Raw genomic sequence first — 91,014 nt, 5'->3', positions numbered from 1 at the left:
CACATCAGGTCAGGAAGCGACAAGTTGGCGGAGCACGTACTGCATGATGCCGCCGTTGCGGTAGTAGTCCGCCTCGCCGGGGGTGTCGATGCGGACGACCGCGTCGAACTCCACGCCGGTGTCGGTGGTGACCTTGACCGTGCGGGGGGTGGTGCCGTTGTTCAGCTCGGTGACGCCGGTGAAGGAGAAGGCCTCCTCGCCGGTGAGGCCGAGGGACTCGGCGGACGCGCCCTCGGGGAACTGGAGCGGCAGGACGCCCATGCCGATGAGGTTCGAGCGGTGGATGCGCTCGTAGGACTCGGCGATGACGGCCTTGACGCCGAGGAGCGCGGTGCCCTTGGCGGCCCAGTCGCGGGACGAGCCGGAGCCGTACTCCTTGCCCGCGAGGATCGCGAGCGGGGTGCCGGCCGCCTGGTAGTTCTGCGAGGCGTCGTAGATGAACGACACGGGGCCGTCCGCCTGCGTGAAGTCGCGGGTGAAGCCGCCCTCGGTGCCCGGCGCGATCTGGTTGCGCAGGCGGATGTTGGCGAACGTGCCGCGGATCATGACCTCGTGGTTGCCCCGGCGCGAGCCGTAGGAGTTGAAGTCGCGGCGCTCGACGCCGTGCTCCGTGAGGTACTTGCCGGCCGGGGTGTCGGCCTTGATGGCGCCGGCCGGGGAGATGTGGTCGGTGGTGACCGAGTCGCCGAGCTTGGCGAGCACCCGGGCTCCGGTGATGTCCGCGACCGGGGTCGTCTCCATCGTCATGCCCTCGAAGTACGGGGGCTTGCGCACGTAGGTGGACTCGGCGTCCCACTCGAAGGTGTTGCCGGTCGGGATCGACAGCGCCTGCCACTGGGCGTCGCCCGCGAAGACGTCCTGGTAGGACTTGTTGAACATGTCCTCGCCGATGGCGTTCGCCACGACGTCGTTGACCTCGGCCTCGGAGGGCCAGATGTCGTCGAGGTAGACCGGCTTGCCGTCCTGGTCGGTGCCGAGGGCGTCCTTGGTGATGTCGACCTTCATCGAACCGGCGATGGCGTACGCGACGACCAGCGGCGGCGAGGCCAGGTAGTTCATCTTGACGTCGGGGTTGATCCGGCCCTCGAAGTTGCGGTTGCCGGAGAGCACCGAGGTGACGGCGAGGTCGTTCTCGTTGACCGCCTTGGAGACCTCCTCCGGCAGCGGTCCGGAGTTGCCGATGCAGGTGGTGCAGCCGTAGCCGACGAGGTTGAAGCCGACCTTGTCGAGGTAGGGGGTCAGGCCCGCCTTGTCGAAGTAGTCGGTGACGACCTTGGAGCCCGGGGCGAGGGTGGTCTTGACCCACGGCTTGCGGGTCAGGCCCTTCTCGACGGCCTTCTTCGCCACGAGCGCGGCGGCGATCATGACGTACGGGTTCGAGGTGTTGGTGCACGAGGTGATCGCGGCGACGGTGACCGCGCCGTGGTCGATCTCGTACGTCGAGCCGTCGGGGGCCGTGACGGTGGTGGGCTTCGTGGGTACGCCGTTGGCGGCGGCCGGCGAGTCGGAGGCCGGGAAGGACTCCTTGCCCGCCTCCTCGTCGTCGGAGACGTAGTTGCGGACGTCCTGGGCGAACTGCGCCTTGGCGTTCGCGAGGACGATGCGGTCCTGGGGGCGCTTCGGGCCGGCGATGGAGGGGACGACCGTGGAGAGGTCGAGCTCCAGCTTCTCGGAGAAGTCGGGCTCGGCGGCCGGGTCGAGCCAGAGGCCCTGCTCCTTGGCGTACGCCTCTACGAGGGCGACCTGCTGCTCGTCGCGGCCGGTCAGGCGCAGGTACTTCAGCGTCTCGCCGTCGATCGGGAAGATGGCGGCGGTCGAGCCGAACTCCGGCGACATGTTGCCGATGGTGGCGCGGTTGGCGAGCGAGGTGGCGGCGACGCCCTCGCCGTAGAACTCGACGAACTTGCCGACGACGCCGTGCTTGCGCAGCATCTCGGTGATGGTCAGCACGAGGTCGGTGGCGGTGGTGCCGGGCTTCAGCTCACCGGTCAGCTTGAAGCCGACGACGCGCGGGATGAGCATGGAGACCGGCTGGCCGAGCATCGCCGCCTCGGCCTCGATACCGCCGACGCCCCAGCCGAGCACGCCGAGGCCGTTGACCATGGTGGTGTGCGAGTCGGTGCCGACGAGGGTGTCGGGGTACGCCTGGCCGCCCCGGACCATGACCGTACGGGCCAGGTGCTCGATGTTCACCTGGTGGACGATGCCGGTGCCCGGGGGGACGACCTTGAACTCGTCGAACGCGGTCTGGCCCCAGCGCAGGAACTGGTAGCGCTCCTTGTTGCGGCCGTACTCCAGCTCGACGTTCTGGGCGAACGCCTCGTTGGTGCCGAACTTGTCGGCGATGACGGAGTGGTCGATGACCAGCTCGGCCGGGGCGAGCGGGTTGATCTTCGCCGGGTCGCCGCCGAGCTCCTTCACCGCCTCACGCATGGTGGCGAGGTCCACGACACACGGCACGCCGGTGAAGTCCTGCATGATCACGCGGGCCGGCGTGAACTGGATCTCCTGGCTGGGCTGCGCCTGGGAGTCCCAGTTGCCGATGGACCGGATGTGGTCGGCGGTGATGTTCGCGCCGTCCTCGGTGCGGAGCAGGTTCTCCAGCAGGACCTTCAGGCTGTACGGGAGGCGCGCGGAGCCCTCTACCTTGTCCAGCTTGAAGATCTCGTACGACTCGTCGCCCACGCGCAGCGTGCTGCGGGCGTCGAAGCTGTTCGCCGACACGACAGTCTCCTTCTTCCATGTGCGCGTACTACCGCGCCGCGCCTCACCGGCGGCCGACGCCGCGTGGTGCCGCCCAGGGCCGCGACCATCCGCTAAGGTAAGGATTAGTTAGGTAACCCTTACCGGGCGGCGGCTGCGGTGCGCCTCGGCAGATATCTCGATGTCGAGATAACTCTAGTACATAGCCGCCGCCCGGTCATGCCCAGGTGCCCCCGTCCGGCGGCGTCACCGCGCGGATGCGCCGGATACCCCGCCCTCGGCCCTCCCCCGGTCCTTCGTTCCGTCTGCTACGGGGAGCACGTACTGGCCCGCGAGGCGCGCCAGGTGCAGGGGGAGCGGCCGGGCGAGCGGCGGGTAGTCGTCGTGGTAGCGCAGCTGGTGGGCCAGCGTCGCCCACTCCACCGGGTGGTCGGGGGCATCGCCCGCGCGGCCGGAGTCCGCCAGAGCCTTCTCCGACAGGCAGCCGAGCACGGTGATCTCCAGCTGCCCGGGGTTCCAGGCCGTCTTGCCGGGAGCCGTCCGGCCTTTCGCCGTGGGCACCAGTTTCATGAGGCCCTTGGGCATCGCCGCCGTATGCGGGGTGGCGGCCGTGCTGGCGAAGACCCGGTTGCCCTCCTCCGCCGTCCCCCACACTCCCTCGGCGAAGCCGACGTTGCCCCGAGGGTCGTGGGCGTACCATTCCGCGACTTCGTCACGCCCGTTGTCGTCCCGCACGAGCAGCATCCGCAGATCATTCCCGTAGGCGGCGAGCCGCTGGCCGGGTTCCGCCCCGAATCCGATGGTGTCGCGGGCCAACGAACCGTTGCACAGCCTCGGCCAGCACTGGCGGAGGTTGCCGGCGTCCGCCAGCAGGAGCGTCGGGCGGTCGCGGAGCTGGAAGAGCAGAGTCCGGATCTGCCGCTCGATCTCCACGGTCGGCCCGGCGGACCGGGAGAGCCGCAGCAACAGCTTCGGATAAGGCACCCATTCGCCGCGCTCGGCGTCCCACCCCTCGATGACGCCGGGGCCGTCGCCGGGGCGGACCCGCACCGCGACCAGCCGTCGCGCGGGCCGGCGCGTGGGGCCCTTCCTCGTATAGCGGACGAGCCAGAGCGCCGCGTACTGGAGGTCGCCGGGGATTCCCGCCCCCACCCGGTGCGCGGGCGGGCTGACCGCGCCGAGCTGGCGGAACGCGTCCAGCCAGATCCACCGGGCACGGTGCTCCAGAGTGCTGTCGGTGTCGTCGGCCACGTTGAGGAACTGGCTGAGCCACCCCTGCCTCGCCCAGGCGAGACGCAGCGCGTGTTTGGGGTCGGAGTCCGGATGGGCGGCGAAGCGGTCCTTGCCGGCGATCTCCGCGATCACCACACCGGCCTCCCCGCGCGGCGGGGCCATCCGCTCCGCCACCAGGGCGCAGCGCCCCTCGACGGCCTCGGCGAACCGGACCGCCTTCGGTCGCCCGCGGTCACGGGAGACGGGCAGGGCGTCGACCAGAGGGCCGGCGGGCCGGGCACGTACCCGGATCTCGATGCCGTCGCCCCGCACCTGCCAGGTGCCGTCGGCGTCCGGGCCCGACTTCTCCACGGGAGCGAGGCCGATCAGCTGGGCAAGTTCCGCGACGAGCGCGGTGCGGATCTCCGGGGACTGCCAGAGGATCTCGACCTCCAGAGTCCGGCCTTTCAAGGCGCGGGCCAGGGCCTCGCGACGCATCAGGGCGAGTCGCGCCTCCCGGGCGCCCGGTGCGGCTTTCGCACCCGAACGGGTCAGCAGGGAGGGCGTATTGCTCCGGGTGACCCGCGTGAGATCGGCGACGCGCCGCAGCACGGGGCTCAGTCCTTCCTCCACCCAGGTGTCCAGCTCCGCCCGCTCCCGGGGCATCAGCCCGCTCCCGACCTTGTGCGGACCGACGGCGGGGTGATGGACGATGCCCGCCGCCACGTCCCCGCTTCCGTTGATCCAGCGTTCCGGGTGGGCGAACAGCTCCGCGGGTTCCGGGTAGTGGCGCACGATGTCCAGGTCGGGCAGCAGCAGGGCGGGGCTGCGGCGACGCCAGACCAGTTCCTTCAGACGGCGGTCGTAGCCAAGGGTGTTCACCGCCAGCCGACGACCTCGGTCCGGTCCGTCCGGCCACGGCAGCGGAACGTCCAGCAGAACCGTCGCCCCGCCCAGCGCGTGGGGACGAACCTCCAGTTCCGTGGCCCACCGGCGCACCTGGGAGGAGACGTGGACACGGAAGCTGGAGGCGAACGGCACGGTGTGGACCGTGATGTTCAGACAGGCCGAGTAGAACCAGGTCCGCTTGCCGCGCTCGTACCGCTGAGGCGGCCAGGAGATGAGACGGGCTCCGCTCCCCGAGCTCTCGACACGGAAGTGGAGAGTGGCGCCACCTGTACGGAACGGCCGGGCCGCCAGCCGGAAGGCGATCCACTCCGGCAGCAGGCCGTAGAGCCGCTGAGCGGGTCCGGCGGTGCCGCCCGCCGATGCCACCGTCTCGGTGAGGTCGACCCGCTCGGTCTCCCATCGGGGCAGCCGCACCGGAACAGCCGGGTCTGCTTCTGCCGTCAGCAGCCGCTCCTCCAGATCGGGGCCGTCGTCGTCGCCGTCCTCCGGGGACAGGCGCGCCGCCCAGGTGCCGATCAGCGGGGCCAGCACGTCCGGGGGCACGGTCTCCCGCGCGTAGAGCCACGGAAGGCTGCCGTCCGTGCCCGCGTTGCGACCGGTGGCAATGACACCAGGGGCCAACGCCTGGAGAAGGAAATTGAGCTGTCGCACCGGAAGCCGGTCGGGGCGGCCCCCGCCTCCGCCGGCCTCGGAGTGCATACGGGAGAGCTCGGTGTGCAGGTCCTCGCCGAGCCGCAGGACGTGCGTCTCCTCCTGCCACGAGCCGTGCGTCGGATCGGGTTCATAGGCCGTGGAACGAATGGCGTGGTACACGGATGCCTCCTAGTGGGTGGTGGAATGCGGCGTCCGAGGGCCCGCGGGGCTGGGGACGTCGGTCAGCAGGCGGCCGAGCATGCGCCGCAGCGGCTCGTACAGCGCGCGAGCGATGAACCGCTCCTCGGCCGTCGCCGTGTCGCCTTCGAAGTACGCGTCCAGAACGTCGAGCATGCTGTGCAGGAGGCTGGATTCGGGAGTGTCGGGCCGCTCCGGCGTCGCCGCGCGGTTCGGAGCGAAGGCGGCGTCGACGAAGACGACCCGGGCGGGCACGCCACCGCGCACCAGCCGCCCGATGACCTGCCACATCAGGACCAGCATGTCCCAGGTGACCGGCACCCGTTCGTCGCCGAGGCGGCTCCAGGCCATCGACCGTGCCAGTACCTGGTACCAGCGCGAGCGGGCGAGTCGGCGGACCTCGTTCGCACCCTCTTCGACGGTGCCGGCCCCTCGCACCCAGGCGCCGAACGTACCGGTGGTGGTGGCCCTGACCATCCAGTCGTTGAGGGCGTGGACGGCCAGGGACAGGTCGTCGGGGTGCGGGTTGGGGCGGGCCAGGAAGTAGACGGTGCCGATGGCCGCCTCGGCGTCGTCGTTGAGGATGTTGTGGCCGCGCTCGACCGCCAGCAGCGGTGCCACAAGAATCTCCGCCTCGATCTCGTTCAGGTGCTCGACGTCGCCCCGGCGCAGCGAGCGGGCGCGGTTGACCGAGGACGCCTCGTCCTCGGGGGTGACCTCCTCGTCGTCCGACACCAGGCAGAAGACCTTGTCGTGCCAGCGCTGGTTGAGGTTGTGCAGCGTGTCCGCGACCAGACGCGCTTCGACATAGCTGCCGACCAGCAGCAGGATGCGGCCCCTCTTCGACGGCAGGGACAGCAACTCCCGCTCCAGCGGGCCGCCTTCGGGCAGGTCGTGCTCGCCCTCTCCCAAGTACCGGGCGATGCGGCGCAGTTTATCGGGACGATCCTCGGGGTCACTTCCGGACATACGCAGCTTCTCGTCACCGTCGTCGATGAACTCGAAGCGCATCCGGCTCTCGGTGGCGATGCGCTCGGTCACCTCCGACGGCGGCTCGATGATCACGCCGACCGGGACACGGATGTGGTAGCGGCTGGACTCGCCGGCCCAGCTGCTGCCGGACATGAGCAGCAGATGCGCGCCGGGGCGGCCGTCCACCGAGGCCAGGTCGGGCAGGGCTCGCAGCAGTTCCCGGCCCACCCCGCTGCACCGGAAGAACGTCAGTTCCCCGCTGCGGACCCCGCCCTGATCCTCGCCGGAGACCCTGAACTGGAACCCCAGCACATTGCCCATGGGCGCCTCGGGCACCATCGGCCCGTAGTCCAGCGGTCTGCGGTACATCTGGTTGTAGCCCAGGTCGAGAGCCGCCTCGACCCGCGGCCACATGGCGTTGATCATGGCCAGGCGGGGTTCGAGGGCACTCAGCAGCAGGGTGAACTCAAAACGGGTGGCGAGTTCCTCGCGCCAGTCGTCAGGGCTCTTGGGCGGCTTGGTCTTCCGGGGTTCGCGGCCTGTGCGCGGGGCTCTCTTCCGCAGCTCCTCCTGCCGCCGTTGCCACTCGGCGCGTGCCTCCTCGTACTCCTGCCGACGGGCGGACATGTACGCCGGGTGCAGCTGGAACACTTCGTCCATGACCTTGGCCAGACGGCGTCGGGTGTTCTCCGGATTGCCTGTGTGGAGAAGCTCGTTGAGCAGGACCGTCAGATCTCCGAACTCCTCGTCCGTCCGGCGGGCCCGATCGCCGAAGGGGTTGTCGCGGAACGCGTCGAGGCGCTTGCCCAGGGCCTCCCGGGGCGCGTGGTTGTCGTGCTCCGGGCCGCCGTCCTCCGGGAGCGGATAGCGTTCGTCGAGCAGACCGAGTTGCAGGGTCCAGGCGCTGAAGTACCCCGTCCGGACCCAGCAGCGCAGGTCGTAGTCGGTGACGAGCATCGCGTACAGCCGGTCCGTCGCGGCGGTGGCGGTGTTGAGCGCGGCGGAGAAGGTCTGCACTTCCCTCTCGGAGAGCTGGGTGCGCCCGCTCGCCGCGAGTTCCCGGATCTTGTGCCGGGTCAGCTCGTCGATGAGGCCCTTGTCCTCGTCGCTGGCGAGCACAGCAGCGGGTGCGAAGACCTGGTCGAGCTGCATCTGTACGCGGTCGGCCTCGTCCACGATCATCAGGTCGCTGCGGCGGCAGGCGAGTTCGAGGTAGCGGATGCGCTCGCCGTTCTGTGGGCGGGGCGGCGAGGCGTCGATCAGACCAGCCGGTGTGGCGACCCAGATGTGCGCGTCCACCAGAACGCGCGCGCCGTGGTGGCGGGGGCAGACGGACCAGTAAGGGCAGGTCGTCAGCCGTTTCTGCCAGGGGGACTTCCGCCCGCCGCCGTACGCTCCGCGCCTCGGGTCCGACGGTGGCCGCAGCCTGGAGCAGGGGGCTTCGCCGAAGGCCAGCGGTTCGACGGACGGGGTGGCCTCCCGTCTGCGGACGTTGAGGGCGCAGGAGGTCCCGAGGTAGGCGAAGGCGGGGTCGTCGTGGGCGAGCAGCCGGTGTTCGCCCCTTCCTGCCAGTCGGCGGTGCAAGCGCTGGGCGTGCCGCTCCCGGCCCGAGGATCCGAGCACGGGGGCCGCCGCGTCATCGGTGTAGAGGTTGTACGTCTCGACGAGCTTCAGCACCTCCGCGACGTCGGAGACCACGACGGTGGTGCGCTTGCCGAGCTTCGCCAGGTGGACGGCGATGATGTCGCGCAGCGTGCTCTTGCCCGCGCCCACGATGCCGAGCAGGTGCTGGATGCTGTCGACGGTGAAGGTGAAGTCACGGTCCTTGCGGAAGGGGCTCTTCCCCTTGCCGGAGGCTGCTCCCGGCTCGTCGACGGGCTCCTTGACGGACATCTCGAAGTCTCCGAGCCGTGCCAGCCACCGCGGCGATTTCTTCGACGTCCTGCCGGCGCGTAGGGCCCGGGCGTGCGCGGCGTCCATCTCGGCGGCGGTGCGCTCCAGGTCCTTCCTGGTGAAGACCAGCGGCTCACCGCCGCCGGCCGGGACCATGTCCAGGTCGTGGGCGACTACGGGGGTACTGGGCACGATGGGCAGGTCGACCTCCGCCAGGGTGCGGCTGACGGTGAAGGCGTGCGGCCCCGGGCCCGCGACCGGCGGTCGCTTGCCCGCCAGCGGCGGCGCCACCCGCAGCAGCCCGTCGTACACCTGGAAGCGGTCGCTCGCGACGGAGATCTCGCGGCGAGCGGCCGGAGCCTCGGTGTCCGGCACGTCGTAGCCCCGCGCCCGCGCGTCGAACCGCTGATAGCGATCGAGCGCCTCGCGCCACGTCCGGCCCCTGCGCAGGGTCCACAGCGAGTACCGGGCGACCCTGAGCGTTCGTTCCACGTCCGCCGGCAACGGCACTCCGTACGCCTGCGCGAACCCGTATCCGCTGAACAGCACCCAGGCGCTCCCCGCAGGGGCGTCCGGCATCAGCTCCTGCTGGAGGTACAGGCCGAGTTCCACCTGGCAGAACGCTTCCAGCGCGGGCTTGCGGAAGGACGGTCCCAGAAGTGTCTGGAGGCTGCTGAGCACGTCGTTCAAGGGCGGGGTGATGCTACGCATCGTGTTGGTCCTCTCCTCGGATACCCGGAACGAGGCCGGTGGGTGTGGTCAGCGCCAACCGCTCGCGCAGCGGGGCGGGCAGGGCGGCGGTGAAGCGGGCGCGGTAACCCGCGCGATCGGCGAGCCGCTGGGGCACTACGACGAACGTCCGGTCCGCCGACGGTGCGGGGTGGGCGAGGCCGGCGGCGAGCAGGCCGGGCTCCTGGCGATCGCGGATCCGTACGTCCACGGTCGCGCCGCCGGTCTCCCGCAGGCGGTAGGCGCTGAGGTCACCCGGCACGGGCTCCCAGCCGATCCCGGCCGCGTCGAGTCCGCTCAGGGCCGCCTCCTCGGCGGGGTGCGGCAGGGCCAGGAACACGCGCAGCGAACGAGGCTGTACGAGGGCGAGCTTCGGCTTCCTGATCAGTTCGAGGCCGTTGTCGCGCGCGCATTCCTCCGCCTCGCACCATGTCTGGCCGGCGGCCAGGGGACGGCCCGGGAGGGGGACGGTTCGATCGTGTGTGAGAGCGGGCAGCCCGCAGGTCGGACAGCGCAGGGCGACGCCGCCGGCGTACAAGGACTCGGGCACGGGCCGGTAGAGCTCCTTGACCCTGGTCCACGCTTCCTGGTTCCATCCCGCCTTCCTCCTCCTGGCCCCGAAACGGTCCTCCAGGTACACGACCGGGTTACGCGCCAGGAATTGGCGACACAGCCGGAAGCGCTCATCCGATCCGCACCGTGCCTCCAGCGCATCCAGGTGGGTGCGGGCCTCGGCGGCCACTCCACCGATGGGGCCGTGGGAGGCAACCTCGAGACAGATCCGGGTGGGCATCCGGCCGACGGGGTGCACCAGCGTCGCGTCCGGGGCGACGAACGAGGCCGGAACCCCGAAGAGCGGATCGGCCGCCGTTCTGCTGCGGCACCACTCCCACAGTTCGGGCAGGCTTCTCGGCGGGGTCTGCCCGATGTCGAGGCAGTGCGTCACCGTGCGGTCCAGTGCGCGCTGCGCGATGCCCGGATAGGGCAGGGTGAACGAGCGGAGGCCCTGAACCTCGGCCACCGCCACGACCGTACGCGCGAGTTCGCGGAAGAGCCCGGTCCCCGGGGTCTGGGGGCCGTCGGACGGTTCGCCGCCGTACGCGGCCGTCGGCGCGCTCACGCGACGGCCTCGACGGAGGAGGAAGCCGAGCACCAGCGGGCCACTTCACACCGGCCGCAAGGGCGTCCGGGGGCGGGTTCGTAGAGGTCGTCCCCATGCCATGCGGTCACCATCGTCCGCACCACCTGCTCCGCGGTGTCCCGGTGAGCGGGGGCGAAAGGATCGATGATCTCCAGGTCGGCCCCGCCGGGGCGCAGCATCTCCAGTTCGACCCGCGCGCGGCCGGGACTCCCGCCGAGATCGCCGCGCGCCACGAGCATGACCGCCAGAGCCAGTTGGGGGTAGACCTCCAGGAGCCGGCCATCCGGTCGGCGTTCGGTGGCCGAGGTCTTGGTCTCGCGCCACACCCATGAGTCCCTGTCCCGGTAGAGCAGATCGGGTTCCGCCAGCACCACGACGTCGGCGGCGGTGTCGTGACGGACGACACGGGGCTCGGTCCGCACGTCCGAGCCGTCCCTCACGCACCGGAGCGGACAGACTGCGGCATGCCTGCGCAACAGGATTGCGCCCAGGGCGCGTTCGTGGTCCGGCAGGTCGAACCCGTCCGGCACCCACTGCTCCGGTACCTCGGCCCTGCACGGCCTGGGGACACCGCGGCTGTGACGGTCGGCGAGATACGCGTGCACGGCCCGGCCCCGCTCGGCCGTCGCCTTCCGCTCGACTGCGTCCGCCGTGGGCAGACGCAGCCGGCGCATGTGGTCACGGGCCGGGCAGGCTCGATAGTTGCGCCCGTTGGTCACCGACCAGGTGCGGCGCGGCCGGCCCGCCGTCTCGATCCCCAGCAGTCCGGGAGCCGAGCGCAGGGCCGGGCAGACGCCCAGATAGGAGCAGTCGACACACGACGAACCAGGTCGGTACTCCTGGCCGTTGAGAATCTCGGCCAGAGCGCCCGGCCCGTGTGCGCGGTAGCGGGCGAGCGCCTGGGACCGGCTTCCGGAGAAGAGCTCACGCGTACCGCCGTCGAGAAGCGCGAACTCGACGACGCGCACGTGCTCCGGCAGCGGCCCGGGAGTGCCCTCGGCCAGCACCAGGGCCGTGGCGGCGACGAACCCCTCGGGCGGTGCGTCCCGGCCGATCCGGTGCACGGGGAGGCGGAGTTCGCGGTGCTTGCCGTCCGGGGAGGCCAGGCAGCGGCCCCAGACGGTGAAGCGGTACTCCTCCGCGCCGCCTGCCTCCGGCCCCGACGGCCGGTGACGGTAGGTCCACCGTTCGGGCGCCTCGCTCAGCGGCCGTAGCGGGTCGGCGGGGAAAGCGGCATCGTACTTCGCCAGGCCGTGGTCCGCCCAGGCCCGGAGCCCGTCGTGGAGCGGGACGGTGCGCGACCTGTTCGGGGCCGCCGCAGACGCGCTCGGCCGGTTGCGGGCGTCGCAGGCCGCCATGAAGGGGCCGAGGGTGAAGTGCTCCAGCCGCTCACGGCGGCGGGACTCCTCCGCCACGGGGCGGTAGCCGCGCGCCTTGAGGGCATCGGCGGCCGGACAGCGGAATCCGCTCTTCTTGAACATGCCTGCGGAGACCGTGATGCACTGGGAGTTTCGGCGCACGCCGTCGGGGGGAAGCCAGGGCTGGGACATTTCGTGATCCTTTTCTCTGGGCACGAGAATTCACCTTTCTGGACGGATCTTTCCGACCGGGAAGAACGGAGGCGGTCATGAGTGATCTCGAGGAAATCCGGGACGTCGGGAGCATCGAGGGGCGCTACGAGGTCCTGAGCTTGGTCGGCGAGGGAGGCCAGGGGGATCTCTACGTCGCGTACGACGAACGGACCGGAGAACGAGTGGCGGTGAAGACCCAGAAGGCCCGAACCGTGGAAACCAGCAGCGCCCACTGGAGCGCCGGCGAGCGCCTCGCTCAGGAGGGCGACCGCATGCTGAAACTGACCGGCATCGAAGAGATCCCGGAGATCATCGCGTCGGGGACGTATCGGAACCGCAGATGTCTGGTGATGGAATACATCGACGGCCGACAGCTCCGCGATGCCATGGCGGAGGCGAAGCCGGTCAGAGATGCGGAGACGGTGGCCTCGGTCATCGGCCAGCTCTGCGAAATCCTCCATAAGGTGCACGAAAAGGAGCTGGTGCACGGTGATCTCAAACCCGAGAACGTCATCGTGGAACCGGACGGACGACTTCGTCTCATCGACATGGGTCACGCGGTCAGGGAGAGTGTGCGGACAGAGTGGGCCAGCGGCACCTTCGGCTATTCCGCACCCGAGCAGTGGGTCGGCAACCAGAAGGGTCTGACCGGTCGGGCAGACATCTTCGCACTGGGCTGCGTTCTGCTGGAGATGACCGTGATGCGGCTCCCCTATGGCGGAATGGAGGAACGCGTCACCCGGCACCACCCCGTGCTTCCGCCAGACCGTTTGGAAGCGATTCCGCCAGAATTCCGCGACCTCGCGCTGCACATGGTCCGGTGGGATCCCGAGGACCGCCCGGCCGACGTGCGTGAAGTGTTCGAACACATCCGCGCCTACTTGCCCACGACGGGCTCACGTCGCCGGCCGTCGAAGCGCCTGGACCCCGACGCGACGGAGTACTACCGCACTCGCCCGCCCAGGCTGTGACCCTGCCCGTCGTGGCGACGGGCGTCATCTCAGCCTCTCCAGCAGCTCCCGAACCTCCCCGACGTCCGTGTCATCCATCAGCTCCCGCAGCACGAGAACGCGCTCCAACTGCTCGACCGCCTCCTCGGTGTCGCCGGCGGACACCAGGACGTCCGCGAAGAGCCGCCGAACTTTGGCCTCGTCGGGCCAGTACTCCTGCTCGCGGTAGATGTCGCACGCCTGGCGGTACAGCCGGACGGCCTCGTTCCGCTCGGATCGGGCCAGGTGGACCTTGGCCAGGGTGAACAGGACGTCGGCCCGGCCGCTGCGCTCCGGGGTCCGCTCGACCACGGCGAGGGCGTCCGCGCACCAGCGGAGCGCCTCGTCGTGCTCGCCCCGGTCGTAGTGGATCGCCCCGACGGCGTTCAGGGCCGCTGCCTCTCCCGCCGCGTAGGACACCTCCCGGTACAGTTCCAGGGCTCGGCCGAGGTACCCCTCCGCCTCCGTCTCCTCGCCCTGCTTGCGCAGAGTGACGCCGAGCGAGTAGCAGGAGCGGGCGAGGCTGAGGCGGCCCTCCGCGCTGTCGTCTCCCTCGCTGAGTGAGATGGCCCGGCGCAGATAGCCGACGGCCGAGGCGAACTCCGCCCGGCGCCACTGAGTTCCCGCCAGCAGTCGGTACACCCGGGCGCACTCGACCGGCGGCGCATGCGTCTCCGCCACCTCTGCGGCGGAACGGAGGTAATTCAGCGCGTCGGAGAGGTGGAAGCGACGCCACTGGTAAGGGACCAGGACTACCGGCAACAGCCACATGTACCGCTCGATCCGCAGGCTGAGGGCCAGTTCGACGCAGTTCCGGATAGTCTCGTACTCCTTGTCGAGCGCCTCCGCCGCCTTCTCGGGGTTCGCCGGCTCGGCCAACACCGTCACGCCGTCCGGCTCACCGGTGGGCAGCACCCGTCGGCGATCCAGCACTCGGTCGCAGACCCGGGCGTTCTGCAACTGGTGTTCCAACACCTGGCATACGGTGGCTCGTTCCAGGTCCTCCTTGTCCTCGGGAGGTACGGCGTCCATGTGGTGGCGGGCGAAGGCGCGCACCAGGTCATGGAGGCGGTAGCGGTCGGAGTGGAACTCCACCAGGTTCGCCGCCAGAAGTGCGCCCAGAGCGCGATCCGTCTCCATCGCCGGGCTCGCCCCACCGATGTCCATGACAGCGTCCCAGGAAATACTGGGACCTGGGTGGACAGCCAACTGCCACAACAGCAGCTTGGCTTCGGTGTCGAGCGCACGCACGGAGACGCCCAGCGCCACCCGAACCGACATCACGTGCTCCGGCAGGTGCAAAACGTCCAGCCTGGCCCGCTCCTCCTTCATCTGGGCCAGCAGATGCGGGAGAGCCTGCAGTGGGCGGTCCCTGAGCCGTCGCTGCACGACGGCGAGTGCCAACGGCAAGTTTCCGCAGTGACGGGCCACTTCGGTGAAGACGAAAGCGTACTTGGCCCGATCCTTCTCGGACACGTTCGTCCAGAGCACTTCCAGAGCTTCTTCGTCCGACAACAACCCCACCTTGTGTCGGTGTACCCCGTTCTCCGCCTGCAGCGCACCCAGATCGTCGCGGCTCGTGATGATCACGGCACTGGTGCCGGATCCCGGGAGCAGCGGCAGCACCTGCTGGAAGCCGGCCGCGTCGTCGAGGACCAGCAGCACCGAGCGACGGGCCAGGGCCGAACGCAGGGCCCTGCTCTTGTCCTCGAGCCCTGTCATCTCCGTGGAGTAGGGCGGCACAGCCGCCAGGAGGCCGTCCAGCACCTGCTCCGGTTCGGCGGGCGGCACCCCCGTATCACTGAACCCGGCCAACTCCTTGTAGAGAGTGCCGTCCGGGAACCGCTCCCGCAGCCGCCGCGCGAGAGAGCGGGCCAACAGGGACTTCCCCACGCCCGCCATGCCGGTGATCAGGATCAGTGCCGTCCTGCCCGCTTGCTGCTCCGCGCGGACGGCGTCATCAAGTGCGCGGAGCGCGGACTCCTGCCCGACGATCTCGCGGTCGCCTACGGGCAGTTCGTCGGGCAGCGGCGGTCGCAGCACCCCACCGTCCCAAGTCGCTCCCCTGCGCAATCTGTCGATGACACCCTGGAGTTCCGTGTCAGGCATGCCGTGGCGGCTCCTCCATTCCTCGATGAGACGATCGCACTCCTGGTCGGGCAGCTCCCGGCCGAAGGCAATCAGGTAGAACCCGAAGATCCTGGCGTTTCCCGGAAGACGCGCGTGCCACTTCTCCGCCTCCTCACGGAGCCACTTCTCCTCGCCGGTTCGCCACGCGGCGTCCAGTAAGTCGCATACGACGGAGACCCGTTCCTCGCGCATCCGCTGCCGGATCTTCTCGAAGCCGCTCTCGCACAGCCCTCGCAGGGGTTCGTCGTCCTTCCACTCCTCCAGGGCGCGACGGAGCTGTTCGTACTTCTCCAGGGGAGACCGCAGGGCGGCAGCCCGCTGCCGCCCTGCGAGGAAGCGGAGGTAGTCGACGCCCTCGACCGGTGCGAGGAGCGTGCAGAAGCCCGACTTGCCCGCATGGGGCAGGAATGCCTTCCCCAGTCGCTTCCGCAGCTCCTTGACCGCCCAGTTCAACTTGTCGCTGGCGCCATCGTCTCCCTCCCACAGAATTTCTGTGATCTCACTCCTGCTGCACCTGCATCCCGGAGACGTGACCAGCAGGGCGAACAGACCGGCCGCCTTCGACGTCCCGATGACCCCTTCCCCGTCCGGCACTTCGACGCCGATGGGGCCCAACACCTGCCCGTCCATCGCTCTTCCCTTCCCCGCGCGACCGCGAGGCCCCCAATGGCCTTGCGACACCTCTTGATCAGTGCGCAGCCGTAACGGGCTTCATACGCGTGCGCCCCTTCACGCCCCCGTGGACTCAGTTTCCGCTCAGTTTTCGCTCCGCGGCCCGCCTCGCCGGCCGGGCACGATGGCATCAGCCGCTCGCCGAAAGGAGCGAGATCGGCACAGTTCCCGATCAGGAAGGCTCTCCAGCATGAACAGCCGCCAGCGCACCCGCCGCCTGAGCCGCCTCAGGACGTCTCCCGGCTTCCCGCCGGACCGCCGCCGCCGGTCGGCCGTCCCGGCCGAGGGGACGACTCCCGCGACCCCGCGGACCGGGACCCCGGACTCCACGTCCTCCGACACGGCCTGACACTCGGGTCCCGATGGGCGCCCGTCCGTGGGCGGGCGCCCCTTATCCGCTCAGGACAGACAAGGCCGGTTTCCGAGCGGCGGATTCGAGACCGTCCGCGACCGTCCAAGGCTGCACACAGATGTAGAAATGTGGGGCGCCTGAGACTGCTTCCCGTTTTGTCCGGATCTCATGGGTCCCAGAAGCAGGGCGCCGACACCGCGCACGCAGCACCTCTCCATCCCCCGCCCGAGTCTCTCTTCGGGCCAAAGAAAGGGATATTCCATGATTTATGCCCCTTACACGAGTGCCTTCGCCTCGGTGAGGCAGCACTTCGACAACCCCCGGATCAAGGACGCGCCCGTGCTGGCCGTCACGGCGGACGCGGATGCGGCGGGGCCTGTCCAGCTGACCGCCACCGCGGCTCACACTGCCCTGTACGGGCCGGAGACCGACCCTCGGCTCTCCGCCGCGATCTGGGATGCGGCGCTCGCCGCCGCGCGGGCCGATGCCACCTCCGACGGAACCGCGAAGCTCCTGGTGATCCTGCTGGCGCTGCCGATGCTGAGCGGAACGGTTCATCGCATCTGCGGGCGTCTGCGCGCCGACCGCTCGGACGTGGAGGCCGAGATGATCCTGACCCTGCTCAGCGAGCTGGCGGCCTTGGACCCGGCGCCCCCTCTCAGCATCACACCGCTGGTCAAGGCCGCGCGCAACAGGGCGTGGAACTTCGCGCGTGAGGGCCTGCGGGAGATTCCCTCCACCCAGGTGGAGCGCATCTCCCAGGACCGGGCCCTCGTCCCGGCGGCCCGGACGACGGACGATGTCCCGCCGCAGCAGGCCCTGGACGTACAGGTCGACCGCCCCGACGGGCCGGAGGGCCTGCGCGCGCCCCTTCGCTTCCGCGTACGCCCGGAGCACGTACGAGAGGAGGCCCTCGTTCCGGCCGCGGGCGGAGCGACGGCCTGCTGCCCCAGGAGTCGGCGGCGGTCCAGGCGCCGCGTCGGAACCCTGCCGATCCGCCCCTTTGCGAGGCGGCCGTGACGCGCTCGCCCGGGAACCGGCTGGGCTTCACCGAGATGTTCGATCTGCCGGTCGCGATCGATCTGCGGACGGCGGCCCGTGCACTCGGAATCTGCACCGAGACCGCATACCGACTGAATCGAAGGGGCGCGTTCCCCTGCCCCGTACTCCGCGTCGGCGGCATGTACCGGGTGTCGACCAGCGAGCTGATGCGGGCTCTGGGAATCCACGAGCACCCCTTGTACGCCGTGGATCCGGAGCTGGAGGAAGAGGCAGACGAAGGGACTGCCGAGGAGCCGGACGAAGGAACGGACAAGAGCGGCGGGGGCAGCATGCCGTAAATCCGCCACCCGTCCGACGCGCGGCCCCGGGACTCTCGCCCCGGGGCCGCGCCCAGTCGGGATCCGAACGCCTCCTGCCCGTCGAGCGGACATGAACCGGCCGGGGGCGCGGTCCGCGGCGACGCGGGCCGGCGGTCACACCCCGACGTGACCGCCGGCCCGGCGGCGTGGGCCCCGAACCCGTACGGACGCGCACCCCGCGCCCTTCGCTCCCGCGCGAGGGACGATGGGAGAGGCCGGGCATCTGCCAAGCCCATGCACGCCCGTCACCCGAACGGCACACCCCCAGAGCATTCTCATCTCATATCTGAGATAGCCTGCCGACATGTCAGACGACTACCTCGTACGCATCGGCAAGCTCATCCGTGACGCCCGTCAGCACCGGGGCTGGACACAGGCGCAGTTGGCCGAGGCGCTCGCCACCAGCCAGAGCGCCGTCAACCGCATCGAGCGTGGCAATCAGAACATCAGCCTTGAGATGATCGCCCGTATCGGTGAAGCCCTCGACAGTGAGATCGTGTCGCTCGGATACTCCGGCCCCATGCATCTGCGGGTCGTCGGCGGACGCCGGCTCTCCGGTGCCATCGACGTCAAGACCAGCAAGAACGCCTGCGTCGCACTGCTATGCGCCTCGCTCCTCAACAAGGGCCGCACGGTGCTGCGCCGGGTCGCCAGGATCGAGGAGGTCTTCCGGCTGCTGGAGGTCCTCAACTCCATCGGGGTGCGCACCCGCTGGATCAACGAGGGCGTGGACCTGGAGATCGTGCCGCCCGCGCAGTTGGAGATGGAGGCGATCGACGCCGACGCCGCGCGCCGCACCCGCTCCATCATCATGTTCCTGGGCCCGCTGCTGCACCGGATGGAGCAGTTCACCCTGCCGTACGCGGGCGGCTGCGACCTCGGCACCCGCACGATCGAGCCGCACATGATCGCGCTGCGCCGCTTCGGCCTGGAGATCGCCGCCACCGAGGGGCTGTACCACGCGCAGGTCGACCACGCGGTCGCCCCCGACCGGCCCATCGTCCTGACCGAGCGCGGCGACACCGTGACGGAGAACGCCCTGCTGGCAGCCGCCCGCCACGACGGCACGACCGTCATCCGCAACGCCTCCTCCAACTACATGGTCCAGGACCTGTGCTTCTTCCTGGAGGCGCTGGGCGTTCGGGTGGACGGGGTCGGCACGACGACGCTCACCGTCCACGGAGTCCCGCAGATCGACGTGGACGTGGACTACTCGCCCTCCGAGGACCCGGTCGAGGCGATGAGCCTGCTGGCCGCCGCCGTGGTGACCGAATCCGAACTCACCATCCGCCGGGTGCCGATCGAGTTCCTGGAGATCGAGCTCGCGGTCCTGGAGGAGATGGGCGTCGACTGCGACCGCACCCCGGAGTACGCCGCCGACAACGCGCGCACCCGGCTCGTGGACCTGACGGTGCGGCCCTCCAAGCTGGAAGCGCCGATCGACAAGATCCACCCGATGCCGTTCCCCGGGCTCAACATCGACAACGTGCCGTTCTTCGCGGCCATCGCGGCGTCCGCGCACGGCCAGACCCTGATCCACGACTGGGTCTACGACAACCGCGCGATCTACCTCACCGACCTCAACCGCCTCGGCGGCCGTCTCCAACTCCTGGACCCGCACCGGGTCCTGGTCGAGGGCCCGACCCGCTGGCGCGCCGCCGAGATGATGTGCCCGCCCGCGCTGCGCCCGGCCGTGGTGGTGCTGCTGGCGATGATGGCGGCGGAAGGCACCTCCGTACTCCGCAACGTGTACGTGATCAACCGCGGCTACGAGGAACTGGCGGAACGCCTCAACTCGGTGGGCGCGCAGATCGAGATCTTCCGGGACATCTAGCCCACGACGCCGCCGCCCCCCCCCTCCCCGACCAGGTGAAGCGCTGGTTCGGAAGGGGGCGGCGGCCTCTGCGGGGCCTCTCCGCGAGGTTGCGTCCGCGCGGGGCTGTTGCGAGCCTCGCGTCCGGTCTCGGCAGCCCTGTCCGGCCGGGCTGCCCGAAGACCGTGTCGAGGGCGTCTCCGGGACCGGGTTGACCCTCGACCTTGTGCAGGGGCCAGAGTCCTGGGTGTGGAGAACGACATGCGCAGCATCGGCGAGACGGCCCGCGACAGCGGCTTGGGCGTGAGCGCCCTGCGGTTCTACGACCGTGCCGGGGTGCTGGTCCCGGCCTGGGTGGACCCGGTGAGCGGCTACCGCTGGTACGAACCCGAGCAGTTGCCGGAGGCCCGGCTACTGGCCCGCTTGCGCCGGGCCGGGATGCCGCTGGCGGACATCCGGCTGGTACTGGCCAGCTGGTCCGGCGCGGACACCGATCTGGTCCGGAAGCTGCTGAAGACGCACCTGTGCCGCCTCGAACAGGGACTGTCCGATGCCCGCGGAGAGTTCTCCGCACTGCGAGCACTACTCGATCAGAGGGAGAATGCCATGACCTCGCTCAGCATCGCCACCGCCCGGGTGTCCGTCGCCGCGCCCGAGCTGGCAGCGGCACTCGACGCGGTGCGTTTCGCGGCGAGCACCGACCCGGAGCTGCCGATGCTCGGTGGTGTCCTGCTCGACATCGAGGGCGAGAGCCTTCACGTCGTCGCCACCGACCGGTATCGGATGGCTGTCGCGCAGGCCGGCACCTCCGGGCACGACGGGGCCCGGGTGCAGGTCATCGTGCCCACCCCGCTCGCCGACGCGATGCGGGCGCTCCTGGGCGGCGAGGGGCCCGTGCGGCTCTCCGTCGACGGTGACCGCGTGGAACTGGAGACCGACGGCCGGCAGGCGGCCGGTCAGTGCCTCGACCACGACTTCCCCGACTACCGTCGCCTCCTCCCCCGGACCGCGGGGCGCCGCACCGTCGTCGAGGTGCCGGCCTTCCGGGAAGCCCTCAGGACCGGTCCGGTCCGGCCCGGAGAAGGCGGAGGGCACGACCTCAGCGTGCTCAGGGTGGCGGATGGCGGCACGGTGGCCCTCTGCGCCGAGGGTGCCGAAGATCCCGACCGCGTTGCCGTCAACCGTGAGTTCCTGCTGGACGCGCTGACCGCCGGGGCCCGGGACCGGCTGATTCTGGAGCTCGGCGCTCCCACAGCGCCGATCGCGATCCGCCGGCCCGACGACGAGGGCGCCTTCTCGGTCCTGATGCCGGTCCGCCTGGAGGACTGACGGTACGTGCCCCCTGATCCGGCCCGCCCGGACCCATCGGATGCAGCCGGATCAGGGGCTACTGGCCGGAGCCAGGCGGTGTTGGCGCACGACTACCCGCGCCGCTGACCGTCCAGAGCGTGTGTCCGTCTGCCGCTCCCGCTTCGTGTACGCCCCCGGCCGAGGTCCTGAGCGGGCGGCGGGGCGTTCCACGGGTGGCCGGCGGAGGTGCGGCCGTCGAGGCGCGGCGGCGGGCGGGTTGTCGTCGCCGGGCGTTTGCGCGCAGAGCCCGCCCTCGCGGGCAGCACCGCCCAATGGGCTACATCCCGTAGCACTGATGGGCGACCGCAGGCCCCCAGATACGTGAAAGACCGCCGTATCGGAGCGATGGTTCTTGCTCCAGACGGCGTGACAGCAACGACCGGAGAACTCTGTGGGCAACAGTCTGTTCAGGACGAAGAACGTAGAACAATCGGTCCGCGACACCGGGGAGCCGGAGCGCCAGCTCAAGAAGTCGCTCTCCGCCCTGGACCTGACCGTGTTCGGAGTCGGCGTCATCATCGGCACCGGGATCTTCGTACTGACCGGAACGGTCGCGAAGAACAACGCCGGACCCGCCACCGCGCTGTCCTTCGTCGTCGCCGGTATCGTCTGTGCGCTCGCCGGGCTCTGCTACGCCGAGTTCGCCTCCACCGTCCCGGTGGCCGGCAGCGCCTACACCTTCTCCTACGCCTCGCTCGGTGAACTGCCCGCCTGGCTCATCGGCTGGGACCTCATCCTGGAACTCGCCCTCGGCACAGCCGTGGTCGCCGTCGGCTGGTCTGGCTATATCCGCTCCCTCATGGACGACATCGGGTGGGTGCTGCCCGACGCGCTCAGCGGACGTGAAGGCGTCGGCGGGTTCGGCTTCGACATCCTGGCCGCGGCCCTGATCGTGGTGCTCACAGCCATCCTCGTGCTGGGCATGAAGCTGTCCGCCCGCATCACCACGGTCGTCGTCGCCATCAAGGTGACCGTGGTCCTCATCGTCATCATCGCGGGAGCCTTCCTCATCACCGGCAGCAACTACAGCCCGTTCATCCCGAAGCAGCAGGCGGTGGAGGCGGGGACCGGGCTGAACTCGCCGCTGATCCAGGTGCTGGCCGGCTGGGCGCCGTCCAATTTCGGTGTCCTGGGCATCTTCACCGGCGCTTCGGTCGTCTTCTTCGCGTTCATCGGCTTCGACGTCGTCGCCACCGCCGCGGAAGAGACCAAGAACCCGCAGCGCGACATGCCCCGCGGCATCCTCACCTCCCTGTTCATCTGCACCCTGCTGTACGTCGCGGTGTCCATCGTGGTCACCGGCATGCAGAACTACCGCGAGCTCTCCATCGACGCACCCCTCGCCGACGCCTTCAAGGCCACGGGACACCCCTTCTACGCCGGTGTCATCAGCTTCGGCGCCGCGATCGGCCTGACCACCGTCTGCATGATCCTTTTCCTGGGCCAGACCCGGGTGTTCTTCGCGATGAGCAGGGACGGCCTGCTGCCCCGGTTCTTCTCACACGTACACCCACGGTTCAAGACCCCCCACCGGCCCACCATCATGCTGGGCGCCATCATCGCGATCGTCGCGGGCTTCACCAGCCTCAGCGAGCTGGCTGAACTCGTGAACATCGGGACACTGTTCGCCTTCGTCGTCGTGTCCCTCAGCATCATCGTCCTGCGCCGCACCCGCCCCGACCTGCACCGGGCCTTCCGCACACCGTGGGTACCCGTCCTGCCCGTCGTCGCGGCACTCGCGTCCCTGTGGCTCATGCTCAACCTGCCGACGGAGACCTGGCTGCGCTTCTTCGGCTGGATGGTGATCGGAATCGCCGTCTACTTCTTCTACGGCCGCCGCCACAGCCGGATGAACCAGAACGAGGCACCCTCCTCCAGCCGCGCCTGAACACAGCCACCGGCCTGCGGCATCTCCGAAGCCGGGCAAGGACCACGCACACGGCCGGACGCGACGCCGCATCACCGGCCGGGCGTCCCACGCCGGCTCTCGGGAACGGCGGACCTCCGCCCGCCGCCCCGGAGACCGAGCCCGCCCGGCGACGGGCGCGACAGGCCGGGAAACGGGCCTGTTGCGCCCGTGTGGGCCCGGTCCTAAGAGAGCACCGCGGCCAGAAGTACAAGATCGGCGGGGCCTACGGATCTCGGCCGCAGGTGAGGTATCCATGAGAGGCAGCCCCGGTCCGGGGTTGCCTCTCATGGAAGGAGTCGTGCTGTGGACGGGTGGTACGTGGACGACCGCTGCACCAACTGCGATGTCGCTCGGCAGCTCGCGCCCGATCTGATCATCGAGGCCGAGGGGAAGTCCTGGATCCTGCGCCCGCCGCGCGGTGAGGCTGAGACACGACGCCTGCACGCGGCCGTCTTCGCCTGCCCCACCCGCTCGATCCGCTCTCCGTCCGGGCAGCCGGACCAGAACCTCGACCCCTTTCCCATGGCCCTGGACGGCGGCGTACTGATGTGCGGACACAACTCGCGGCACACCGCCGGGGCCAATTCCTATCTGCTTCTGCGGCCCTCCGGCACGGTCATGATGATCGACACCCCGCGCTGGAGTCCTCGACTCGCCGAGCGTTACGCGGCGTCGGGCCAGGTCACGGATGTGCTGCTCACCCATCGCGATCACGCTGCGCACGGCCGCCGCTACGCGGACCATTTCGGCGCCCGGCTGTGGATCCACGAGGGCGACCTGGACGCGGCGCCGGACGCGGACCGGGTGATCCGCGGTCTCGAACCTCGGGAGATCGGCCCGGGGGTCACGGTTCACCCTCTGCCCGGTCACACTCGGGGCAGTGTGCTCTACCTCGCCGACGACCGGTACTGCTTCAGCGGGGACAGCTTCTACTGGTCGCGCACCACCGGCGATCTGGAAGTCGCCGACAGCGTGACCTGGTACTCCATCGAGGAGTTGGCAACCTCACTGACCAGGGTGGCCGAACGGCTGCGGTTCGCATGGGTCCTACCGGGCCACGGAGATCGCCGCCGCCTCTCCGCAGACGACATGGCCCGGCGGCTGCGATCCCTGGCGGAGCGCTCCCGGCTGCTCCAGCCACGGCCGGTCGACCTCACCGCGGTCCGCTGGTGAACCGCCACGACTGACGCGCACGCAGACGGACCCGCCAGGCGGCGGGGATGAGCGGCGCGGCCGGAGCCGTGGGGCGCACGACCCATTCACAACCAGGCCATCCAGAAAGCTCAGAGGCCGACCGACCCACGGCGGTCGCCGCGCCTCGGGGGCGGCTGTCCCGAGGTACCGATCCCTCCCTGCTCCTGTCGCGCGCGCCCGCCCGGCTTGTGGAGTGTGTGGTCGCCTGGAACTGGGACCGGCGAATGACCCGGAGGGCGTTCACCACTCTGCTGCGCAACTTCGGGATCTGTCACGAGCGCAACAGCGCGGCCCGTACTCCGCAGGCGAACCTGTACGCGATCATGCAGGCCGCGCACCGCAGCGCGGGGACCGTCCGCATGATCGTCCAGATCGACGCGGACGTTGCGGACGCCGACCGGATGGTGACCGATTTCGTGTCCGCGGTGACCGCCGGCACCGGAGTCGAGCCGGCCGTGAACGCCCGTCGGACGATGCCGTGGCTGCATCCGATCACCTGGCCCGGCGCAGGTGAAGCCGGGGACCTGATCACTCGCCGTTACAAGATCAAGGACGCCTACCTGCGGCGTTCACTGTCCGACTCCCAGCTCGCGACCGTCCACCGTCACCTGACGAATCCCACCGGGCCCCCGGCCGGGGGCTTCCAACTCTTCGGGTGCGGAGGCCAGGTGAACACGGTGGGGCCGCCCTGACGGTCAGGGGAAGCGCCGCGCCGGCTGAGCGGCTTCCTCAGCCGGCGCCCTGAAGACCTCTCGCCGCAGGCTCGACGCCGTCGGTCCGAAGCCCACGGCGTCAGGGCGCGGGGTCAGTTCGGCGGGGCCGGCGCGGTGCCGCCGTCCGGTCCGTGGCTCGTGGTCAGGTCGGCGAGTCCGGAGATCGTCAGGACGGGGGTCAGCAGCGGGCCGGCGATGAGTTCGAGGCGGTCGGCGTGGGCGAACAGGACGCTCAGCCCGGCGCTGTCGAGGTATTCGACGTCGGTGAGGTCGATGACGAGCGGGCCTGTCGTGGCGTCGAGAGCGGAGGCCAGGGCGTCGGTGTTGCTCATGTCGATCTCGCCGACGGCCTTGAGCAGCGCTGTTCCGTCCGGCCGGTTGCGGGCGGTGAGGGTGAGCGGTGTGGTCATCAGGCGATCCTCATATGCATGCCGACGGTGGTACCGGTCGGGCTGGGGGTGATGGTGACCTGCTGCATCATCGCGCGCATCAAGCTGACGCCCCGGCCGCGGTGGGCGTTGAGCTCGGGCTGGGGCGGCTTCCAGTTGCCGCTGTCCACGACGGACAGGTGCAGGTCGTCCACGAGTGCTTCTGCCCGGAGGCGGATCGTCTCCCCGGGGCGGTGTCGGTGGCCGTGTTCGATGGCGTTGGCGCACGCTTCGCCGGCGGCGACCAGGACGTTCTGCACGGTCTGGGGCGGCAGGTCGCACTGGTCCAGCCAGCTGCGCAACGCCTTGCGGACGGGCGCCAGTTGCTCGGACTCGGCGGGGAAGGACATCTCCAGCGGAGCGGGGTGGCGGTACAGCAGCAGGGCGACGTCGTCGTCGTAGCCCCCGGCCGGGGCGAGGCGTTCCATGACCTGGGTGGCGAGGTCGTCGACGGCGCTCTCGCGGCCCTCCTGGACCGCTTCGCCCGCCTGGTCGATGCCGGTGGTAAGCGGACGCTTCCGGCGTTCCACGAGGCCGTCGGTGTACAGCAGCAGCGTGGCCCTGGCGGGCACGGCGCATTCGGCCTCCGGGCGCTCGGTCCCGGGCCGGACGGCGAGCGGTGCGAACCGGCCGCCGTCCAGCAGCGTGGTGGTGCCGTCGGGAAGCGCGAGGATGCCCGGCGGATGTCCGGCACTCGAATACGTCAGCCGGCCGGTCTCGGGGTTGAGGACACCGCAGAAGACGGTGGTGCACAGAGCGCCCGGGACGCTCGCGGCGAAGTGGTCCAGCGCCATCAGTGTCCGGGCGGGGCTCGCGTCCTGGAGCAGCAGGGCCCGGCAGGCGCTGCGCAGTTGGCCCATGACGGTGGCGGCTTCCAGCCCGCGGCCGACGCAGTCCCCGACCACGATGCCGATGCGCCCGTCGGGCAGCGACACGGTGTCGTACCAGTCGCCGCCGACCTCCAGGGGGCGGGTGGCCGGTTCGTAGCGGACGGCGAAGCCTTCGGGGAGCTGGGAGGGGCCGAGGATCGCGCGCTGGAGGACGAGGGCGGTCTCGCGCTGTTGGTCGATCTGGTGGGCGCGGGTCAGGCCCTGGGCGAGGTGTCCGGCCAGCAGCGACAGCAGCAGCTGGTCCTCGCTGGTGAAGGGCCGCTGGTCGCCGAGGTCGACCCACAGCGCCATTGGGCCGTCGGGGTGTTCCAGGATGATGCCGGCCCCGGTGCTGTCCACGGTCGGTGTGAGCAGGGGGCGCTCGCGCAGGTCGGTGAGGGCCTGACGGCGTTCGGCGGGTAGCTGCTGCCAGGTCAGAGCGGGTTCGGTGGTGGTCAGGGCGGGTTTGTCGGCGTGGTCGAAGACGGCGGCCAGTACGCGGTCGGCGCGCCACAGTTCCTTCAGCTCGGCCATGGCGTCGGCCAGTGCCTGGGGAAGGTCGCCGGCGCGGGTCAGGCAGGTGCTGAGGGAGGCGAGGGCGCTGTCGCGTTGGATGGCGTAGTGGTCCGCGGTGGCGTCGCGGAAGGTTCCGACGGTGACGGTGCGCCCGGTGTCGGGGTCCTGTGCCTGGTTGAAGGTGGCGCTGATCCACAGCCGGTGTCCGTCGCGGTGGGTGACGGGGATGGTGTGGCTGCCCTGGTTCTGGCCGAGGAGTCCGGCGAAGGCGTCGGCGACCTGCTGGTGGGCGTCGGGGTCGGTGTCGGCGTCGGGCCACCAGGGATGGATCGGAGTGTAGGGCAGGTTCTCGGGGCCGTAGCCGAGGATGTCGGTGAAGGCGGTGTTGATCTCGATGACGGCGCCCTCCTCGTCGCAGACGAAGAACGCTTCCTGGAGGGAGTCCACGAGTGCGGTGCGCCAGCGCGCGTGGTGGTTGCGCAGGCGTGCCAGTTCCACGTTCGCCCGGACCCGGGCGAGGAGTTCGGCAGCGGCGAACGGTTTGACGAGGTAGTCGTCGGCGCCGGCCTGGAGGCCCTCGATCGATGCCTCCTGGCCCGCCCGCGCGGACAGCAGCAGTACGGGCACGGCCGCGGTGCGCGGGTCGGTGCGCAGGGCGGCGACCAGCGACAGGCCGTCCAGGCGCGGCATCATCACATCGCTGACGACCAGGTCGGGGGCCTGGGCGCGGATGGCGTCCAGCGCCTCCACGCCGTCGGTGACGGCGTGGACCTCGTAGCCGGCGCCGGCCAGCAGCCGGGTGAGGTACTCCCGCATGTCGGCGTTGTCGTCGGCGACCACCACCCGGGCGTGGGCGGCGGTTTGGCCGGCGGGTTCCGGGGCGATGGCGGCGTCGTCGACGGTCGCCTCGCCGCTCTGTGCGCCGGGCAGCCAGCGCAGGGCTTCCTGTACGTAGGGGGCGGTGGCGGTGGGCGACGCGCTGGTGTCGGCCGGGGGCGTGAGGGCGTCGGCGGGTAGGTGCGCCGCGCCGAACGGAAGGCGGATGGTGAAGCGGGTGCCCTCGCCCTCGGTGCTGTCGGCGCTGATGTCGCCGCCGTGCAGGCCCACGAGCTCCTGGACGAGGGCCAGGCCGATGCCACTGCCCTCGTTGGAGCGGGAGCGGGCGTTCTCGATGCGGTGGAAGCGTTCGAAGAGCCGGGGCATCTCCTGCGCCGGGACGCCGATGCCGGTGTCCGCGACGGTCACCACGGCCGCGCCGTTCACGGCCCGCACCTTCACGGTGATCGAGCCGTCGAAGGTGAACTTCAGCGCGTTGCTGAGAAGGTTGAGCATCACCTTCTCCCACATGCCGCGGTCTATGTACACCGGCTCGTCGAGGGGCGGGCAGTCGACGGTGAAGTCGAGCCCGGCCTTGTCGACGGCTGAGCGGAAGACGCTGGCCAGTTCCGCGGTGACCGCGGCCAGGTCCGCGGACTCGTAGGTCGCCTGCATCCGGCCGGCCTCGATGCGGGAGAAGTCCAGGAGTGTGTTGACCAGCTTGCCCAGTCGCAGCCCGTTGCGGTGGACGACCTCCAGCTCCTGCCGCGCCTGCGGGTCCCCCGGCGCCAGTCGTCCGCGCAGCTCCTCGATCGGCCCCATGATCAGGGTGAGCGGCGTGCGGAACTCGTGGCTGATGTTGGAGAAGAAGGTGGTCTTCGCCCGGTCCAGCTCGGCGAGTTCCTCGGCCCGCCGCTGCTGCGCCCGGTAGCTGCGGGCGCTCGCGATCCCGGCGGCGATGTGCCCGGCGACCAGTTCGACGAAGCCCCGGTAGACGTCGTCGAGAGGTCGGTACTGGTTGAGCCCGGCGACCAGGAACCCGTACGGTGCGCCGCCCTGTCGCAGCAGCGGCACCACGAGCGCCCGGGTGGGCGGCTCGGGCCAGTCCCCGGTCGGCAGCGCGGCGAACGGCTCCGCGTCGAGCGTGACGAGCGCCGATTCCCCCTGGGCGGGCGCGGCCACGGGCCACACCCCGTCCGTCTCACCGGCGGGCAGGATCGCCGGGGCGGCCGGATGCCCGGCTTCGAGGCCGGCCGCGTTCGCCAGCCGCGCGCTTCCGTCGTCCTCGTACAGATAGGTCAGCGCGAAGGGCAGGTCCGCCAGGTTGCGGCCGAGCTGCCGTCCGGAGAAGGCCAGCATCTCCTCTTCGGTGCGCACCACGCTGGGGTCGGAGCCCAGATCGCGCAGCGTGGCCATCCGCCGCTCGCCTATGACCCGCTCGGTCTCCTCGCTGACCACGCACAGCATGCCGACCACCTGGCCGGCGTCATCGCGCAGCGGGCTGTAGGAGAACGTGTGGTAGGACTCCTCCGGATAGCCCGCCCGTTCCAGGAACAGCAGCAGGGCTTCGTCCCAGGTGGCCTCGCCCGTGTTGAGCACGGTGTCGATCCGGGGGCCGATGTCGTTCCAGATCTCCGCCCACACCTCGCTCGCCGGCCGGCCCAGCGCCCACGGGTACTTGCTGCCCAGCGTGTCCCGCCGGTAGGCGGCGTTGCAGAAGAACGTCAGCTCGGGGCCCCACGCCATCCACATGGAGAACCGCGACGACAGCAGAATGCTCACCGCCGTCCGCAGGCTCTGCGGCCAGCCGGCCGGCGGCCCGAGGGGGTGCGTCGCCCAGTCCACCATGGCGAGGTCTCCGCCGACCTCGGCGTCCGCGGCGAACACGTCGACCGCGGGCGCCGGTCCACGCCCGGCGTCTTCAGTACCCGCCACTCGACTTCCCTTCGTCCGCCTCGGCCGCTCTCCGAAAGCGACCGCTCACAGCCTTCCCCGTGGGGACGCCACCGCTATCGGATCCGGGTGGCGCGATCCGTAGGATAGGGCAGTCGCCCCGCCGGTGGGCACGCGGGACGGCAGCGAGGGAGACAGCGGTGACGGTGGCAGAAGGCGCCTTGCACCCGGGCTCGGCGCCCCCGCCCGCGGACGAGGAGCGGCGTCTGGCCGCGGTGCGCCGCTACCAGATCCTGGACACTCCTTGCGACGGGGCGTTCGACAAGGTGGCCTCCCTCGCCGCCCAGATCTTCCGCACCCCGTTCGCCACCGTCAGCATCGTCGACAGCGACCGCGTGTGGTTCATGGCCACCAGCGGACTGAGCGGCACCACCGAGATCGCCCGCGCCTCCGGGCTGTGCGCCTCCGCCATTCTCGACGGGGCCCCCTACATCGTCACGGACACGCTCACCGACCCCCGCACGGCCGCCGGCCCCCTCGTCCACGGAGGGATCGGAGTGCGGTTCTACGCCGCCGCGCCCATCACCACCGCCGACGGTTACCACCTGGGCACCGTCAACGTGCTCGACACCGAGCCCCGCCAGGTGACCGAAGAGCAGTTGGCCGCCCTCCAGAACCTGGCCGCCCTGGTGATGGACCAGCTGGAGCTGCGCCTGTCAGCCATCCGCACGGTCACCGCCGAGCGGCAGATGCGCACCGCCGCCGAAGGTCTCGCGCGCACCCTCCAGCGGACGCTCCTGCCGCCCGCCCTGCCGCGGGTCCCCGGTCTCGGAACGGCCGCCGCCTACCACACCGCTTCCGAGTACGAGGTCGGCGGCGACTTCTACGACCTGTTCCCCCTCGACGACGGACGCTGGGCGTTCTTCCTCGGCGACGTGTGCGGCAAAGGAGCCGACGCGGCGGCCCTCACCTCTCTCACCCGCTACACCCTGCGGGCCGCCGCCATCTACGACCCCGACCCGTGCGCGGTCCTGGCCAACCTCGACACCGTCCTCAAAGGCGAATACCAAGGAACCAACCCCCGCTACTGCACCGCGGTCTTCGGTGTCCTGCAGCCCGAGGACGACGGCTCCTTCGCCCTCACGCTCGCCGGCGGCGGCCACCCCCCGGCCCTGGCCGTACGCGCCGACGGCACCGTCGAACCCGTGCGCACCACCGGCGGACAGCTCATCGGCCTGCTGCCCGCCCCTCGCTTCACCCAGACCGCCACCCGTCTCCGTCCGGGCGACGCCCTGCTGCTGTACACGGACGGCCTGACCGAAGCGCGTACACCGGGCGGTTCCCTGCTCGAGGAACAGGGCCTGGCCGCACACCTGGCAGCCGGCGTCTGGCACGACGCGGACGGTCTCCTGGCAGGCGTCCACCAACTCCTCACCGGCCTGGGCGCGGGCGTCAACGACGACACCGCGCTCCTCGCTCTGTCCGTCCCGACCCGCCGCACCGAACCCGTACAGGAGACCCGGTGAGCCAGACCCTGACCGTGACCGCCCAGCCCCACCTCGCCGGCCCCCATGTGCTGACCCTGTCCGGTGAGCTCGACTACCACACCTCGGCCCGCCTCCGCGAGGCGCTGAACGAGATCCCCCTCGAAACCGGCACCGGGCTGGTGATCGACCTGTCCGGTCTGACGTACTGCGATTCCACGGGCATCACCCTGCTCGTGACCGCCTACCAACGAGCCCAGGCCACCGGGGCCCAGCTGTCCCTGGCAGGGTCGAGCCCCGATCTGCTCCGCGTCTTCCGCATCGTCGGGCTCGATCAGGTCTTCGTCCTGCAGCCGACCACTGAGGAAGCCATCAACGCCCTGCGCTCCTGAACCCGGCGGGCGGGTGTGGACCGGCGCAGGCGGCACCCCGATCGCGTACCGTCCTGCGGGATCGGCCGGTGACCTCGTGGCGCGGCGCGCTCGGGACGACATGCCGGTGGAGCGGTTGCTCGTACCCGCCGTGGTCGTGGAGCCGGGCCCGGAGTCCCGTGGTCGGCGAAACAACGCGCCAGAGGGCCGGCCGTGCCCACTCTGCCGGTGCGCGCCGGACAGGGCTGGTGTAGAGAGGAGTCATGTCGCAGCGCCTCGCAGGACTCCGCCGAAGGGTGCGAGCGGGTCACGCGTTCGTCGCTGTTCCGATCGCGTGGATCGTGGCGGTGGTCCTGATCGACGTCCTCGCGCCGCCCGACATCCACCTGGGTCCGCTGCTGGTCGCGGCCCCGGCGATCACGGCGTCGTTCGGCGGCCCCTGGATGGTGGGACTGGTCGCCGCACTGGCGGTCATCGCGCAGACGATCATCGGGGTGGTGCGCGAACCCGACGACCTGCTCTCGGCCAACCACGAGGCGCAGATCATCGCCCTGGTGCTGGTCGGAACGAGCCTCGTGATCTTCTGCGCGGTGCGGGAGCGGCGCGCCAAGGAGCTGACCCAGGTGCGGTACGTGTCGGACGCCGCCCAACGTGTCGTCCTGCCGCCCCTGCCGAGGCGGTCCGGACCGCTCCGCATCGCCTCCCTCTACCTCGCCTCCGAGGCCGAGGCCCAGATCGGCGGGGATCTCTACGCGGCGGCGCGCACCGCCTCCGGCACCCGGCTGATCGTCGGCGACGTACGGGGCAAGGGGATGACCGCCGTCAGCGACGCGGCCCTGCTGGTCGGGGCGTTCCGGGCGGCGGCTCATGGCAGGGCGAGCCTGGCCGAACTGGTGGGGCACCTCGACCGGAGCGTGGGCTGGGACCTGGAGGAGCCGGGCGAGACGGACCGCTTCGAGGAAACCTTCATCACCGCCGTCATCCTGGACATCCCCGACCGGGACAGCCGGGTCGAGATGATCTCCTGCGGGCACCCGCCGCCGGTCGTGCTGCGCGACGGCCGGCCCACCGTGGTGGACGTCCTCCAGCCCGCGCCTCCGCTGGGCCTGGGCGAACTCGTACGGCCGGGCTACCGCGTCGACAGCTTCCCGTTGGAGCCCGGAGACCTGCTGCTGCTGTACACGGACGGCGTCACCGAGGCCCGCGACGCCACGGGCGCGTTCTACCCGCTCACCGATCGCATCGCCGGCTGGACCGAGAACGGCCCCGACGACTTCCTCCGCCGCTTCCGGCTCGACCTGCTGAGCCACGTCGGCGGGCGCCTGGGCGACGACGCCGCCATGATCGCCGTCGAACGCCCCGCCACGGCCGTCCCGGCCTGAGAACCCAGGCGCGCGTGGCTGCGTTCAGGTGGTGGCGACGGTGAGCCCGAGGCCGATCAGCGCGATGCCGCCGGCACCGCCGATCATCGCGAGCCGCCGGTCGGAACCGGCGAGCCAGGTCCGGGCGGCCGACGCGCTCAGGCCCCAGGCGGTGTCGCAGATCAGGCCGATGCCCGCCGGGATCAGGCCGAGAACCATCATCTGCAGCGGCACGTGCCCGGCGTCCTGGTCGACGAACTGCGGGAGGACCGCGGCGAAGAAGACCAGCCCCTTGGGGTTGGTGGCGCCGACGAGCAGTCCGTCCAGGACGGTACGCAGATGGCTACGGCGTTCGCCTTCCTGAGCCGCCAGGTCGGTCCGCAGACGGTCGCGGTGGCGGAACGCCCGGACGCCGAGGTGGACGAGGTAGGCGGCGCCGGCCAGTTTCACCGCGGTGAACACGGTGCCGGAGCTCTGGACGAGGGTGCCGACGCCGAGGGCGACCGCGAGGACCAGGGCGTAGCAGCCGAGGACGTTGCCCAGGACGGTGGCGAGCGCGGCGCGGCGGCCGTGGGCGAGGGCGCGGCCGACGACGAACAGGACGCTCGGGCCGGGTATCGCGATCACGACGAGGGACGCGGCGGCGAACGCGAGGAGGCTTTCGGTGGTCACCATGGGCGGGAGCTTTCTGAATCTCTGCCGCGCGGCCTCGGGGAGCCGTCGAAGCAAGGTCGGCGTGGGTTACCGGGACACGGTCGCCACCCGGGCGCGCGGAAGGCGTGCGAGGACGGCGGAGTCGAGGTGAAGGGTGCGGCCGGCGGATCCGCCTCCGCAGTAGACGGGCCGAGCCGGTTCGACGACCGCGGTGTCGATCAGGCACGGCACTCCGGGCCGGTGGCTGACCGGCGGGATACCGCCCGGCACCAGGCCCTCCGCGGCGAGGAGTCCGCCGTCCGCCGGCCGCAGCCGGGAGCGGCTGGTGCCGGCGGCGGCCGCGACGCGGGCGAAGTCCACTCCGTCCGCCGCCCGGAGGGCCACGAGCAGGAGCGGAGTGTCGGGGGTGGTGAAGGCGAGCGTCTTGACGGCCCGCGTCCAGGGGAAGGGCAGTGCCTGACGTTCGGCGACGCTGTGCGCGGCGGCGTGCTCGTGGACGGTGTACGCGCAGCCGTCCGCGTCCAGCACGGCTCGCCAGGGTGCTTCGGGCGTACTCATCAAGGGCCGCGGCTTTCGGTTCGGAGGGGGGAAAGATCGGGAGCGAGGGAGGGGTGACCTGCGGGAATCCGGTGCGGTCTGCTCCTGAGCCTGATCGACGTGGCGAGATCCGATCAACTGATTGTGGAATCCTGCAATCGTGATCACCATGCGCTTCACCGAGACGGCCGAGGAGGACATCGCCTTCTCCGTCTCACCGCTGCTCGAAACCGTCCATTCCTGGCACGTGCTGACCGACCCCGGCCACCACTCCCTGCACGTGCCGTGGGTGCGGCGGTGCCGTCGGCTGCCCGCCGCGCTGCGCCGGCGGATGCGGGAAGAGCGCTTCGTCGTCTCCGACTACATCCCGGCGTTCTTCGAGAGCCGGGCGGGAGACCACGACGCCGGCTTCGCGGACCAGACCGCCGCCGTCCGGGCCCTGCCGCCCGCCCTGCTCGCCGCCGAACTCGCCGAGACCCTTGTCGACACCACCCGCCACTCCGGCCACGACCTCGTCCAGGACCCCGTCGCCCGCGACGCGGCCCTCGCGGAGCTCCAGCGGGCCGACGACGGCCGTGCGGCGCGACTGAGCCGCGTCCTCACCGATCCCTGCTCCGTCCTGGAGGACGCGCTGACGGCTCTGGAGGACTACTGGAGTGCCGCCTTCGCCGAGGAGTGGGAGCGCGTCGAGCCCTCCCTGTACGAGTCGATCGCACGGGCGGGGTCCCGGATCGCCCACCAGGGCCTGTTCGTGATGCTCCGCACCCTGGTCCCCCGGATCCGCATCGACCCCGCCGGGCGGACGCTCCGGCTCGACCGTCCGCACCACCACGACATCGCCGCCACCCACGACCGCCCGGTCACGTTCACCGCCAGTCACTACGTCTGGCCGCACGTCCGCGTCACCTGCGACGCCCCCTGGCCCCTGCGGATCACCTACCCCGCCCTGCCCCTGACCCCCGCCTCGGCCGCCCGGCCCACCAGCCAGGAGGACACCCTCACCGCTCTACGCGCCCTGGCCGCCGCGCCGCGCCTGCAGATCATGGCCCACCTCGCCGCCCGGAGCCGCAGCACCCAGGAACTCGCCACCCTCCTCGGCCTGTCCCCGTCCGTGACCTCCCGCCACCTCCACCAGCTCACCCGGGCGGGACTCACCACCACCCGCCGCGAGGGCTACTACGTCCTCTACTCGCTCGACCCCGCCCGCCTCGACCAGATCGCCACCGCCCTCACCACGCTCGACCCGGGCCCCGACGCCTGAGGGAAGACCACACGCGCTGCAACGTCCGGCGAGCGGCCGACGGACGACGGGCCGGCCCGTCGTCCGTCTTCGCCGCGACGCCGCCGACGGGCCGGGCCCTCTCAGGGCTCGACGACGATGGTGCCTATGGTCGATTCCGGGCCGGGCCCGTCCGGGCGGTCGACTTTCCACCAGCCCAGTGCGTCCTGGGATTCGGACTGGGGAACCTCGCGCCCTTCGGCGGTCATCACCCGCCCCTGGTAGGCCTGCGAATAACGCGCCCGAATCGAATAGGTGCCCGGCTCGTCGGGCACGACGATGTCGCACGACACGTTCACCCATTCGGCCGGCCCCGGATTGTCCTCCGCCGCCGCCGCGACACTCGTGCCCGGGTTGACCACCTTCAGTTCCCCGCCGCTGCGCTGCTTTCCATTCCACACCGATGCCTGGGCGCGGTCCTCGCCCGCCAGGCCGACGATCACCTGGTTGATGGCGTTGCCGCACTCCGAGCAGTCGTGCAGCAGATCGAACCGCACCTCGTGGGAACCGCCGCCGCGGACGAATGCCACGTCGTCATGGCCGTCGATCGTCACGTTGCGGATCTTGAAACGGAATCCCGTTCCACCTCCGTACGGCTCGACCATTTCGAGGCCGGCCGGCAGCAAGGGCTCGACGTCGGCGACGGGCGCGGGAGCGAACCACGGCGCCGACCCGGGCGAACCCGCTTCGGGGGACGCTGCCGTTTCCTCGGGCGACCGGTCGGTGTCGGACACCAGCTCTGCCATCCGTATGAAGTGCTCGGCCTGCGACTTGTGACCGGATATCCGTACGAGATAGGAGCGTTCCGTGAAGGCGAAGACCTCGCGCCGGGCAACCTCGGAAACGCCTCCCTCGTAGGTGTTGACCATGTCCAGGAGTTCCTCTGCGGCCTCCTTCTCATCGCATTCCAGATCGGCCAGGGTCCGAACTCCGGCCGACTCCGCATCCACGGCGGTCGCGACAATGATCCAACGCGACATGGAACATCCTCTCTGTCCGGTCCGCGCCACGACGGACTCCCGCCTCATCCTGCCCCAGCCGCCCCGGAGCCCCCGCGACCAGGGTGGACGGATGCGGGGGCCCGGGACGCCGTCGCGATACCGGGGGTCGGCGGTCGGCGGTGGCCGGGTCCGCCGCGAGACTTCTTGCACATAAGTTGCAGGGGCATCCTCTGCGCGATAGGACTCGGGGGCGAAGCGAGAGAGAAGAAGGCGCTCATGGCAGCCTCTCCGGCCCGACCAGCCCTTTCCCGTTCCCGTCGGCGGCGGCTCGCGGGGGCCATGACGCGTGCGGAATGGCGGCGGGTGGCGGGGATGGCGGCGTTCATCGCCGCGCTCCACGTGGTCGGGTGGTTCACGCTGGTCGCGATCGTCGCCCCCGCGCACTACAGCCTGGGCGAGAAGACCTTCGGCATCGGCATCGGCGTCACCGCCTACACCCTCGGCATGCGGCACGCGTTCGACGCCGACCACATCGCCGCCATCGACAACACCACCCGCAAGCTCATGCACGAAGGCCGGCGTCCGCTGTCGGTCGGCTTCTGGTTCTCCCTCGGCCACTCCAGCATCGTCTTCGCGCTGGCCGTGCTGCTCTCCCTCGGCGTCAGGGCGCTGGCGGGGCCCGTCGAGAACGACGACTCCCAGCTCCACAACGTGACGGGGTGGATCGGCACCACCGTCTCCGGCGTCTTCCTCTACGCCATCGCGATCATCAACCTGGTCATCCTGGCCGGGATCTGGAAGGCCTTCCGCGAGATGCGCTCCGGTCACTACGACGAAGCCGCGCTGGAGGAACGGCTCGACAACCGCGGCTTCATGAACCGGCTCCTCGGACGGCTGATGAAGTCCATCACCAAGCCGTGGCAGATGTACCCGCTCGGGCTGCTCTTCGGGCTCGGCTTCGACACCGCCACCGAGATCGCCCTGCTCGTCCTGGCCGGTACCGGAGCCGCCTCCGGGCTGCCCTGGTACGCGATCCTGTGTCTGCCGGTCCTCTTCGCCGCCGGTATGTCCCTGCTGGACACGGTCGACGGCACCTTCATGAACTTCGCCTACGGCTGGGCGTTCTCCAGACCGGTCCGGAAGGTCTACTACAACCTCACGATCACCGGCCTGTCCGTGGCCGTGGCACTCGTCGTCGGCACGGTCGAACTCCTCGGCCTGATCGGCGACAAGCTCGGCCTCCACGGCGCGTTCTGGGACTGGGTCGGCGGGCTCGATCTCAACGTCGTCGGCTATCTCGTCGTCGGCCTCTTCGTCGCCACCTGGATCGTGGCGTTCGCCGTGTGGAGACTCGGCCGTATCGAGGAGAGGTGGACCGCGGGCCTCCAGCCCGGCGACGACGGCGGCGACGCGGACGCGGGGCACTGACCAGCCAGAACGGGGCAGCAGAGGCAGGTGGCCGGCCAGGCCCGCGCGGGCGGCGGCCGGCTCCCCCTCCTCCCGTACGGCGCTGCTGAGCGAACAGCCCGACCGACCAGGCAGGCATGCCGGGTCGGTCGGACGCTCTCAGGGCCGGTCGGCCGTCAGGAAGGCAGGCGGTCCAGGATCCAGGTGGCCAGTTCCTCGCTCATGAACGTGTGCGGGGTGTTGCTGGACGAGAGCAGGAACTCGTCCAGCTCGCTCTGGTCCGGGTCCAGTTGGTCGACGTCCACGTACAGGTCGTCCTGCTCGTCGAGGTCGCGGACGGCGACCGCGCTGACCGACGGGACGAAGCAGATCGATTCGGTACCGGGCTCGATGTCGACCTTTCCGGTGAGCCGCAGCTTCTCGCCGGCGATGCCGAAGCTCGCCAGCGTGCCGCCGGGCGCGCCGTCCAGCTCGGGCATGCCGTGGGTGACGGCACGCTTCTCCGAGAGCAGGCCCTTGAGCCTGGCCACCTCCTGGTCGTCCCCCGCGGACTGGGTGCGCAGCGTGGTGCCGGTGAACCAGCCGGAGGTCACCCGGATCGCGTCGACACCGGCCTTGACGCCGTTGCCGCTCCCGTCGCCGGAGCCGTTGGCGACGCCGAGCAGCCGCGGGATCCGGGGCCAGGAGCCGACGTTTCCGAGCTCGCGCAGGAACTCGGTGCGCAGCGGGTCCTCGCGGGGCGTGTCCTCGGCGGTCTCGATGTGCCGCCACAGGAGCTGGCGGGCGGCAGGACTGTTGATCTGCTTCGACAGGGCGGGCGTGGCCTTGAGGAAGTGGGCCAGGGCCTGGAGCGCGACGGGGATCCAGGCGCCGCGGTGCGGGCTGTCGAACGAGACGTAGGTCGCGACCTGGTGGTCGACCTGCTGGTGCTCCATCCTGGCGAGCGCGTAGCGGGTGACCAGGCCGCCCATGCTGAACCCGCCGACCGTGAGGCGGGCGTCGCCGATCCGTTCGGCGATCGCGCGCTGGACGCAGGCCGTCGCGGTCCGGGCGTTGTCCAGGATCGAGGCGCTGCGTTCGTCGTAGCCGATCAGGACCAGGTCGTGGCCGCGCTCGCGGAGCCGCGTCGCGAAGGGGTAACCGCCGCGGTCCAGCCCGTTCCAGAGGGCGTTCAGGTCGCTCGGGCCGGTGTTGAACCCGTCGGAGAGGATCACCGGCTTCGTGAGCCCGTCGTGATCGGCCCCGTAGTACACCCAGGCCGTGCCGCCGGGCAGTGTCCACGTGGCGTCGGGTTCCGGGGCCTTGGGGGCCTCAGGCGGAGCGGGCGGGGCGAGGAAGCCGAACGGCTCGACTGCGGGCTCGGGCTGCTCAGTCAAGGACTGATCCCTTCCATGGTGCTGGAGACGTCTTCTCTGTCGGTGGTCCGGGCCGCCCGCCCGCGTCGCGGAGTGCGGGCGGGCGGGCGGCCGGACCACCGTGCGTACCGGCGCGATCTACCCCGCGGAAACCGGGAGCATCCGGGCAGTCACTCCATCGAGTGAAGCCGGGGCCTCGGACCCGTTGCGGTCCACCAGGACCTTCCGGCGTGCTGACGTGGTCCGGATGACCGGCCCGTGCGGGCGATCGGCCGGAGCCGGGCGCGGCCCGCCTTCCGGCGGACGGCGGCACCGCCCGCGGCGTCGGCGGCGGCTGCGATCGCCGACCGCCGCACGCACCTCGACACGAATTCCCCGGGCCTCTTACGCTGCGCGCTGCGCCCCCTGCGCTTACCTTCTGTAAGGGGATAGCCACAGAGGCAACTGGAGGAGCGCATGCCGGAGCTGTTCATCGGCGGCCAGTGGACCGCCGCGGCCGACGGCGGGACGCGTGAGATCCGCTGCCCCGCCGACGGCGCCCCGGTGGCGACCGTCGACGAAGGCGGGGCCGAGGACGCGCTGGCCGCGGTCGCCGCCGCCCGGCGGGCCTTCGACGAAGGGCCCTGGCCCGGTACGGCGGCCGCGGAGCGGGGGCGGCTGCTGCTGCGCGTGGCCGACCTGCTGGAGCGCGACAAGGCGGTGTTCGCCCGCGCCGAGTCCCTGGACACCGGCAAGCGGCTGGTCGAGAGCGCCTACGACATGGACGACATCGCGAACTGCTTCCGCTACTTCGGCAATCTGGCCGCCGCCGGGGGCACGGACCGGGTCGTCGACACCGGCAGCCCCGACACGGACAGCCGTATCGTCCACGAACCCGTCGGCGTCTGCGCGCTCATCACCCCGTGGAACTATCCGCTGCTCCAGACGGCCTGGAAGGTCGCTCCGGCGCTCGCGGCCGGCAACACCTTCGTCCTCAAGCCCAGCGAGCTGACCCCGCACACCGCCGTCCTGCTCATGCGGCTGCTGGCCGAGGCGGGGCTGCCCGACGGCGTCGCCAACCTGGTGCTCGGGGCGGGGGCCGTCGTCGGCGCGCCGCTCACCGAGGACGCCCGGGTGGACATGGTGTCGTTCACGGGCGGACTCGTCACCGGGCGGCGCATCATGGCCGCCGCCGCGCCCACGGTGAAGAAGATCGCCCTGGAGCTGGGCGGCAAGAACCCCAACATCGTCTTCGCCGACGCCGCGTTCGAGACCGCCGTCGACTACGCGCTGATGGCCGTGTTCCTCCACTCCGGCCAGGTGTGTTCCGCCGGGGCGCGGCTCCTGGTCCAGGACGAGCTGCACGACCGGTTCGTCGACGAGCTGGTCGCGCGGGCCCGCCGGATCAGGCTCGGCGGGCCCTTCGACGAGGACGCCCGCAGCGGTCCGCTGATCTCCGCCGCGCACCGGGACAAGGTGGAGGCGTACGTGGCCGAGGGCGTCGCCGAGGGCGCGGTGCTGCGCTGCGGCGGCGAGCGGCCGAGCGATCCCGCGCTGGCGGACGGCTTCTACTACCCGCCGACGGTGCTCGACGAGTGCACCTCCCGGATGTCCGTGGTGCGGGACGAGTCGTTCGGGCCGGTGCTCACCGTCGAGCGGTTCCGCGACGAGGACGACGCGGTCCGCATGGCGAACGACACCGTGTACGGCCTGGCGGGCGCGGTCTGGACGCAGGACGGCGGACGGGCCCACCGGGTCGCCTCCCGGCTGCGTGCGGGCACCGTCTGGATCAACGACTTCCACCCCTACGTACCGCAGGCGGAATGGGGCGGCATGAAGCAGTCCGGCTTCGGCCGCGAGCTGGGACCGGCCGGGCTGGCCGAGTACCAGGAGGCCAAGCACATCTGGCGCAACGTGGCCGCGGTCCCGCAGCGGTGGTTCGAGTGAGCACCGGCGCGGGAGGCGGGCAGGGCCCCGCGACGCCGCCGAGGACCCAGACCCAGGACGACGACGACGCGCTGGGCGAGCTGGGGTACCGGCCGGAGCTCAAGCGGACGCTGGGCAACTTCCACACCTTCGCCGCCGGGATCAGCTACATCTCGATCCTCACCGGCACCTTCCAGCTGTTCTACTTCGGCATCAGCTTCGGCGGCCCGGCCTACTGGTGGTCCTGGCCGATGGTCTTCGTCGGCCAGCTCATGGTGGCGCTGTGCTTCTGCGAGCTGGCCGCCCGGTACCCGGTGGCCGGTTCCATCTACAACTGGGCGAAGAACATGGGCGGTCCGCACGTGGGCTGGCTCGGCGGCTGGATGATGATGACGGCCACGATGGTGACGCTGTCCGCCGTGGCGTTGGCCTACCAGATCACGCTGCCGCAGATCGACAGCTGGTTCCAGTTCGTCGGGGACGGCAGCGGCCGGAACGACCAGGCGGCGAACGCGGTGCTGCTGGGCACCGTGCTCATCCTGTTCTCCACGGTGGTGAACGCGTTCGGGGTGAAGCTCATGGCCCGGATCAACTCCGCGGGCGTCTTCATCGAGCTCATCGCCGCCGTGGCGCTGATCATCTTCCTCGGGGCCCACATCACCCGCGGCCCCAGCAGCGCGCTGACCCAGACGGACGGTCTGGGGGCCGGTCAGTCGCTCGGTTACTTCGGCGCGTTCCTCACCGCCTCCCTGGCCTCGGCGTACGTCATGTACGGCTTCGACACCGCGTCCTCGCTCGGCGAGGAGTCGCACAACCCGGGCCGCAACGCGCCGAGGGCCATCCTGCGGGCGCTCATCGCGTCGTTCCTCATCGGCGCGTTCATCCTGCTGTTCGCGCTGCTGTCGGTGCCGGACCTGCACGCCGAGGAGCTGGCCACGGGCGGCTTGCAGTACGTGGTGCTGGAGACGCTGGGGCACACCGTCGGAGAGGTCTTCCTCTGGGCGGTCGTCATCGCGATCACGGTCTGCGTCCTGGCCGTGCAGGCGGCCGGCATCCGGCTGATGTTCGCCATGGCGCGGGACAACAACCTGCCCGCCGGCACGAAGCTCGCCCGGGTCAGCCCCCGCTTCCGGACGCCCGTGGTACCGGCCGTGGTGATCGGCGTGGTGGGCGTGGTGATCCTGGTGGTCAACATCAACCAGCCGCAGATCTTCTCGGTGATCACCAGCATCGCGATCATCATGATCTACCTGGCGTATCTGCTGGTCACCCTGCCCATGCTGGTCCAGCGGCTGCGCGGCCGGTGGGAACCGCGCGAGGGCAAGTTCTCGCTGGGCCGCTGGGGGCTGCCGATCAACGTCCTGGCGGTGCTCTGGGGAGCGGCGATGTCGCTCAACCTCGCCTGGCCCCGGGCCGAGGTGTACAACGCGACGGGCCCGCAGCACTGGTATCTGCGCTGGGGCGCGTTCCTCTTCATCGGCATCGTCGCCGTCGGCGGCTTCGCCTACTACTGGTTCGTCCAACGGCACAAGACCGGTGTGCTCGCCGAGCACCGCTTCCAGTCCGCCGACCCCACCGCTCCCCCGCCCCCGCCGAACGGCTGAGAATCCGCGCCCGGTGAGCACACGCGCGCGCGGGGCGCCCGCCGAGTCTGGAGTAGCGATGTCCGAAGAGAGCCCTGGTGCCGCGTTCGACTACGTCGTGGTGGGCGGCGGCACGGCGGGGTCCGTCGTCGCCGCACGGCTGACCGAGGACCCGTCCGTCACCGTCTGCGTCCTGGAGGCCGGCCCGTCGGACGTCGGCGACGACAGCGTCCTGCGCCTGGAGAGGTGGATGGAGCTGCTGGAGTCCGGTTACGACTGGGACTATCCCGTCGAGCCGCAGGAGAACGGCAACAGCTACCTGCGGCACGCCCGCGCCAAGGTGCTCGGCGGCTGCTCCTCGCACAACTCGTGCATCGCCTTCTGGGCCCCGGCCGAGGACCTCGACGAGTGGGGCGCCCTGGGCTGCACCGGGTGGAGCGCGGCGGACTGCTTCCCGCTCTACCGGCGGCTGGAGACGAACGACGCGCCCGGCGACCACCACGGCCGCTCCGGCCCCGTCACCATCCGCACGGTGCCGCCGAACGACCCGTGCGGTACGGCGCTGCTCTCGGCGTGCGCGGCCTCGGGCATCCCGACCACGCCGTTCAACACGGGCGCGACCGTGGTGCGGGGCGCGCACTGGTTCCAGATCAACGCCCGCGAGGACGGCACCCGGTCGTCGGCCTCGGTCTCCTACCTCCACCCGGTCCTCGGCTCGCGCCCGAACCTGGAGGTGCGTACGGGGCTCCAGGCGAAGCGGCTGCTGTTCGACGGCGGTCGGTGCTCCGGCGTCGAGTACCTGGAGCCGGACACCGTCCACAGCGGTGCGGTCCGCGCCCGGCGGGAGGTGATCGTGGCCTGCGGTGCGATCGACTCGCCGAAGCTGCTGATGCTCTCGGGCATCGGCCCGGCCGCGCATCTGCGGGAGTCCGGGGTGGACGTGCGGGTGGACTCGCCGGGCGTCGGCTCGCACCTCCAGGACCACCCCGAGGGCGTGATCATGTGGGAGGCGAAGCGGCCCATGGTCACCTCGTCGACCCAGTGGTGGGAGATCGGCGTCTTCGCCGACACCGAGCCGGGACTCGACCGGCCGGACCTGATGTTCCACTACGGGTCCGTGCCCTTCGACCTCAACACCTACCGGCGCGGCTACCCGACGTCGGAGAACGCGTTCTGCCTGACCCCGAACGTCACCCGGGCCCGGTCCAGGGGAACGGTCCGGCTGCGCACCCGCGACTTCCGGGACAAGCCCCGGGTGGACCCGCGCTACTTCACCGACGAGCACGACGTACGGGTGATGACGCACGGGCTGCGGCTGGCGCGGGAGATCGTCGCGCAGCCGCAGATGGCCGCGTGGGCGGGCGCGGAGCTCGCCCCCGGTCCGCACGCCCGGACGGACGGGGAGCTGCTGGAGTACATCCGTGAGACGCACAACACCGTCTACCACCCGGCGGGCACGGTGCGCATGGGCCCGGAGGGGGACCCGGACTCGCCGCTGGACCCGCGGTTGCGGGTCAAGGGGGTCGCCGGGCTGCGGGTCGCGGACGCCTCCGTCATGCCGTTCCTGCCGACGGTCAACCCGTGCATCACCACGATGATGATCGGCGAGAAGTGCGCCGACATGATCAAGGAGGCGTGAGACCGGGCTCCACGACTCCGTCGAACGCCATTCGCACACACGTGCGAATGGCGTTAGGCTCGGCGTATGGCCGCACACCTGCAACCCTCTCTTTTCGACCAGGAGACCGAGGTCCGCGTGGGCCCGCTCGACGGCCTGCGGCGCACGCACCTGGGCCACGGCGCCTGGATCGACGTACTCCCGCAGTGGCTCGGCGGGGCGGACGCGCTGTTCGAGACGCTGGCGCGCGACGTCCCGTGGCGGGCCGAGGAGCGGATGATGTACGAACGGGTGGTCCCGGTGCCGAGGCTGCTGGCCTTCTACGGCCGGGACGACGCCCTGCCGCATCCGGCCCTGGACGCCGCCCGCGCGGCGCTCAGCGCGCACTACGGGCCCGAGCTGGGCGGACCGTTCACCACGGCCGGGCTGTGCCACTACCGCGACGGGCGCGACGGGGTCGCCTGGCACGGCGACACGATCGGCCGCGGCAGCACGCACGACACCATGGTGGCGATCCTCTCGCTCGGAGCGCCGCGCCATCTGGCGCTGAGGCCGCGTATCGCCGGGCCCGCAGCCGTCCGCAGGCCGCTGGGGCACGGCGACCTGATCGTCATGGGCGGCAGCTGCCAGCGCACCTGGGAGCACGCGATCCTCAAGACCGCGCGCGCGGTGGGGCCCCGGATCAGCGTGCAGTTCCGCCCCGACGGCGTGCGCTGACCGCCCTCGGCCGACGGCGGTGGCGCCGCCGCCGGGCCCGGAGTGGACCACCGCGGTTGTGCCGCTCCCGGGCAGGGCGGATTCTGAGAGTAATGAACCAGGCCGGTGTGGCGCGGTGAGCGCAGCGAACACGGCGGAGAACGCCGACTTCCGCGGCCCCCTGGACATCACCAGGGCCGCCACGGTGGTGCTCGACGCCGCCGGCACCGTCATCGGGTGGAGCCCGGCCGCCGCGGAGCTGTTCGGCTGCGGTGCGCACGAGGCCGTCGGCCGGCCGGTGGGCGCGTTCCTGTCGGCAACGCCGGGCGGCGGGCCCCGCTCCCGGACGGAGACCGGCCCCTCCGCGGCCGGGCCCACCATCGCGGGTCACGACATCCGGCTGGCGCGCCGCCCGGACGGCAGCGAGCTGCTGGTCGGAACGGCGATGTGCACGCTGCCGGACGGGCCCGGCGGCACCCCGGCGGGCGCACCGGACCGGGTGCTGGTGGTGGCCGAACTGGACACGCTGCGTCAGTGGGAGTCGCGGCTCGCCCTGCTCCAGGGCCTGGCCACGCAGTCGCCGGTCGGGCTGGCCATCTACGACACCGACCTCCGTCTGACCTGGAGCAACACGGCCTACGAACGGGAGATCGGGCGGCCGTTCGAGGAGTACCGCGGCCGGCGGCCGGGGGAGCTGTATCCCCGGGGGCGCTTCGTCACCACCGGATACCCGCAGACGCTCGACAGCGTCATGCGCCACGTCCTCGCCACCGGCGAACCCATCCTCGACCTGCACTTCCTGGACCGTCCGCCCACCGATCCGGAGCAGGACCACCTGTGGTCCTGCTCCTACTACCGGCTCCAGGACGCCCACGGGCACGCGCTCGGAGTGTGCGAGGACTCCTTCGACATCTCCGACCGCCACCGCGCCCAGCAGCGGCTGGCCCTGCTGGTCGAGGCGGGCCGCAGCATCGGCACGGCGCTGGACGTGGTCACCACCGCGCAGGAGATCGCCGAGGTGACCGTGCCGGGGTTCGCCGCCGCCGTACGGGTCGACGTCACGCGGGCCACGGTGACGGGCGAGGCGCCGACCGCCGCCGACGCGGCGGGCACCGTTCTCCTGCGGGTCGCCGAGCGGCCCGCGCGGGCCGGGGCGCCCGATCCGGATCTCGCGCGGGCGGCCGGCGGGACGCAGGCGGGCGACCCGGAGGACCCCGACGATCCGCGGCACCGCTATCCGCCGGTCGCCTACCCGCCCGGTTCGCCGCAGAACCGCAGCCTGGCCTCCGGCGGGCTGGTGCTCGACGACAGCGCGCTGGTGGTCCCCCTGCGCGCCGGTGGCAGCGTCCTGGGGCTCGTCACCTTCGTGCGCGGCGACGGTTTCGGCCTCGCCACCACCTTCGACAACGGCGAGGTGGCGCTGGCCGACGAGCTGGCGGCCCGGGCCGCGGTGTCCATCGACAACGCCCGCCGGTTCACCCGCGAACGCACCGCCTCGCTCGTCCTCCAGCGCCAGTTGCTTCCGCACCACGTGCCGCCGCTGTCCGCCGTCGACATCGCCTACCGCTACCTGCCGACGGACGCCGCGACGGGGGTCGGCGGAGACTGGTTCGACGTGATCCCGCTGTCCGGGACGCGGGTCGGGCTGGTGGTCGGGGACGTCGTCGGACACGGGCTGCGGGCCGCCGCGACGATGGGCCGGCTGCGCGCGAGCGTACGCGCTTTCGCCCAGCTCGACATGGCTCCCGACGAGCTGCTGACCCGCCTCGACGACCTGGTGGGCCAGCCGGTGAGCCAGCAGTCGGACGTCCACGGCTCGTCCCAGGACACGTACGACGAGGTGACCACCGGGGCGACCTGCCTCTACGCGGTCTACGATCCGGTCTCGCGCCAGTGCGTGATGGCCCGCGCCGGGCACCTCCCGCCGGCGGTCGTCGACCCGGACGGCCGGGTGTCGTTCCCGGACCTGCCCGCGGGACCGCCGCTCGGCCTGGGCGGGCTCCCCTTCGAGTCGGCGGAGATCGAGCTGCCGGCGGGGAGCCTGCTGGCCCTGTTCACCGACGGCCTGGTCGAAGCCCGCGACCACGACATCGGCCTCGGCCTCGACACCCTGGGCCGCGTCCTCGGCGACCGCCAGGCCTCGCTGGAGGAGCTGTGCGACCGGGCGATCTCCGAGCTGGCGCCGGACGGGACGACCGCCGACGACACCGCGCTCCTGCTGGTGCGCACCCGCGAACTGAGCGACCGGCAGGTGGCCGACTGGGAGTTGACCGCCGAGCCGCTGGCCGTCGGCCGCGCCCGCGAGCTGGCCACCGGCCAACTGGAGGCGTGGGGACTGGAGGAGCTGTCGTTCTCGACCGAACTCGTCGTCAGCGAGCTGGTCACCAACGCGGTGCGGCACGCGGGCGGACCGCTGCGCCTGCGCCTCATCCGCGACCGGACGCTCCTGTGCGAACTCGCGGACGGCAGCCACACCTCGCCGCACCTGCGGCTCAGCAAGGACGACGACGAGGGCGGGCGCGGGCTGTTCATCGTGGCCCAGCTCGTCCAGCGGTGGGGCACGCGGTACACCCCGACCGGCAAGACCATCTGGACCGAACAGGCGTTCCCGCCGGCCGCGTTCGGCTGATCCAGCGGCGGGAGCGGTTGCGGGAGCGGCCCCGCGCGGGTCGTCGCCGCAAGCGCTTACCGAGCCGACGCACCGTCACTTTCCTTGAGTGACAGCCGAGTCGAAGGGATTCGGGGAATCGGGGAGGTCCGGAACGAGGCGTCTGAACTTCACGGGAACTCCAGCGAAATGGCACGTGTGTGGATATCGTGCACCGAGCGAGGGCGCATCCGTCAGTCCATGGGATCGACGGATGCGTCGCGTTTGTGGGGGTGCGACTGTGACTGGGGGGTTCATGGGGCATGTCGAAATACCGGAAACCGGCATATCCGGGCCGGTGGGGCTCCGGGGCGCGCCGCGCCCCCGCACCGCCGCGTCCCGGAACCGCGCGGCGGCGCTGGAGCAGCTGTGGCGGGCCCCGACCGCGCCGCGCGACCCGTCCGAGCGGGCGCCCGTCCGCGGCCGGCGGGGCCACCGCCCACCGTTGGCGGCCCTGACCGAGCTGCTGGGGCTCGCACTGCCGGCCTGGCTGCTGCTGCGGGCCGGCGACCAGCCGCGGCCGGAGACCGCCGCCGCCGTGGCCGGGCTGCTGTGGGCCGCCCTGCGCGCCGCTCGCGGGCGGTACGCCGCACGGCTGCCCGACGAGCCGGCGGAGCCGCTGGGCGGCGTCGGCGACTGGCTGGTGCTCGTCGGGGTGCTGGCCGTGCTGCACACCGCGACCGGGGCCCCGATCGATCCGGCGACCGCGGTCGTGGCGGTGGCGCCGGGGCTGCTCGTCGCCACGGCGGCGCAGGGGCTGCGGCGCCGGCCGCGCGGGACGCGTCGCGGCGGGGCGGTGCGCCGAGTGCTGCTGGTGGGCGAGGCCGGAGGCGTGGACCGGGCGGCGGAGCTGCTCAACTCCCGTACCGACCACGGCTATCAGCTGGTGGCGGCGATACCGGTGGGGTCTGCGGGGCGGGTGCGCGCGGACGTCCCCGTGCCGGGGCGCCTCGGCTCCTTCCCGGCCGACGACGACGTGACCACGGTGCTGGGCGGGGCCTACGCCCACGAGGCCGATCTCGTACTCGTGGCCCCGGGGCCCCGGTTGACCGGAGACCGGCTGCGGCGGCTCGGCTGGGGGCTGCACGACGGCGGGGTCGCCCTGTGCGTACTCTCCGAGCTGTCGGAGGTGGCAGCGGCCCGGGTCCGGCCGGTCGCCGCGGCCGGGCTGACCCTGCTGCACATCACGCCACCGCTGCGCGGGGGGCCTCAGGCCGCGGCGAAGGCGGTGCTGGACCGCACCTGCGCTCTGGTCGGACTCCTGCTGCTGGCACCGCTGCTACTGGCGGTGGCGCTCAGCGTGCGGATGTCGTCGCGCGGGCCGGTCTTCCACCGCCAGGTCCGGCACGGGCAGCACAACCGGCCCTTCACCATGTGGAAGTTCCGCACGATGGTGGCGGACGCCGAAGCGCGCAAGGCGCAGCTCGCCGCGGCCAACGAGGTCGACGGACCGCTGTTCAAGATGCGCCGCGATCCGCGTGTGACGCGGGTCGGCCGGACGCTGCGCCGCACGTCGATCGACGAGCTTCCCCAGCTGGTGAACGTACTGCTGGGGCACATGTCGCTGGTGGGGCCGCGCCCGCCGCTGCCGGAGGAGGCGTCCCGGTACGACGAGCGGGAGCACCGCAGGCTCGCGGTGAAGCCGGGGCTGACGGGGCTGTGGCAGGTCAGCGGGCGCTCCGAGCTGTCCTGGCAGGAGACCGTCTCGCTGGACCTCTGGTACGTCGACAACTGGTCGGTGGCCACGGACATGGGGCTCCTCGCCCGTACGGTGCGCGCCGTCACCGACGGTCGCGGGGCGTACTGAGGGCGGCGGGCGTGCGGATGCGAGGAGCCCCGGAACGCCGAACGGCGGCTGCCGAACGGTCAGACGGAAGGCGGCAGTTGGCCGAGCCACCAGGCGTAGGTACGGGCGATGCCCTCGCGCAGCGGGATCCGCGGCGCGAAGCCGAGGGAGGTCAGCCGGGTCACGTCGAGCAGCTTGCGGGGGGTGCCGTCGGGCTTCGAGGCGTCCCAGCCGACGCGGCCCCGGTAGCCGGTGACCTCGGCGACCGTCTCGGCGAGTTCGCGGATGGTCAGGTCCTCGCCGCAGCCGATGTTGATGGGTTCGTCGCCGTCGTAGACCTCCAGCAGGCGTACGCAGGCGGCGGCGAGGTCGTCCACGTGGAGGAACTCGCGGCGGGGGCTTCCGGAGCCCCAGAGGGTGACTTCGGGCACGGCGTCGCGCTGCGCCTCGTGGAAGCGGCGGATCAGCGCGGGCAGGACGTGCGAGGTCTCCAGGTCGAAGTTGTCGCCGGGCCCGTAGAGATTGGTGGGCATGGCGCTGATGTAGGAGCGGCCGTACTGCCGCCGGTAGGACTGGATCTGGACGATTCCGGCGATCTTGGCGAGGGCGTACGCCTCGTTGGTGGGCTCCAGCTCGCCGGTGAGCAGCGACTCCTCGCGGATCGGCTGCGCGGCGAGGCGGGGGTAGATGCACGACGAGCCGAGGAACAGCAGCCGGCGGGTCCCGGCAGCGTGCGCCGCCGCGATCACGCTCAGCTGGATGCGCAGGTTGTCCTCCAGGAACTGCACCGGGTACGTGCTGTTGGCCATGATCCCGCCGACCTTGGCGGCGGCCAGCACCACCGCGTCCGGGCGCGCCTCCCGCAGAAACGTCTCGGTCCGCGCGGCGTCGCGCAGGTCGAGCCGGTCGCGGCCCCGGGTCAGCACCTCGTGGCCGTCGTCGGCGAGGCGTCGGGCCACCGCCGAGCCGACGAGACCGCGGTGTCCCGCGACGAATATGCGAGAGCCGGGAGGGAGTAGGGAGCGGGCGGATTCCTCGGACGGGACGGGGAGTTCGGTCGTCATGGCACGGATTGTGCCAGCAGCGGGGGGCTGCGGAGACGTCTTGCCGCAGAACGCTTCAATTCCGATATGTCGGTGAACAGTTCGCCGCAGCGGCGAACGGCAAGGGGAGGGGGAATCGTGGCGAAGAGCGCGCTCATCACGGGAGTGACCGGCCAGGACGGCTCGTATCTGGCGGAGTTGCTGCTCGACAAGGGTTACACGGTGCACGGGCTGATCCGGCGGTCGTCGAGTTTCAACACCGAGCGGATCGACCACATCTACCAGGGCCCGGAGGAGCCGGAGCGCTCGTTCGTGCTGCACCACGCCGACCTCTCCGACGGGGTGGCGCTGGTGAACCTGCTGCGCGACATCCGGCCGGACGAGGTCTACAACCTGGGGGCCCAGTCGCATGTGCGGGTCTCCTTCGACGCCCCGCTGTACACCGGCGACGTGACCGGGCTCGGCACCATCCGGCTGCTGGAGGCGGTCCGGGCGAGCGGCATCCAGACCCGGATCTACCAGGCGTCGTCCTCCGAGATGTTCGGCGCGAGCCCGCCGCCGCAGAACGAGGCGACCCCGTTCCACCCGCGCAGCCCGTACAGCGTGGCCAAGGTGTACGCGTACTGGGCGACGGTCAACTACCGCGAGGCGTACGACATGTTCGCCGTGAACGGCATCCTGTTCAACCACGAGTCGCCCCGGCGCGGCGAGACCTTCGTGACCCGGAAGATCACCCGCGGGGTGGCACGGATCAAGGCCGGGCTCCAGGACCGGCTGCACCTGGGCAACCTGGACGCCGTGCGGGACTGGGGCTACGCGCCGGAGTACGTCGACGCCATGTGGCGGATGCTCCAGTGCGACACCCCGGACGACTACGTGGTGGCCACGGGCGAGGGCGTCAGTGTGCGGCAGTTCCTGGAGTTCGCCTTCGAGCACGCGGGGCTGGACTGGCGCGAGCACGTGCGCTACGACCCCAAGTACGAGCGCCCCAGCGAGGTCGACGCGCTGATCGGCGACGCGTCCAAGGCCGAGGAACTGCTCGGCTGGAAGCCCTCGGTGAAGTCGCGGGAGCTGGCCCGGATCATGGTGGACGCGGACGTCCGCCTGCTCACCGACCAGCTCAGCGGGGCCGCCGTGCGGGTGGACAGATGAGCGGGCCGGGTCGTCCGGCCCGGCTCCGCGCGCGGCGCGACCCGCCGCCCGCCCCCTGCGCCCCGGACACCCCGGGTCGCCCCCACAGCACCCGGCCGGCGCTCCGCGCGCCCGCGCCGGGGACCGTCACCGGCGCAGCCGCCGGCCCCACCGGCTCCCCGGTGGGGCTCATCGCGCCGGCCGCGGGCGGGGCCGTCGGCTCCGCCCACCCACTCCCCCGAACCGGCCACGGGACCCGGCGTCCCCGCCGCCGGCCGGGCGAGGCAGGACCCGCGGCCCCTCGGCCGCAGCTCGTTCTCACCTTCGGAGCTGAATGATGAACGGAAGTACGGGGCGGAGAACCGGAGGACGCGGCCGTGTTCGGGCCGCCTCCGCAGCTCTCTGCCTGCTGGCCGGAGCACTGACCGCGACCGCGGTCGGCGCCTCCCCGACGGCGGCGCTGACACCGCCGGTGGCCATCACCGCGGACGATCTCACCACCTGGCAGACCAACGGCATCGTCTGGTCGATGGCCGCGCGCGACGGCGTGGTCTACGCCGGCGGCACCTTCTCCACCCTGCGCCCGCCCGAGGCCGCACCGGGCACCGGCGAACAGCCCGCGGTGAACTTCGCCGCGTTCGACGCGGCGACCGGAGCGCCCACCGACTGCTCGCTGTCGTTCACGGTCTCCTCCGGCACCGCGACCGTCCGGTCCCTGGCGCTGTCCCCCGACGGCAGGACCCTCTACGCGGGAGGCCAGTTCGGCGCGGTGAACGGTGTCGGGGTCAGCAACATCGCGGCGATCGACACCGCCACCTGCACACCGCGCGAGGACTTCAAGATCTCCGTCTCCGCGACCGTGCGGACGCTCGCCGTCACCGCCGGAACCGTCTACCTCGGCGGTGACTTCAACAGCGTCGGCGGCCAGGTCAGGAACAAGTTCGCCGCCGTGACGACCGGCGCGTCCCTGCTCCCGTTCACGGCGAACGCGGACGAGGTGGCCCGCGCCCTCGAAGTGACCCCGGACGGGCGCAGGGTCGTGCTCGGCGGCGACTTCTTCCGGATCAACGGCGTCAGCAGCCATGCCCTCGCCGTGGTCGACGCGACCACCGGAGCCGTGGCCAAGTCCTATCCCGGCTTCATCAGCAACAACTCCACGGTGCAGGACCTGACATCCGACGCCACCGGCTTCTACACCGCCAACGAGGGCACCGGGGGCGGCGTCTTCGACGGGCGGATCGCCGTCGACCTCGACGACTTCGAGCAGCGGTGGCGCGACACCTGCCTGGGAGCCACCCAGGCGGTGCTGGTCCACTCCGGCGTGCTCTACAGCGGCAGCCACGCCCACGACTGCTCCAGCATGGGCGCCTTCCCCGACCAGCAGCGCAAGCACCTGCTGGCCCAGTCGGTCGACGAACCGAAGCTGCTGCCGTGGTTCCCGGACACCAACGACGGCATCGGCGAGCCCGTGGGGCCGCGCGTGATGAGCCAGACCGACAGCGGCGGACGCCACTACCTGTGGGTCGGCGGCGAGTTCACGACCGTCAACGGATCGCCGCAGCAGGGGCTGACCCGGTTCGCGGACGGACCGGACACCGGCGCGCCGTGGGTGCCCAACGTCAGCCTGTCCACGCTCGACCCGGGGCGGATCGAGGTGAACTGGCAGTCCAGCTTCGACACCGACGACGGTGAGCTGACCTACCGGATCTACAAGGACGGCTCGAACACCCCCATCCACACGACCACCGGCTCCTCGGTGTTCTGGAACCGGCCCGAGCTGAGCTGGACGGACACCGACGTGGCCCCCGGCGAGACCCACTCCTACCGGATCACCGCGAGCGACGGCGCCAACACCAGCGCCAAGTCGACCGTCCAGTCCGCGACCGTGCAGTCCGTGTCGGAGTCCTACGCGGCCCGGGTCCGGGCCGACGGCGCGTCCCTGTACTGGCGCTACGACGAGGGTGGCGCGACCTTCGCCCACGACAGCAGCGGCGAGCGGAACAACGGCTTCCTGCGCAACGGGCCGGCCTACCGGCAGACGCCCGCGGCGGTGGCCGGGCCCTCCACCGCGATCGGGTTCAACGGAAGCGACGAGTACGCGTACAGCAACCGGCAGCACGCGCAGCCGACCCGCTTCTCGGTGGAGACCTGGATCAGGACCACCACCACCCGGGGCGGGAAGATCATCGGCTTCGGCAACATGACTCAGCAGAACAGCACCCGCGACGACAAGCACGTCTACATGCGCAACGACGGACGGCTCGTCTTCGGCGTGAACAGCGCAGGCGCGCGCACCGTCGCCACCTCCGCCGCCTACAACGACGGCGCGTGGCACCACGTCGTCGCCACCCAGGGCACCTGGGGCATGTCCCTCTACGTGGACGGCCAGTTGCGCGCGTCGAACATCCTGGTCAGCGGCAACGAGAACTACCCGGGGTACTGGCGGGTCGGCGGCGACAGCCTGTCCGGCTGGCCCAACCGGCCGACCAGCGACTTCTTCGCCGGTCAGATCGACGAGACCGCCGTCTACCCGACCGCGCTGAGCGCCTCCCAGGTCAACGCGCACTACGCCCTGAGGAAGGGCTGATGAGGAACCCGTTCCCGGCCTGCGCCGCCGTCGTCCTCCTGACGGCGGCACTGGCCTCCTGCGGCTCGTCCGCCGGCGGGAACGGCCCGGAGGCCGCGGGCGCACGACGCCCCGCGGCCTCCGGGCCCTCCGCTCCCGGCCCGGCCGCCGCGCCCTCCTCGAAGGCCCCGGCGGCCCGCCCCTCCTCCGGCCCGCCCGCCCCGGCCGGGCCGTCCGCGCTCCCCACGGTCCCCGCGGACGCGATCACCCCGGCCACCGGCACGTTCACCGAGGAGCAGAAGCGGTACCTGGAGAACCGGGTGCCCCGGGGCATGGATCCGGCCGCCGTGCTCCAGAGCGGCCAGGAGACGTGCGACAAGCTCCGCTACCTGGTCAAGGCCGACCGGGACACCGCCGTCGGCGCGATCGTGACGAACGAGATCCCGGACGCCGCCGACGCGGTCGCCGGCCTCTGCCCGCGCCACCAGGACCTGGTGGACGAGGCGGCTCTCGGTTACGCCGACGGCACGCACACCGGGAAGAAGCTCCGGCCGGGCGTCTACCGGTCCGCCTCCCCCACCGCGAACTGCTCATGGCGGATCGCCGGCGCGGGGAAGAGGGAACTGGCCTCCGGCACCTCCGACACCGGCGCCTCCCGGAGGATCACCATCCCTCCCGGCACGCGCACGTTCACCTCGACAGGCTGCTACGCCTGGCTGCCCGAAGGAGCCGCACGATGACCAGCGGGACGACGAGACTGCCGATAGCGGTGGCGATCCCCACGAAGAACGAGGGCCTGAACATCGCGGAGGCGGTCCGGTCGGTGCTCGGCCACTTCGAGGCCGTCGTCGTGGTCGACTCCCACAGCACCGACGACACCGCGAAGATCGCCGAGGAGTGCGGCGCGGAGGTCGTCACGTACACCTGGGACGGCGGCCATCCGCGCAAGAAGCAGTGGTGCCTGGAGAACGTACGCACCGACCTGGACTGGATCCTGCTGCTCGACGGCGACGAGCGGCTGAGCCCGGGGCTCCTGGCCGAGCTGCGGGAGGTCTTCGCCGACCCGGCCGCGCCGAAGCCCGCCGCGTACGACATCCCGCTCGGCTACTGGTTCTCCGGCAAGCGGCTGCGGCACGGATACACCATCCGCAAGCGGTCGTTGACCGACCGCACCCGCTGCCGCTACCCGGACGTCGGGGACCTCGACGCACCGGGCATCGGGGAGGTCGAGGGGCACTACCAGCCGGTCGCGCAGACGGCGGGCGCTCTGACCAACCCCATCGAGCACCAGGACCTCGACCCGGTCACGGCCTGGTTCGAACGGCACAACCGGTACTCCGACTGGGAGGCGTGGCTGGAGCACCACCCGGACGTCAAGGAGCAGGTGCGCCGGGTCAAGTCGCGGCAGGGGCAGCTGTTCCACAAGGCGCCGTTCAAGCCGCTGGTCTCGTTCGCGTACATGTACGTCTACCGGCGGGGCTTCCTCGACGGCCGCGCGGGCCTCGACTTCGCGCTGGCGATGAGCTTCTACCGCTGGCAGATCGCGCTCAAGTCCCGTGAGAAGCCCGTACGGTGAACGGCGCGCCGCTCACCGCCCCCTCCGGCGGACCACGTCCTCGTAGGTCCGTCGGAGGGCGGCGGTGACGACGTCGATGGCGAAGCGGTCGCCCACCAGCTCCCAGGCCGCCTTGCCCGCCTGTTCGGCGGCCTCGGGCTCCAGCAGTTCCAGGACGGCGTCGGCGACCTTGTGCGCGTTGGCCGCGTCCTCGCCGACCCGGCTGTCGATCACCCGGCCCGCACCGGCCCCGGCCACGTCGGGGGCCAGTCCGCAGGTCCGGGTGATGACGACCGGTGTGCCGACCGACATGGCCTCCAGCACGGAGACGCCCAGCGGTTCCTCGATCGACGGCAGCACGTACACGTCGGCCTCGCGGCCGGCCGCGAGGACCGCCTCGTGGCCGAGCGGCCCGACGTGGTCCAGACTGCCGGCGACGCCCAGCTCCCGGGCGAGGGCCAGGACGCCGGGCAGCGCGCCGGTGTCCGGTCCGGCCAGCACGAAGCGGGCGTCGGGGTGACGTGCCAGGACGTGGGGCATCGCCGCGACGAAGTCCTCGGGGCGCTTGCGCGCCTGGATGCGGGCGAGGAAGAGCACGGTGGGCGGGCGGCCGGGCTCGCGGGCGGGCTTGCGCTCCTGCGGGCGGACGCCGTTGACCAGCCGTACGGTGCGGGTCAGCGGGACGGGCGCGGCGACGGCGTTCACGTCGAGGCGCTCCGCCTCGGTCAGGTGCAGGACGGCGTCGGCCCGGCGCAGCACCGTGCGTACCCCGAGCAGGTCGGTGAGCTGGGCGACCCGCTTCTCGGTCGGGTCGACCATCCCGTGGGTCTGGACGACCAGCGGTGTGCGGGAGGCGAGGGCGAGCAGCGCGGCGGGCAGGGTCACCAGGTCCCGCATCAGGTGGACGTGCACGAGGTCGGCGCCGCGCATCATGCGGCGGGCAGCGCGCAGCAGGGCGGCGGAGGTGATGCCGCTGACCTCGAACATCGGGAGGAGGTGCCGGGCCTGGAAGAGGTGGACCGGAACTCCCTCGACCTGCCGGGGCAGTTCGCCGTCCGGGAAGCCGTCGCCGAGGGCCATGACGCGGGCGTCGTCGCCCGCCGCGCGCTGGACCTTCGACAGGTTGAGCGCCACGCGGGTCGGCCCTCCGAACGCGTGGTCCGGGGTGTGGAGCGTGACGACGTGCAGGATCTTCACCAGGGTTCCCCTCGACCTCGGCCGGTTGTTCACAGCGTAGCCATCCCGCCCCCTCAAGTGGGCTGATTCGTTAGAGTGTTCACGGTCCACGGAACGGGGGGCGCATGACGTCCGTGCACACGTCGGCGCGCGGTCCGGCTTCCGACGCGGCCACGCGTCCCACCGACGCGCCGGCTCCGCAGGGCCCGCCGGAGCCGCCCGCGCGGCCCATCGCCTGGGCGATGCTGTCGCGGGCCCTGGCCGTGCCGCTGATCCTGGCGCTGGTCTGCTTCCTGCCGGCGGTGATCGCCGCCCAGCCCGGCAACGGCGTCCGGGACACCGCGTACTGGCTCCAGCTCGTCCTGACCTGCTACGCCGGGGTCCGGCTGTCGACGATGATCCTCTCCACCCGGCGGCGGCTGCTCCAGGGCGTCTTCTGGATGTTCGTGTACATCGCGATGGGCGTGGCGCCGTTCGCGCAGGTGGTGATCGGGCAGACGCCCACGCCCATGGTGGGGCCGCGCTCCGACCTGGTGACCGCCATCGCGATGATCCTGGTGGGGTGCGCGGCGTTCGACCTGGGGGCGCTGCTGGCCTCGCGGCGTCCGCTGCGGCGGCGTACGCCCTCGGCGCGGGGTGCGGGCGGGCCGGCCGTGGCGCATCCGCTGCGGCTGCGGCTGCTGGTGGTGCTGGCGTTCGCGGCGAGCGGGTACTACGTGCTGAAGCTCGGCGGGCCCGCGGTGTTCTTCTCCAGCCGGCAGGAGATCAGCGCGACGGTGGCGGCCAGCGGGGTCACGGCGAGCGAGTCGAACGTGGGCTCGGCGTTCCTGAAGGGCTTCGGCACGGTGCCGGCGCTGCTGGCCCTGCTCTTCTACACCCGGCGCCTGGTGACCTCGCACCGGGCCCGCAGGACGCCGTCGACGGTGCTGGTGTGGGTGGCGCTCGCCGTCGTCAACCTGATCGTGAACAACCCGGTCTCCAACGCGCGTTACTGGTTCCTGACGGTGCTGGTGTCAATGCTGTTCACCGCGTTCCCCAGCAGCGCGGCGGTCTACCGGAGCGTGCTGGCCATGGGCGTGGTCGGGGCGCTGGTGCTCTTCCCGTACGCGGACCGGTTCCGGTACGACGACGAGGGGTACCGGCCGGTGCAGTCGGCGTCGGTCTTCGAGCCGCTGGCCACCAAGGACTACGACCAGACGGTGATGTTCGCCAACACGATCTCCTGGGTGGACGCCCGCGGCCACACCTACGGCCGCCAACTGGCGGGATCGGGGCTGTTCTTCGTGCCCCGGGCCGTGTGGAGCGGCAAGCCGGAGGACACCGGGGTCCGGGTCGGTCAGTGGATGGGGATGAACATGACCAACCTGTCGGCCCCGCTGTGGACGGAGTTCTGGGTCGACTTCGGCGGCTGGGGCATGATCGGCGGACTCGCGCTCATCGGGTACGCGGCGGCGCGCACCGACCGGCGGTACGCGCTCGCGGTGACCCGGGCGGGGCCCGGACCGGGCAGCGTCCTGGCGATCGTCGCTCCGCTGATCGCCGGCTACACGTTCATCCTGCTGCGCGGCCCACTGCTCCAGGCGGCGGGGAAGCTGGCCATCGCGGCCCTGTGCCTGCTGCTGATCAGCACGTTCAGGGAGCGGCGGGCAGGGCGTCGGCGGTGACGGCCCCGGTGGGCGCGGGCCCTCTCCGGCGCAGCCGGGCCACCCGGATCCAGGTGGCCGCCGCCTTGCACACCGAACCCAGGCAGAGCCCCCAGGCGGCGCCCTGGACGCCGCCGACGGCGTAACCGCAGGCCAGGAACGCGACGGCGGTGAGCGAGAACACCACCTGGATGGCGAGCGTGGTGCGCGGGTCGAGCATCCGCAGGGCCAGCAGCCCGCAGGTGCCGACGGCCATCGCCGCGTACTGGCTGCCGGTCGCGGGCAGCAGGGCCGCGGCGACGGGCCAGGTGTCGCCGAGGAGTTCGCGTCCGGCGCGGTCGGGCAGCAGGGCGAGCACGGTGGCCCAGAGCGCGGCGGTGGCCGCGAGGAGTGCGGCGAGTCCCGCGGTGGCGCGCACCCGGGCCCGCTCCTGGGCGATGCGGCCGAGCAGCGGGGGCCCGAAGGAGGTGGCGGAGGTGAAGAGCACGTTCAGTGGGCCGAACAGGGTGGTGGCGCCGCGCAGCGCGCCGACCAGGAGCGGGTCGCCGACGGCGCCGAGGCCGAGGACGGAGAGCTGGCTGGTGGCGTTGCCCACGCCGAACTCGACGGTGAACCGCCGCCCGAGGTGGCCGCGCCGCAGCAGCGGGCGCAGCGCGAGCGGCGCCCCGGCGGTGGACCGGTGCAGCAGCGCGGCGGACAGCAGCAGGGCCGGCAGCGCGGACAGGCCCCAGACGGCGATCAGCCGGGCGGGTGAGGCCCCGTACGTCTGGAGGGACAGCGCGCCGAGCACGCAGAGCAGCCGCAACAGGTCCGAGGCCAGGGCGAGATGGGGTCGCTGGAGGGTGGCGAAGGCATAGCGGGCGGTGTCCTGCCCGAGCACCACGGGCAGGACCGCGCCGAGCACCAGGAGCGCGCGGGCGGTGTCGCCGGGCACCAGGAGGCAGACGGCGGCCAGCAGCGCGCCCAGCGCCGTCGCGGCGAGCACGGTGAAGACGGCGGCGGAGCGGCACGCGCCGCGCGTCTCCTCGTCCGCGCCGCGCCTGAGCACCAGCGGCTGTCCGGTGTACGCGCCGAAGACGCCGAGGAGCACGGTGAAGACGAGGTAGACCGCGGAGAAGCGGGCGAAGTCGGCGACGGTGGAGAGGCGGGCGGCGGCCACCAGCACCAGGATGTTGGTGAGGGCCGCCACGCCCTGGTCCGCGACCGAGCACAGGACGGCGGTGCGGGCTCTCACCGGCGCGCGGCGGGCACGGTGACGGTGCGCAGACCGAGCGTCTCGGTCGGGTCTCCGGTCGGCGCGGGAGCGCCCGGCGCGGGGGCGGGCCTCCCGTCTCCCGGGCCGCTGGCGCGGAGCCGGGCGGACTTCGGGGTGCGCTCGCCCCGGCGCAGTCGGCCGCGGCTCGGGTGGAGAAGTGCGCCGAGGACCGATCCGCCGGAGGCTCCGATGATCTCGCGGATGCGTTCCAGGTCGCTGCGGTGCACCTCGCGCGGGTCGCAGACGATCATGACGCCCGCCACCCGGTCGACGAGCGCGACCGCGTCCGCGTAGGAGAGGACCGGCGGGGCGAGCACGATGACGACCGCGCCGGGGCGGTCGGCCTCGGCGACGATGCGGCCCACGGACGGCGAGGTGAGGGCGCGCGGGACGTTCTCCGCCGGGGCCCCGGCCACCAGGGCGAAGGCCCCGGAGCCGGGGACGTCCACGTTCGAGCGGGCTCCGGTGGGCCAGCTGCCGTCGCCCTCGCCCGCGGCCCAGCGCGGCGGACGCACCTCGTGGGCGGCGGAGCCGAGCCGGCGGGCGAGGCTCGGGGTGCGCAGATCGGCCTCGACGAGCAGGACGTCGCGGCCCATCTCGGCGAAGGCGGCGGCGAGGTTGGCGGCTGCGGCGGCAGCGGTCGCGTTGTCGTCGCGCGGGGCGGTGACCAGCAGGCGGCGGCTCCCGGCGAAGGCGGGATCGTAGGCGAGGCGGAAGGCGACGGCCCGGTACTCCTCGGCGAGCCGGGAGCCGCCGCGGCCGATGGCGAGCAGGGCCCCGGCGGCTCCGCGTTCCCGGGGCAGGGTGCCGAGCAGCGGGGCTCCGAGCGAGTGGACCAGTTCGCGGGTGGAGCGTACGGCGGGGTCGAAGACGAGCCGCACCCAGGACAGCAGCAGGCCGAGGGCGAGGCCGACGACGCCGCCGAGGCCGAGCAGCAGGGGCAGCCCGGGGCCGGTGGGCGAGGTCGGGGCGACGGGCTTCCTGTTGAGGTAGCCGGGGGTGGTGTCGAGGGCCTTCAGCTCGGAGATCTTCCGGGTCAGCTCGGAGATGGCGACGATGATGTTGGCGCGGGCGCTGCTGACGTCGTCGGCCGCGTTCAGCCCGGTCTGCTCCTCCAGCAGGTCGCGCTTCTCCTCCAGCGGGTCGAGCTGGGCGCGGTAGCCGTCGGACATGTTCTCGATGCTCTCCTCGGTGCGCGCCCGGCGGTGGGCCAGGTAGGCCTGGGCGAGGGCTTCGGCGCGGGCGCGGGCCTGCTCGGGGGTGGCGCCCGTGTAGGCGAAGCGGAGCGTGAGGGTGTTGGGCGGGTTGGTGACCTGGAGTCCGGTCAGCAGGGAGCGCGCCGTGACGTCGTCGCCCGCCTTGAGCAGCGTGCCGGCGGCGAGGGTGCCGACGGTGTCGCTGACGGCGGTCTGGCGCTCGGAGCCGATGTTGATGCCCTTGTCGGCGGCGGCCCCGGTGGCGAAGGGGTCGGCGGTGGCGGAGCGCACCTGCACCTCGCCGGTGGCGGTGTAGGTGTCCTCGCCGCTGAGCGCGAGGTAGCCGCCGCCGAGCAGGCCGATGGCGACCCCGGTGGCCAGCAGCGCGCGGTAGCGCAGGAGTTGGCGGAACTGGTCGCGCAGCAGGGCCGGTTCGTCCTGGTCCTCCAGGGCGCGGTTGGGATGCGTCATCGGCGGGTGCTCCCTCGTACGTCCGTCAGGACCTCGGCGAGCAGGGCGTCGAACCGGGCCAGGCCCGCCTCCCGGCTCAGGTGGCGTGCGACGTAGCGCGGCCCGTGCGCGCCGAGCGCGTCGGCGGCGGCCGGGTCGGCGGCCAGTCCCCGTACGGCTTCCAGCAGCGCGGCCGGGTCCTCCGGGGCGACCAGGACGCCCGCGCCGGAGCGGCGGACCTCGTCGGCGGTGCCGCCCCGGTCGGCGACGGAGGCGATCACGGGCCGGCCGGAGACGAAGTAGGAGGTGAGCTTGGAGGGGACGCTCATGTCGAGGACCGAGGCCCGCTGGGTCACGGCGAGGACGTCGGCGGCGGCGAGGACGTCGGTGAACTCCTCGGCTCCGGCGGGCTCCAGGAAGTCCACGTTGGGCAGCCGGGCGGCGCGGGCGCGCAGCCCGTCGCGCTGGTTGCCGTCGCCCATCAGGACGACGCGGAGGTCCGGGGCCGAGCGGGCGGCGTCCACCAGCACCTCCAGCCCCTGCTTGAGGCCCATGTTGCCGGAGTGCAGCAGCACGGTGGCATCCTCGCTCCAGCCGAGCCGGGCGCGGGTGGCGGCCCGGTCGGCCGAAGGAGGCTGTACGTGCGTCCAGTTGGGGACGATCCGGATGCGGCCGGGATCGACGCCGAGCGCGGTGACGCCCGGTACGAAGCTCTCGTGGATGACGCCGACGAGGGCCGCGCCGCGCAGGGCGTACCGTTCGGCGGCGGCGGCGACGGCCGCCGCCCTGCCGCCACCGCGGATGCCGCTCTGCGCGGCGGCGGCCCCCATCAGGTCCTGGACGACGGGCAGGTAGGGCACGCGGTGGCGGCGGGCGAGGCGGGCTCCGAGGACTCCTCCGGCGAGGCTGGGCATCTGGGCGATCACGGCGTCCGGTCGGCCCGGCGGCGGCGCGATCATCCCGGTGGCGAGCAGGCTCGCCTCGAACAGCCCTCGGCGCAAAGCGGTCTGACGGGACGGCACATAGTGCCGTCGCCGGTGCACCTGGACCCCGCCGCGGCTCTCGGTGGTCCGCCGCACGCCCCGGTAGCGCTCGTCCAGCCGCCAGGAGGGGTAGTGCGGCATTCCGGTGAGCACCTCGGTGCGGGCGCCGGAGGCGGCCCAGTGCTCGGCGAGCTGGGTGGCGTACGGGCCGATCCCCGTGACCTCCGGTGCGTAGTTGGTCGATACCACCAGAAGGCGGCGGCCTTCGAGCGGCCTGTGCCGGTCGACATCGGACATCGGACGATCGCCTTCCCCCACGACAGCCGCTGCTCCCCCCGGGGAACAGCCCCATCGAGCTTATCCGTTCACGGCTTGCACAAGTGTTCTTCACAGTAAGGTCGTCGGAACATCACCGGATCACGTTCACCGTGGGGGGAGAGATACGGATGGTGCAGCACAGGGTGGGTTACGCGCCCGGGGTGTACGACCTGTTCCACGTTGGACACCTGAACATCCTGCGGCACGCCCGCAGTCAGTGCGACTACCTGGTCGCGGGGGTCGTCTCGGACGAGATGGCCGCGCTCGCCAAGGGCCACACACCCGTGATCCCGCTGCGCGAACGACTGGAGATCGTCCGCAGCGTGCGGTTCGTGGACGCCGCTTTCGTGGAGACCGTGCCGGACAAGGTCGAGACCTGGCAGCAGGTCCGGTTCGACGTGATCTTCAAGGGGGACGACTGGCGCGGCACGGACAAGGGGAAGAAGCTGGAGCACGACTTCGCCGAGGTCGGCGTGGAGGTCGTCTACTTCCCGTACACCGTGCACACGTCCAGCACCCAGCTGCGCCGGGCGCTGGACGTCCTCGTCAGCCGGCCCGGAGCGCTCTCAGCTCCCTGAACCACTTGGCGAGGAAAGCGGCCAGGAAGAGCGTGTGCACCACCGCGAGCACGGCGTACCCGGCCCGGAAGGCTCCGGGTGCGCCGAGCAGAGCGAACACCAGGCAGAAGACGCCGTAGTCGGCGGGCAGCAGGGCCAGCGCCCGCACCCGGGAGACGGGAGCGGCGACCGCGCCCGCCGGTCCCGGGCCGCTCACGGCGGTCTTGCCCAGTTGCTCGCGCAGCAGCCCGGCGCAGAAGGTGAGCACCGCGGCGAACTGGAAGGCGAGCGGCAGCAGCAGCCAGCCCTGCGACGGTAGTTCGGCGAAGCGGTAGAAGGAGATCAGCACGGCGGTGTGGACCAGGATCATCTTCCCGCAGTCCACGACGTGGTCCAGCCACTCGCCGTCGGGCCCGCCCCGCCCGGTGAGCCGGGCGAGCTGGCCGTCGGCGGAGTCGAAGGCGAAACCGATGGCCAGGCCCGCCCACACGGCGGCCCCGAGCGGCCAGGACGGCTCGACGAGGGCGACCGCGGCGAGCGACCCGTAGGTGAACAACGCGCTGATGGACGTGACCTGATTGGGCGTCAGTCCCATGCGGTACGCCCAGGCGGCGAGCACCCGGCCCGCCGGGCGGTTCACGTACCGCGAGTAGAGCGAGACGCCCTTGGCGCTCTTCTGTGCGCCGCGCAGTTCGCGCAGCACTGTGCCCGTGCTTCCCATACGCCCCCCAGCGTCCGGCATTGCCCGCATCATGGCATGCGCGCGGCCCGGCCGGGGGGTGATCGGCGCGACTGCCCGTCCCGGCGGCGCGGGCCCGGCCGTCGGAGCGTTCAACGTGCCCCGGATCAGGGCCGTCTCTCTTCGGTGAGCTGCTCGTCGAGTTCGTCGAGGAGCAGTTCGCCGTGCTCGATCTGGCCGGTGCGGTAGGCGGAGCGGGCCACCAGATGCGAGGCGACGGGCCCGGTGAGCATCTGGAAGAACGCGATCAGGGCGAGTGTGGCGAGGTCCATGCCGCTGCGCAGCCGCAGGGCGACGCCGGCCAGGACCAGGACCATGCCGAGGGTCTGGGGCTTGGTCGCCGCGTGGCTGCGGGAGAGGACGTCGGGCAGCCGCAGCATGCCGATCACCCCGAGCAGGCAGATCGCCGCGCCGATGAGGAGCAGGACGGCCCCGGCCGTGTCGGCGATCTGGAGCCGGACGTTCACCGCGGTCCCTCCGCGCCGCCGCCGGGATGCCCGGGGCGGGGCGCGGGCCGGGGGCGGTCGCGCACGGCGATGAAGCGGGCGATGCCCACCGAGCCGGTGAAGCCGAGGAAGGCCAGCACCAGCATGATCGGGAAGTAGAACGCGTCGCGGGCGAAAGCCGACTTGGCGGCCAGCCCGGCGATGATCAGCGCGGCCAGGACGTCGAGCGAGATGGCCCGGTCCAGCATCGAGGGGCCGCGCCAGATCCGGGCCAGCAGCAGTGTTCCGGCCAGCAGGAGCAGGACCACGGCGGTGGTGAGCAGGATGCGGTCGACCTGTTGGGGTGCGCTCACGGTGCGGGCCTCCCGGCGGCGGGCTGGGTCGGTGGGGGCGGTTCGGCGACGCGGGCGATCTCGTCGCGCGTGCCGAAGGCCCGTACGGTCAGTTCCTCCAGCCGCCACACCGAGCGGCGGGCGGCCTCCAGTTCCTCGGGCCGGTCGGCGTCCAGGACGTGCAGGAAGAGGGTGGCGGTGGCCCGGCGCACCTCGATGATGGAGCCGCCGGGCACGTTGGAGACGGCGACGGCGGTGGCGGCGAGCATGAGGTCGCTGCGGCACCGCAGCGGTACGCCGATGACGGCGGCGTGGTGCGGAAGGCCGGAGAAGATCTGCCGGGTGACCTTCACGGCCGAGGTGTACATGTCGTAGAGCAGGTATCCGGCCAGGCACAGGATGCCCCAGGGGTGCAGCCGCAGCCCGAGGTCGACCCGGGGCAGCGGGAAGGCGAGGCAGACGGCGATCGCCACGAGGACGCCGGTCACGGCGTTGGCCCAGGTGAGGGTGGACCACAGCATCACCCAGATGACGGTGAGCCAGGCGATCAGCGGCAGGTCCAGCACCCGGCCGCGCCGTCCGAACTCACAGCTGAAGGGCGGCAGTCCGGAATCGCGGAACGAGAACCTCACGAAGCGGCTCACCGGTCCAGCACCTCCTCGACGTAGGGCGTGCGTCTCATGAGTTCGGCGGCCGTGCGGTCGGTGTAGGCGGTGAGGGGTGCGGCGAAGACCGTGAAGGCGAGGGCGAGCACGATGGTGGCGGCGGTGGCGGCGGTCATCAGGCGGGGCAGCCGGCTGGTGGTGGTGACGGCCCTCCCCCGGCGGGTCGCCGCGGCGACGGCTCCGGACGGGCGGGGCGGCTCGACGCCCTCGTCGCCGGTGCCGGGGACGTCGTCGGGGCCCGCGTCGACGTCCTCGTCGCTGTCGTCGCCGGACTCCAGGACGGTTCCGGCGGCGGCCAGTCCGGGCGGCGCGGCCCGCCAGAACGCCAGGTTCCACACCTTGGCCATCACGTACAGGGTGAGCAGGCTGGTGGCGGCCGATCCGGCGACCAGCAGCCAGGCCCAGACCGCGCCGTCGGCGACACCCGCGCGCATCAGGCCGAGCTTGCCGATGAATCCGGAGAGCGGCGGGATGCCGGCGAGGTTCATGGCCGGGACGAAGAACAGGAGCGCGAGCATCGGCGCGGCCCGCGCCAGGCCGCCGAGGCGGGTGAGTTCGGTGGTGCCGCCGCGCCGTTCGATCAGTCCGGCCACCAGGAACAGCGTCGTCTGGACGGTGATGTGGTGGGCGACGTACACGATGGCCCCGCTGTACGCCTCGCGCGTGGCGAGGCCGATCCCGAAGACCATGTAGCCGATGTGGCTGATCAGGGTGAAGGACAGGAGCCGCTTGAGGTCGGTCTGGGCGACCGCGCCGAGGATGCCGATGACCATCGAGGCGAGGGCGACGAACATCAGGAGGTCGCCGAGGCGGTTGCCGGGGAAGAGCAGGGTCTCGGTGCGCAGCATGCAGTAGACGCCGACCTTGGTGAGCAGGCCGGCGAAGACGGCGGTGACCGGGGCCGGGGCGGTCGGGTACGAGTCCGGCAGCCAGGCGGCGAGCGGGAAGACGGCCGCCTTGATGGCGAAGACGGTGAGGAGCATCGCCTGGATGAGGGTCTGCACGCCGAGGGGCAGCTCCCCGAGGCGTTCGGCGAGCTGGCCGAAGTTCGCGGTGCCGGTGGCGGCGTAGGTCATGGCGATGGCGGTGAGGAACAGCATCGAGGAGAACAGCGAGATGATCACGTAGGTGGAGCCCGCCCGCATCCGGGGGCCGGTGCCGCCGAGGGTGAGCAGGACGAAGCTGGCCACCAGCATGATCTCGAAGCCGACGTACAGGTTGACGAGGTCGCCCGCCAGGAAGGTGCAGGAGACCCCGGCCACCAGGATCAGGTAGGCGGGGTGGAAGACCGCGACGGGGGTTTCCTTGTCCTGCTCCGTCATGCCCTGGCCCAGGGAGTAGACGAGCACGCAGAGCGTGACGGCCGAGGAGATCGTGAGCATCAGCGCGGAGAGCCGGTCGGCGACCAGCGTGATGCCGAGCGGCGGTGCGAAGTCGCCGAGGTGGACGGAGAGCGGGCCCCCGCTGTCGGCGGCGACCATCAGGATGACCGAGAGCGCGAGTACGGCGCTGAGCACGGCCACGCTGATGAAGCGCTGGACGCTTTTGAGGCGGGTGCCGAAGGTGAGGCTCAGTCCGGTGGCGCAGAGCGGCAGCAGCACGGGCAGCGGAACGATGGCGTTCATCCGGCGGCTCCTCGGTCGCGGGGGTAGCGGTCGTCGTGGTCGCCGCCGCCGTCAGTCGCGTAGTCCGCCGGGTCCGCGCCCAGCACGTCGTGCCAGAGGTTGCCGGAGGCGTCGCGGCCCCGCGCCTGGCGGGCCCGGTCGGCGCGCAGCCGTTCGCGGAGTCTGCGCCGCTCCTCGCGGTAGCGCTCGCGCTCCTCGGCCGTGGGTTCGGCTCCGGAGCGGTAGTCCTCGCGCAGTTGGTCGCGCTCGCCCAGTACTTCGGCGCGGAGCACGACGCGCCGGTCCTCCAGGTCGTCGTGCACCTCGTCGGTGCCGGTGATCTGGTGGCTGCGGTAGGCCATGGCCAGCAGGAACGCGGTGGTGGCCAGGGTGATCACGATGGCGGTGAGCGCGATGGCCTGCGGCAGCGGGTCGGTGACCCGGTGCAGCGCCACCCCGTACAGCAGGGGCGGGGCCCCGGCGGAGCCGGTCGCGGAGAGGACCAGCAGGTTGATGCCGTTGCCGGTGATGACGGCCCCCAGCAGGATGCGGGTCAGCGGGCGGGTCAGCATGAGGATGCCGCCGACGGCGCAGAGCACCACGGCGGCGGCGAGGAGCGAGGCGCTGACGGTCATCGGGGGCTTCCTTCCGGCCCGGGGCCGCCCGCGGGGGCCAGGGCGCCCGCCGCCCGTTCGATCTGCCGGTCGACCTTGGCGCCGAGGGCCCGCACGATGTCCAGGACGACGCCGAGGACCAGCAGGTAGACGCCGAAGTCGAACAGGACGGACGTACCGGCGTGGAAGCGGCCGAAGACCGGCAGGCGTCCGTAGTAGGTGAAGGCGTGCAGCACGGTGCCGTCGACCAGCCCGGCGAGGCCCACGCCGGTGGAGATCAACAGCCCGAGGCCGGTGAAGAGCCCGGGTTGCAGGGGTGCGGCCTCGGCCAGTTCGAAACGGCCGCCCGCCAGGTAGCGGGTGATCAGGGCGACCCCGGCGACGAGACCGGCGACGAAGCCTCCGCCGGGCAGGCTCTCCGCGCAGAACAGCAGGAAGACCGAGAGCACCAGGATCGGGTGGAACAGCAGCCGGGCCACGACTTCGAAGACGATCGAGCGGTGCTCCGGCGCGAGCGTGGCGCCGGCCGCCAGCCAGCCGCGTTCGGGGGCCGCGTCGTCGCCCCGCGGCAGGCGCGCCGAGTGCCGCGCGGAGAGCGACCAGGCGGTACGCCCCAGCAACTCCCCCGGCACCATGGCGCCCTCGCTGCGGCGGTGCAGGTAGATGAGGCTGGTGACGCCGATCGCGGCGGCGGCGAGGACCGCGGACTCCCCCATCGTGTCCCAGGCCCGCAGGTCGACGATGATGGTGGCGACGACGTCCTTGAGCCCGTGCTCGGCGACCTCCTCGACCATGGCCGCTCCGGCGGGTTCGGCGGTGCGGGCGGCGGCGGCCACCCACACCCCGACGCCGACCGTGGCGGCGGCGGCCAGGGCCGTCGGGACCCGGGCGGCCCGGCGCCAGGTGCTCACGGTCTCCTGGAAGTGGACCGGCATCCGGCGCAGTACGAGCACGAAGACGATCATCGCCACGGTCTCGACGCAGAACTGGGTGAGCGCCAGGTCGGGCGCGCCCTGGACGACGAAGAGCAGGGCCGCGCCGTAGCCGGTCAGGCCCGCGAGGACGACGGCCTTCATCCGGCGTCGCACGGTCAGGCAGAGCAGGGCCGCGACGCAGGTCAGGACGGCGATGGCGCCCTGGAGCGGGTTGTCCCAGAGCCGGGGGCCCACCGCGCCGGTCCAGGGCCGGTCGGTGACGAGCACCGCGAGCTGTCCGGCGAGCATGACCAGCAGGGTGGTGGCCAGGTAGACGGAGAGCGAGCCGCGCTGGATGAAGCCGGTGACCTGGAGGGCGAGACGTTCCTGCCCGAGCAGCAGATGGCCGAAGACGCTGTCGGCGGTGGGCCAGGCGATCCGGCGGGAGAGGCGGGTGACGGTGGTGCGCCCGGCGAAGAGCACGGCGCCGGCCGCCCAGGCGAGGGCCGACAGGAGCAGGGCGGTGCCGAATCCGTGCCAGAGGGCGAGGTGGTAGGGGGCCTCGGTGGCCGGGAAGGTGTCGGCGTAGGCGGCCAGCAGCCGGTCGGTCCAGCCGACTCCGGGACCGAGGACGAGGCCGAGGACGGCCAGCAGGGCGGGCGGGGCGAGGAAGGCGGGGCCGACGCGGTGGACCGGGGTGTCGGCGACGCCGGGCTTGCGGGCGAACGCGCCCCAGACGAACCGCACGGTGTACGCGGTGGTCAGCGCGGAGCCGGCGACGACGGCGGCCAGCGTCCACCGGTCGGCGGCGGTGCCGTGCAGCAGCGCCTCGAACGCGGCCTCCTTCGCGGCGAACCCGAGCAGCGGGGGCAGCGCCGCCATGGACGCGGCGGCGAGCACGGCGACGGCGGCGACGGCCGGCAGGGAGCGGCCGACGCCGGAGAGCCGGCGCAGGTCGCGGGTGCCGGCGGCGTGGTCGACGATGCCGGTGACGAGGAACAGCGGGGCCTTGAAGAGGGCGTGGGCGAGGATCATGGCGGCGGCGGCGAGGGCGGCGTCGCGGTAGCCGGCCCCGGCGAGGACGGTGAGGAAGCCGAGCTGGCTGACGGTGCCGTAGGCCAGGACGAGCTTGAGGTCGTTGAGGCGCAGCGCCCGCCAGCCGCCGAGCAGCATGGTGGCGGCTCCGAGCACCAGGACGACGGGCCGCCAGAGCGGGACGTCGGCGAAGGCGGGGGCCAGCCGGGCGACGAGGTAGATCCCGGCCTTGACCATCGCGGCGGCGTGCAGATAGGCGCTGACGGGCGTGGGCGCGGCCATGGCGTTGGGCAGCCACATGGAGAGCGGCCAGACGGCGGACTTCGAGAGCGCGCCGCACAGCACGAGCGCGATGGCGACGGACACCGCGAGGGTCGTCGCGGGCGGGTCGGCGACGATGGCGGAGATGCGGTAGGTACCGGCGGCCTGACCGAGGATCAGGAAGCCGACGAGCATGGCGAGCCCGCCGAACGCGGTGACGGTGAGGGCCTGGAGCGCGGAGCGGCGGCTGTGCCGCTGTTCGCTGCCGTGGCCGATCAGCAGGTAGGAGAAGACGGTGGTCAGCTCCCAGAACACGTAGAGCGTGATCAGGTCGTCGGCGAGGACCAGGGCGAGCATCGCGCCGGCGAAGGCGAGCAGGTTCCCGGCGAACCGGGCCAGTTGCGGGGTGTCGCCCCGGAAGTACGAGGCGCAGTAGAGCAGGACGAGGGCCCCGACCCCGGCGGCGAGCAGCACCATCAGCTCGGACAGGGCGTCCAGGCGCAGGGCGAGGACCACGTCGTAGTCGGGGATCCACTGCCAGGACCAGGTGACCTCGCCGCCGGACGCGGCGGTGTTCCAGCGGGTGAAGGCCCAGACCGTGGCGGCGGCCGGGGGGAGCGCGAGCACGACGAAGGCCCGGCTGCCGAGCCGGTGCACCAGCGGGCCCGCGCAGGCCGCCAGTGCGAAGTGGCAGACGATGAGCGCGATCACAGCGGAGCGTCCGGAGAAAAGGGCACTAAGTACAGATATATCCCCGTGGCTGCTTCACCCGACCGGCGCGCCGCGCACCACCCGGCCCGGTGCGGTGCGGTCGCGGGGCGCGCCGGGCGGGTTCACGGCAGGACGGCCACCCCGTCGACCTCGACCATGGCCTGCTCGTCCCAGAGCCGGGCCACGCCGATGACCGCCATCGCCGGATACTCGCGTCCGGCGAGCCTGCGCCAGATCGCGCCGAGTTCGGCGGCGTGCGCGCGGTATTCGGCCACGTCGGTGGTGTACACGGTGACCCGGACGAGGTCGGCGGCGGCGCCGTTGGCCGCGCGCAGGGCGGTGAGCAGATTGGTGAGCGCGGTGGCGAACTGCTCCGGCAGGGTCGTGCCGGTGATCTCGCCCTCCGGGTCGAGCGCGGTCTGCCCGGCCAGGAAGACCAGGTGCCCGCCGGTGGCGACGACGGCGTGCGAGAAGCCGGTGGGCGGGGACAGCTCGGCCGGGTTGATCCGGTGGGACGGGCTCATGCCTGATGCTCCTGGATGGCGGTGGCGTACAGGTCCTTGGCGATGACGGTGCGCTGCACCTCGCTGGCTCCCTCGTAGATCCGGGGCGCGCGGACCTCGCGGTAGAGGTGTTCGAGCAGGTGTCCGCGGCGCAGGGCGCGGGCGCCGTGGAGTTGGACGGCGGTGTCGACGACGTACTGGGCGGTCTCGGTGGCGTACAGCTTGGCCATGGCGGCGCGGCGCGGCACGCCCGCCTCTCCGGCGTCGTGGGCGGCAGCCGCCGCGTAGACCAGGAGGCGGGCGGCCTCGGTGCGGGTGGCCATCTCGGCGACCTGGTGCGCGACGGACTGGAGGTCGCGCAGCGGGCCGCCGAACGCGGTGCGCCGGGCGGTGTGTTCCAGGGTCGCGTCGAGGGCGGCGCGGGCCATGCCGATCGCGAACGCGCCGACGCTCGGGCGGAAGAGGTTGAGGGTGTCCATCGCGACCCGGAAGCCCTGGTCGGGTGTGCCGAGGACGTCGTCGGCGGTGACCGGTACGCCGTCGAACTCCAGGGTGCCGATGGGGTGCGGGGAGAGCATGTCGAGCGCCGTTCCGGTGAGTCCGGGGCGGTCGCCGGGCACCAGGAACGCGGTGATGCCGCGGGCGCCCGCGCCCTGGGTGGTGCGGGCGAAGACGGTGGCGAAGTCGGCCTCGGGGGCGTTGGAGATCCAGCACTTCTCGCCGGTCAGCCGCCAGCCGCCGGCGGTGGGCTCGGCGGCCAGGGTCAGGGCGGCGGCGTCGGAGCCCGCGCCCGGCTCGCTCAGCGCGAAGGCGGCGACCGCCCGGCCGGCGCGGACCTCGGGCAGCCAGCGCTCGCGGTGGGCCGGGGTGCCCGCCCGGAGGAGCGGGCTGGTGCCGAGCCCCTGGAGGGCCAGCGCGGTCTCGGCCTCGGTGCAGACCCGGGCCAGCGACTCCCGCAGCAGGCACAGGTCCAGCGCTCCGGAGCCGAGCATCCTGCCGAGCAGGCCCAGCTCGCCGAGGGCGGCCAGCAGCGGGCGGTTGACGTGTCCGGGCTCTCCCTTCTCCGCCAGCGGGCGCAGGCGCCGCTCGGCGAGGACACGCAGCTCCTCGCACCAGGCGGTTTGTTCCGGTTCGAGGGAGAATGCCGTCATGGCGGCGCCTCTCTTGTCGCGTCTCGGCGGATGTGATGGCTTATCGCGGACCGTTGACTACCGTCACTCAAACGATACGCTCCGGAAGCGACAAGGGGGCGATCCTTCATGGAGCCGAATTCCTCGCCGAACACGCCCGCAGCCGCTGCCGGCCCGTCGCGGCGCGTCGGCAGCGCGCACACCGACACGTTCACGCGCGACCACCTCCCGCCGCCCGACCAGTGGCCCGTCCTGCTCCTGGACGATCCGCTGCCGTCCTACCCGGACCGGCTGAACTGCGGCCACGAGCTGCTGGACCGCACCGTCCGGGAGCGCGGCGCGGACCGTCCGGCGCTGCGCGGCGGCGACGGCTCCGTCTGGAGCTACGGCGACCTGCTGGAGCGGGTGGACCGGATCGCCCACGTCCTGACCGCCGACCTGTCCGTGGTCCCGGGCAACCGGGTGCTGCTGCGCGGGCCCACCACGCCCTATCTGGCCGCCTGCTGGCTGGCCGTGATGAAGGCGGGCGCGGTCGCCGTGACCGTCCTGCCGTCGGCGCGCCCGGCCGAACTGGCCACCATCTGCTCGCTGGCCCGGGTGAGCCACGCGCTGTGCGACGCCCGTTCGGCCGACGACCTGCTGCGGGCGGACGCCGACGGCCTGCGGGTCACCCTGTACGGCGGTGACGGCCCCGCGGACCTGACCCGGCTGGCGGCCGGCAGGCCCGGCCCCTACCGGGCGGTGGACACGGCGGCCGACGACGTCGCCCTGATCGCGTTCACCTCCGGCACCACCGGACTGCCCAAGGGCTGCATGCACGTGCACCGGGATCTGCTCGCCGTCGCCGACACGTTCTCGCGCCATGTGCTGCGGCCCGTCGCCGAGGACGTGTTCGCCGGAAGCCCGCCGCTGGGCTTCACGTTCGGCCTCGGCGGCCTGCTGGTCTTCCCGCTGCGGGCCGGCGCCTCGACCCTGCTGCTGGAACAGGCCGGGCCCCGGCAGCTCCTGCCCGCCCTCGCCCGCCACCGCGTCTCGGTCCTGTTCACCGCGCCGACCGCCTACCGCGCGCTGCTCGACCAGTTGGACGGCCACGACCTGTCCGCGCTGCGCCGCTGCGTGTCGGCCGGCGAGAACCTGCCCGCCGCGACCTGGCACGCCTGGTACGAGCGCACGGGCCTGCGCATCATCAACGGCATCGGGGCCACCGAGCTGCTGCACATCTTCATCTCCGCCGCCGACGACGCGGTGCGGCCCGGCGCCACCGGCGTACCCGTGCCCGGCTGGCAGGCCCGGATCGTCGACGAGCGGGGCGCGCGGGTGCCCGACGGCGAGCCGGGGCTGCTCGCCGTGCGCGGTCCGGTCGGCTGCCGCTACCTCGCCGACCCCCGGCAGGCCCAGTACGTACGCCACGGCTGGAATCTGACGGGCGACACCTTCGTCCGCGACCCGGACGGCTACTTCCGCTACGTGGCCCGCGCCGACGACATGATCGTCTCCTCCGGCTACAACATCGCCGGACCCGAGGTGGAGGAGGCGCTGCTGCGCCATCCGGAGGTGGCGGAGGCCGCCGTGGTGGGCCGGGCGGACGAACGGCGCGGCGAGATCGTGGTGGCGCACGTGGTGCTGCGGGAGGGCTCGCGGCAGACGGCGGATTCGCTGCGCGCCCATATGAAGGCGGTCCTCGCGCCGCACAAGTGCCCGCGCCTGTTCGTGTTCCGCCCGTCGCTGCCGCGTACCGCGACGGGCAAGCTCCAGCGGTTCCTGCTGCGGGACCAGCCCTTAGAGTGATCACGTGGCCGAGCTGCGCACCCCCCGTTCCCTGATCGTCACGCTCTACGGCGCCTACGGACGCCCGGCGGACGACGCTCCGTTCCCGGTCTCGGAGCTGATCCGGCTGCTGCACGCCGTGGGCGTCGACGCCCCGTCCGTACGCTCCTGCGTCTCGCGGCTCAAGCGGCGCGGGCTGCTCGTCGCCACCCGCGCGGCGGACGGGTCGGCGGCCTACGCCCTGTCGCCGGACGCCCGCCAGTTGCTGGACGACGGGGACCGGCGGATCTACCGGCGTCCGGCGCCCCGGCTCGCCGACGGCTGGGTGCTGGCGGTGTTCTCCGTCCCCGAGGAGGAGCGCAGCAAGCGGCACCTGCTGCGCTCCCGGCTGGCCCGGCTGGGCTTCGGCACGGCCGCGCCCGGCGTGTGGATCGCGCCCGCCGGGCTGTACGAGGAGACCCGGCACACCCTGGAACGGCTGGAACTGGCCGCCTACGTCGATCTGTTCCGCGGCGAGCACCTGGGCTTCGCCGCGACCCGGCGGTCGGTGGCCCGCTGGTGGGACCTGGAGCAGGTGGCCCGCCTCCACCGGGACTTCCTGGAACTGCACGAACCGGTGCTGCGGGACTGGGAGTCGCCGGGGCGCGCCGAGGGCGCGGACCGCCCGCAGGACGCCTACCGGGACTACCTGCTGGCGCTGGACTCCTGGCGGCATCTGCCGTACGCCGATCCGGGGCTGCCTCCGGAGCTGCTGCCGGGCGACTGGCCCGGCGGGCGGGCCGCGCAGGTGTTCAGGCAGCTCCACGAACGGCTGCGGGACGCCGGGGAGCGGTTCGTACGGCCCTGACCGGAACCGGGGCCGGCCCGCCCGCGCCCCCCGTGACGCCGTCGGGCGGCGGCCTCAGCCGAGGGTGAGCCGGGGCCTGGGCGCGTCGGTGCGGCCGGTGGGCGGCGGGCGGCTGCCCGCGCGGTACGGGAGGGGCCAGGGCGCGCCCGGCCCGGTGTAGCCCTGCTCGGCCGCCGCGTGCAGCGTCCACTGCGGGTCGTACAGGTGCGGGCGGGCCAGGGCGCACAGGTCGGCGCGGCCCGCGAGAAGCAGGGAGTTGACGTCGTCCCAGGAGGAGATCGCGCCGACCGCGATGACGGGGACGCCGACGGTGTTGCGGATGCGGTCGGCGTACGGCGTCTGGTACGAGCGGCCGAACGCGGGGCGCTCGTCGGGGACGACCTGGCCGGTGGAGACGTCGATGGCGTCGGCGCCGTGGGCCGCGAAGGCGCGGGCGATCCCGAGGGCGTCCTCGTCGCCGGTGCCGCCCTCGGCCCAGTCGGTGGCGGAGACGCGCACGGTCATGGGGCGGTCGTCGGGCCAGACCTCGCGGACGGCGTCGAAGACGTCGAGCGGGAAGCGGAGCCGGTTCTCCAGTGGGCCGCCGTAGGCGTCGGTGCGGTGGTTGGTGAGCGGGGAGAGGAAGCCGGAGAGCAGGTAGCCATGGGCGCAGTGGAGTTCCAGCAGGTCGAACCCGGCGCGGGCGGCGCGTTCGGCGGCGGCGGTGAACTGCGCCCGGACGGCGTCGAGTCCGGCCCGGTCCAGTGCCTGGGGCCGCTGGCTGACGCCGGGCTCGTACGGGAGGGGGGAGGCGGCGATCAGCGGCCAGTTGCCGCTCTCCAGCGGCTGGTCGATGCCCTCCCACATCAGCTTGGTCGATCCCTTGCGGCCGGAGTGGCCGAGCTGCACGCCGATCGCCGCGCCGGGGGCCGAGGTGTGGACGAAGTCGGTGATCCGGGCCCAGGCGGCGGCCTGTTCGTCGGTGTAGAGGCCGGTGCAGCCGGGGGTGATGCGGCCCTCGGGGCTGACGCAGACCATCTCGGTCATGGTGAGTCCGGCGCCGCCGAGCGCGCGGGCGCCGAGGTGGACGAGGTGGAAGTCGCCGGGGAGTCCGTCGGTCGCGGAGTACATGTCCATCGGCGAGACGACGACGCGGTTGCGCAGCTCCAGGCCGCGCAGCCGCAGCGGGGTGAACATGGGAGGGGTGTCCGCGTCGCAGCCGAACTCCTCCTCGACGGACGCGGTGAACGAGGCGTCGCGCAGCCGCAGGTTGTCGTGGGTGACCCGGCGGCTGCGGGTGAGCAGGTTGAACGCGAAGCGCCGGGGCGGCTGGTCGACGTATCCGGCCAGTTCCTCGAACCAGCGCAGGCTGGCGGCGGCGGCGCGCTGGGTGGAGGCGACGACCGGGCGGCGCTCGCTCTCGTACGCGGCCAGCGCGGCGGGCAGGTCCGGCTGCTCCTCGACGCAGGCGGCGAGCGCGAGCGCGTCCTCCACGGCGAGCTTGGTGCCGGAGCCGATCGAGAAGTGCGCGGTGTGCGCGGCGTCCCCGAGGAGCACCGTTCTCCCGTTCGACCAGCGGGCGTTGGCGACCGTGCGGAAGGCGAGCCAGGAGGACTTGTCGGCGCGCAGGGGGCGGCCGCCCAGCGCCTGTTCGAAGAGGGCGGCGCAGCGTGCGGTGGACGCGTCGGCGGTGGCCGTGTCGAGCCCGGCGGCGCGCCACACCTCCTCGCGCATCTCGACGATGACGGTGGAGGCGTCGGCGGCGTAGGGGTAGCCGTGCAGTTGCATCACGCCGTGCGGGGTCTCGGCGATCTCGAAGCGGAAGGCGTCCAGGGCGAAGTCGGCGGCGAGCCAGATGTAGCGGTTGCGGTGCTCGGTGACGGTCGGGCCGAAGACGTCGGCGTGCGTGGCGCGGGTGGTGCTGTGGACCCCGTCGGCGGCGATGACCAGGTCGTGGCGGGCGGCGAGCTCGGCGGCGGGCGGCGCGGTGGTGCGAAAGCGCAGGCGCACGCCGAGGGAGGTGCAGCGCGCGTGCAGGATCTCCAGGAGGCGGCGGCGGCCGAGCGCGGCGAAGCCGTGGCCGCCGGAGGTGTGGACGCGGCCCCGGTGGACGATGTCGATGGTGTCCCAGCGGACGAACTCCTCGCGGAGCGCGCGGTGGACGGCCGGGTCGGCGTGCTCGATGCCGCCTAGGGTCTCGTCGGAGAGGACGACGCCGAAGCCGAAGGTGTCCTTGGGGGCGTTGCGCTCGAAGACGGTGATCTCGCGGTCCGGACCGAGGCGTTTGAGCAGGGCCGCCGCGTAGAGTCCGCCGGGGCCGCCGCCGATGACCGCGATCCGCCGTACCGGTGCCGGCACGGCGGCTACCTCCCCCGCCACTTCGGGGACCGCTTCTCGGTGAAGGCGGCGTGGAACTCGGCGTAGTCCTCGCCGTGCATGAGGAGCGCCTGGGTGGCGGCGTCCATCTCGACGGCGGCGGCGAGCGGCATGTCCAGTTCGGCGGTGAGCAGCGCCTTGGTCTGGGCGAGGGCGAGCGCGGGGCCGTCGGCGAGGCGGCGGGCCAGCTCGGCGGCGCGGGCGCCGGCCCGTCCCTCCTCGGTCAGCTCGCTGATCAGCCCGATTCGCTCCGCCTCGGGGGCGCGGACCGCTTCGCCGAGCATCAGCAGCCGGGTGGCGTGGCCGAGGCCGACGACGCGGGGCAGCAGGTAGGCGGCGCCCATGTCGCCGCCGGAGAGGCCGACCCGGGTGAAGAGGAAGGCGAAGCGCGCGGACGGGTCGGCGATCCGGAAGTCGGCGGCGAGGGCGATGACGGCCCCGGCCCCGGCGGCGACGCCGTGGACGGCCGCGACCACCGGGAAGGGGCACTCCCGCAGGGCCCGTACGACCTGTCCGGTCATCCGGTTGAAGTCCAGGATCTGGGCGGTGTCCATCGTGAGGGTGGCGCCGATGATCTCGTCCACGTCCCCGCCGGAGCAGAATCCGCGCCCCTCCCCGGCGAGGACGAGGGCACGGGCGGAGCGTTCACGGGACAGCTCGGCGATCAGGTCGCGCAGGTCGGCGTAGGCGCCGAAGGTGAGCGCGTTGAGCTTCTGCGGGCGGTCCAGTGTGACGGTGATCACACCGTCATCCCTGGTCAGCCGGAGATGCCGCCACTTTTCAGTGCGCGGGGCGGAGCTGGGAAACGGGCTCATGAAGGGGTCCCCTTCAGCAATCGGGCGGGTTGCCGGCCGTGCGCTGGTCGCGTTTCGCCTCCGAAGTTATCACTCATACGTGACTACCGTCACGAGCGCGCAATACAGCGGCCATGAGACTGTTGTGGCGAAAGTCCCGTTTGCACCGGTCGACCGCCTCTATGGCAGCGCCCGCGCGCTTCGTAAGGTTGACCCCGGGAAGTCTCGATTCGGGATGCCGACGAGTCGAGAAGTCCGGAGTCGATGAGTCCGATGAGCCGAGAAGTCCCGCGACCGGAAAGACCGCTCCCGAAACGGAAACCCGCCGTGCCGTCCGATGTCCCCGTTCCCGCATCCTGGCGGATCGCCCTGCCGCATTCGACGGCGGCCGTGCCGATCGCCCGCGCTCTCGTGCGCACGGCGCTCTCGGACATCGACGCCCCGGCGGACAGCGACACGGCCGAGCTGCTCACGGCCGAGCTGGTGGCCAACGCGGTGGAGCACACGCTGGGCGGTGAGCCGATCGAGCTGGTCGTGGAGCTGCTGCCGACCGGTTGCCAGGTCGAGGTGCACGACCGCGACCCGGCCCCGCCGGGCGACCTCTCCCGGCCCCGGCCCGGCCGCGAGTTCGACGTCGACCCGTGGCAGGAGCACGGCCGCGGCCTGCTGCTGATCCGCACGCTCAGCTCCGCCTGCGGTCACCGCACCACGGAGCACGGCAAGGCCGTCTGGTTCACACTCCCGGCGATACCGGCACAGGGCGGTGCGTCTCCGGAGAGCTGACCAGCCGGGAGCGCGAGCGCCCGTAGCAGGTGTAGAGCAGCGAGCCCGCGGCGAGGAAGACCGCGAACTGGAGCCAGGTCGTCCAGCCGGTCCCGTACATCAGGTAGAGGCAGAACGCGACGCCGAGCAGGGGCGTCACCGGGTGCAGCGGCACCCGGAAGCCGCGCTTCAGCCCGGGGTGCCGGCGGCGCAGCACGATCACCGAGACGTTGACCGCGACCATGGTGGCGAGCGTGCCGATGGTCGTCAGGTTGACGACGGCGTCGAGCGTGGCGAACGCGGCCGGGACGGCGAAGACGCAGGCCACGATCCAGGTGTTGGCGACGGGGGTGCCGGTGCGCGGCGAGACGCGCTCGAAGACGCGCGGGATCAGCCCGTCGCGCGACATCGACATGAGGATGCGGGTCTGCCCGTACATCACGGCCAGGACCACCGAGGCGATGGCCACGACCGCGCCGAAGGCGATGACGCCGCCGCCGACGGCGGAGCCGGTGACCTGGTTGACGACCAGCGAGAGGGCCGCGGGCCGGTCGGACACGGCGTCGGCGCCGAGCGCGCCGATGGCCGAGAGCGCCACCGCGCAGTAGAGCAGCGTGACGAGGCCGATGCAGATCAGGATGGCGATCGGGATGTCACGCCGGGGGTTCTTGACCTCCTCGCCCGCCGTGGTGATGGCGTCGAAGCCGATGTAGGAGAAGAAGGCCAGCGAAGCGCCGGCGGTGATCCCGCCCAGCCCGTGGCTCGCGAACGGCATGAGGTTGCCGTCCTGGAACGCGGTGAACGCGACGGCGCAGAACACCAGCAGGATGCCGATCTTGAGGACGGCCATGGCCGCCGTCGCGGTCGCGCTCTCCCGCACGCCGCGCACCAGCAGGACGGCGGCCATGGCGATCACGGCGATCGCCGGCAGGTTGACCACTCCCCCGTCGCCGGGTCCGGCGGACAGGGCGCCCGGCAACTGGACGCCGATCAGGCTGTGCAGCAGCTCGTTGACGTACTGGCTCCAGCCCACCGCCACGGCCGAGACCGAGACTCCGTACTCCAGCAGCAGGCACCAGCCGACGAGGAAGGCGGTGCGCTCGCCGAGCGCGGCGTACGCGAAGGAGTACGAACTGCCCGAGACGGGTATCGCGCCGCCCAGCTCCGCGAAGGAGAGCGCGGTGAAGATGCAGGTGACCGCCGCGAGCACGAAGGAGAGGACGACCGAGGGACCCGCCTCGGCGACGCTGTCGGACAGTCCGACGAAGATGCCGGTCCCCACGATGGCGCCGACGCCGAAGCAGACCAGTTGGAAGAGGCCCATGGTGCGCTTGAGCCCGTGGCCCCGCGAGTCGCCGCCGGACTCGGCGATGAGCTGCTCGGGGCTCTTGCGGCGCAGACCGGACGGGGCGGCTCCGGGAGACGTGGCGGTGCCGGGAGGCGTGGTGGTCCAGGGGCTGGGGAGACCGGGGCTCATGGGGGCGTTCTCATCTCTGGTGGCGCAGTGGTGCAGTGGGGCGGCGGGGAAGTGGGGCGGCGGGCGTGACGACGTGTGGGGTGCGGGTGCGCGGCGGTGGGGGCGCGCGGGAAAGAGGTCCGAGCCTGTGAGCCCGAACCCCACCAAGAGCCGACATGCTAGCCACGCCCGCGCATATTAACCCAATCGGGTGCATGCGCATGCGAACCGCCGCCCGCGCGGTTAGGCCGCGGAGGGCGGGGCGGCGGCCTACGGTCCGGTGAGCGTGGCGACCAGGACGGCCTTGATCGTGTGCATCCGGTTCTCGGCCTCGTCGAAGACGACGGAGTGCTCCGACTCGAACACCTCGTCGCTGACCTCCAGCTCGCTCAGCCCGTGGACGGCGTGGAGGTCCTGGGCGACGCGGGTGCCGAGGTCGTGGAAGGCCGGCAGGCAGTGCAGGAACTTCACGTCCGGGTTGCCGGTGGCGCGCAGCACGTCCATGGTCACGGCGTACGGCCCGAGCGCGGCGATGCGCTCGGCCCACACCTCCTTGGGCTCGCCCATCGAGACCCAGACGTCGGTGGCGATGAAGTCGGCGCCCCGCACCCCCTCGGCCACGTCGTCGGTGAGCGTGATCGACGCGCCGCTCGTCCCGGCGAGCTCCCGCGCCCGTGCCACGACCGCGGGCTGCGGCCAGTACGCCTCGGGGGCGACGATCCGGACGTCCATGCCGAGCAGGGCGCCGGTGATCAGGTAGGAGTTGCCCATGTTGAAGCGGGCGTCGCCGAGGTAGGCGAAGGCCGTCTCCGTGACGGGCCTGCCGCCGTGTTCGGTCATGGTGAGCACGTCGGCGAGCATCTGGGTGGGGTGCCAGTCGTCGGTGAGCCCGTTGTAGACGGGAACGCCGCCGTGAGCTGCCAACTCCTCCACGGCCTGCTGGCTGTCGCCCCGGTACTCGATCGCGTCGAACATCCGGCCGAGCACCCGGGCGGTGTCCTTCACCGACTCCTTGTGGCCCATCTGGGAGCCGGAGGGATCGAGGTAGGTGGTGGAGGCGCCCTGGTCGGCGGCGGCGACCTCGAACGCGCAGCGCGTACGCGTCGAGGTCTTCTCGAAGATCAGCGCGATGTTCTTCCCGGTCAGCCGCCGGACCTCGCGCCCCGCCTTCTTCGCCGCCTTGAGCTCGGCAGCCAGCGCGACCAGGCCGAGAAACTCCTCGGACGTGAAGTCCAGTTCCTTGAGGAAGTGGCGGCCGGTGAGGTCTATGGCCATGGTGACTGCTCCTGGGTGGGACGTGGATCGCGAGACTATCGTGGAAGTCTATACGATCCTCCGTATCTCTATACGGACTCCTATCCTCTGCGGAACCCCTGGACGGGATCGCGCTGGATGGGGCAGCTCATGCAGCGCGGCCCGCCCCGCCCCCGGCCCAGTTCGCTGCCCCGGATCTCGATGACCTCGATGCCCTGCTTGCGCAGATGGGTGTTGGTGGTCGCGTTGCGCTCGTAGGCGACGACGACGCCCGGCTCGACGGCGAGCACGTTGCAGCCGTCGTCCCACTGCTCGCGCTCCGCCGCGTGCACGTCCTGCGTCGCGGTGAGCACCCGGATCCCGTCCAGACCGAGGGCGGCGGCGATGGCCCGGTGCATGTGCTCGGGGGGATGGTCGGTGACCTTGAGCTCGCGGGGGCCGCTGCCCGGCTCGATGGTGTACGAGCGGAGCATGCCGAGCCCGGCGTACTGGGTGAACGTGTCGCCGTCGACCATCGTCATCACCGTGTCCAGGTGCATGAAGGCCCGGCGCTTGGGCATGTCGAGCGCCACGATGGTCCGCGCGGAACCCGCGTCGAAGAGCCCCCGGGCCAGCATCTCGACCGCCTGCGGCGTGGTGCGCTCGCTCATCCCGATCAGCACCGCGCCCTGCCCGATGACCAGCACGTCACCGCCCTCGATGGTGGAGGGGTAGTCGTCCTGTCCCTGCGACCAGTGGTGGAAGGCGCCCGCCTCCGCGCCGGTGAAGAGCGGATGGTGGCGGTAGATCGCCTCGAAGTGGACGGTCTCGCGCCGCCTGGCCGGCCAGCGCATGGCGTTGATGGAGACGCCGTCGTAGATCCACGCCGAAGTGTCCCGGGTGAACAGGTGGTTGGGCAGCGGGCCGAGCAGGAAGTCGTCCAGGTCCATCACGTGGAAGCGGACGGAGGTCGGCTCGCCGTGCCGCTCCAGGAACTCCCGCTTGGTCATCCCGCCGACCAGCGCCTGGGCCAGCTCGGCCGAGGGCAACTGCTCGAAGGCGGCCCGCAGGTGCTCGGTGGCGAGCGGCCCGTACTCCTTCTCGTCGAAGACCCGGTCGAGCACGAGGCGGCGTGCCACCGGGATGTCGAGGGACTCCTGGAGCAGGTCCCCGAAGAGGTGCACCTCGACGCCCCGGTCGCGCAGGACGTCCGCGAACCCGTCGTGCTCCTCGCGGGCGCGGCGCACCCACAGCACGTCGTCGAAGAGGAGCGCGTCCTTGTTGCGCGGAGTGAGCCGCTTCAGCTCCAGATCGGGGCGGTGCAGTATGACGCGGCGCAGCCGCCCGACTTCGGAGTCGACATGGAATCCCATACCTCCATCCTCACCGGGCGGAGCACGGTTCACCCCGCGAATCGCCCACGGGTTCGGGCGGAGGCGGCGGACCGGCCGGCCGCCCCGCCCCTTCCCGTGCACAGAAACGCGGGTCCACCGTGTTCACAGACGCGGGTCCACCGTGCTCACAGACGCGGGTCCACCGGCTCCGACTCCAGGGCCAGGACGGCGAATACCGCCTCGTGGACCCGCCACAGCGGCTCGCCGCCCGCCAGGCGGTCCAGCGCCTCCAGACCGAGCGCGTACTCCCGCAGCGCCAGCGAGCGCTTGTGGCCGAGGACCCGGGAGCGCAGACGCGCCAGGTTCTCCGGGCGGGTGTACTCGGGTCCGTAGACGATCCGCAGGTACTCCCGCCCCCGCACCTTGACGCCGGGCTGGACGAGCCGGCCGCGTCCGTCAGGGGCGGCCCGTACGGGTGTGGAGCGCGCCGGTGGGGCCCGCCGCGCCGAACCGCGCGGTCGCGGCGGCGGCGTCCTTGCAGACCAGCGCCACGGCCCGCGAGCCCATGTGCTTCTCCTCGCACACGACGCGTCCGACGCCGTCCGCACGGAACTGCGCGAACGCCTCGGCCGGGTGCTCCAGGAAGCCGTTCTCACCGGAGGAGGCGGCCGGGGCTGAGGTGTCCCCCGGAGTGTGGACACCAGGGATTCATGCCGCGAGTGTGAGTCTACGTTCTGTTTGGTGCTGTTGTTCGAACTCGACGGGTGAGAGATTGCCGAGCGAGCTGTGCGGTTCGGTTCAAGAAAGAGGTACGACCAGGCAGCCTTGGCCAGGCACTGCATGGTTGAGCCCTAACGTCGGTGGGCCTCGGTCAGACCACACGTTTGTCACGTGGTGGTCGGACTGAGGCTTTATGCGAACGGTCCGATCACCGGGAAGGCACTCGGACCCTTGAACATCTCTCTCGTGTCAAGGTGCTGATCGTTGTGATCTGCCCCTTGGTCTCAATCATCGTCGGCATCGTGGCGGGCCTGCTCAGGCACACGCCCGCCGCTCCTAAGGCCCCAGCCGTTCTCTTCGGCGGAGGTGCATTCGGGGGCTCGCTGACCCTGTGCCTGCTCGTGATGAGTTCGGTGGGGGTGCTCTGACTCGCCGTGCACCCACAACGTCATCAACGCGGGTTCAGCGCACGCCTGGTTGCGTTGATGACGTTGTGGGCGTCGGCCCCGTACACGGCCGACTCACGGAGGGTGCGCCAGACCTTCGAGTACAAGGCGACGTTGTCGGCATCGTCCAACCACATCTCGGCGTGCCAGTCCTCCGCGACCACCAGGCGGTCATCAAGGACCCAGAACCCGTTGGCGGGCACGATCTTCACGGACGCCGTGAACGGGATGACACCCAGCTCCACCGTGTCCATGCCGATCATTCCGGTGAGGCGGTCGAGCTGGGCGACCAGCACGGAGGGCGGGCAGATCAGCGACCGCAACGCGGCCTCCCACATCAACACGTGCAGCTTGCGGCGAGGCCGGTACAGCCACTCTTGCCGCTGCGCCCGGGAGCGCACGGCGGCCTCAATGTCGTTGGCTCCGCCCAGCAGCTCGGAATATCGCTGGACGACGTGGCGGGCGTACTCGGGGGTCTGCAACAGACCCGGGATCACCGACTCTTCCCAGATCCACATCTGTGAGGTGCGGTCGATCTCCGCACTCAACCCCTCGTGCAGCGGCTTGAAGCCGTTCGCCAGCGCGCGACGCCACGACCTGATGTGGGACTCGAACCCCGCCAGCCGGGCGGCCAGCTCGGCGTACACGCCCGGCTGCTCGGTCGCGTCGGCCCACGCCTTCAAGTCCTCGGGGGTGGCCGTCTGCTTGCCGTTCTCCAGCTTGCTGACTTTGGAGCCCCGCCAGCCGAGACGCTGGGCGAGCTGCTGACCGGTGAGCCGACCACCAGGGCAGGTGAACCGAAGTTCGCGCAGTCGCGCGCCCAGGGCCACCCTGGCTTGCTGATAGTCGGTGCTCACCGATCACGCGTCATTCGGTCGCGGCGAATTGATCGAACGGGATGGCGTGATGCATCGCCGCGTCACGGACGATGGCGTACCGCACGACCTCAGCCGGTTCGGTGATCAGCTCGATGTCCGTGATGTTGTCGGCATCATCGAAGCGCAGCACGGCGACGATCCGCGAGTCGAAGATCCAGAAGTCTTCGGCGGGCAGGTCGGTCGCGTCCTCGCGCCACAGGTACCGGATGTCCTCGCCGACCGCCGCGTTGTGCCGGGCGTAGTCGAGTAGGAACCGCTGCTCGGTGGTCATCGCCTTGTCGGCGAGGCGCACCCGACCGACGCGCTTGCCTGCTTCGGTCTGGGCCTTGATGTTGACGAACCAGGGCTCGTTGGGATCGCAGGGCGAGGAGCCGGTGGCCAAGAACTCCTGAAAGTCGGGGTCCTCGCGGTCGGACGCGTAACCGCGTCGGGTCTCCAGCCGCCAGGCGGTGTGCTTGAAGGTCTCGAACAGACGCCGGAAGGTGGCCCGGTCCACGAGTTCGGGCACGCGCTCAATCTCCTTCGGTCCCCAGTTCACGAGCAGTTCGCGCGGCACGACCACCGCCGCATCGTCCGGCCCGAAGTGCTGGAGCTGCGCGAGGTCTCCGGGGTCGGTCACGGGCGCGCCTTGAACGATGATCTCGCCCGTGCCCTCGTCCGTGTGCAGCGCGGGGCAACCGTCGACCTTGCTGTCTGTGCCGGTGAAGCGCAACTGACGAGCCATGACGCTCTCCCTTCCAGGGGTGTTGATCAACAGCATGGCCGGAGTCACAGCCCGGTTCTACGGGGTCAGGCACGGCCCATGAGAAAACGTCAGCAATCTTCACGACCCGTCGAGCAAATTCGAGAAAACAGCATATCGCGGACCAACTACCCACTTCTAGCATCCGGTTCATGGCGACCAAGGAAGAGCAGGACATCGACCCGTTCACGGCAATGGAGACCCTCAGAGCAGCACTGGCCGGGGCGGGCATCGTCCTCCCCTCGCTCGCGGTTGACGCCGCGTCCCCCGCGCTGAAGCTCGTGGAGCTGGGGCGGGTGCGCGCCGACGTGGCCGTACGGCTGGCCGAAGCGATTCAGCGAGGGGGCATCCAGTGACCGGGTTCGAGAAGTCAGCAACGACCCTCAGCCACGGCGCGCTGCCCTACCCGCGCGGAACCCTCGTGGTGGACACGATCTCGGAACGCACGGGCCTACTGGTGGGCGTCCTTGAGGAACGTCTCAAGGACAGTGGAAAGGTCGTCAGCCGTCAGGCGTTCATGCGCCCGCAGGGTGGCGGCCAGGAATGGGACGTGCCGCTTGATCGCGTCCAGCCCGTCGAGAAGTAACCAGACCAGCAACTCAGCGCCTCGTCACCAACTACTGGATGGCGGGGCGCTGTTGCGTGCCGTGCCGTAGTATTGACGGCAGTGGGCTAAAGGCCCCGCGCACCTGTGCGCCCCGCGTGAAACCGGGAGGGCAGGACAAACCAGCCTAAGTGACTGGGCACGGCGCAATCGCAGCCGCCGCGTCGACGATGTCAGTCATGACTCTGGGTTGGTGGGTATGGCATGACCGCATGACCGCATGACCTGGGCCAACCACGTTGGCCCATCCGAGAACATTTGCGTGCCGCATCAACGCAGGTGTCTCGGTCCGAACCGTAGGGTTCGGATCGAGGCTGCCTGCGCACCCGATCCGACCCATGACAGGGAAGGTCAGGATCGGTGGACGGCACCGCCATCATCGTCATTCTCGCCATCGCTGGCGTGGCTTCCGTGCTGCTCTTTGCGCTCAAAGGGCTGCTGGACCAGGTCCCGGACGTGATCGACTCCGCCGGGAAGGCGCGCGACGCGTGGCACCGCTTCAAGAAGCCCGAGGTGCCGCCCCGGGCGGACGACCAGGAGCCGCCCATGGCCGTGTAGGCCCGTCGTGGGGTCTTCGTGGCTCTCCCTGGACATAGAGACGCCCGCCGGTACTCGCCGCCCGGCGGGGCGTCTCTGTGCAGCGGGAGGGCCGTCCGTGGGCTCCTACGCGGGAACCATGATCCGGAACGGAATGATGCCCCGGGAAATGGCTCCGACCATCGCCATGACGCGGCGCAGCACGCCGGGGCCGTCGGGGCCGCGGTCGACGAGGTCGCCGACGAAGACCGCCGTACGCCCCTCGGGGTGCGCGCCGTCGACGTAGCCGAGTCTGCCGAGCAGGGTCTCCAGCTCGGAACGGCAACCGTGGACGTCCCCGATGACGTCGAAGGGGCCGGTGAGGTGCCGCAGGTCGTTGTAGCGCCGCTCCCGGACCACTTCGGCCCGCCCGGCCTCCTCCTCGGTGCGCAGAACGTGCACCTTGCGGAAGCCCTCGCGCTCCAGGCCGCGCAGCGAGCGCCGCAGCTCGCGGCAGTGGCGGCGGATGACGTGCCGGGGCATGTCGGCACGGTCCGGGCGGCCCGCGTTGCGGGCGGCGCAGACCTTGCGGCGACGGCGGTCCGGGTGAAGACGGCCATCTGCGTCGGCGGTCCCACCTCGGGGTCGTCGGGCCCGACCGACGCGTACGCCACGGTGTACCCGTGCCGCTCGGCCGTCCGTCCCGCCCACGCGCGGAACTCCGCCCTGGTCCACTCGAAGCGGTGGTCGCCGTGGCGCACCCGACCGGCCGGAAGCGTCTCCCAGCGCACGTTGTACTCGACGTTCGGCGTGGTCACGATCACGGTCCGAGGACGCGCCGAGCCGAACACGGCGTACTCCAGAGCGGGCAGCCGGGGCAGGTCCAGGTGCTCGACGACCTCGCTGAGCACGGCGGCGTCGCATCCCTGGAGCCGCTTGTCCGTGTACGTGAGCGAACCCTGCTGGAGCGTCACCCGGCCCGCCTGGCGCTCCCCCAGCCGCTCCAGCTTCAGCCGCCGCGACGCGAGGGCGAGGGCGCGCATCGACACGTCGACGCCGACGATCTCGGTGAAGCGCACGTCCTTGAGGAGTGCCTGCACCAACTGGCCCTGTCCGCAGCCCAGATCGAGGACGCGGCTCGCCCCGGCGGCGCGCAGCGCACCGAGGATCGCGGTGCGCCGCTGCTCGGCGAGCGGAACGGGCCGCTCCTCGGTGTCGGTGCGCTCGTCCACCGCGTTGTCGACGCTGTCCACGTCGAGGTCGTCGGCCTCGGCGAGGCGCGCCAGCTCCAGGGCCTGCGCGGCCCGCCGGGTGAGCCCCCAGCGGTGGGAGAGGTAGCGCCGGGTGATCAGGTCGCGTTCGGGGTGTCCGGCCAGCCAGCCCTCACCGGCCCGCAGCAGCTTGTCCACCTCGTCGGGCGCCACCCAGTAGTGCTTGGCGTCGTCGAGCACCGGCAGCAGGACGTAGAGCTGGCGCAGGGCGTCGGCCAGCCGCAGCTCGCCCTCCCCCCACCAGGCAATTTCAGCGCTCCAGCAGCGCCGACAGATCCGCGATCAGCTCCGGCCCCACCCGGCAGCAGCCTCCGACGAGCCGGGCCCCCGCCTCGGTCCAGGCCCGCACCCGCGCCGGGTCGAACGTGCTCCGCCCCGTCCACCGCCTCGCTCCGGCGTCCCACCCCTCCCCGCTGTTCGGATAGACCACGGCCGGCTTGCCGGTGATCGCCACGGCCAGCTCGACCGCTTCCCCCGCCTCGGCCGGATCGCAGCAGTTGACCCCGACTGCCACCACGCCGTCCCGCCCGGCGGCCCGCGCGAAGGCTTCCTCCAGCGGTTGCCCGGCACGGGTCCGGCCGCCCGCGACGCTGTAGGAGAGCCAGTGCGGCACCCCGCTCTCCTCCGCTACCCGCAGCAGCGCCTCCGCCTCGTCCGCGTCCGGCACCGTCTCCAGGGCCAGCACGTCGGGACCCGCGGCGGCGAGCGCGGCCACCCGGGGACGGTGGAAGCGCTCCAGCTCCCGCACCGTCAGCCCGTACCGCCCCCGGTACTCGCTGCCGTCGGCGAGCATCGCCCCGTACGGGCCGACCGAGGCGGCGACCCAGATCTCCCGCGCGGGGTCCGTCCGGTGCGCCGCACCGGCGGCCCGCCGGGCCAGCTCCACACTGCTGCCGAACAGCCGCCCGGCCCCGGCCGGCCCGATCCCGCGACGGGCGAACCCCTCGTACGTGGCCTGGTAGCCGGCGGTGATCAGGACCCGCGCCCCGGCGCGCAGATACGCCAGGTGCGCGGCCTCGATCTGCTCCGGCGCGTCGACCAGCAGCCGCGCCGACCACAGCGCGTCCGACAGATCGCAGCCCTGCGCCTCCAACTGGTTGGAGAGGCCGCCGTCCAGCGGGACGGGCCCCTCGGCCAGCGCGTCGGCGAGCGTACGGACGGAACCCACGGCCCCCGCCTCCCTCTCCTCTCCTCGGGTCAGGTCAGGTCAGGTCAGGTCAGGTCAGGTCAGGTCAGCTGGGACTGGATCTGCGCGGAGATCAGTTCCAGGTGGTCCAGGTCGTCCAGGTCCAGGACCTGGAGGTAGATCCGGGACGATCCGATCGCCCCGTACCGCCCGATCTTGTCGACCACCTCGGCGGGCGAGCCCGCGAGGCCGTTCGCCTTGAGCTCGTCCACATCCCGGCCGATGGCCGCCGCCCGGCGCGCGACCTCCGCGTCGTCCTTGCCGGCGCAGACGACCAGCGCGTTGGAGTACACCAGGGCGTCCGGGTCGCGCCCGAACTCCTTCGCGGCGGTCCGCACCCGGCCGAACTGCTTCTCGCTGTCCTCCAGGGAGGCGAACGGGATGTTGAACTCGTCCGCGTACTGGGCGGCGAGCCGCGGGGTGCGGACGGCCCCGTGGCCGCCGATCAGGACCGGCACCTTGGCCTGGGCCGGCTTCGGCAGCGCGGGCGAGTCGGACAGCTGGTAGTAGGCGCCGTCGAAGTCGAACGTCTTGCCGACCTCCGTGGACCACAGGCCGGTGATGATCGCCAGCTGCTCCTCCAGCCGGCCGAACTTCTCCTTCGGGAACGGGATGCCGTACGCCTTGTGCTCCTCCTCGAACCAGCCCGCGCCCAGGCCCAGTTCGACCCGGCCGCCGGACATCCGGTCGACCTGGGCGACCTGGATGGCCAGCACGCCGGGCAGCCGGAACGTGCCCGCGGTCATCAGCGTGCCGAGGCGGATCCGGCGGGTCTCCCGCGCCAGTCCCGCCAGGGTGATCCAGGCGTCGGTCGGTCCGGGCAGACCGTCGCCCGCGCCCATGTGAAGGTAGTGGTCGGAGCGGTAGAAGGCGTCGAAGCCCAGGTCCTCGGCGGCCTTGGCGACGGTGAGCAAGGTGTCGTAGTCGGCCCCCTGCTGGGGCTCGGTGAAGATGCGAAGGTCCATGCCTCCATCCTGCCCCCTGCCTGGAGGGTCCTGTCCCCGCCCCTGGCCCGCCCCGCCGCTACGGGCCCGCCGTCGACGAAGCGGGCCCGCGTATTCCGCCGCAGGGGCCGTCGCGCTCCCGCTCCGCCAGCCGTCTCAGCATTCCGTGCACCCGGTCCAGCGACTCGTCCGCGGCGTCCATGGCCTCGATGCACTGCCAGTACAGCCCGTCCTCGCCCGTGTCGCAGGCGACGCCGACGAGGGCGATCCCGGCCTCGCCGAGCAGCAGCGCGAGGCCGGACAGCGCCGTGCGCACGTCCGTGATCCCGGAGAGCTGCCCCGCCCGCGCCCCGCCGGAGCGCACCATCGGGTGGTCCAGAGCCGCGCATCCCGCACCGATCTCCCCCAGGGCGCGCGCCTCGCCCCGTAACTCCCTCGGCCCGCACAGCGCCAGTCTGCTGCCGACCGTCCGCGCCAGGGTCTGGGCCTGCCACGCCTCCGCCATCACGTCCAGCGCGCCCCGGCTGTCCGCCAGGGCCCGCCGCCCCACCTCGATGAGCCGCTCCGCTTCCATGCGCTTCCCCCGTCCGTACGAAAACCCGCTCACCTCATTCATTACCCACAGTGAGGTACATGCCACCGTAAGACCAGGGGAATTCGGAAATCTGTGGACACCTGGTCGAGTGTGGATAACCAGCTCACTCCGAAGAGTGACAATCATCCTGCTTCGGCGGGCTCGCTGGGGGGAACCGCTCCTCATTCCGGTCGATCTTCGCCGCGAGCGCGGCCAGCGGGTCGACGCCCACCACCTGGCAGAACTGGAGGAGATAGGCGAGCACGTCCGCGACCTCGTCGGCGACCCGGTGGGCGGAGGCGGGATCGTCCATGATCGCGGCGGACTGCTCGGGCGTCAGCCACTGGAAGATCTCCGCCAGTTCGGCCGCCTCGACGTTCAGGGCGATCGCCAGGTTCTTGGGCGTGTGGTACTGCTCCCAGTCCCGGGCCGCCGCGAACGCGGCCAGCCGGCGCTGGAGTCGGGGCACATCGAGTTCTGTCACGGCCCCAGATCTACCACCGCCGCCGCCCGCACCGTCCGTCGGCCCGGGTGCGGCGGCGCGGACCACCGCACCCGGGCCCGCGCGCACCCGGACCCGCGCGCCACCGGGCGCACGTGCCCCCGGGCCGGCGCGCCCGCGGCACACCGCCGCTCACGCGTGCGGGAGACCGGCCGGTGCGACCCCTTCGACCTCCATGCCGACCGGGGCCAGGAGGAAGACGTTGCGGTCGACGCGGTGCATGCCGCTGCCGAGCCCGAAGACCACGCCGCTGCTGAAGTCGAGGATGCGCTTGGCCACGTCCGTCTCCGCCGCCGTCAGGTCGAGCAGCACCGGAACCTGGGCGACCAGGTACTCGGCCACCTCGCGGGCGTCGGCGAAGACCTGCACCCGCAGCACGACCAGGCGGCGCTGTTCGGCCCCGCGCTCGTCCGGGACCGTGCGGTGGTCGATCCGGGACGGCCACTCGTCCCGGCCCCGCAGCGGTACGACCTGGGCGAGCCCCTCCCACTGCTCGTCGGTGGCGTCGTACCTGTCGTACCTGTCGTGCCTGCTCACAGAGCCACCCCGTCCGTGCGCCGGACCGCTTCGCGCCGGCTGCGCTCACTGTTCATCGGGCAATCCTCTCGCCCCTCACCCGTTCGGCGTACCAACGACACGGCCCGGGCGCGGATCGGATCAGGATCG

At 71.9% G+C, this 91,014-nt stretch carries 69 protein-coding genes and 4 pseudogenes; 32 read left to right on the top strand and 41 right to left on the bottom strand.

The window, feature by feature from the left end; all coding sequences use genetic code 11:
• Positions 1-9 precede the first annotated feature (9 nt).
• The 5 genes from acnA to EES43_RS24080 form a co-directional block, all read right to left on the bottom strand.
• Positions 10-2,724: an aconitate hydratase AcnA gene (gene acnA, locus EES43_RS24100; protein ID WP_124270660.1), complete on the bottom strand. Its 2,715-nt coding sequence runs from the start codon at positions 2,722-2,724 to the stop codon at positions 10-12.
• Between the two features lie 225 nt (positions 2,725-2,949).
• On the bottom strand, positions 2,950-5,637 hold the full coding sequence (locus tag EES43_RS24095) for a pPIWI_RE module domain-containing protein (RefSeq protein WP_124270659.1): 2,688 nt from the start codon (positions 5,635-5,637) through the stop codon (positions 2,950-2,952).
• A gap of 9 nt (positions 5,638-5,646) precedes the next feature.
• Positions 5,647-9,231: a pPIWI_RE_Z domain-containing protein gene (locus EES43_RS24090; protein WP_124270658.1), complete on the bottom strand. Its 3,585-nt coding sequence runs from the start codon at positions 9,229-9,231 to the stop codon at positions 5,647-5,649.
• The gene (locus EES43_RS24085) at positions 9,224-10,369 is read right to left on the bottom strand and encodes a pPIWI_RE_Y domain-containing protein (RefSeq protein ID WP_124270657.1); all 1,146 of its coding nucleotides are present in this window, start codon (positions 10,367-10,369) and stop codon (positions 9,224-9,226) included. Before EES43_RS24085 ends, EES43_RS24090 begins: the two co-directional genes overlap by 8 nt.
• Positions 10,366-11,940, bottom strand: a complete 1,575-nt coding sequence (locus EES43_RS24080) for a PD-(D/E)XK nuclease family protein (RefSeq protein ID WP_124270656.1) — start codon at positions 11,938-11,940, stop codon at positions 10,366-10,368. The genes EES43_RS24085 and EES43_RS24080 overlap by 4 nt, the downstream gene beginning before the upstream one ends.
• Before the next feature lie 77 nt (positions 11,941-12,017).
• Between EES43_RS24080 and EES43_RS24075 the strand changes: the two genes are divergently transcribed.
• Positions 12,018-12,932, top strand: a complete 915-nt coding sequence (locus tag EES43_RS24075) for a serine/threonine protein kinase (protein WP_124270655.1) — start codon at positions 12,018-12,020, stop codon at positions 12,930-12,932.
• 24 nt (positions 12,933-12,956) lie between these two features.
• Here EES43_RS24075 and EES43_RS24070 read toward each other — a convergent pair whose 3' ends face one another.
• Positions 12,957-15,710 (bottom strand): AfsR/SARP family transcriptional regulator, encoded by a 2,754-nt coding sequence (locus EES43_RS24070; RefSeq protein WP_124270654.1) that lies wholly within the window; start codon positions 15,708-15,710, stop codon positions 12,957-12,959.
• Positions 15,711-15,942: 232 nt separating this feature from the next.
• Here EES43_RS24070 and EES43_RS30760 point away from each other — a divergent pair, with 232 nt between their 5' ends.
• The 8 genes from EES43_RS30760 (at position 15,943) to EES43_RS24035 (ending at position 24,423) form a co-directional block, all read left to right on the top strand.
• Entirely contained in the window at positions 15,943-16,101 is a 159-nt protein-coding gene (locus EES43_RS30760; protein ID WP_164493239.1) for a hypothetical protein, read from the top strand.
• A 264-nt stretch (positions 16,102-16,365) separates the two neighbouring features.
• The gene (locus EES43_RS24065) at positions 16,366-17,124 is read left to right on the top strand and encodes a hypothetical protein (RefSeq protein ID WP_124270653.1); all 759 of its coding nucleotides are present in this window, start codon (positions 16,366-16,368) and stop codon (positions 17,122-17,124) included.
• On the top strand, positions 17,121-17,444 hold the full coding sequence (locus EES43_RS31545; RefSeq protein WP_241192518.1) for a helix-turn-helix domain-containing protein: 324 nt from the start codon (positions 17,121-17,123) through the stop codon (positions 17,442-17,444). Before EES43_RS24065 ends, EES43_RS31545 begins: the two co-directional genes overlap by 4 nt.
• Before the next feature lie 325 nt (positions 17,445-17,769).
• Complete coding sequence (locus EES43_RS24055) at positions 17,770-19,299, top strand: UDP-N-acetylglucosamine 1-carboxyvinyltransferase (RefSeq protein WP_124270652.1); 1,530 nt, start codon at positions 17,770-17,772, stop codon at positions 19,297-19,299.
• A gap of 240 nt (positions 19,300-19,539) precedes the next feature.
• Complete coding sequence (locus EES43_RS24050) at positions 19,540-20,607, top strand: DNA polymerase III subunit beta family protein (RefSeq protein ID WP_124270651.1); 1,068 nt, start codon at positions 19,540-19,542, stop codon at positions 20,605-20,607.
• Between the two features lie 412 nt (positions 20,608-21,019).
• Complete coding sequence (locus EES43_RS24045; RefSeq protein WP_124270650.1) at positions 21,020-22,516, top strand: amino acid permease; 1,497 nt, start codon at positions 21,020-21,022, stop codon at positions 22,514-22,516.
• Positions 22,517-22,840: 324 nt separating this feature from the next.
• Entirely contained in the window at positions 22,841-23,710 is an 870-nt protein-coding gene (locus EES43_RS24040) for an MBL fold metallo-hydrolase (protein WP_124270649.1), read from the top strand.
• 245 nt (positions 23,711-23,955) lie between these two features.
• The gene (locus EES43_RS24035) at positions 23,956-24,423 is read left to right on the top strand and encodes a hypothetical protein (protein WP_124270648.1); all 468 of its coding nucleotides are present in this window, start codon (positions 23,956-23,958) and stop codon (positions 24,421-24,423) included.
• A gap of 113 nt (positions 24,424-24,536) precedes the next feature.
• Here the strand turns inward: EES43_RS24035 and EES43_RS24030 are convergent, their stop codons facing one another.
• The gene (locus tag EES43_RS24030) at positions 24,537-24,854 is read right to left on the bottom strand and encodes an STAS domain-containing protein (RefSeq protein WP_124270647.1); all 318 of its coding nucleotides are present in this window, start codon (positions 24,852-24,854) and stop codon (positions 24,537-24,539) included.
• Complete coding sequence (locus EES43_RS24025) at positions 24,854-28,921, bottom strand: SpoIIE family protein phosphatase (protein WP_124272135.1); 4,068 nt, start codon at positions 28,919-28,921, stop codon at positions 24,854-24,856. Before EES43_RS24025 ends, EES43_RS24030 begins: the two co-directional genes overlap by 1 nt.
• 245 nt (positions 28,922-29,166) lie before the next feature.
• Here EES43_RS24025 and EES43_RS24020 point away from each other — a divergent pair, with 245 nt between their 5' ends.
• The 3 genes from EES43_RS24020 to EES43_RS24010 all read left to right on the top strand — a co-directional run bounded on the left by EES43_RS24020 (position 29,167) and on the right by EES43_RS24010 (position 32,203).
• Positions 29,167-30,492 (top strand): PP2C family protein-serine/threonine phosphatase, encoded by a 1,326-nt coding sequence (locus EES43_RS24020; protein WP_124270646.1) that lies wholly within the window; start codon positions 29,167-29,169, stop codon positions 30,490-30,492.
• Positions 30,489-30,842, top strand: a complete 354-nt coding sequence (locus EES43_RS24015; protein WP_206430112.1) for an STAS domain-containing protein — start codon at positions 30,489-30,491, stop codon at positions 30,840-30,842. Before EES43_RS24020 ends, EES43_RS24015 begins: the two co-directional genes overlap by 4 nt.
• 242 nt (positions 30,843-31,084) lie before the next feature.
• Positions 31,085-32,203: a PP2C family protein-serine/threonine phosphatase gene (locus EES43_RS24010; RefSeq protein ID WP_124270645.1), complete on the top strand. Its 1,119-nt coding sequence runs from the start codon at positions 31,085-31,087 to the stop codon at positions 32,201-32,203.
• 24 nt (positions 32,204-32,227) lie between these two features.
• Here EES43_RS24010 and EES43_RS24005 read toward each other — a convergent pair whose 3' ends face one another.
• On the bottom strand, positions 32,228-32,857 hold the full coding sequence (locus EES43_RS24005) for a LysE family translocator (RefSeq protein ID WP_124270644.1): 630 nt from the start codon (positions 32,855-32,857) through the stop codon (positions 32,228-32,230).
• 66 nt (positions 32,858-32,923) lie between these two features.
• Positions 32,924-33,394 carry an aminoacyl-tRNA deacylase gene (locus tag EES43_RS24000; RefSeq protein ID WP_164493238.1) on the bottom strand — a complete coding sequence of 157 codons (471 nt, stop codon included), beginning with the start codon at positions 33,392-33,394 and terminating at the stop codon, positions 32,924-32,926.
• Between the two features lie 148 nt (positions 33,395-33,542).
• Here EES43_RS24000 and EES43_RS23995 point away from each other — a divergent pair, with 148 nt between their 5' ends.
• Positions 33,543-34,634 (top strand): ArsR/SmtB family transcription factor, encoded by a 1,092-nt coding sequence (locus EES43_RS23995; RefSeq protein WP_241192724.1) that lies wholly within the window; start codon positions 33,543-33,545, stop codon positions 34,632-34,634.
• Positions 34,635-34,735: 101 nt separating this feature from the next.
• Here EES43_RS23995 and EES43_RS31540 read toward each other — a convergent pair whose 3' ends face one another.
• A complete protein-coding gene (locus EES43_RS31540; RefSeq protein ID WP_241192517.1) occupies positions 34,736-35,632 on the bottom strand; it encodes a hypothetical protein in 897 nt (298 codons plus the stop codon).
• A 237-nt stretch (positions 35,633-35,869) separates the two neighbouring features.
• Here EES43_RS31540 and EES43_RS23985 point away from each other — a divergent pair, with 237 nt between their 5' ends.
• Positions 35,870-37,021 (top strand): Nickel transporter NicT, encoded by a 1,152-nt coding sequence (locus EES43_RS23985; RefSeq protein ID WP_241192516.1) that lies wholly within the window; start codon positions 35,870-35,872, stop codon positions 37,019-37,021.
• A gap of 155 nt (positions 37,022-37,176) precedes the next feature.
• Here the strand turns inward: EES43_RS23985 and EES43_RS23980 are convergent, their stop codons facing one another.
• Positions 37,177-38,376 carry an esterase/lipase family protein gene (locus EES43_RS23980; protein ID WP_124270640.1) on the bottom strand — a complete coding sequence of 400 codons (1,200 nt, stop codon included), beginning with the start codon at positions 38,374-38,376 and terminating at the stop codon, positions 37,177-37,179.
• Between the two features lie 435 nt (positions 38,377-38,811).
• Between EES43_RS23980 and EES43_RS23975 the strand changes: the two genes are divergently transcribed.
• The 6 genes from EES43_RS23975 (at position 38,812) to EES43_RS23950 (ending at position 48,611) form a co-directional block, all read left to right on the top strand.
• Complete coding sequence (locus EES43_RS23975; protein ID WP_124270639.1) at positions 38,812-40,281, top strand: aldehyde dehydrogenase family protein; 1,470 nt, start codon at positions 38,812-38,814, stop codon at positions 40,279-40,281.
• A 71-nt stretch (positions 40,282-40,352) separates the two neighbouring features.
• A complete protein-coding gene (locus EES43_RS23970) occupies positions 40,353-41,864 on the top strand; it encodes an APC family permease (RefSeq protein WP_241192723.1) in 1,512 nt (503 codons plus the stop codon).
• A 58-nt stretch (positions 41,865-41,922) separates the two neighbouring features.
• Entirely contained in the window at positions 41,923-43,482 is a 1,560-nt protein-coding gene (locus EES43_RS23965; RefSeq protein ID WP_124270637.1) for a GMC family oxidoreductase, read from the top strand.
• Between the two features lie 66 nt (positions 43,483-43,548).
• On the top strand, positions 43,549-44,178 hold the full coding sequence (locus tag EES43_RS23960; RefSeq protein WP_124270636.1) for an alpha-ketoglutarate-dependent dioxygenase AlkB: 630 nt from the start codon (positions 43,549-43,551) through the stop codon (positions 44,176-44,178).
• 115 nt (positions 44,179-44,293) lie between these two features.
• Positions 44,294-46,786 (top strand): SpoIIE family protein phosphatase, encoded by a 2,493-nt coding sequence (locus tag EES43_RS23955; protein ID WP_124270635.1) that lies wholly within the window; start codon positions 44,294-44,296, stop codon positions 46,784-46,786.
• A 274-nt stretch (positions 46,787-47,060) separates the two neighbouring features.
• The gene (locus tag EES43_RS23950; protein ID WP_206430111.1) at positions 47,061-48,611 is read left to right on the top strand and encodes an exopolysaccharide biosynthesis polyprenyl glycosylphosphotransferase; all 1,551 of its coding nucleotides are present in this window, start codon (positions 47,061-47,063) and stop codon (positions 48,609-48,611) included.
• Positions 48,612-48,670: 59 nt separating this feature from the next.
• On the opposite strand, the gene EES43_RS23945 is transcribed toward EES43_RS23950, so the two are convergent.
• Positions 48,671-49,654, bottom strand: a complete 984-nt coding sequence (locus EES43_RS23945) for a GDP-L-fucose synthase family protein (protein ID WP_124270634.1) — start codon at positions 49,652-49,654, stop codon at positions 48,671-48,673.
• Between the two features lie 117 nt (positions 49,655-49,771).
• Here EES43_RS23945 and gmd point away from each other — a divergent pair, with 117 nt between their 5' ends.
• From gmd to EES43_RS23925, 4 genes and pseudogenes are all read left to right on the top strand, one after another.
• Positions 49,772-50,785, top strand: a complete 1,014-nt coding sequence (gmd, locus tag EES43_RS23940; RefSeq protein ID WP_124270633.1) for a GDP-mannose 4,6-dehydratase — start codon at positions 49,772-49,774, stop codon at positions 50,783-50,785.
• A 313-nt stretch (positions 50,786-51,098) separates the two neighbouring features.
• Positions 51,099-53,351 carry a LamG domain-containing protein gene (locus EES43_RS23935; protein ID WP_124270632.1) on the top strand — a complete coding sequence of 751 codons (2,253 nt, stop codon included), beginning with the start codon at positions 51,099-51,101 and terminating at the stop codon, positions 53,349-53,351.
• Positions 53,351-54,070, top strand: a complete 720-nt coding sequence (locus EES43_RS23930; protein WP_124270631.1) for a hypothetical protein — start codon at positions 53,351-53,353, stop codon at positions 54,068-54,070. The genes EES43_RS23935 and EES43_RS23930 overlap by 1 nt, the downstream gene beginning before the upstream one ends.
• Positions 54,067-54,974 (top strand): annotated as a pseudogene (locus tag EES43_RS23925) (glycosyltransferase family 2 protein). Before EES43_RS23930 ends, EES43_RS23925 begins: the two are co-directional and overlap by 4 nt.
• On the opposite strand, the gene EES43_RS23920 reads toward EES43_RS23925, so the two are convergent.
• The gene (locus EES43_RS23920; protein ID WP_124270629.1) at positions 54,919-56,082 is read right to left on the bottom strand and encodes a glycosyltransferase; all 1,164 of its coding nucleotides are present in this window, start codon (positions 56,080-56,082) and stop codon (positions 54,919-54,921) included. The pseudogene EES43_RS23925 and the gene EES43_RS23920 sit on opposite strands and share 56 nt — an antisense overlap.
• Positions 56,083-56,186: 104 nt before the next feature.
• Between EES43_RS23920 and EES43_RS23915 the strand changes: the two genes are divergently transcribed.
• Entirely contained in the window at positions 56,187-57,725 is a 1,539-nt protein-coding gene (locus EES43_RS23915) for a hypothetical protein (protein ID WP_124270628.1), read from the top strand.
• Here EES43_RS23915 and EES43_RS23910 read toward each other — a convergent pair.
• Genes EES43_RS23910 through EES43_RS23900 form a run of 3 tightly spaced genes read right to left on the bottom strand, consistent with a single transcriptional unit; the run spans position 57,694 to position 61,885 of the window.
• Positions 57,694-58,938: an MATE family efflux transporter gene (locus EES43_RS23910; RefSeq protein ID WP_124270627.1), complete on the bottom strand. Its 1,245-nt coding sequence runs from the start codon at positions 58,936-58,938 to the stop codon at positions 57,694-57,696. The genes EES43_RS23915 and EES43_RS23910 overlap by 32 nt on opposite strands.
• A complete protein-coding gene (locus tag EES43_RS23905; RefSeq protein WP_124270626.1) occupies positions 58,935-60,626 on the bottom strand; it encodes a lipopolysaccharide biosynthesis protein in 1,692 nt (563 codons plus the stop codon). Before EES43_RS23905 ends, EES43_RS23910 begins: the two co-directional genes overlap by 4 nt.
• Positions 60,623-61,885 carry a glycosyltransferase gene (locus EES43_RS23900; RefSeq protein ID WP_124270625.1) on the bottom strand — a complete coding sequence of 421 codons (1,263 nt, stop codon included), beginning with the start codon at positions 61,883-61,885 and terminating at the stop codon, positions 60,623-60,625. The genes EES43_RS23905 and EES43_RS23900 overlap by 4 nt, the downstream gene beginning before the upstream one ends.
• 149 nt (positions 61,886-62,034) lie before the next feature.
• Between EES43_RS23900 and EES43_RS23895 the strand changes: the two genes are divergently transcribed.
• Positions 62,035-62,484, top strand: coding sequence for an adenylyltransferase/cytidyltransferase family protein (locus EES43_RS23895; protein ID WP_124270624.1), 450 nt, complete (start codon positions 62,035-62,037; stop codon positions 62,482-62,484).
• Here the strand turns inward: EES43_RS23895 and EES43_RS23890 are convergent.
• The 9 genes from EES43_RS23890 to EES43_RS23850 form a co-directional block, all read right to left on the bottom strand.
• Positions 62,453-63,184, bottom strand: a complete 732-nt coding sequence (locus EES43_RS23890; RefSeq protein WP_124270623.1) for a CDP-alcohol phosphatidyltransferase family protein — start codon at positions 63,182-63,184, stop codon at positions 62,453-62,455. The two genes, EES43_RS23895 and EES43_RS23890, sit on opposite strands and share 32 nt — an antisense overlap.
• Before the next feature lie 125 nt (positions 63,185-63,309).
• Positions 63,310-63,669 (bottom strand): monovalent cation/H(+) antiporter subunit G, encoded by a 360-nt coding sequence (gene mnhG, locus EES43_RS23885; RefSeq protein WP_124270622.1) that lies wholly within the window; start codon positions 63,667-63,669, stop codon positions 63,310-63,312.
• Positions 63,666-64,001 (bottom strand): monovalent cation/H+ antiporter complex subunit F, encoded by a 336-nt coding sequence (locus tag EES43_RS23880; RefSeq protein ID WP_124270621.1) that lies wholly within the window; start codon positions 63,999-64,001, stop codon positions 63,666-63,668. Before EES43_RS23880 ends, mnhG begins: the two co-directional genes overlap by 4 nt.
• Complete coding sequence (locus EES43_RS23875) at positions 63,998-64,624, bottom strand: Na+/H+ antiporter subunit E (RefSeq protein ID WP_124270620.1); 627 nt, start codon at positions 64,622-64,624, stop codon at positions 63,998-64,000. Before EES43_RS23875 ends, EES43_RS23880 begins: the two co-directional genes overlap by 4 nt.
• Complete coding sequence (locus EES43_RS23870) at positions 64,621-66,270, bottom strand: Na+/H+ antiporter subunit D (protein WP_124270619.1); 1,650 nt, start codon at positions 66,268-66,270, stop codon at positions 64,621-64,623. Before EES43_RS23870 ends, EES43_RS23875 begins: the two co-directional genes overlap by 4 nt.
• Positions 66,267-66,884: a Na(+)/H(+) antiporter subunit C gene (locus EES43_RS23865; RefSeq protein WP_124270618.1), complete on the bottom strand. Its 618-nt coding sequence runs from the start codon at positions 66,882-66,884 to the stop codon at positions 66,267-66,269. Before EES43_RS23865 ends, EES43_RS23870 begins: the two co-directional genes overlap by 4 nt.
• Entirely contained in the window at positions 66,881-69,784 is a 2,904-nt protein-coding gene (locus tag EES43_RS23860; RefSeq protein ID WP_124270617.1) for a Na+/H+ antiporter subunit A, read from the bottom strand. Before EES43_RS23860 ends, EES43_RS23865 begins: the two co-directional genes overlap by 4 nt.
• Before the next feature lie 122 nt (positions 69,785-69,906).
• Complete coding sequence (locus EES43_RS23855) at positions 69,907-70,308, bottom strand: RidA family protein (protein ID WP_124270616.1); 402 nt, start codon at positions 70,306-70,308, stop codon at positions 69,907-69,909.
• The gene (locus EES43_RS23850) at positions 70,305-71,438 is read right to left on the bottom strand and encodes an acyl-CoA dehydrogenase family protein (protein ID WP_124270615.1); all 1,134 of its coding nucleotides are present in this window, start codon (positions 71,436-71,438) and stop codon (positions 70,305-70,307) included. Before EES43_RS23850 ends, EES43_RS23855 begins: the two co-directional genes overlap by 4 nt.
• Positions 71,439-71,546: 108 nt before the next feature.
• Here EES43_RS23850 and EES43_RS23845 point away from each other — a divergent pair, with 108 nt between their 5' ends.
• Together EES43_RS23845 and EES43_RS23840 are read left to right on the top strand one after the other, a co-directional pair.
• Positions 71,547-73,205: an AMP-binding protein gene (locus EES43_RS23845; protein ID WP_124270614.1), complete on the top strand. Its 1,659-nt coding sequence runs from the start codon at positions 71,547-71,549 to the stop codon at positions 73,203-73,205.
• 4 nt (positions 73,206-73,209) lie between these two features.
• Positions 73,210-74,031: a PaaX family transcriptional regulator gene (locus EES43_RS23840; protein ID WP_124270613.1), complete on the top strand. Its 822-nt coding sequence runs from the start codon at positions 73,210-73,212 to the stop codon at positions 74,029-74,031.
• A gap of 54 nt (positions 74,032-74,085) precedes the next feature.
• On the opposite strand, the gene EES43_RS23835 is transcribed toward EES43_RS23840, so the two are convergent.
• A complete protein-coding gene (locus tag EES43_RS23835; RefSeq protein WP_241192515.1) occupies positions 74,086-76,368 on the bottom strand; it encodes a bifunctional salicylyl-CoA 5-hydroxylase/oxidoreductase in 2,283 nt (760 codons plus the stop codon).
• Positions 76,369-76,373: 5 nt separating this feature from the next.
• On the bottom strand, positions 76,374-77,201 hold the full coding sequence (locus tag EES43_RS23830; protein ID WP_124270611.1) for an enoyl-CoA hydratase family protein: 828 nt from the start codon (positions 77,199-77,201) through the stop codon (positions 76,374-76,376).
• 306 nt (positions 77,202-77,507) lie between these two features.
• Between EES43_RS23830 and EES43_RS23825 the strand changes: the two genes are divergently transcribed.
• Positions 77,508-77,963, top strand: a complete 456-nt coding sequence (locus EES43_RS23825) for an ATP-binding protein (RefSeq protein WP_124270610.1) — start codon at positions 77,508-77,510, stop codon at positions 77,961-77,963.
• Here the strand turns inward: EES43_RS23825 and EES43_RS23820 are convergent.
• The 6 genes and pseudogenes from EES43_RS23820 to EES43_RS23795 all read right to left on the bottom strand — a co-directional run bounded on the left by EES43_RS23820 (position 77,914) and on the right by EES43_RS23795 (position 84,733).
• Positions 77,914-79,419, bottom strand: a complete 1,506-nt coding sequence (locus EES43_RS23820) for an amino acid permease (RefSeq protein ID WP_124270609.1) — start codon at positions 79,417-79,419, stop codon at positions 77,914-77,916. The genes EES43_RS23825 and EES43_RS23820 overlap by 50 nt on opposite strands.
• 249 nt (positions 79,420-79,668) lie before the next feature.
• Positions 79,669-80,673: an ornithine carbamoyltransferase gene (gene argF, locus EES43_RS23815; RefSeq protein WP_124270608.1), complete on the bottom strand. Its 1,005-nt coding sequence runs from the start codon at positions 80,671-80,673 to the stop codon at positions 79,669-79,671.
• A gap of 80 nt (positions 80,674-80,753) precedes the next feature.
• The gene (locus tag EES43_RS23810) at positions 80,754-82,004 is read right to left on the bottom strand and encodes an arginine deiminase (protein ID WP_124270607.1); all 1,251 of its coding nucleotides are present in this window, start codon (positions 82,002-82,004) and stop codon (positions 80,754-80,756) included.
• A 146-nt stretch (positions 82,005-82,150) separates the two neighbouring features.
• Positions 82,151-82,640 (bottom strand): annotated as a pseudogene (locus tag EES43_RS23805) (hypothetical protein); the annotation flags it as partial.
• A 496-nt stretch (positions 82,641-83,136) separates the two neighbouring features.
• Positions 83,137-83,988 carry a helix-turn-helix domain-containing protein gene (locus tag EES43_RS23800; RefSeq protein WP_124270606.1) on the bottom strand — a complete coding sequence of 284 codons (852 nt, stop codon included), beginning with the start codon at positions 83,986-83,988 and terminating at the stop codon, positions 83,137-83,139.
• 10 nt (positions 83,989-83,998) lie between these two features.
• Positions 83,999-84,733 (bottom strand): DUF6879 family protein, encoded by a 735-nt coding sequence (locus tag EES43_RS23795; RefSeq protein ID WP_124270605.1) that lies wholly within the window; start codon positions 84,731-84,733, stop codon positions 83,999-84,001.
• Positions 84,734-84,903: 170 nt separating this feature from the next.
• Between EES43_RS23795 and EES43_RS23790 the strand changes: the two genes are divergently transcribed.
• The 3 genes from EES43_RS23790 (at position 84,904) to EES43_RS23780 (ending at position 85,913) form a co-directional block, all read left to right on the top strand.
• Positions 84,904-85,107: a hypothetical protein gene (locus EES43_RS23790; protein ID WP_124270604.1), complete on the top strand. Its 204-nt coding sequence runs from the start codon at positions 84,904-84,906 to the stop codon at positions 85,105-85,107.
• The gene (locus EES43_RS23785) at positions 85,104-85,337 is read left to right on the top strand and encodes a hypothetical protein (protein WP_124270603.1); all 234 of its coding nucleotides are present in this window, start codon (positions 85,104-85,106) and stop codon (positions 85,335-85,337) included. The genes EES43_RS23790 and EES43_RS23785 overlap by 4 nt, the downstream gene beginning before the upstream one ends.
• Positions 85,338-85,715: 378 nt before the next feature.
• A complete protein-coding gene (locus tag EES43_RS23780; protein ID WP_124270602.1) occupies positions 85,716-85,913 on the top strand; it encodes a hypothetical protein in 198 nt (65 codons plus the stop codon).
• Between the two features lie 156 nt (positions 85,914-86,069).
• On the opposite strand, the pseudogene EES43_RS23775 reads toward EES43_RS23780, so the two are convergent.
• The 7 genes and pseudogenes from EES43_RS23775 to EES43_RS23745 form a co-directional block, all read right to left on the bottom strand.
• Positions 86,070-86,459 (bottom strand): annotated as a pseudogene (locus EES43_RS23775) (metallophosphoesterase); the annotation flags it as partial.
• Positions 86,460-86,473: 14 nt separating this feature from the next.
• Positions 86,474-87,376, bottom strand: a pseudogene (locus tag EES43_RS23770) (3' terminal RNA ribose 2'-O-methyltransferase Hen1); the annotation flags it as partial.
• Positions 87,377-87,392: 16 nt separating this feature from the next.
• On the bottom strand, positions 87,393-88,310 hold the full coding sequence (gene mmuM, locus EES43_RS23765) for a homocysteine S-methyltransferase (protein ID WP_124270601.1): 918 nt from the start codon (positions 88,308-88,310) through the stop codon (positions 87,393-87,395).
• 59 nt (positions 88,311-88,369) lie between these two features.
• Complete coding sequence (locus EES43_RS23760; protein ID WP_124270600.1) at positions 88,370-89,293, bottom strand: LLM class F420-dependent oxidoreductase; 924 nt, start codon at positions 89,291-89,293, stop codon at positions 88,370-88,372.
• Between the two features lie 58 nt (positions 89,294-89,351).
• The gene (locus EES43_RS23755; RefSeq protein ID WP_124270599.1) at positions 89,352-89,846 is read right to left on the bottom strand and encodes a DUF6099 family protein; all 495 of its coding nucleotides are present in this window, start codon (positions 89,844-89,846) and stop codon (positions 89,352-89,354) included.
• Between the two features lie 124 nt (positions 89,847-89,970).
• Entirely contained in the window at positions 89,971-90,330 is a 360-nt protein-coding gene (locus EES43_RS23750) for a nucleotide pyrophosphohydrolase (RefSeq protein WP_124270598.1), read from the bottom strand.
• A gap of 150 nt (positions 90,331-90,480) precedes the next feature.
• Positions 90,481-90,885, bottom strand: a complete 405-nt coding sequence (locus EES43_RS23745) for a cell division protein SepF (protein ID WP_124270597.1) — start codon at positions 90,883-90,885, stop codon at positions 90,481-90,483.
• Between the last annotated feature and the right edge of the window lie 129 nt (positions 90,886-91,014).

The sequence above is a fragment of the Streptomyces sp. ADI96-02 genome (assembly GCF_003846185.1).
In the GTDB taxonomy this organism is placed as follows: Bacteria; Actinomycetota; Actinomycetes; order Streptomycetales; family Streptomycetaceae; genus Streptomyces.
Note: the sequence above shows the minus strand (reverse complement) of the source record. Positions and strands in the feature narration are given on the sequence as shown.

Bases quoted from the DNA above. Each gene is read 5' to 3' on its own strand.
- EES43_RS24090 (WP_124270658.1), bottom strand. From the start codon at position 9,231: ATGCGTAGCATCACCCCGCCCTTGAACGACGTGCTCAGCAGCCTCCAG.
- EES43_RS24080 (WP_124270656.1), bottom strand. From the start codon at position 11,940: ATGTCCCAGCCCTGGCTTCCCCCCGACGGCGTGCGCCGAAACTCCCAG.
- EES43_RS24075 (WP_124270655.1), top strand. From the start codon at position 12,018: ATGAGTGATCTCGAGGAAATCCGGGACGTCGGGAGCATCGAGGGGCGC.
- EES43_RS24070 (WP_124270654.1), bottom strand. From the start codon at position 15,710: ATGGACGGGCAGGTGTTGGGCCCCATCGGCGTCGAAGTGCCGGACGGG.
- EES43_RS30760 (WP_164493239.1), top strand. From the start codon at position 15,943: ATGAACAGCCGCCAGCGCACCCGCCGCCTGAGCCGCCTCAGGACGTCT.
- EES43_RS24065 (WP_124270653.1), top strand. From the start codon at position 16,366: ATGATTTATGCCCCTTACACGAGTGCCTTCGCCTCGGTGAGGCAGCAC.
- EES43_RS24055 (WP_124270652.1), top strand. From the start codon at position 17,770: ATGTCAGACGACTACCTCGTACGCATCGGCAAGCTCATCCGTGACGCC.
- EES43_RS24050 (WP_124270651.1), top strand. From the start codon at position 19,540: ATGCGCAGCATCGGCGAGACGGCCCGCGACAGCGGCTTGGGCGTGAGC.
- EES43_RS24035 (WP_124270648.1), top strand. From the start codon at position 23,956: ATGACCCGGAGGGCGTTCACCACTCTGCTGCGCAACTTCGGGATCTGT.
- EES43_RS24030 (WP_124270647.1), bottom strand. From the start codon at position 24,854: ATGACCACACCGCTCACCCTCACCGCCCGCAACCGGCCGGACGGAACA.
- EES43_RS24025 (WP_124272135.1), bottom strand. From the start codon at position 28,921: ATGGTGGACTGGGCGACGCACCCCCTCGGGCCGCCGGCCGGCTGGCCG.
- EES43_RS24010 (WP_124270645.1), top strand. From the start codon at position 31,085: ATGTCGCAGCGCCTCGCAGGACTCCGCCGAAGGGTGCGAGCGGGTCAC.
- EES43_RS24005 (WP_124270644.1), bottom strand. From the start codon at position 32,857: ATGGTGACCACCGAAAGCCTCCTCGCGTTCGCCGCCGCGTCCCTCGTC.
- EES43_RS24000 (WP_164493238.1), bottom strand. From the start codon at position 33,394: ATGAGTACGCCCGAAGCACCCTGGCGAGCCGTGCTGGACGCGGACGGC.
- EES43_RS23995 (WP_241192724.1), top strand. From the start codon at position 33,543: ATGCGCTTCACCGAGACGGCCGAGGAGGACATCGCCTTCTCCGTCTCA.
- EES43_RS31540 (WP_241192517.1), bottom strand. From the start codon at position 35,632: ATGTCGCGTTGGATCATTGTCGCGACCGCCGTGGATGCGGAGTCGGCC.
- EES43_RS23985 (WP_241192516.1), top strand. From the start codon at position 35,870: ATGGCAGCCTCTCCGGCCCGACCAGCCCTTTCCCGTTCCCGTCGGCGG.
- EES43_RS23975 (WP_124270639.1), top strand. From the start codon at position 38,812: ATGCCGGAGCTGTTCATCGGCGGCCAGTGGACCGCCGCGGCCGACGGC.
- EES43_RS23965 (WP_124270637.1), top strand. From the start codon at position 41,923: ATGTCCGAAGAGAGCCCTGGTGCCGCGTTCGACTACGTCGTGGTGGGC.
- EES43_RS23960 (WP_124270636.1), top strand. From the start codon at position 43,549: ATGGCCGCACACCTGCAACCCTCTCTTTTCGACCAGGAGACCGAGGTC.
- EES43_RS23950 (WP_206430111.1), top strand. From the start codon at position 47,061: ATGGGGCATGTCGAAATACCGGAAACCGGCATATCCGGGCCGGTGGGG.
- EES43_RS23945 (WP_124270634.1), bottom strand. From the start codon at position 49,654: ATGACGACCGAACTCCCCGTCCCGTCCGAGGAATCCGCCCGCTCCCTA.
- EES43_RS23935 (WP_124270632.1), top strand. From the start codon at position 51,099: ATGATGAACGGAAGTACGGGGCGGAGAACCGGAGGACGCGGCCGTGTT.
- EES43_RS23930 (WP_124270631.1), top strand. From the start codon at position 53,351: ATGAGGAACCCGTTCCCGGCCTGCGCCGCCGTCGTCCTCCTGACGGCG.
- EES43_RS23915 (WP_124270628.1), top strand. From the start codon at position 56,187: ATGACGTCCGTGCACACGTCGGCGCGCGGTCCGGCTTCCGACGCGGCC.
- EES43_RS23905 (WP_124270626.1), bottom strand. From the start codon at position 60,626: ATGACGCATCCCAACCGCGCCCTGGAGGACCAGGACGAACCGGCCCTG.
- EES43_RS23900 (WP_124270625.1), bottom strand. From the start codon at position 61,885: ATGTCCGATGTCGACCGGCACAGGCCGCTCGAAGGCCGCCGCCTTCTG.
- EES43_RS23895 (WP_124270624.1), top strand. From the start codon at position 62,035: ATGGTGCAGCACAGGGTGGGTTACGCGCCCGGGGTGTACGACCTGTTC.
- EES43_RS23890 (WP_124270623.1), bottom strand. From the start codon at position 63,184: ATGGGAAGCACGGGCACAGTGCTGCGCGAACTGCGCGGCGCACAGAAG.
- EES43_RS23870 (WP_124270619.1), bottom strand. From the start codon at position 66,270: ATGAACGCCATCGTTCCGCTGCCCGTGCTGCTGCCGCTCTGCGCCACC.
- EES43_RS23865 (WP_124270618.1), bottom strand. From the start codon at position 66,884: ATGACCGTCAGCGCCTCGCTCCTCGCCGCCGCCGTGGTGCTCTGCGCC.
- EES43_RS23855 (WP_124270616.1), bottom strand. From the start codon at position 70,308: ATGAGCCCGTCCCACCGGATCAACCCGGCCGAGCTGTCCCCGCCCACC.
- EES43_RS23850 (WP_124270615.1), bottom strand. From the start codon at position 71,438: ATGACGGCATTCTCCCTCGAACCGGAACAAACCGCCTGGTGCGAGGAG.
- EES43_RS23845 (WP_124270614.1), top strand. From the start codon at position 71,547: ATGGAGCCGAATTCCTCGCCGAACACGCCCGCAGCCGCTGCCGGCCCG.
- EES43_RS23830 (WP_124270611.1), bottom strand. From the start codon at position 77,201: ATGAGCCCGTTTCCCAGCTCCGCCCCGCGCACTGAAAAGTGGCGGCAT.
- EES43_RS23820 (WP_124270609.1), bottom strand. From the start codon at position 79,419: ATGAGCCCCGGTCTCCCCAGCCCCTGGACCACCACGCCTCCCGGCACC.
- argF (WP_124270608.1), bottom strand. From the start codon at position 80,673: ATGGCCATAGACCTCACCGGCCGCCACTTCCTCAAGGAACTGGACTTC.
- EES43_RS23810 (WP_124270607.1), bottom strand. From the start codon at position 82,004: ATGGGATTCCATGTCGACTCCGAAGTCGGGCGGCTGCGCCGCGTCATA.
- EES43_RS23795 (WP_124270605.1), bottom strand. From the start codon at position 84,733: ATGGCTCGTCAGTTGCGCTTCACCGGCACAGACAGCAAGGTCGACGGT.
- EES43_RS23790 (WP_124270604.1), top strand. From the start codon at position 84,904: ATGGCGACCAAGGAAGAGCAGGACATCGACCCGTTCACGGCAATGGAG.
- EES43_RS23760 (WP_124270600.1), bottom strand. From the start codon at position 89,293: ATGGACCTTCGCATCTTCACCGAGCCCCAGCAGGGGGCCGACTACGAC.
- EES43_RS23755 (WP_124270599.1), bottom strand. From the start codon at position 89,846: ATGGAAGCGGAGCGGCTCATCGAGGTGGGGCGGCGGGCCCTGGCGGAC.